The sequence below is a fragment of the Prevotella denticola genome (genome assembly GCF_900454835.1).
GTDB lineage: Bacteria > Bacteroidota > Bacteroidia > Bacteroidales > Bacteroidaceae > Prevotella > Prevotella denticola.
Map to the genome: position 1 here is coordinate 1,848,902 of NZ_UGTM01000001.1, position 99,456 is coordinate 1,948,357.

General features: G+C 51.1%; 69 protein-coding genes. 46 read left to right on the plus strand and 23 right to left on the minus strand.

The genetic code is table 11. The features are described from left to right. Window positions 1-170: 170 nt before the first annotated feature. Together DYH27_RS07745 and DYH27_RS13400 are read right to left on the minus strand one after the other, a co-directional pair. Window positions 171-2,006: a hypothetical protein gene (locus DYH27_RS07745; protein ID WP_025067081.1), complete on the minus strand. Its 1,836-nt coding sequence runs from the start codon at window positions 2,004-2,006 to the stop codon at window positions 171-173. Further along, window positions 1,994-2,170, minus strand: coding sequence for a hypothetical protein (locus tag DYH27_RS13400; protein WP_155809650.1), 177 nt, complete (start codon window positions 2,168-2,170; stop codon window positions 1,994-1,996). The genes DYH27_RS07745 and DYH27_RS13400 overlap by 13 nt, the downstream gene beginning before the upstream one ends. Window positions 2,171-3,365: 1,195 nt before the next feature. On the opposite strand from DYH27_RS13400, the gene DYH27_RS07760 reads away from it, so the two are divergent. The 8 genes from DYH27_RS07760 (at window position 3,366) to deoC (ending at window position 11,543) form a co-directional block, all read left to right on the plus strand. Continuing rightward, window positions 3,366-3,650: an MmcQ/YjbR family DNA-binding protein gene (locus DYH27_RS07760; protein WP_390891909.1), complete on the plus strand. Its 285-nt coding sequence runs from the start codon at window positions 3,366-3,368 to the stop codon at window positions 3,648-3,650. Window positions 3,651-3,973: 323 nt separating this feature from the next. Then, window positions 3,974-4,714: a transporter gene (locus tag DYH27_RS07765; RefSeq protein WP_025067077.1), complete on the plus strand. Its 741-nt coding sequence runs from the start codon at window positions 3,974-3,976 to the stop codon at window positions 4,712-4,714. Between the two features lie 124 nt (window positions 4,715-4,838). After that, on the plus strand, window positions 4,839-6,710 hold the full coding sequence (gene mnmG, locus DYH27_RS07770) for a tRNA uridine-5-carboxymethylaminomethyl(34) synthesis enzyme MnmG (RefSeq protein ID WP_029216443.1): 1,872 nt from the start codon (window positions 4,839-4,841) through the stop codon (window positions 6,708-6,710). A gap of 117 nt (window positions 6,711-6,827) precedes the next feature. Next, window positions 6,828-7,358 carry an adenine phosphoribosyltransferase gene (locus tag DYH27_RS07775; protein ID WP_013670782.1) on the plus strand — a complete coding sequence of 177 codons (531 nt, stop codon included), beginning with the start codon at window positions 6,828-6,830 and terminating at the stop codon, window positions 7,356-7,358. A 303-nt stretch (window positions 7,359-7,661) separates the two neighbouring features. Beyond that, window positions 7,662-9,494: an excinuclease ABC subunit UvrC gene (uvrC, locus tag DYH27_RS07780; RefSeq protein ID WP_025067076.1), complete on the plus strand. Its 1,833-nt coding sequence runs from the start codon at window positions 7,662-7,664 to the stop codon at window positions 9,492-9,494. Between the two features lie 34 nt (window positions 9,495-9,528). Beyond that, window positions 9,529-9,981: a D-aminoacyl-tRNA deacylase gene (gene dtd, locus DYH27_RS07785; protein WP_025067075.1), complete on the plus strand. Its 453-nt coding sequence runs from the start codon at window positions 9,529-9,531 to the stop codon at window positions 9,979-9,981. Window positions 9,982-10,070: 89 nt separating this feature from the next. Beyond that, window positions 10,071-10,394, plus strand: a complete 324-nt coding sequence (locus tag DYH27_RS07790) for a nucleotide pyrophosphohydrolase (RefSeq protein ID WP_025067074.1) — start codon at window positions 10,071-10,073, stop codon at window positions 10,392-10,394. Window positions 10,395-10,595: 201 nt separating this feature from the next. Next, complete coding sequence (gene deoC, locus DYH27_RS07795) at window positions 10,596-11,543, plus strand: deoxyribose-phosphate aldolase (RefSeq protein ID WP_029216442.1); 948 nt, start codon at window positions 10,596-10,598, stop codon at window positions 11,541-11,543. Between the two features lie 877 nt (window positions 11,544-12,420). Here deoC and DYH27_RS07800 read toward each other — a convergent pair. Next, the gene (locus DYH27_RS07800) at window positions 12,421-13,401 is read right to left on the minus strand and encodes a polyprenyl synthetase family protein (protein ID WP_025067073.1); all 981 of its coding nucleotides are present in this window, start codon (window positions 13,399-13,401) and stop codon (window positions 12,421-12,423) included. Window positions 13,402-13,494: 93 nt separating this feature from the next. On the opposite strand from DYH27_RS07800, the gene polA reads away from it, so the two are divergent. The 8 genes from polA (at window position 13,495) to DYH27_RS07840 (ending at window position 27,627) form a co-directional block, all read left to right on the plus strand. Then, window positions 13,495-16,257: a DNA polymerase I gene (gene polA / locus DYH27_RS07805; RefSeq protein WP_029216441.1), complete on the plus strand. Its 2,763-nt coding sequence runs from the start codon at window positions 13,495-13,497 to the stop codon at window positions 16,255-16,257. Window positions 16,258-17,265: 1,008 nt separating this feature from the next. Continuing rightward, the gene (locus DYH27_RS07810) at window positions 17,266-20,187 is read left to right on the plus strand and encodes a leucine--tRNA ligase (RefSeq protein WP_025067071.1); all 2,922 of its coding nucleotides are present in this window, start codon (window positions 17,266-17,268) and stop codon (window positions 20,185-20,187) included. Between the two features lie 95 nt (window positions 20,188-20,282). Continuing rightward, window positions 20,283-21,269, plus strand: a complete 987-nt coding sequence (locus tag DYH27_RS07815) for a YitT family protein (RefSeq protein WP_013670775.1) — start codon at window positions 20,283-20,285, stop codon at window positions 21,267-21,269. Between the two features lie 169 nt (window positions 21,270-21,438). Beyond that, on the plus strand, window positions 21,439-22,023 hold the full coding sequence (locus DYH27_RS07820) for a non-canonical purine NTP diphosphatase (protein WP_025067070.1): 585 nt from the start codon (window positions 21,439-21,441) through the stop codon (window positions 22,021-22,023). Between the two features lie 288 nt (window positions 22,024-22,311). Next, window positions 22,312-23,199 carry a glycosyltransferase family 2 protein gene (locus tag DYH27_RS07825; RefSeq protein WP_025067069.1) on the plus strand — a complete coding sequence of 296 codons (888 nt, stop codon included), beginning with the start codon at window positions 22,312-22,314 and terminating at the stop codon, window positions 23,197-23,199. After that, window positions 23,196-25,220 carry a type IX secretion system anionic LPS delivery protein PorZ gene (porZ, locus tag DYH27_RS07830; RefSeq protein ID WP_025067068.1) on the plus strand — a complete coding sequence of 675 codons (2,025 nt, stop codon included), beginning with the start codon at window positions 23,196-23,198 and terminating at the stop codon, window positions 25,218-25,220. Before DYH27_RS07825 ends, porZ begins: the two co-directional genes overlap by 4 nt. An 8-nt stretch (window positions 25,221-25,228) precedes the next feature. Next, entirely contained in the window at window positions 25,229-26,623 is a 1,395-nt protein-coding gene (locus DYH27_RS07835) for a hypothetical protein (protein ID WP_025067067.1), read from the plus strand. Further along, window positions 26,620-27,627, plus strand: coding sequence for an acyltransferase family protein (locus DYH27_RS07840; protein ID WP_029216440.1), 1,008 nt, complete (start codon window positions 26,620-26,622; stop codon window positions 27,625-27,627). The genes DYH27_RS07835 and DYH27_RS07840 overlap by 4 nt, the downstream gene beginning before the upstream one ends. A 600-nt stretch (window positions 27,628-28,227) precedes the next feature. Here DYH27_RS07840 and DYH27_RS07845 read toward each other — a convergent pair. Together DYH27_RS07845 and DYH27_RS07850 are read right to left on the minus strand one after the other, a co-directional pair. Further along, the gene (locus DYH27_RS07845) at window positions 28,228-30,396 is read right to left on the minus strand and encodes an Ig-like domain-containing protein (protein ID WP_029216439.1); all 2,169 of its coding nucleotides are present in this window, start codon (window positions 30,394-30,396) and stop codon (window positions 28,228-28,230) included. Between the two features lie 193 nt (window positions 30,397-30,589). Next, window positions 30,590-32,101 (minus strand): GH3 auxin-responsive promoter family protein, encoded by a 1,512-nt coding sequence (locus DYH27_RS07850; protein ID WP_025067066.1) that lies wholly within the window; start codon window positions 32,099-32,101, stop codon window positions 30,590-30,592. Between the two features lie 274 nt (window positions 32,102-32,375). On the opposite strand from DYH27_RS07850, the gene DYH27_RS07855 reads away from it, so the two are divergent. Then, window positions 32,376-34,553 carry an outer membrane beta-barrel family protein gene (locus DYH27_RS07855; protein ID WP_025067065.1) on the plus strand — a complete coding sequence of 726 codons (2,178 nt, stop codon included), beginning with the start codon at window positions 32,376-32,378 and terminating at the stop codon, window positions 34,551-34,553. A 105-nt stretch (window positions 34,554-34,658) separates the two neighbouring features. Here DYH27_RS07855 and DYH27_RS07860 read toward each other — a convergent pair whose 3' ends face one another. Both DYH27_RS07860 and DYH27_RS07865 read right to left on the minus strand, forming a co-directional pair. Next, complete coding sequence (locus tag DYH27_RS07860; RefSeq protein ID WP_029216438.1) at window positions 34,659-37,139, minus strand: DUF4982 domain-containing protein; 2,481 nt, start codon at window positions 37,137-37,139, stop codon at window positions 34,659-34,661. Between the two features lie 266 nt (window positions 37,140-37,405). Next, window positions 37,406-39,073, minus strand: coding sequence for a nucleoside kinase (locus tag DYH27_RS07865; protein WP_029216437.1), 1,668 nt, complete (start codon window positions 39,071-39,073; stop codon window positions 37,406-37,408). 112 nt (window positions 39,074-39,185) lie between these two features. Between DYH27_RS07865 and DYH27_RS07870 the strand changes: the two genes are divergently transcribed. Continuing rightward, window positions 39,186-40,895: a Na/Pi cotransporter family protein gene (locus DYH27_RS07870; RefSeq protein ID WP_004354068.1), complete on the plus strand. Its 1,710-nt coding sequence runs from the start codon at window positions 39,186-39,188 to the stop codon at window positions 40,893-40,895. A 136-nt stretch (window positions 40,896-41,031) separates the two neighbouring features. On the opposite strand, the gene DYH27_RS13285 is transcribed toward DYH27_RS07870, so the two are convergent. Then, window positions 41,032-41,250: a hypothetical protein gene (locus tag DYH27_RS13285; protein WP_147287458.1), complete on the minus strand. Its 219-nt coding sequence runs from the start codon at window positions 41,248-41,250 to the stop codon at window positions 41,032-41,034. Window positions 41,251-41,585: 335 nt separating this feature from the next. Between DYH27_RS13285 and DYH27_RS07880 the strand changes: the two genes are divergently transcribed. The 11 genes from DYH27_RS07880 (at window position 41,586) to DYH27_RS07930 (ending at window position 52,692) form a co-directional block, all read left to right on the plus strand. After that, the gene (locus DYH27_RS07880) at window positions 41,586-42,947 is read left to right on the plus strand and encodes a DUF6242 domain-containing protein (protein ID WP_025067063.1); all 1,362 of its coding nucleotides are present in this window, start codon (window positions 41,586-41,588) and stop codon (window positions 42,945-42,947) included. Window positions 42,948-42,958: 11 nt separating this feature from the next. Next, window positions 42,959-43,651, plus strand: coding sequence for a type IX secretion system protein PorG (porG, locus tag DYH27_RS07885; RefSeq protein ID WP_025067062.1), 693 nt, complete (start codon window positions 42,959-42,961; stop codon window positions 43,649-43,651). 6 nt (window positions 43,652-43,657) lie between these two features. After that, entirely contained in the window at window positions 43,658-44,410 is a 753-nt protein-coding gene (locus DYH27_RS07890) for an isoprenyl transferase (protein ID WP_004354129.1), read from the plus strand. Between the two features lie 12 nt (window positions 44,411-44,422). Beyond that, a complete protein-coding gene (locus tag DYH27_RS07895) occupies window positions 44,423-47,038 on the plus strand; it encodes a BamA/OMP85 family outer membrane protein (protein WP_025067061.1) in 2,616 nt (871 codons plus the stop codon). Window positions 47,039-47,151: 113 nt separating this feature from the next. Then, window positions 47,152-47,700: an OmpH family outer membrane protein gene (locus DYH27_RS07900; RefSeq protein ID WP_029216436.1), complete on the plus strand. Its 549-nt coding sequence runs from the start codon at window positions 47,152-47,154 to the stop codon at window positions 47,698-47,700. Between the two features lie 107 nt (window positions 47,701-47,807). Next, window positions 47,808-48,311, plus strand: coding sequence for an OmpH family outer membrane protein (locus DYH27_RS07905; protein ID WP_004353940.1), 504 nt, complete (start codon window positions 47,808-47,810; stop codon window positions 48,309-48,311). Between the two features lie 368 nt (window positions 48,312-48,679). Continuing rightward, window positions 48,680-49,198, plus strand: a complete 519-nt coding sequence (locus DYH27_RS07910; RefSeq protein WP_004354010.1) for an OmpH family outer membrane protein — start codon at window positions 48,680-48,682, stop codon at window positions 49,196-49,198. An 11-nt stretch (window positions 49,199-49,209) separates the two neighbouring features. Continuing rightward, window positions 49,210-50,049, plus strand: a complete 840-nt coding sequence (gene murI / locus DYH27_RS07915) for a glutamate racemase (RefSeq protein WP_025067060.1) — start codon at window positions 49,210-49,212, stop codon at window positions 50,047-50,049. 61 nt (window positions 50,050-50,110) lie between these two features. Further along, the gene (locus tag DYH27_RS07920; protein WP_025067059.1) at window positions 50,111-51,577 is read left to right on the plus strand and encodes a hypothetical protein; all 1,467 of its coding nucleotides are present in this window, start codon (window positions 50,111-50,113) and stop codon (window positions 51,575-51,577) included. A 75-nt stretch (window positions 51,578-51,652) separates the two neighbouring features. Beyond that, the gene (cdd, locus tag DYH27_RS07925; RefSeq protein WP_025067058.1) at window positions 51,653-52,132 is read left to right on the plus strand and encodes a cytidine deaminase; all 480 of its coding nucleotides are present in this window, start codon (window positions 51,653-51,655) and stop codon (window positions 52,130-52,132) included. A gap of 353 nt (window positions 52,133-52,485) precedes the next feature. Beyond that, entirely contained in the window at window positions 52,486-52,692 is a 207-nt protein-coding gene (locus tag DYH27_RS07930) for a DUF4250 domain-containing protein (protein ID WP_025067057.1), read from the plus strand. Between the two features lie 151 nt (window positions 52,693-52,843). On the opposite strand, the gene DYH27_RS07935 is transcribed toward DYH27_RS07930, so the two are convergent. Continuing rightward, the gene (locus DYH27_RS07935; protein ID WP_244595159.1) at window positions 52,844-53,296 is read right to left on the minus strand and encodes a hypothetical protein; all 453 of its coding nucleotides are present in this window, start codon (window positions 53,294-53,296) and stop codon (window positions 52,844-52,846) included. A 503-nt stretch (window positions 53,297-53,799) separates the two neighbouring features. Between DYH27_RS07935 and DYH27_RS07940 the strand changes: the two genes are divergently transcribed. The 3 genes from DYH27_RS07940 (at window position 53,800) to DYH27_RS07950 (ending at window position 58,713) form a co-directional block, all read left to right on the plus strand. After that, complete coding sequence (locus tag DYH27_RS07940; protein WP_025067055.1) at window positions 53,800-56,322, plus strand: ribonucleoside-diphosphate reductase subunit alpha; 2,523 nt, start codon at window positions 53,800-53,802, stop codon at window positions 56,320-56,322. Between the two features lie 89 nt (window positions 56,323-56,411). Beyond that, the gene (locus tag DYH27_RS07945; protein ID WP_013670751.1) at window positions 56,412-57,458 is read left to right on the plus strand and encodes a ribonucleotide-diphosphate reductase subunit beta; all 1,047 of its coding nucleotides are present in this window, start codon (window positions 56,412-56,414) and stop codon (window positions 57,456-57,458) included. Window positions 57,459-57,903: 445 nt separating this feature from the next. Beyond that, a complete protein-coding gene (locus DYH27_RS07950) occupies window positions 57,904-58,713 on the plus strand; it encodes a DUF3108 domain-containing protein (RefSeq protein WP_004354060.1) in 810 nt (269 codons plus the stop codon). A gap of 536 nt (window positions 58,714-59,249) precedes the next feature. Here the strand turns inward: DYH27_RS07950 and DYH27_RS07960 are convergent. Then, a complete protein-coding gene (locus DYH27_RS07960; RefSeq protein WP_025067054.1) occupies window positions 59,250-61,097 on the minus strand; it encodes a DUF3413 domain-containing protein in 1,848 nt (615 codons plus the stop codon). Window positions 61,098-61,686: 589 nt separating this feature from the next. Between DYH27_RS07960 and DYH27_RS07965 the strand changes: the two genes are divergently transcribed. The 3 genes from DYH27_RS07965 to DYH27_RS07975 all read left to right on the plus strand — a co-directional run bounded on the left by DYH27_RS07965 (window position 61,687) and on the right by DYH27_RS07975 (window position 65,782). Further along, on the plus strand, window positions 61,687-62,682 hold the full coding sequence (locus DYH27_RS07965; protein WP_025067053.1) for a glycoside hydrolase family 16 protein: 996 nt from the start codon (window positions 61,687-61,689) through the stop codon (window positions 62,680-62,682). Window positions 62,683-62,744: 62 nt separating this feature from the next. Next, on the plus strand, window positions 62,745-64,643 hold the full coding sequence (locus DYH27_RS07970) for a 2-oxoacid:acceptor oxidoreductase subunit alpha (protein ID WP_004354051.1): 1,899 nt from the start codon (window positions 62,745-62,747) through the stop codon (window positions 64,641-64,643). Between the two features lie 131 nt (window positions 64,644-64,774). Next, the gene (locus tag DYH27_RS07975) at window positions 64,775-65,782 is read left to right on the plus strand and encodes a 2-oxoacid:ferredoxin oxidoreductase subunit beta (protein ID WP_025067052.1); all 1,008 of its coding nucleotides are present in this window, start codon (window positions 64,775-64,777) and stop codon (window positions 65,780-65,782) included. Window positions 65,783-66,562: 780 nt separating this feature from the next. Here DYH27_RS07975 and rnr read toward each other — a convergent pair. Then, on the minus strand, window positions 66,563-68,839 hold the full coding sequence (gene rnr, locus DYH27_RS07980) for a ribonuclease R (protein WP_025067051.1): 2,277 nt from the start codon (window positions 68,837-68,839) through the stop codon (window positions 66,563-66,565). Between the two features lie 223 nt (window positions 68,840-69,062). On the opposite strand from rnr, the gene DYH27_RS07985 reads away from it, so the two are divergent. Both DYH27_RS07985 and DYH27_RS07990 read left to right on the plus strand, forming a co-directional pair. Continuing rightward, window positions 69,063-70,052 (plus strand): NAD-dependent epimerase/dehydratase family protein, encoded by a 990-nt coding sequence (locus DYH27_RS07985; protein ID WP_025067050.1) that lies wholly within the window; start codon window positions 69,063-69,065, stop codon window positions 70,050-70,052. A 108-nt stretch (window positions 70,053-70,160) separates the two neighbouring features. Continuing rightward, window positions 70,161-71,132: a phosphatase PAP2 family protein gene (locus tag DYH27_RS07990; protein WP_025067049.1), complete on the plus strand. Its 972-nt coding sequence runs from the start codon at window positions 70,161-70,163 to the stop codon at window positions 71,130-71,132. Window positions 71,133-71,513: 381 nt separating this feature from the next. Here the strand turns inward: DYH27_RS07990 and DYH27_RS07995 are convergent, their stop codons facing one another. From DYH27_RS07995 to miaB, 6 genes are all read right to left on the minus strand, one after another. Further along, window positions 71,514-72,650 (minus strand): AAA family ATPase, encoded by a 1,137-nt coding sequence (locus DYH27_RS07995; RefSeq protein ID WP_025067048.1) that lies wholly within the window; start codon window positions 72,648-72,650, stop codon window positions 71,514-71,516. A gap of 150 nt (window positions 72,651-72,800) precedes the next feature. Further along, complete coding sequence (locus tag DYH27_RS08000) at window positions 72,801-75,281, minus strand: outer membrane beta-barrel family protein (RefSeq protein ID WP_029216435.1); 2,481 nt, start codon at window positions 75,279-75,281, stop codon at window positions 72,801-72,803. Window positions 75,282-76,486: 1,205 nt separating this feature from the next. Then, the gene (locus tag DYH27_RS08010; RefSeq protein ID WP_025067046.1) at window positions 76,487-77,443 is read right to left on the minus strand and encodes a lysophospholipid acyltransferase family protein; all 957 of its coding nucleotides are present in this window, start codon (window positions 77,441-77,443) and stop codon (window positions 76,487-76,489) included. Beyond that, the gene (locus DYH27_RS08015) at window positions 77,443-79,452 is read right to left on the minus strand and encodes an LTA synthase family protein (protein ID WP_025067045.1); all 2,010 of its coding nucleotides are present in this window, start codon (window positions 79,450-79,452) and stop codon (window positions 77,443-77,445) included. Before DYH27_RS08015 ends, DYH27_RS08010 begins: the two co-directional genes overlap by 1 nt. 23 nt (window positions 79,453-79,475) lie before the next feature. Beyond that, window positions 79,476-81,335, minus strand: coding sequence for an ABC transporter ATP-binding protein (locus DYH27_RS08020; protein ID WP_013670738.1), 1,860 nt, complete (start codon window positions 81,333-81,335; stop codon window positions 79,476-79,478). An 89-nt stretch (window positions 81,336-81,424) separates the two neighbouring features. Beyond that, on the minus strand, window positions 81,425-82,753 hold the full coding sequence (gene miaB / locus DYH27_RS08025; RefSeq protein ID WP_013670737.1) for a tRNA (N6-isopentenyl adenosine(37)-C2)-methylthiotransferase MiaB: 1,329 nt from the start codon (window positions 82,751-82,753) through the stop codon (window positions 81,425-81,427). A 686-nt stretch (window positions 82,754-83,439) separates the two neighbouring features. Here miaB and DYH27_RS08030 point away from each other — a divergent pair. The 5 genes from DYH27_RS08030 (at window position 83,440) to DYH27_RS08050 (ending at window position 88,087) form a co-directional block, all read left to right on the plus strand. Then, window positions 83,440-84,219 carry a polysaccharide deacetylase family protein gene (locus DYH27_RS08030; RefSeq protein ID WP_025067044.1) on the plus strand — a complete coding sequence of 260 codons (780 nt, stop codon included), beginning with the start codon at window positions 83,440-83,442 and terminating at the stop codon, window positions 84,217-84,219. 124 nt (window positions 84,220-84,343) lie between these two features. Next, window positions 84,344-85,288: a glycosyltransferase family 2 protein gene (locus tag DYH27_RS08035; protein ID WP_013670734.1), complete on the plus strand. Its 945-nt coding sequence runs from the start codon at window positions 84,344-84,346 to the stop codon at window positions 85,286-85,288. A 14-nt stretch (window positions 85,289-85,302) separates the two neighbouring features. Continuing rightward, window positions 85,303-85,710: a GtrA family protein gene (locus DYH27_RS08040; protein ID WP_013670733.1), complete on the plus strand. Its 408-nt coding sequence runs from the start codon at window positions 85,303-85,305 to the stop codon at window positions 85,708-85,710. 338 nt (window positions 85,711-86,048) lie between these two features. Beyond that, a complete protein-coding gene (locus DYH27_RS08045; protein ID WP_025067043.1) occupies window positions 86,049-86,861 on the plus strand; it encodes a hypothetical protein in 813 nt (270 codons plus the stop codon). A gap of 224 nt (window positions 86,862-87,085) precedes the next feature. Next, complete coding sequence (locus DYH27_RS08050; RefSeq protein ID WP_025067042.1) at window positions 87,086-88,087, plus strand: C1 family peptidase; 1,002 nt, start codon at window positions 87,086-87,088, stop codon at window positions 88,085-88,087. Window positions 88,088-88,308: 221 nt separating this feature from the next. Here DYH27_RS08050 and DYH27_RS08055 read toward each other — a convergent pair whose 3' ends face one another. The 3 genes from DYH27_RS08055 to DYH27_RS08065 form a co-directional block, all read right to left on the minus strand. Continuing rightward, the gene (locus DYH27_RS08055; RefSeq protein WP_013670730.1) at window positions 88,309-88,815 is read right to left on the minus strand and encodes a hypothetical protein; all 507 of its coding nucleotides are present in this window, start codon (window positions 88,813-88,815) and stop codon (window positions 88,309-88,311) included. 5 nt (window positions 88,816-88,820) lie between these two features. After that, window positions 88,821-89,678, minus strand: coding sequence for a hypothetical protein (locus DYH27_RS08060; protein ID WP_013670729.1), 858 nt, complete (start codon window positions 89,676-89,678; stop codon window positions 88,821-88,823). A gap of 558 nt (window positions 89,679-90,236) precedes the next feature. Then, complete coding sequence (locus DYH27_RS08065) at window positions 90,237-91,400, minus strand: glycosyltransferase (protein ID WP_025067041.1); 1,164 nt, start codon at window positions 91,398-91,400, stop codon at window positions 90,237-90,239. 172 nt (window positions 91,401-91,572) lie between these two features. Here DYH27_RS08065 and DYH27_RS08070 point away from each other — a divergent pair, with 172 nt between their 5' ends. Genes DYH27_RS08070 through DYH27_RS08080 form a run of 3 tightly spaced genes read left to right on the plus strand, consistent with a single transcriptional unit; the run spans window position 91,573 to window position 95,702 of the window. Further along, window positions 91,573-92,445 (plus strand): glycosyltransferase family 2 protein, encoded by an 873-nt coding sequence (locus tag DYH27_RS08070; protein ID WP_029754969.1) that lies wholly within the window; start codon window positions 91,573-91,575, stop codon window positions 92,443-92,445. Between the two features lie 2 nt (window positions 92,446-92,447). Further along, a complete protein-coding gene (locus DYH27_RS08075; protein WP_025067040.1) occupies window positions 92,448-93,704 on the plus strand; it encodes a glycosyltransferase in 1,257 nt (418 codons plus the stop codon). Between the two features lie 6 nt (window positions 93,705-93,710). Further along, window positions 93,711-95,702 carry an LTA synthase family protein gene (locus tag DYH27_RS08080; protein ID WP_029216433.1) on the plus strand — a complete coding sequence of 664 codons (1,992 nt, stop codon included), beginning with the start codon at window positions 93,711-93,713 and terminating at the stop codon, window positions 95,700-95,702. Window positions 95,703-95,921: 219 nt separating this feature from the next. On the opposite strand, the gene DYH27_RS08085 is transcribed toward DYH27_RS08080, so the two are convergent. From DYH27_RS08085 to DYH27_RS08095, 3 genes are all read right to left on the minus strand, one after another. After that, window positions 95,922-96,539, minus strand: a complete 618-nt coding sequence (locus tag DYH27_RS08085) for a TrmH family RNA methyltransferase (RefSeq protein WP_025067039.1) — start codon at window positions 96,537-96,539, stop codon at window positions 95,922-95,924. A gap of 1 nt (window position 96,540) precedes the next feature. Then, window positions 96,541-96,957, minus strand: a complete 417-nt coding sequence (locus tag DYH27_RS08090) for a SufE family protein (protein WP_025067038.1) — start codon at window positions 96,955-96,957, stop codon at window positions 96,541-96,543. Between the two features lie 152 nt (window positions 96,958-97,109). Beyond that, on the minus strand, window positions 97,110-98,354 hold the full coding sequence (locus DYH27_RS08095) for a peptidase U32 family protein (protein ID WP_029216432.1): 1,245 nt from the start codon (window positions 98,352-98,354) through the stop codon (window positions 97,110-97,112). 408 nt (window positions 98,355-98,762) lie between these two features. On the opposite strand from DYH27_RS08095, the gene DYH27_RS08100 reads away from it, so the two are divergent. Beyond that, window positions 98,763-99,410 carry a hypothetical protein gene (locus tag DYH27_RS08100; protein ID WP_025067037.1) on the plus strand — a complete coding sequence of 216 codons (648 nt, stop codon included), beginning with the start codon at window positions 98,763-98,765 and terminating at the stop codon, window positions 99,408-99,410. Window positions 99,411-99,456 lie beyond the last annotated feature (46 nt).

Below are 99,456 nucleotides of genomic sequence, written 5' to 3' on the forward strand. Positions count from 1 at the left end.
AGTCTTACAATTTAAAACGACACAATAAGAAAAGCCCATTTCAATACTCGTTTATGAGTAGAGAAACAGGCTTTCCTTTACTTTTAGAACACCTCAACTTACAGACTGAAAGCTGTCAAGTCTTCGATTTGTATTTTGAAACTCTCTTTTATCGGGATATGTTATCTGACTTAGAATGCGATTACCGAACGGGCTGCATAGCCGTTTGCCTGCATCTCACCCTGACGTTTATCAAGATATGTAAAATCTATACTTGTTCCTGTAATCCGTACACAGCAGGCCTCTCCATTAGACATCGCCTCATCACAGGCCCAAAGATACCATTCTATCTGGTCTTCACCGGGAAGGAAAAAGGTAGACTCTGGTATTCTTCGTTCATTATAATACCGTTCTAATATTGAATTCGTCTGCGTATCAAAATAATTCGTAAAAACCTTTAAATATTTTCTTCTCTCTTCAGAAGAATGAAATAGCCAACTCAAACAATAAGCTTTTCCAGAATGAGGATCTGTTGCAATTTCGAGTTTGTTAGGATCTAATCCTGAAAGATTAGCAAACATCAGAAACCACTGTCCGATACTTGGCAGATACCATCCGCTTGTACCCGAAGGCGTGGGAACAGCAGGGACTGGGGCATAGGCATATTGCCATCCTGCTCCACCGTATTCCATAGCGAGGGAGATTGCGGCCTTTTTCCCATTATGATGATAATAGTTGTTGTAAGTATAATCCTTCAGGTATTTCTCGTTTAGCACTTTACACGTAGTCAGACCGTTCAAATTAGTCATCATCGTGAGCGGTGCTGTGGCATCAATGTGCTCAAACAAATTGGGGGCTTCAGGATAATCCGTATTGTCAGGGCCCCATGGTGTAGGCCAAGCTGCATCACGCAGTCCAACGGCATATCCGTGTGTAAATCCTTTTTCTCTGTCAGTTGGACTTGTATAGTTGCTGAACACCAAGGCCACAGGGTATTTATCAGTGTAATAGACCAAAGGTCCCCAACTGCCATCACTATAAAGATAGTCTCCGATATTAGGTATTTTGTCCTTAGCTTTAAGTTTTACAGTCTTGGCAACGACTTTCTGTGCCAGGAATGATTTTTCCTTAATATTTAGATTGCGACGGAAAGCATCACCATTATTACATTTTGCATTTATTGAGAGTTCGCCAGTAAGTTTTTCATTATTGGGGACAACCATATAAACGCTCGCCTTACCATTTGTAAATGGAATGCTGTTTGCCTTCGGACTGAAAAAGGTTATGCCGTTATATCCGTCGGTTTCACCCTCTTCGCCGAACGCAAAAGTTGCCTTGTCTGCAAATACACTCTTGTTCGTAGAGGTTTTCGGAATATAAATAAAAGAAGTCTCACTAAGCGAACTGCCCGAAGAAGCTGGAACATCACAAATAAAATCCATGCGGACTACACACATCTTGTGACTGAAATGAAGACCGGTGGAAGCCGTCCCTTTTGCATAGAGGAGGTCATAATTGGCTATTTGTCTGACTTGACCGTCTTGTCCTGACAAATCAACAGAGACCTGCAGTTTATTGTTATCTATGGATGCGTCTATCTTGTCAGTTGCCTTATTGTTCACAGCATACAAGGTACTTGTCTTGAAAGCCTGTGCATCTGCACTGCTTTCCACATTCCCACGGAAAGTAGCCGAATTTCCGTTTATGGCTGCTATGCCAAGTTCTGCTGTTTTCAGCGTACTGCCGCTTTTATAAGCAACCGTAAGTTTGTCATCATTCTCCCAAGTCGTTTTTAATCCATTGGTCTCATCTTCAGCTACGCCGACTCTTGTCATCGTTTTATTGGTAGAGACGACGGCAGGATTGTCTATCACTACATCGAGCGAAACTTTATAAGGAGTGTTGCCGGTCTTTTCCACTGCAGCAAACTCGTCCCGATCAGAACAGGACGTAAAACACAGCACTCCTAAAACGCTTCCCAATATAAAGAAAGCCTGCGCCATTTTCACACAATTTACTTTTCCCATAAATTCATTAATTTGCTATTACTTGATTTTTCATCACTCCAATCGTCATCATCAGAGTCGTCGTTCTCTGAAGACCAGTCATTGATACGTCCCGAAACACAGATAAAATGGCTGGTTGCCACTATCACAATATCCGTTTTAGGCTTTTGATACTCTTTTCTCATTTTCATTCATTTTTTGTTCACCAAATACTTATTACATATAATTCATTTCTTTCCATACAAATCACCTTATATCAAATGAAAACTCGTTATAAAAAGACATACCGATTCGAACAAAGGAAACCATAGAAAGTCCTTTGCCCCAAGGAATTACGCCGAATATTACGCGCGCGTGTAAAAAGATGTCCGAGATGATCTTACGCCAGTAGTGTGTGTGTGTGTGTGTGTGTGTGTGTGTGTGTGTGTGTGTGTGTGTGTGTTAACAAAATATTAGAATCAGCCAAACACAAGATGTTAAAAGATGCAGAAAAAGAATATTTTCCTGTACCTTGTTCTGTTTCTTTATAAAAACAGTCCTTGTTGTTTTCTAATACTTTTCTTGCATCCATATCACAACTCTCGGTGCAAATTTAGCATTTATTTTGCCTACGACCAAATTATCAAAGAGTTTTTATCTACCTATAATTTTTTTTAGACTTATTTTCATCTTGCGCAGTATATCAGGCGTAATAGAACTAATAGAAACGCACATTTATGGTTCTTCCGAAATAGGGAGTGATAAAGTAATCCTACTACATAATAAGGCACACGGAGAAGCGGAGAAAACAGAGGGAAAAACTATCACGGAGGTGCCGACAGCACAAGAGAGTGACAGAGGGGTGTAATGTACGCGTCTCTTTTTTTTGGGGGATAAATATCATTCATAATTCTCACAGACAAATGCCCTGATAAAACTCTCTGATAACCTCCGTTGCTCCACGCACCGGCGGTGCCTCCGTCATATGGTCTTTACCTCCGTTCACTCCCTGCCTCTGTGTGATATTTCATCAAAGTCATCAACTCACGAGACAAACCTCATCACTCCAAATTCCTGAAGACCCACATTTATTCCCAAACTGGACTATATGTGGTTGATAATGATCAAATCTCTCCTATCCCTGAACCCCCGACTTAATTTTAATATACGTTGCTGTCAGTTTCAACATCTCACATAACCAACTTAAAAATAGAATCTTACAACAACAAGAAGCAATGAACACGGAATTCTTTTCATGAAAAGAAATAATTATTTTCGTGAAAAGAAATATTTTTCTTCATGAAAAGAAATATTTTTCTTCGTGAAAAGAATTCGTGATTAACAATATTTCGTATCAAAAGAAACTGACTGTCAGGAAAAAATTATGATTACGACCGCAACCTGCTGGTATTCTCCATCGGTGACAAGTGGTTCTGCTTTGTGAATATTGAGGTCTTCGACTTCTGCGACCTGAAGTCTGCCCCAGATGTCTCTGCCGACTTACAGGCTGAATACGAAGCTGTAAAGCCCGGCTATCACATGAACCACAAGCATTGGATATCCGTCTACTTCAACCAGGATATACCCGACAAGCGTATCTTTGAGCTTATTGATGATGCCTACCAGCGAGTGCTGGACTCACTGCCTAAGCGGGAACGGGAAAAGTACAAGGTGTCAAATATTTAATGAACGATACACGGCAAACTGATAACTTAAAACGCAGATAATACTGAGAAACAGTCCAACATCAGGCCCTGTTTCTCCGTTCTCCATTTACTTTAACTATAAAAAGCTGTTTTCATCCAATTAATATGTATCTTTGTCGCAGGAACAACACTATCCGCATGAAGATTAGTATAGAGGTATAGTATTATAAAACAGGGGGTGTAGTCCTTATCAAAACAAACAGAAATATTATCAACAGGAAAGAAAACAATGATGACCTATCGTAAAAAAGGGTTAAGGATAGCTTGTGTCTGTCTCTCCTCACACTCGTTCCAGTGCGCTCAATGGCACAGGACAACGACGACTTCTCGCCAGACGCACCCGGTGCAACAACCGGCGTCAGCATAATGCCCCAAGGAAAAATTGACCGGGAAACTGGTTTCTCGCACGAATGGAAAAGGAGAAACGGGGCACATGAGCGTACGTGGACCATCAACACGTCAATGTTCCGTCTCGGACTGACTCCACAGGCAGAGTTAAGAATGCAGATAGACGAATGTCTTACCCACACATCGGAAGGAAACTACGGAGGCATCGCCAATGCCGCTATTGGTACGAAAATCAAGGTTTATAAGGGTGGAAAGAGCTTGCCGAAAGTTGCTTTCATGGGTACATTGCTCATTCCCGGAGGCAGTCATGCACGCTACCTGCCCGGTCATGTCGGCTTTCAGGCGCATCTGCTGTTTGAAAACGAGCTGAGCAGTAAGTTCACACTGGGCTATGAAGTGGGGAGTGATTGGAGCGGCGACACGAACAATCCCGACCTTTTCTTCGGTGTCAACCTCACCTATCAGCCTTCTGACAGGTGGAGCTTCTTCGTCGAAAGCTATAACCGCTACAACTCTCAGCGACAGGACGACTGGGCAAAAGCGGGACGCAGCAGCCATTTCAACTGTATGAGTGAGTTCGGACTGGCTTATATGCTTACGCCTCGACTGCAATTGAACGCATACAGCGACATCTGTTTCAACGAGTTTTCCCGATACAACAACATCGGCTTTGGCATTGCGTGGCTGCTGAATTAACCAAGGAGGGCTATTTATCAAGGAACTTTTCTACCTATAATCTATTCATAATCCGATTTTATTTCTTAATTTTGTGACGTTTTAAATTAGGGGTGTTGTGCCCCTATACTTTTGTAAGAAGACGATGAAATTCAAGTATGATGTACTTGTTATCGGCGGTGGACACGCAGGTTGTGAGGCAGCTACGGCAGCCGCCAACATGGGTGCAGACACTTGTCTGGTGACAATGGACATGAATAAAATCGGGCAGATGAGCTGTAACCCGGCCGTTGGAGGAATTGCCAAAGGACAGATAGTCAGGGAGATAGATGCTCTTGGAGGCTATATGGGACTGGTAACCGATGCCACGGCGATACAGTTCCGTATGCTGAACCGGTCCAAAGGCCCTGCCGTATGGAGTCCGCGCGCACAGTGCGACCGTGGCAAATTCATCTGGGAATGGCGGAAAAGACTTGACCACACGGATCATCTTGACATCTTCCAGGACCAGGCTGACGAACTGTTGACAGAGAACGGCAAGGTATTGGGTGTCAGGACAATATGGGGTATCTGCCTGTATGCGCGGACCGTAATCGTCACCGCCGGCACCTTCCTCAACGGACTGATGCACATCGGCAGACGGAAAGTGGAAGGCGGACGATGCGCCGAGCCGGCTGTCCATCACTTTACGGAAAGCATCACGCGCCACGGAATCCGCTCCGAACGCATGAAGACAGGCACTCCTGTGCGCATAGACCGCCGTTCGGTTCACTTTGACGAGATGGAACCGCAGCCGGGAGAGACAGACTACCATCAGTTCTCTTTCTTCGGCCCGCACCGGCAGCTTCCGCAGCTTCCCTGCTGGACCTGCAACACAAACGAACAGGTACACGAGGTGCTGCGTAGCGGACTGGCAGACTCTCCCCTTTTCAACGGACAGATTCAGAGTACAGGGCCACGCTACTGCCCTTCCATAGAGACGAAACTTGTTACCTTCCCTGACAAGCATTCGCATCCGCTCTTCCTCGAACCGGAGGGTACGGACACGAATGAAATGTATCTCAATGGCTTCTCTTCAAGCATGCCATGGGAGATCCAGCTGGAGGCCATACACAGGATTCCGGCTCTGCGCGATGCTAAGATCTACCGGCCGGGGTATGCCATCGAATACGACTACTTCGATCCTACGCAGCTGAAACACTCACTGGAATCGAAAGTCATAGACGGACTGTTCTTTGCCGGACAGGTAAACGGCACGACAGGATATGAAGAGGCTGGCGGACAAGGTACGGTTGCAGGGATCAATGCAGCCCTGCTTTGTGTCGGCAAAGCACCTTTCGTAATGAACAGGGACGAAAGCTATATCGGTGTGCTGATTGACGACCTCACGACAAAGGGGGTCGACGAGCCTTACCGTATGTTCACCTCGCGTGCTGAATACCGCATTCTCCTGCGCCAGGATGATGCCGATGCCCGCCTGACGGAACAGGCGTATGAAATCGGCATCGCCAGACGCGACCGATACGAATGGTGGCTGCAGAAGAAAGCAAATATCAACCGCATCACTGACTTCTGCAACAACACTTCGGTGAAGCCGGATGTTGTTAACGGTCTTTTGGAACAGCTGGGGACTTCTCCGATAAAAGGTGCGGCCAGGATTACCGACCTCGTAGCCCGCCCGCAGGTGAACTTCAAGAATCTATCAGCTGTTGTTCCAGCTCTGAAAGGAGCCATCGAAGCATCTCCCAACCGTCAGGAAGAGATTGCGGAAGCTGCGGAAATAAAGCTGAAGTATAAGGGGTACATCGACCGTGAGCGTGTGTTCGCCGAAAAGATGCACCGACTTGAGGACATAAAAATCAAAGGATATTTCGATTACAGCAGACTTCACGACCTCTCGACAGAGTGCCGGCAGAAGTTAGAACGAATACAACCAGAAACACTCGCACAGGCAAGTCGCATCCCGGGAGTAAGCCCAAGTGACATCAATGTGCTGCTCGTCCTCATGGGAAGATAGTCAGCAAAAGGCTTCTGAAAAAGGAACATCCCCCAAGAGCACCCCGCAGAAGTACGGAACAGGCTTCCGTTTCACGTGAAACAAACGTATAAAACAAAACAATATAACAAATTGGAAATGAACAAGAAACTATTATTGGACAACCTGAGATGTATTCCGGACTGGCCGGTCAAGGGAGTCAACTTCCGAGACGTAACCACCCTGTTCAAGTCACCAGAGGCTCTTCAGGAAATTACAGATGAGATGGTCGACCTCTACAAGGGAAAAGGCGTGACAAAGATTGTGGGCATTGAGAGCCGGGGCTTCGTCATGTCGTCAGCCGTAGCCACACGCCTCGGTGCCGGCATCGTGCTCTGCCGCAAACCGGGGAAGCTCCCCTGCGAAACCGTACAGGAAAGCTATGCCAAGGAATACGGCGTAGACACCATCGAGATTCACAAGGATGCAATCAATGAAAACGATATTGTCTTGCTGCACGACGACCTGCTGGCAACAGGTGGAACAATGAAGGCTGCCTGCGACCTTGTCAAGAAGTTCCACCCGAAGAAAGTATATTGCAACTTCATCATCGAACTACACACGGAGTTTCCGCACAGTCGTGAACAGTTCGACAAGGATGTCGAAATAAGCTCGCTGCTCCGATTCTAAACGGTGACGGAACTGTAAGGAAGACAAATCCCAGCCTTCTCTGAACAAGGGAGGGAATAAGAAAAAAACAAAAGAATGAGGAGCTGCCAACAAAAGGGGCTGCTCCTCCTTGCTTTAAGACAATGCTCTCACTCCCAGCCTACCGATGCCCAATTTTAATCGGCCATACCCGCTATTGATACTCCACGGCCTATCAATGCCCATGAATGATTATTCCTTTCCGCCAGCTCATAGCTTTTCGACTTCACGTTCCACGTGAAACAAAATTGCTTAGAAGCCCTTTATACAAAGGAGTTACAAAAAATGAATAAAGAAGACAACTTGAAGCGATTGGCTTATCTGAGGAACATTGTACTCAATATGCCTGAGAAACCAGGTACGTATCAGTTCTATGATACGGAGCATACCATTATCTATGTCGGTAAAGCAAAAAACCTGAAGCGTCGTGTGTCATCCTACTTTCACAAAGAGGTAGACCGTTTCAAGACAAAAGTACTCGTCTCAAAGATTCACGACATATCCTATTCCGTCGTCAATACAGAGGAAGATGCACTGCTGATAGAGAATCAGCTGATCAAACAGTACAAGCCGAAATACAACGTACTGCTCAAAGACGGGAAGACTTATCCCAGCATCTGCGTAACAAACGAATACTTTCCCCGTATCTTCAAGACACGAAACATCAACAAGCGTTACGGCACTTTCTACGGCCCTTACAGCCATATCAGCAGTATGTATGCCATTCTTGACATAATAAAAAAGGTATATAAACCGCGGACTTGCCGCTTCCCTATTACGAAAGAGGGTATAGAACAAAGGAAATACAAGCCCTGCCTGGAATATCATCTGCACAACTGTGGTGCACCATGTATCGACAAGCAGAGCTACGAAGACTATCAGGAAGCGATACGGCAGGCCCGGGAAATATTGAAAGGAAACACCCGTGAAGTACAAAATCTTCTAAAGCAACAGATGCAGAAATACGCAGAAGAGCTTCGGTTCGAGGAAGCTGAAATATGCAAACAGCGTTATACGGCCCTCGATAATTTCGCAGCAAAAAGTGAAATCGTAAGCCATACGATTACAGATGTCGATGTATTCACGATTATAGATGATGACACAAGGAAGAATGCCTTTATCAATTATATTCATGTAAAGAACGGTGCAATCAACCAGAGTTTCACGTATGAATACAAGCGGAAGCTCGATGAAACCGATGAAGAGCTTCTGAATGAAGCCATCCCAGAGATACGTGAACGCTTCAACAGCACTGCCAAGGAGATTATCGTACCCTTTGAACTCGATTTCAAGATAAAGGATGCGTCGTTCTTTATCCCTCAGCGTGGTGACAAACATCATCTTTTAGAGCTTTCAGAGATGAATGCAAAGCAGTACAAGTTCGACCGGCTGAAACAGGCAGAGAAGCTGAATCCCGAGCAGAAGCAGACCCGACTGATGCGGGAACTGCAGGAAAAGCTGAAGCTGACGAAGCTGCCTTACCAGATAGAATGCTTCGACAATTCTAACATCTCGGGCACTGATGCAGTCGCAGGCTGCATTGTCTATAAGGGAATGAAGCCCTCCAGGAAAGACTATCGCAAATACAATATCAAGACTGTAACCGGTCCTGACGACTATGCCTCCATGCAGGAAGTCGTAAGACGACGCTACAGCCGGATGCAGGAAGAGGGCACTCCTCTCCCCGACCTCATCATCACCGACGGCGGAAAAGGACAGATGGAAGTCGTCAGAGAGGTCATCGAAGACGAACTTCACCTTTCCATCCCCATCGCAGGACTTGCCAAGGACGACCGACACCGTACCAACGAACTTCTGTTCGGCTTTCCCCAGCAGACAATTGCCTTAGATGTCAAGGGCGAACTCTTCAAAGTGCTCACACAGATACAAGATGAGGTACACCGTTTCGCCATAACATTCCACCGTAACAAACGCTCTAAGCATCAGCTACACAGCGAATTAGACGATATAAAAGGAATCGGAACGAAGACCCGTGAGGCACTCATGAAGCAGCTAAGAACTGTTAAACGTATCAAAGAATCTGATATTCAGACGCTTACAGGAATCATAGGAGCAAGCAAAGCAACCATCATTTACAATTATTTTCATACAAAATAAACCATAAATCAAATAAAAATCGTATATTTGCCGTATGAGAATCGTAATACAACGTGTCAGCCAAGCCTCTGTAACAATTGACGGACAGACCAAATCCACCATTGGAAAAGGATTCCTCATTCTTATCGGAATAGGCAGAGACGACACGGAAGAAGACATTAAATGGCTGGTAAACAAGATAATAGGACTCCGCATTTTCGACGATGAAAAGGGAGTTATGAACCGCAGCATCATGGACATTGACGGCGAGATACTGGTCGTTTCACAGTTTACGCTCATGGCAAGTTACAAGAAAGGCAACCGCCCCAGCTGGATCCATGCAGCCCCTCACGAGCTGTCCATACCACTCTATCGCCGCTTCTGCAACACTTTGAGCGAGGCCTTGGGCAAACCTGTAAGCACAGGAGAATTCGGAGCAGATATGCAGATAGAACTTCAAAACGATGGCCCCGTCACCATCTGTATGGACACGAAGAACAAGGAGTAAAGAGAACCCACCTATGAACACCTATCAACACCTATCAACGCTTATCAACGCCCATCAACGCCCATCATCGACTAAATGAAAAGAAAACTATGACACTCAGAGAAGCCCAAGAAGCTGTAGACAAATGGATAAAAGACTACGGCGTACGCTATTTCAGCGAACTTACCAACATGGCCTGCCTGACCGAAGAGGTAGGCGAACTGGCCCGTGTGATGGCACGCACCTATGGCGACCAGAGTTTCAAGAAAGGCGAGCAGCCCAACATCGGCGAGGAGATGGCCGACATATTGTGGGTCCTGATCTGTCTTGCCAACCAGACAGGCATCGACCTTACGGAAGAACTGCGCAAGAGCTTCGACAAGAAGACCATACGTGACAAAGACAGACATAAAAACAACCCAAAATTGAAGTAAAGACTGTTTTATTCAATAAAATAGACTATAATATAAGAAACCATCTTTTTAAGGGCAGAACAAGGCAGTCCCAGACTACGGAAAGAGACCCCCCTTCAACATTCCTCCATCCTTCTGCATCCCAAAAGGGAAGCTGTCCCAGCACCATCCTCTGCCTTCACCCTGAGGAACAGAGAACAACAAATATAATTAAAACAAATCATGGGAACAATCAAAGACACAGTAACAAAAGACATCCAGGCACAGAAAGCCGATGGAATCGTAGAAAAAAGCAAGTATGAGCAGGCTCTGGAACAGTACGACCTCAACATCACTGATGAGGAAGTAAAGGCTGCAGTAACCAAAATCATTGCAGAGAAAGTTTCAGAGAACGACAATCTCGAAGTGAAAAAATTCCTGCTGGGCAGTGTCGAGCTGACCACCCTCAGCACATCAGACACCGAAGAGAAGGTCCTCGCAATGATAGAGAAGGTGAACAGGTTCGACAGCGAATACCCGGACCTCCCGCACGTTGCAGCCGTCTGTGCCTACCCCTGTTTCACGAAGCTGATGGCCGACAGTCTTGAAGTAGACGGTGTCGAAATCACCAACGTAACCGGCAACTTCCCTTCTTCGCAGACCTTCTTAGAAGTAAAAACCATCGAGACAGCACTGGCCATCAAGGACGGGGCAACTAACATCGACATCGTCATGCCCGTAGGGAAATTCCTGTCAGGCGATTACGAGGGCGTATGCGACACCATCAGCGAGATAAAACAAACGTGCGGCGACGTGCCCATGAAGGTGATTCTTGAGACGGGCGACCTCCGTAATGCCCGTGACATCAAGACCGCTTCCCTTCTCGCCATGTACGCCGGCGCCGACTATCTGAAGACAAGTACGGGAAAAGAGAAGGTCAGTGCGACCCCCGAGTCTGTCTACATCCTCTGCCAGGCCATCAAGGAATACTACGACAAGACAGGCATTCAGATCGGTCTGAAACCAGCCGGCGGAATCAATACCGTGATGGATGCCGTGATTTACTACACCATTGTCAAAGAGGTACTCGGCGAAAAATGGCTCACCAACTACTGGTTCCGGATGGGCACCAGCCGTCTTACAAACCTCCTGCTGAGCGAGATTACAGGCACTGAGACCAAGTTCTTCTAAACCTCTTTATCCTCAAACACAGCATTCCGTTCAACCGCCAGCACATATTGTGCAGAGCAAAATCAACCCGACAGGGGCACACGGCTTCGTGTGCCCCTGAATTATATCTGCCAATAGAAATAAAATGAATACGTACTTGAAGGAAAATCAAACTACACTCGAGGGAAAAAACAAACAAAATAATCTATAATTACTATATATATAGACTATACAATAAATTTACAGCTTACACAACCGATCGGGAATTCCTATCCAAAGTCCATCCCAACACCTATAAGACATAGTCCAAAACACACTTCCCACTGCGGACCATCTATTATCGACCTATCCACTGCCAATACTTACAATTCTGAAAAATCATTACAAAAAGTATCGTCAGAATCCCTTGGAAACAAGATAAAGCCCCAAAAGATGTCATGCTTAACAAGCTACGAATCAATAAGTTACGATATGCGGTAACAAGAGATGCTTAGTTAGACCTCTATCAAGCCTTACTTAGCCATCAACAAAGCACCTATTGAGAGCCAATTAAGGCTTGAATGAACGGCGATCAGGCACCGGCAGGACTTGAAAGATAAAATATTACGACAAAACAAGCCTCTTATGCACTTCTATCCCACTCCTTGAGAGAGGACAATAAGTTACAAGAGAACAGGCTTACCAGTTTCGTAAACAAGATTGCACTATACCCTACAGCTCCAGAATACTGCCCGGAATGGGAAGAAGCGGAAAATACACAACTGCCTGGAAAAATCAAAAAAAACTTCATGGCAAGGGAAATCACCATGAAGATAGCCCGACCCTGCCGTTACAGATACCGACAGGGGAAAACTGGCAAAATAGAAAAAAACACTTCAATCAGCACACCGGCCGGCAGTCATTTCTCCCTTTTAATTACATAATCAAGATAAGTCTGGAGCGAAGTGCGGATGCTTTCATCCTTCACATATTTGTCAAGGAAAGTCTGTGCTTCAGCATGGAAATCCCACATACGGCGTTCTGCATATTCTATTCCCCCACTCTCCTTGGCAAAAGCAACCAGTCTGCCGATTTCTTCACGTGTCACCTCGTGCGCCTTTACCTTATTCGCCAAAGCAAGCATCTCGTCATTTTTTGCCGAATTCAACGCATAAATAACAGGAAGCGTGAGCTTTCCCTCTGCCAGGTCATTCCCTGTAGGCTTGCCGATATTCGTTTCAGAGTCATAATAGTCGAAGATGTCATCGCGAATCTGGAACACAATTCCGAGATTCTTTCCGAAACATCTTGCCGCATCCACTTCCTCTTCAGAGGCACCGGCAGACACTGCCCCGATCGCAGCACACGCTTCAAAAAGTGCGGCGGTCTTGCGTTCGATTATCCTGTAATAAGCTTCTTCCGTGATATCTTTACGCTGGATATTCGACAGTTGCAGAATCTCTCCATCACTCAATGTCTGCCCCAACCCCGCCAATCTGCGGACAATAGCCTCAGAATGTGTGTGACTAACATACAGCAAGGCCGTTGAGAGCACATAATCACCCACCAGGACGGCCACCTTGTTGTCGTAGTCGGCATTGACACTCGCCTGCCCTCTCCGCTCAGCAGACTCATCAACGACATCATCGTGAACAAGTGAAGCCGTATGCAAAAGCTCCAGTCCCACAGCAGCGTGCTGTGTTGCTTCAGAAACCTTACCAAAGTTCTTTGCTATCAGGAGGATAAGGATGGGGCGCATCCGTTTGCCGGCCCGCTGGCGGATATGGTTCAAAACCGTCTGCAACAAACCGTCTTCGTGGTCGAGAGCATGATTAAAAAGGTCGATGAAATCGTCCAGTTCCGCCTCAATCGGCCGTTTTATTAGAGAAAGGGTATCCATTATTAATCTGAAATTTGATACAAATTTACTCATTTTATCGGAGATTATGGAAGAAATTTAGTAATTTTACGGCTGAAAACAGAATAATTACTTATGGCAAAACTCTTCCTCCTCGACGCATACGCACTCATCTATCGTTCGTATTACGCATTCCTCAGGACTCCCCGCATCAATTCCAAAGGACTGAACACTTCGGCCATCATGGGATTCTGCAATACCTTGAACGAAGTGCTGACAAAGGAGCACCCTACACATATCGGCGTAGCTTTCGACCATGGAAAGACCTTCCGCCACGAAGTTTTCCCGGCCTACAAGGCACAGCGCGAGGAAACGCCGGAAGACATCAGACAGTCAGTTCCCATCATCAAGCAGATTCTCGAGGCGATGCGCATCCCTATTCTGCAGGTAGACGGCTTCGAAGCCGACGATGTCATCGGAACCGTTGCCACCCGGTTCGGCACCGATGGAATCGATACTTTCATGCTTACCCCGGACAAAGACTACGGGCAGCTGATCGGGCCGAGGGTCTTTATGTTCCGTCCACGTCATGGAGGCGGCTATGAGACGCTGGGTGAAAAAGAAGTGGAATCGAAGTATGGCATTCCTACCCCAGCCCAGGTAATCGACCTTCTGGCACTGATGGGTGACTCGGCAGACAATTTCCCAGGCTGTCCGGGTGTGGGAGAGAAAACAGCTGCTAAACTGATCAACCAGTTCGGCTCCATCGACAACCTGCTCCGGCACACAGATGAAATCAAAGGAAAGCTGCGCGACAAAATCGAGAATGCTGTCGAAGACATAAAAATGTCAAAGTTACTCGCAACCATCCGTACTGATGTTCCGCTACAGCTTAGTCTGGATGAACTGAAGGTAGAGCAGCCCGATGAAGTCAAATTACGCAGAATCTTCGAAGAACTGGAGTTCAAGACACTTGCCAACAAACTTCTTAATAAAAGTGAATTAAAACCGAAAAATGTAAAAACACAGCTCGATCTCTTTTCCGTAAACACACCCAATGGACAGGAAGAACCGGAAAAAACGAATTATGAAACCCATAAAACGGTGCCACATGAATATAAACTCATTGACAATGAGGAAGAAATGGACCGGCTTTGTGACTTTTTTATGACAAAAGAATTTGTCAGTATAGACACGGAGACCACTTCTACCGATGCGATCAGGGCCGAGTTGGTAGGTCTGAGCTTCTCTGTCGAAGAAAACAAGGCGTTTTATGTGCCTCTTCCCGCCAACCGTGAAGAGGCATTAAAATATATTCGGATATTCAAACCCTTGTATGAGAACGACAAGATCCTGAAAATCGGCCAGAACATCAAATACGACTACGAGGTACTTAACAACTATGGGGTGACACTCCAGGGGGAGATGTTCGACACGATGATAGCCCATTATCTCATCCAGCCGGAACTCCATCACAACATGGACTATATGGCAGAAACGCTGCTCGGCTACCGGACCATCCACATTGAAGAGCTGATCGGTCCGAAAGGGAAAAAGCAGAAGAATATGCGCGACCTCTCTCCTACTGACATCTGTGAATATGCAGCAGAGGATGCCGACATCACCTTGCGCCTGAAGCACCTACTCGAACCACGCCTGAAAGAACTGGGCTTGGAAGAACTCTTCTGGAACATCGAGATGCCGCTCGTCCGGGTACTTGCTGACATGGAACTGAACGGTGTCTGCCTGGATACGGAAGCCCTGCAGGAAACGTCAAGAATATTCACCGACCGCATGAAGCAGTATGAACAGGAAATATACAAGGAAGCCGGTGAGACATTCAACATCGGAAGTCCGAAACAAGTAGGCGACATCCTCTTCGGCAAGCTGCAGATCATGGACAAACCCAAGAAGACCAAGACAGGACAATACGTCACGAGTGAAGAAGTCCTGCAAAGCCTTGAAGCCAAACATCCTGTCGTACGTAACATCGTCAATTACAGAGGGATGAAAAAGCTGCTCAGCACCTATATCGATGCGCTCCCGAAGCTGATCAACCCACGGACAGGGCATATTCACACGTCGTTCAATCAGGCACAGACTGCAACCGGCCGTCTCTCCTCCAGCGACCCTAACCTGCAGAACATCCCTGTGCGCACCGATGACGGCAAGGAGATACGCAAGTGCTTCATACCGGAAGACGGCTGTCTGTTCTTTTCAGCAGACTACAGTCAGATAGAGCTGCGCATCATGGCACATCTGTCAGGCGACGAGAACATGATGGAGGCATTCCGCGAAGGACACGACATCCACCGTGCAACAGCGGCGAAGATATGGCATGAAGACATCGACAAGGTGACGGATGCCCAGCGGAAAAAGGCCAAACAGGCCAATTTCGGCATCATATACGGCATTACGACCTATGGCCTTGCCCAGCGCATGGGCATTCCGAACAGCGAGGCGAGAGAGCTGATACAGGACTATTTCCACACTTTCCCGAAGGTGAAAGCCTACATGGAACAGGCGAAAGAGACGGCAAGAGCCAAAGGATATGCCGAGACACTTTTCCATCGCCGACGTTACCTGCCCGACATCAACAGCCGCAACGCCACCGTACGCGGCTTCGCAGAACGGAATGCCATCAATGCGCCGATACAGGGAACAGAGGCCGACATCATCAAAGTGGCGATGGTCCGCATCTGGAAACGGTTCAAGGAGGAAGGTATCCGCTCGAAAATGATTCTGCAGGTACACGACGAGCTTAACTTCTCGGTCTACCCGGAAGAGCGAGAACAGGTGGAACGGATTGTCATCGAAGAAATGCAGAACGCCTGCCAACTGAACGTTCCGCTGACAGCCGATGCCGGATGGGGCAGCAACTGGCTGGAGGCACATTAAACAGCTTACAGCATCGGAAAATCCTCCATCAAAGCTTCGGAAAAGACCAAACCGACGAAGCCCGGAGACCTTTGCAAGGAACATGAAAAGAATGGGAGGAATCTTATTTATAAGCTACAATAAAACTATTTATAGACTATAAATAGAAAATAAATATCAGAAATCCGGCTGCCTCATCGCAAAAGAAAGGGCAGAATCCTGTAACGGAAACAGGTTGTTATTTTCAAAGACACCGGCTCTTTCAAGCCCTCGAATCCCTTCGCCTGCCGATAAGACATCCGCTATTCGGACAGGCGAAGGGATTTTCTTTCCAGCTTTCATTCTGCCAATAAAGACGGCAGAAAGTATTGCTGTCCGGTAAACATTTACTGTACAGGTCTGACACCCGCCTCCTGCTTGTATGTATCATGTTGACAAGAACGGACCGGGCCACCGCCTCCCGCCAGCGTGCCGATGCCCGTCACCAATGGTGCCGGAGGTGAACACCAGTCGTGTCGGGCGTTCGCACGCATACAATATGCCGTCGGAAAGAGAGCGACCTGTCGTGAAAGAAGCGTTTTTCTACCAAAGGGCAGCCTAAGCCAGCAGACGAAATAAGAGACTGCCATTCCCCAAACAATGACGAATCGCCTGTTAAATGGAATTTACGCATAGAGAGCTATGACGGCTAAAGTTTACCGGACAGCAGTCATAGAAACGTATCTTGTAACATGACTATCCGCTGTCCCCCACTACGCAAACAACAGGAAGGCATCCTGTAAAGGGACGGTACGAAGTCTGCGACAGGCGGCAAAACAATCTAACAAATATACTAAAATAATCTATTTTACAAAACACCCACTGTTGTTCCTATATCATTCCCATGAATGATCAGGCAGACCTCATCTCGGAAAGCCACCAGCAAGCTCCCGCTTTCTGCCTTGTTTCCAGTTTATAAATCCAACAGAAACGAAGCGGTTTACGGAAACTTTTTGTAAATTTGCACATCAGTTATAATAAGAAACGAGAATGGAATACAACTTCAGAGACATCGAGAAGAAATGGCAGCGGAAGTGGGTTGAAGACAAGACCTACAGAGTTGTTGAAGACGAGAACAAGCAGAAGTTCTACGTACTCAATATGTTCCCCTACCCTTCGGGGGCAGGACTGCACGTCGGACACCCGCTGGGATACATTGCAAGCGACATCTATGCCCGCTACAAACGGCTCAAAGGCTTCAACGTCCTGAACCCTATGGGGTATGATGCCTATGGACTCCCGGCCGAGCAGTATGCCATTCAGACGGGGCAGCACCCTGAAGTCACTACAAAGAAAAACATTGCCCGTTACCGGGAACAGCTGGACAAGATCGGCTTCTCGTTCGACTGGGACCGAGAGGTACGGACGTGCGATCCGCATTATTACCACTGGACGCAGTGGGCATTCGAGCGGATGTTCAATTCCTATTATGACTACACACGGCAGAAAGCGCTGCCCATCACAGAACTGATCCGCCACTTCGAGGAAGAAGGGACACTCGAACTCCATGCAGCACAGAGCGAAGAGCTGATGTTCTCGGCCAACGACTGGAAGAGCATGGACGAGCAGGAGCAGCAGAAGACGCTGATGAACTACCGCATTGCCTATCTGGGTGAGACGATGGTGAACTGGTGTCCGGGGCTCGGCACAGTGCTGGCCAACGACGAGGTGGTCAATGGTGTGAGCGAGCGCGGGGGCTACCCTGTCGTACAGAAACTGATGAAGCAGTGGTGTCTCCGTGTATCGGCCTATGCGCAGCGACTGCTGGACGGACTGGAAAAGATCGACTGGTCCGACTCCATCAAGGAGACACAGAAGAACTGGATAGGACGCTCTGAAGGAACGGAAGTGGAGTTCAAGAGCCTCACCCCCAGGCACGCCTCTCAAGGCAATGGAGACGATATGCATGAAGGACATTTCACCATCTTCACAACCCGTGCAGACACCATGTTCGGCGTTTCTTTCATGGTGCTTGCACCGGAATCGGAGCTTGTCAGCGAACTGACATCAGACGAGCAGAAGGCCGAAGTGGAACAGTATCTGGCCTATGTGAAGAAGCGCACGGAGCTGGAACGTATGTCCGACCGCAAGGTGACAGGTGTCTTCTCGGGTTCTTACGCCATCAACCCGTTCACCGGCGAGCAGATTCCCATTTGTATTTCAGAATATGTCCTGGCAGGCTACGGCACAGGGGCCATCATGGCCGTACCGGCCCACGACAGCCGCGACTATGCCTTTGCCAAGTATTTGGGCCTGCCGATTATCCCGCTGATTGAGGGTGCTGATGTATCGGAGGAGAGTTTCGATGCAAAGGAAGGCATCGTGACCAACTCCCCTGCAGCAGGCAAAGAGAGTCTGGACGGCTTCTCACTGAACGGACTGACCGTCAAAGAGGCAATAGCCCGTACGAAGCAGTTTGTCACCGAGAAAGGCATCGGCCGTGTGAAGATTAACTACCGGCTGCGCGATGCCATCTTCTCCCGCCAGCGTTACTGGGGCGAACCGTTCCCCGTCTACTACAAGCAGGGAATGCCCTACATGGTGCCCGAGGAGTGCCTGCCGCTGAAGCTGCCGGAGATTGACAAGTACGAACCTACGGAGACCGGTGAGCCTCCATTGGGCCGCGCGAAGGTGTGGGCATGGAACGAAGCAGAGCGCAAGGTCGTCGACAAGTCACTGGTTGACGGCAGCACGGTCTTCCCCCTGGAGCTGAACACGATGCCGGGCTTTGCAGGCAGTTCAGCCTATTATCTCCGTTACATGGATCCGCACAATGACGAGGCACTCGTGGGCCGGAAAGCCGATGAATACTGGCAGAATGTCGACCTCTATGTCGGCGGTACGGAGCATGCGACCGGTCACCTGATTTACAGCCGTTTCTGGAACAAGTTCCTCTACGACCTCGGTTGCAGCTGCAAGGAAGAACCCTACGAGAAGCTGGTCAACCAGGGAATGATTCAGGGACGCTCCAACTTCGTCTACCGTGTCAATTCTGACGACCATTCCAAGGCCCCCGTCTTCGTCAGCCTGGGACAGAAAGACAAGTATGATACCACCCCCATCCACGTCGATGTGAACATCGTCCATGCCGACGTACTGGATATTGCAGCTTTCAAGGCATGGCGTCCGGAGTACCACAACGCCGAATTCATCTTCGAGGACGGCGCCCAGTCAACGGAAGCCTCCACCGACCGCCCCACTCCAGCTGCCGTCTACAAGTGCGGATGGGCTATCGAGAAGATGTCAAAGTCCATGTTCAACGTCGTCAATCCGGACGACATCGTCGAGCAGTACGGTGCCGACACGCTGCGTCTGTACGAGATGTTCCTCGGTCCGGTAGAGGCAAGCAAGCCCTGGGACACGAACGGCATCGACGGCTGTTTCCGCTTCCTCAAGAAGTTCTGGAAGCTCTACCAGCAGGAACTCGATGACGGAGAACCGTCAAAGGAGTCGCTCAAGAGCGTCCACAGGCTCATCAAGAAAGTGACCGGCGACATCGAACAGTTCTCTTACAACACGGCCATCTCGGCTTTCATGATCTGCGTGAACGAACTCGGACAGCAGAAGTGTGCCAGCCGTGAACTGCTGAAGAAGATGATCGTCCTCATCGCACCGTTCGCACCCCACATGGCCGAAGAGCTGTGGGAGCAGCTGGGCGGCGAGACGAAGAGTGTCTGCGATGCCGCATGGCCGGCGTGGGACGAGGCTTACCTCGTGGAGAACGAGGTGCAGCTTACCGTCTCCTTCAACGGCAAGGCACGCTTCCAGATGACCTTCCCGGCTGATGCCGCACGGGAAGACATCGAGAAGACGGCTCTGGCCGACGAGCGGAGCAAGCATTACATCGACGGCAAGACTATCGTAAAGGTCATTGTCGTGCCGAAGAAAATCATCAACATCGTCTGCAAGTAACCATTCGTAGCAACAACAGGAGGCTGTATCGGAGTGACAGGAGACAGAACCGCCATCATGCTGATACGCCTCCCTTTACCATAAAGGAAAGACCTATGACTATTGATCAACAACTCATCCGTTCCGAGTCCAAAGACTACTTCTTCCTGACCGTAGGCCTGCTGATCTACGCTGCGGCCTTTACCGTCTTCCTCCTCCCCTATGAGATTGTGACAGGCGGCGTGACAGGTATGTCGGCCATCATCTACTATGCCACAGGCTTCAAGATTGAAAACACCTACATGATCATCAATATCTCCCTGCTGGTGGTCGCACTGAAGATACTGGGATTCAAGTTCATGATGAAGACCATCTACGCCATCTTTGCCCTTTATTTCATGCTGAAGTTTGCACAGGAGCTCATGCCTGTCGATGCACAGGGACATTTCGTCAAGGTGCTCGGCGAGGGACAGGACTTCATGTCGCTGATCATCGGCTGCAGCCTGACCGGTACCGGTCTGGCCATCGTCTTCCTGAACAACGGCAGCACGGGCGGTACGGACATCATTGCAGCCTGCGTCAACAAGTACCGTGACTTTTCCCTGGGGCAGGTCTTGATGGGCGTCGACATTCTGATCGTAGGCAGCTGTCTGTTCTTCCCGCAGTTCGGAGATGTCATCGAACGGCTGCACAAGATGGTGTTCGGCTACTGTACGATGTTCATCGAGTGCTTCATGCTGGACCACGTGATGAATATGCGACGCGAATCGGTGCAGTTCATGATCTTCTCCTGGAAGCATGAGGAAATCGCCAAAGCCATCGTCGACGAGACGGAACACGCCCTGACCATTCTCGACGGACATGGCTGGTACACAGGCAACGACATGAAGGTCATCTGTCTGCTGGCAAAGCGCAACGAGAGCAAGACCATCTTCCGGCTCATCAAGATGGTCGACCCGACGGCCTTCGTCAGCCAGAGTTCCGTCATCGGCGTCTATGGCGAAGGCTTCGACCAGATAAAAATCAAGGCGAAGAAGGAGAAGAGAAAGCAGGAAAAGAAATTGGCTCAGGCCAGGGAAACCGCTGCGGATGAAAAGAAATAGAAACGCTGGAAAGCTGTGTTCCAGACAGCGTAGCTACAGGGACACATGACTCGTGTGACCGCCGGCAGCAAGCCTTTGCGGAAACATGGGTTGTGTGTCCCTGTTGTATAGAACAGGCCTTGTGATACTCAGGTATGGCTTTTTCAGGGCTTAAAAACGTTTCATGAACATGAAAATAGTATTTGCAACAAACAACAAGCACAAACTGGAAGAGATCAAGGAGATTCTTGGAAAAGACTTCGAGATTGTCTCTTTAGCCGAGATCGGCTGTCATGAGGATATTCCCGAGACAGGACTGACACTGCAGGAGAACGCCCGACAGAAGTCAACCTATGTCGTTGAGCATTACCGGCAGAACTGTTTTGCCGACGACACAGGGCTTGAAGTGGATGCGCTCGGCGGCGAACCCGGTGTCCATTCGGCACGCTATGCCGAAGGAACCGACCACGACAGCGAGGCGAATATGCGTAAGCTGCTGTCGAAGATGGCAGGTGTGGAGAACCGGACGGCACGTTTCCGCACGGTCATCTCACTGATAATCGACGGGGTGGAACATCAATTCGAAGGGCGTGTTGACGGACATATTGCAACCGAGAAACACGGCTCGGAAGGATTCGGGTACGACCCGATCTTCATCCCCGAGGGCTATGACAAGAGTTTTGCCGAGCTTGGAGAAGAGGTGAAGAACAAGATTTCTCACCGGGCAAAAGCCGTGAAGAAGCTGGCAGAACACCTGGGAAAGGTAAAAGGGTAAAAAAGTAAAAAGGGAAAACAGGCCCTTTGAAAGGTAAAAGGGTGAGAAAGTAAAAAGGTTAAACAGGTCCTTTTGTTCTTGAAAATAGCCCATTGCCGATTTATTTACGTGAAAAGAAATAATTATTTACGTGAAAAGAATTTTTTCTATTCATGAAGAGAAATACTTATTTACATGAAGATAATTCGATGAGAACGGCCTCCTGCACCACCTGCAAGTCCCAATATTTACTTGAAATAACCGTTGTTCAATGCTTATCGTAGGCATATAAACTGCATAATAAGTGATATGTTGTCAATTCTTCTCCCTGTTTACAACTGTAATTGTGCAGCTCTGGTCACAGAGCTGCAGCGGCAGTGCGTAGAAAGCAGTACCGACTTTGAAATCATCGTGGCTGACGACGGTTCTTCCGTTGCAAGCTATATAGAGCACAACCTGCGCATTGAAAGGCTGGAAGGGGTACGTTACATCACAAGACGGCAGAACGTCGGGCGTTCAGCGATACGCAATTTCCTCGTTTCCCAGGCCCAAGGAGAGTGGCTGCTCTTCATTGACGGCGATTTGACATTGGACAATCCACACTTTATCCGACGTTATCTACAGGCGAGGAACAAGGATGTTGTTGTAGGCGGAATAAGGATTGGCGGCGATCCGGATGTATGGAGAAACAACCTCAGATACCGTTATGAGAAGGCGTATGAGCAGAAGAATACGGTGAAGAACAGGCAGCAATATGCCACGAAACACTTCAGTACGGCCAATTTCTTAGCACATAAAAGTGTTATGAGGAACCGCTCTTTTGACGAACGTTTCACCCGATACGGCTATGAAGACGTGCTCTTCGGCAAGTCACTTGCCGAAGCTCACATCCCCATCACACATATTGACAATCTCATAACATTTGATTTCTTCGATTCAAACAGTACGTTTCTGGATAAGACAGAGGAGTCTCTCCGCACGCTGTATAACTTCCACGACCAGCTGAAAGACTATTCCCGACTGCTTGATACGGCCGCCCGCCTTAGGGCATTACACCTGCAAGGCGTGCTTTCCATGGTTTATTCTCTTGCCGGACAGCCTATAAAGAAGCATCTGCAAGGCAATAATCCGAGCGTTTTCTGGTTTAATGTGTATAAACTCCTGTATTATTTACATTACGCAAAGAACACGATATGACCATAAAAAGATATTTCCTATCGCTTATTCTCCTGCTGACAGTTGCCGTATCTGCCGCCGGCAAAGGCATGGGGACGTGGAAGAGCTACCTTTCCTACAGCAACATACAATGGGTAGAACAGGGAGGAAACAAGCTGTATGTGCTTGCTTCCAGCAGCCTTTACTCCTATAACAAAAACGACAAGAGCATCCAGACCTACGACAAGACCAGTGGACTGAGTGATATGGACATCCGTTTCATCGGATGGAACAGGCCGGCACGCCGCCTGGTGATTGTCTATTCCGACTATAACATCGACCTGCTGGACGACAAGGGCAATGTGACGAACGTCCCCGACTACTACCTGAAGATGCTGACGGTAGACAAGACCGTCAACGGCATTGATATGTCAGGTACAGACTGTTACCTGTCCACCGGCTTTGGACTCGTCAAGCTGAATGTCGCCAAGGCAGAGATAACCGACAGCTATAACCTCTCCTTCCCTGTCAATTACAGCTATATTGAAGGCAATTATATCTATGCTGCCAGCCAGAGTAACGGCCTTTACCGTGCCCTGCTGACCGCCAACCTCCTCGACAGGAACAACTGGGTACATACAGGCAGCTATGCGGCACGTCCCCATACCATGGATGCCGACCTGCTGGCGCAGGCCAAGACACTGAAACCCGGCGGGCCAAAACGCAACACCTTTATATGGACTGACTTCCATAACAACCGGCTTTACACGACAGGCGGATACTTCGACCCGATTGCCGACAACTGGGAGAACCCGGGCATCGTGCAGGTACTGCACGGTGATGAATGGGAAATCTACGAGGACGACTTCCCGAGCCGTACAGGCTATCTCTACCGAGGAACAAAGGCGGTAGCCGTCGACCCGAAGAACAGCGGGCACGTGTATGTAGGGGCGAGAACAGGACTCTACGAGTTTCAGTCCGGCAGGATGGTCTCCTTCTACAACAGGGACAACAGCATCCTGCAAGCCGCCATGGACAGGGGGAAAGAACTGGACAACAACTATGTTCTGGTCAACGGACTGGCCTATGACAGGGACGGAAACCTGTGGGTACTCAACAGCCAGACGAAGAAAGAAAACCTCATCCGGCTGTCCAGAGACGGGAAGATGACCTCTTTCTGCAAGCCCGAACTGATGAAAGACGGCGTGGGCCTTTCCAGCCTTTCACAGATGCGACAGGACAGCCGAGGGCTGCTGTGGTTCTGCAATGACGACTGGCGCAAACCGGGACTGTTCTCCTATGATCCGAAGAACGACAGACTCAACGCCTACACCCGCTTCGTCAATGACGACGGAAACAATATAGAACTGACCGCCGTACACTGCTGGGCAGAGGACATGGAAGGGAATATCTGGACCGGGACGACAGCCGGCCCGCTGGTGCTCCGACGCTCGCAGATGAACGACAAGGACGGCTACCGCTTCGTACAGGTCAAGGTGCCGCGCAACGACGGAAGCAATCTTGCCGACTATCTGCTCGCCGGTCTCGACATCACGGCCATGGCCATAGACGGCGGCGGACGCAAGTGGTTCGGCACGAAAGGCAACGGTGCCTACCTCATCAGTGCCGACAACATGACGCAGGTACAGCATTTCCTCATGTCGAACAGCAATCTCCTGTCCAACAACGTGCAGTCCATCTCCATCAACGATGCCACGGGAGAGGTGTTCTTCGCCACAGACAAAGGACTCTGCTCCTACATGGGCGATGCCACGAAGGCAGCCGATTCGCCCGATAACGACAAGGTGTACGCCTATCCCAACCCGGTGAAACCCGGTTATACCGGGCCGATAACCATTGTCGGACTTACCTTGAATGCAGATGTGAAGATTGTCACTACCAACGGCATTCTGGTCGCCGAAGGCACGAGCAACGGCGGCACTTTCGTCTGGAACGGCAAAGACAAGAATGGTAAACGGGTTGCATCGGGCATCTATATGGTGCTGTCTGCCGACGAAAACGGCGACAACGGCACTGTCTGCAAGGTTGCCGTCGTGAATTGATGAAAGCTATGAAGGCACGGATAAGGCGCAATCCGATTTTCTGGATACTGCTGACGGCTCCGCTGGCATTGCTGTTGCTGTGCCAGCTCCAGCCCACCTTCGACGACTGGACGTATTACACCATACCGCAGACAACGCCTCTGACGATCCAGAGTCTGTTGCCCGACGGCAATTACTGGCGGCCTTTCGACGTGCTATTCGGGCATCTGCTCGGGCTTGATTACCGGCTTTTCCCACTCTTGAACCACCTTTTCATCCTGCTGGGACATATCCTCAACACGTTGCTGATCTGCCGGATTCTGCAATGGTTCCAGGTCGGCAGACTGTCTCGCAACCTGTCTGTCATTTTCTTTTATCTGTCGTCAGGCACGCTGGGAACCGTCCTGGACATCGATTCACTGAACCAGGTCTATTCGCTTCTATGGGGACTTCTTGCCTTATACAGCTACATCAGCCTGTCAGGATGCCGGAGACTTATACTGTGGCTGCTGTGTGCTCTACTTTCAGTCTTTGCCAAAGAGTCTGGTTACATCTGGTTTGTCTGCCCGCCGTTCCTTGTGTGGAGCGTCGGAAAAGCCAGTTTCAGACACGCAATGAGACAGGCTGTCTGCGGCTTCCTGCCGTTTGTTCTCTATCTTGTCTGCCGTTTCCTGCTGACCGACAGTTTCCATCTTGAGAACAATGTCTATATGGAGTTCACTGCGCAACGGCTGCTGCGCAACATCAGCCTGCTGTTGGGAATGACCCTCTACCCCGTCGATTACGCCAGCCTCATCCACCCCCAGCACCGCCATCTTGCCGTGGTCGTGGTCACAGGACTGCTCCCCTTGCCTTTCCTATGGCTTCTGCTGCGCTCCTACAGGTGGCGGAAACCGCTCACAGTACTGCTTTTATCCTTCTTTGCCGGGGCTTTCGTCAATCTGATGACCGTATTCACATTGATGCACTGCTATGCTGTTCTGCCCTTTGCAGCGATGATGATTGCCCTGCTTTGCGAACAGATCAAGAACAAGCGGGTACTGATCGTCTCGGCATCGCTCTACCTGCTGGCCGCAGCCTTTACCCTGTTCCATCACGGCTATGCCGCCTGGCTGTCGGGAAAGACGGGCGAACGGATGGCAAGGAGCTTTGTCAGTCAGTGCAGCCAGCCGGTAAACAAGGTGATGCTGATACATTTAGAGAAAGGCGAAACAAAGTATTCCTCTTTCTGGGTCATTCCTTACGAGGCCTTCGGATGGGGTTATTCCGTGAGGCAGCAGACAGGTTACCAATGGCCAAAGACCATTCTCAACGAGGAAATAACAGATAAAAAGCAGCTGGAGTCCTTACTTCCAAAGGCAGAGAAAGCTGGCTGTGACGGCGTGTGGTACGCAGAAGACGACACAGTAAAACGCATCAGATGAAACAGAAGATAGCCGAAATATCCTTCCTCCATGTGTTTGCCATCCTCCTGGTAGTCATCGGACACTCTTTCTTCCGGACAGAAAGCCGTGTCGTCGACTGGATCTATCAGTTCCACATACCGCTTTTCTTTTTCATATCGGGCTATCTGCTCCACCTCTCCATACAGGGAAAGACCATCAGCCTCTGCACCTTCCTCCTGCGGAAGGCACGCCGCCTGCTGCTCCCCTACTTTGCATTGAGCACGCTGCTTTTCATTCCAAAAGTTCTTCTTTCCCGGCTCATGGTACGCCCGATACATGCCAGATGGGGCGAATATGCGGCCATGCTCATCTATCCTTACCGCAATGTCAACGGCTCCTATTGGTTCCTGCCTACCCTGTTTCTGCTCTTTGTCTTTGCAGCAGTGCTCCTTTCACTTTCGCAGCGGATGAAGCACGGACCGTCCCGCACCGTTTCCGGCCTGTCGCTCTTCCTGCTCGCACTGGCAGACATCTTACTTCCTTTCTCCCACGACACGCTCTTCAATGTTGTCGGATCCGTCCATTACGCCTTCTATTTTGCCTTGGGCTACTTTACATCAAGATTCTGCCTGACACGTTTTCTCGACAAGGAGAAAACAGACTTTCTGGTTTTCCTGTTTACGCTGGGGGTGTCATTCACCGGTCTAAACGCACGTACATCCCCTCTGACAGACTTTTTCCTTGCCTTGAACGGTATTCTCATGTCGGTTGCTCTGGCACGCTTGTATGCGAAACAGGGGGCTTATTTCCTCAACCACCTCGCTCCCGCATCCTATACCATCTATCTCTATCACGGTATCTTCCAGGCCTTGTGCCTCCAGATACTGACCCATTTCTCCCACCTCGATGCTCTCTTTTACCAGTTCCTCGCCATCCTGACGGGCGTTTACGGACCTCTTATCGTTTACAAAGTACTTTACAGCTGCCGTAACAGCCGCATCGGAAGACTTCCTGCATTGATTTCCGGCATTCATTTCTCTTAGCCGGACCGCAGACTGCCCTCAGTGTGGAGGGCAACCGGAAAACCGTCAACAAGGGAAGAAGTCTATGCCCGTTTCCCCGTAGAGTCAACCAGTGTCCTGCAAAGACAGTTCTTTTTGCAGAGACAACGCCGTTCTCCTGTCGCTTTTCTACGTACTTCTTCCATTTATACACGCTGTCTTCTTCTCAGGAATCCCCGTCCTTCCGAATCATATTCAAGTTCCTTTCATGGACTTATAAGGTCTTGACAGCATTCATAACAAACGTCTGGAGAGTTGCCCGACCTTGCTTTCGGAGTGTGAGGACAGTGTCGTCCGGCATCGTACGACAACGCATACAGAGAATTATCTTCACGAGAAAAAGAAATTATTTACGTGAAAAGAAATATTTCTTTTCATGAAGAAAAAAAATTATCTTCATGAAAAGAATTCCATTTGGACTGCTGTGTGACACTGCCCGAAAGGAGAAAACACGACAAAAACAGTACTCAAGACCTGCCTGAACAGAGCACCCCTGCCCGTCCGAATCCTTGTTGCGGAAACGGACTGACGGGGGTGTTTTTATGCAGGGAGGACCTGCGACCGTCTGAAGAACGTGACGCGCTATCCTCTGTCTGTCATTGCTTTTCCAGATGTCTTGCGCTTTGCTTTTTTCACCTTCTGCTTTCCTGTCTGGACGGTTTCACCGGGAAAGGGAATTCCAAGGCTCCGGGCACGTTCCAGATTACGGCTTTTAGCCTTGCGCTGCGTGTCGGCTTTCTGCTTCGTTATAGCTCCGGGCTTCTGTTGGAAGAGCGGAAGCAGATGCGGATTCCACGTTCCCTGCACATCGCGTTTTGCCTTGCACTCGATGACTTTCGGGTAATAGTAAACGGCTTCAGGCTGCCGCTGTGTGGCATAGTCGCCCGTGTCCCATCTGCCATTGTCGTTGTCGTCGACAATAAGACGGAGATAATAGCTGCCGGGCCTGACATAGTGGAAAGTCGCTTTTCCGTCTTTGGCATTCACTTCTTTTACGGGTCTGTCGCTTTCGTTGAGCAGCTGCAGCAGGCAGTTCCTGCCCGCCATGCCCTGCAAGGTCATCACCAGCGTGCCGTACTCGTCTATGGAAGGAATGCGAATACCCTGTTTGTACTTCCCGGAAACCCTTCCGTAGATGTCTGTAAAGGCAGCAGAATCCACCTCAAGACTGTATTCATGTCCCGGATCCCACGTACTGATAAGTTTCAGGGAACGCGGTCTGCCAGGCTCAGCACCGAACTGATACTTCGCCCGATACCACAGGGTATCAATCTTTTCGTAGAGATGAATCCTGGCCGTATCGGTCTTTTCTATCGGAGAAGACACTTCAAACGTCGGGTTCTGGTCAGGGTCCATTTGCGAAGGGACATCGAACTTCACCTCCAAGGGTGCTGCGGGCATCTCCGTCTCATAGCTTTTCCCCCGTTCCCTGGCCTTCTCCTGTTTCTTCTTCCACTTGTCGTATTCCTCCTGCCGACGCTTCAGACGACGGGCGTATGGAATCTTCGAGAGCACCTCCAACGTGTCGTTCTTCGGAACAAGCCCTCCCATACTGTCGGTCGTATTGTAAGTAATCTGCATACGCAGCGTGTCCTGGTTGACAAGGGCGGTGTCACGGAGCCAGTAGGTGACGGTGTCCTGGTTCAGACTGGGTTCCGTGACGAAGGCATCCCTGGCATTGAAATTGAGGCCCTTTATCTGCGGCAGGTCGGCATCGCCATAGCTGAAAAAGAGTGTGAAGTGATTGGCTTCCTTGCGTTCAGCCTTCAGGAAGAAGCGGTCGGTCTGCGTGGCAGTAAAGGCGTTCAGCACCACATCGTCCGGAAAGAAATGTGTATAAGGCGTCTGCCTGATGTCCTTGATATGCAGCGTATCGGTCCAGAGCGTGTCCTGCCGTATGTCTGGTTTCCAGGAAGGCATGATGACTTCGGGCGTGAAGGCGATCCGTTCACTCTTCTGGTTGTACCTGTAATTGCCGTCAGCATCCTGCAGCGCATAGATGCGGTAGTCTCCCTTGGCAACACCCCGTATGACGAAGTGGCCCCGGCTGTCGGTACGCGAGACACGCAGCATGGGCTGTTTCAGGAAAGCCGTGTCGTTCTGGTTGCTGTAAAGGCCCACGAGAATGCCCTTGATGGGTTCCAGGTTCTCGGCATCAAGCACGTAGCCCGCCACTTCGAGCGTGTCGATATGGTCGCCGGTGGAGAAGCTGTAGGTATAGTTTCCCAACGGGTTTCCCTCGTTGTTGTCGGAGATGGCATCCGAGAAGTCAATGGTGTAAGTAGTGTTCGGCTGCAGCTTGTCCTGCAGGCTTACTGTAATCTGCTTCCCGGTGGCCTTGATTTCAGGTGCTTCCAGCTGCGGCGGCGACACGACGACCTTCTCAGAGGCGTTCTCCAGCTTGATGAACTCGTCGAAGTAGATGCTCACCTTCCTGCTGTTCACATCGGTAGCACGCTCGGCAGGAGATGCCCCGAGCACTCTGGGTGGCGTCTCGTCGTACCAGCCGCCATCGGGCTGTCCCATCTTGGCACAGGAAGCAAGGAGGAAAAGTAAAAGGATAAAAAGGTAAGAAGGTACAAGCGTCGGCCGGTAAACCGCTGAAAGGCAATGGCTGATCCTGACAGGAAGAGCATGGCTGATCCTGGCTGAAAAGTCCTCCTTTCCATCCCTGTCTTCCGGGCAATATCTCTGTTTCATCTTCTTCATATCGCTGATTTTACGATTTACCTTGTCTATTTTATTCCCCATCAAAGCCTGTCCGCTTCAAAGAGTTTTTGCCTTTTTACCCTTTTACCTCCTTGCCTTCAAAGGGGGGGACTTTTACCTTTTTACCCTTTTACCTCCTTGTCTTCAAAGGGGAGACCTTTACCTTTTTACCCCTTTACCTCCTTGCCTTCAAAGGGGAAACTTTTACCTTTTTACCCTTTTACTTTTTTACTTTTCATTGGTTCATGCTCAGCAGCTCTTCAAGGTTTGTGCGGCTGTTGGAGAGTCGGGGAATCTTGTGCTGACCGCCGAGTTTTCCCTTTGTCTTTAGCCAGTCGTTGAAGAGGTCCTTGCGTGCAACTATGATTTCCAGCGGCTGGAGGGTGACGTTGTGGAAACGCTTTGCCTCATAGTCGGAGTTAATCTCCTGGAGTTTCGCATCGAGGACAGCGGCAAACTGCTCCAGAGACTCCGGTGCCTTGGCGAACTCTATGAGCCACTGATGGCGGCATTTTGCCTTCGCATCCATATAGATAGGTGCTGCCGTATAGTCGGAAATCTGTGCCCCGGTGGCCTTGCAGGCCGCCTCGAGGCCCTTTTCGGCATTGTCCATGATCAGCTCTTCACCGAAAGCATTGATGAAGTACTTTGTCCTTCCGGTGATGATGAACTTATAAGGATGGGTCGAAGTAAACTGAACCGTGTCGCCGATTTCATAACGCCACAATCCGCAGGAGGTGCTGATGAGCATGGCATAGTTGCGTCCTGTCTCCACGCCGGACAATGGAACAATGTTCGGGTGTTCGCTGCCGAACTCGTCCATGGGCAGGAACTCGTAAAACACACCATAGTCTATCATGAGCGACAGACTGCTGTCCGCCGGGTCGTCCTGTATGCCGAAGAAGCCTTCGGAGGCGTTGTAAGTCTCCATGTAGTTCATGTCCGGCTTGGTGATGAGCTGCTGGTATTGCTCCCGGTAAGGTGTGAAGGCGATGCCGCCATGGAAGAACACCTCCAGATTGGGCCATACCTCCTCCAGATGCTGCTTGCCGCTCAGTTCCATCACACGTACCAGTACGGACAGCATCCACGACGGCACGCCTGATATGTTGGTCACGTTCTGCCTCAGCGTTTCCCGTGCGATACGGTCGCGTTTCACCTCGAAGTCGCTCAGCAAGGCGGTCTCCTTCTTCGGGACCCGGCACAGGTTGGCAAGCGGGTTGATGTTCTCGATGAGAATGGCACTCAGGTCACCGACAAGCGAATTGGGCAGGTTGTAGTTCGGAGAATGGCTTCCCCCAAGGATAAGGCTCTTGCCATTGAAGAGCCGGCTCTCCGGATGATTGCCGAGATAATAGGCAATCACATCCTTCCCGCCCTGGTAGTGAATGGTCTGCAATCCCTCGTGGGAAACCGGGATGAACTTGCTCTTGTCATTGGTCGTACCCGACGACTTGGCGTACCATCTCACCGTCCCCGGCCAGAGCACATTGCGTTCTCCGTGGCGCATACGGTCGATGTCGCCCTTCAGTTCTTCGTAGGTATTGACCGGAATGTTCTGTACGAAATCATCATAGGTCCTGATTGTCGAGAACAGATGTTTCCGTCCGTATTCGGTGTCTTTCGCCCGTTCTACGAGGTATTCCATGACTTCCCGCTGGATAGTCTCTCCCTCCTTACCGTATCGCTCAAGCTCCTTACGGCGCGGCTGGAAGTACAGTTTGTTTACTATATCAGTAAGACTCATTCAATTTTCTCTGGTTGTTTAAATTGCAAAAGTACGCCAAAAAAGCCAAAAGTACAGGCTTTTTCTATATTTTAACACAGCATTCAAGGCCTTCGGAAAAGGCGTTTCTCCATCTGCCAAAAGCGACAAGAGAGACACGGCCGCACAGTGCCGTCGCACTGCAAGCTCTCCCTCATGCTGCCGTATGGGAAAGTTTTTTTACGGAAAAGTTGGTCGTATCGAAAAAAAAACTAACTTTGCAGACTATACGACTAATAACGAGAAACGGTTTACCATGCGAAAGAAAGCCCTGCTAACCCTCGCCGTCAGCCTTGCAGCAGCATCTCTGCCGGCACAGAACGTGGCCCGGACCGACTCTACCGAGACACATAAGATGGAGGAAGTCATCGTAACGCAAAGGCGTCAGCTTATCAAGAATGATATTGACAAGCTGACGTATGACGTGCAGCACGACAAGACTGCACAGACCAAAACAACCTTGGAAATACTCAAGAAAATACCGCTTGTCACTGTTGACGGGCAGGAAAACATCAAAATCCAAGGCTCTGCCAGTTTCAAGGTTTACAAGAACGGACACCCCGACCCCAGCCTTTCAGGACAGAACCTCAAGGATATCCTGAAGGCAATACCCGCTTCCACCATCAAGAGAATAGAGGTAATCACCGATCCCGGAGCCAAGTATGATGCCGAGGGAACCACGGCGATCCTCAACATCGTCATGTTGGGCAGCTCAAGACTACAAGGGGTATCGGGCAATGTAAATGCAGGTGCAGACACGAATGGCTCTACAAGAGTCGGGGCCTACCTGACCACACAAGCCGGAAAGCTCACAACGGCTGTCAATTATAACTACGCAGACCAAAACAAGAAACAGACAGAAAATGATCGGGATGAGGCCTACGACTACGTAAAGACCGGCGAACACACACATGAATATGGCAAGAACAGCACGGGGGCAAAGATACATTTCGGCAATATCAGTGCCAGTTACGAAATTGATTCCCTCAACCTATTAACAGCATCCACCAATTTCTTCGGCTATAAAGCCGATGCCAACACACAAAGCACGACTGAACGATGGGACAGAAACAATCGATTGATTTATAAATTCGATTCGGATGTAACCACACCGGGCTACTCCTATCTTAATCTTGGAGGACGTTTTGATTATCAACACAAGACCCGCTTAGAAGGAGAAACGCTTACACTCTCTTATATGCTGGCTGCTACACGACAGCACACCACATTCCGTCAGACATATAGCAATATGACAAACTTCCCTGCCGATTATACGAGTTATGACCAAAACAGCCGTGAACGCTTCACAGAACATACGTTCCAGATTGACTATGTACGGCCCTTTGGCAAACACCACAAGCTGGAAAGCGGAACGAAATACATTCTCCGACACAACAACAGCACGTCATTGATGGACTATCAGGGTACAACACCTGATATGGAAAACAGGTTCAGGCATAACGCACAGGTAGCAGCTGCTTACTTGTCTTATATCCTCACCGCTGGTAAATGGTCGGCTCGTGCGGGCTTAAGATATGAATATACCCACATGAAAGCCACCTATCCCGATGGCAGTAATACTGATTTCCACGCTCATCTCAATGACTGGGTACCGTCAGCAAGCATACAATACAAAATCAATGACGGACAGACGCTGAAATTAAGCTACAATACCAGCATCAACCGACCGGGCATCAGCTATCTCAATCCGGCTGTAATCAGCACGCCCACTTCGCTGTCCTTTGGTAATGCAGACTTAGGAAGCAGCCGTAACCAAAAGCTGCAAATGGAATATATGCTGGTGACATCAAAACTCACTGTCCAGTTTAATCCCTACTATTCTTTTACCAACAACGGTATCGCTCACATCTTTTATGAGCAGAACCGCAGAAATGTGTCCACTTATCAGAACGTATTGAAAAGCAAAGTCTTCGGTATTTCATCCTACACAGAATGGACTCCTTTCACCGGAACGACATTTACACTCAACGCCTCGATGCGTTATGCACACATCACCTTGCCCACACCTTACATCAAGAACAGCGGATGCGGTGGTGGTATCTACTTTGACTGGGAGCAGAAAATACCCTGGAAACTGACGTTGACGACCAGTCTTGGAGGTGAATACGGCAACAGAGTTTACAATCCGTATGCCATTGAGGGGCACTGGTTCTACTATGATTTCACCTTGACACGCCGCTTTCTCAAGGACAAGCTGACAGTATCTCTATCAGCCGAGTCGCCTTTCATCAAAGAAAAACCAACTACCTATCGTACCGTTCAAGGTGATTATACAGGTTTTGAACGTGCTGTAATGAAACCCCGATGCTTCGGTATCCGTCTCTCATGGAACTTCGGCAAGCTGAAGGCCAGCGTGAAGAAAGCCGACCGAAGCATCGAAAACGACGACCTGGTGGGTGGCGTGAAGAAGTGAATCCCCTACCCTCTTTCCCGCCAAAAACGCCATTCCCGACCAGCGGGAGGCCATGAGCCGGCAGCATCGCCCTCCGGCTCATGGCCTTTCCATGATGTACTGCCGTCAATCCCCTTTCGCCCCATTGCCGGTACCGCAGAGGGTAATCCGCTTACTGATGTCGCACTTTCTGTCGTGTACGGTCAATGTGACATCCCCTTTCCCCGCAGTCCTTTCAATGATGACAACCAGTTTGCCATGAAAGAGTTTCATGTGCGGTTCAGCGAACGACTCCAATGATGTAGGGTCGCCATTGCAGACCGCCTTGAAGCTGCCTGCACCTGACACGGAGAAGGAAAGCTCGTCATCAGCGTCAGGCACAGGGACTCCTTTCCCGTCAAGCATCGTCACGGTGACGTAGGCAAGGCCGTCACAGGGAAGGCCTTCCACCGTATTGTCACAGGTAAGGAGCAGCTGCTCGGGCTTACCGGCGGTATAGACAGCCGTCGAACCGACCTTGCGACCCTGTCTGTCGTATGCCACGACCTTCAGTTCTCCAGGCTCATAAACCACGTTGTCCCACATCAGACGGTAGCGTCCTGCACGCCTCCGGGCCTCTTCCGGTGTGGCGGCATGCCCGGCGGCGGCTTCTCCCTGCACCGCTTTCCCCGCCTTGCGGCGGCGTCCCTGCGACCTCCCATTGACGAAAAGCTCGGCTTCAGGGTAGCTGGTATAGCAGAAGACGGGCACCTTCTGCCCCTCGCGTCCGTTCCACGTCCAGTGGGGCAGAAGGTGCAGCGTCGGTTCTTTCGTGTTCCATACCGACCGGTAGAGATAGTAGCGGTCCTTGGGCAGGCCGGCCAGGTCGCAGGCTCCGAAGTAGCTGCTGCGGCTGGGCCAGTATTCATCGTATGGTGTCGGTTCGCCAAGATAGTCCTCTCCTGTCCATACGAACTGTCCGATGGTGTAGGGCAGGTCCTCCATGGCGATGAAGTCCTCCTCCGGCAGGTTGCTCCACGAGCACCATTGCGTGTCGTAGCCTGTTACCTGTCCGTCGCTGTCGGCCTCCGCCACTCCCCATCGGACAGGCAGCTTGTACACCCCACGGCTTGATACCGTCGAGGCCGTCTCCGACCCCAGGAGAAACCCTTTGGGCAGCTGTGCCACGTTCCGGTTGTATTTGTAGACACGGTAGTTAAAGCCCGGCACGTCCATCACCTGTGCAAAACCCGACTTCAGGGCATCCTCTGCCCTGTCCATCCCCTGGGTGACAGGGCGCGACGGGTCCAGCCGGTGGCAGACGGCCTGCAGCCGTCCGGCGATCTGCCGTCCCTCCTCGCTCCACTGCTCCGGAATCTCATTGCCGATGCTCCACATGATGATGCTTGGGTGGTTGCGATGATGCCTCACAAGGGCCTCCATGTCCTTGTCGGCCCATTCGTTGAAGAACCGTGCATAGCCGTTCCTGCACTTGGGATAGACCCACATATCGAAGCTCTCCGCCATCACCATCATTCCCAGCGAGTCGCAGAGCTGCATCAGGAGTTCCGAAGGCATATTGTGTGCCGTGCGGATGGCATCCGCCCCCATGTCCTTCATGCGCTTTATCCGGCGTATCAGGGCCGTCTTGTTCTCTGCCGCACCGAGCGGTCCGAGGTCATGATGGAGGCAGACCCCCTTGATCTTCCGCGTCACGCCATTCAGCTGGAAGCCCTTTTCACGGGAGACGGAAACCGTGCGGACTGCCGTCTTCGTCGTGTAAAGAGCCGTCAGCACATCTCCGTCAAGGGCATAGATCGTGAACGGAATGAGGACGGGATGCTCCGGTGTCCATGCAGTGTACCTTCCCTTCTTCCAGTTCAGCTCGCCATGCGCCATGCCTGTCTGGGGATTCACGGTAAGGGGAATCTTTTCAAAACGTCCGGAGACAGTGCTGACAGCGACCGCCACCAGCTTCTGTCTCCCGTCCCATCCGTCGACCTTTGCGTCAACGGAAAGCGTGGCACCGCCGGCATCCAGCCGGATCGTACGCAGATAGACATTCCACGGGTCAATACGCAGCTCGGAGGTAAGGACGAGTTTCACCGGGCGGTAAAGTCCTGCCCCGGGATACCAGCGTGAACTTTCCTCACGGTTGTTGAGGTGGACGACGATGTTGTTTTCACCCTTCCGCAGATATTTTGTCGCGTCAACGCGGAAGGCGTTATAGCCATACGCCCAGCGTCCCGCCTCCTTTCCGTTGACATAGACGACAGGTTCCGACATGGCACCGTCAAAACAGAGATAGGCATGGGAGAAGTCCTTACGGTCGCCGAACGTCAGCCGGAAGCTGTACCATCCCTCGCCGATCCAGGGCAGCGCGCCGCTGCGTCCCGACTTCTCCGTAGCCTGCTTCTCGCCGTTCTGGGCTATGGCTACACGCTGCAGATCCCATTTCTTGTCGAAAGGGCCGCTGATGGCCCAGTCGTGGGGGATGTCCACGGCCTGCCAGTGGAGACTGTCACGTGAGAAGTTCCAGGTCTTCAGGTTGATGACCCGTACCTGTGCGATGCCGGCTGTGACATGACAGAAGATGAATGATAAGGTAAAGAGTATACTTGTCTTCATTGTTTAAAGTGTATTTGTCTGCTGTTTTCATTTTCCCGGCATCCCTGTCCCCACGTCACTGCCATCGGGAATCCTGTTCCCAACCGGTCGGGAAGAGTGTTCCCAACGTCCGGGACCCATGTTCCCAACGCCTGGGAACGGCATTCCCGACAACTGGATGCGAGCGTCATTGTGTTGTTTCCTGACATCGGGGACCTGTAAACAGATGTTCTCAGGACGTATTCCCCATACATCCCACACGGAAAGTCTGTTTCAGGAATGCCGGCTCAGTACTTGAACGAACTGCCTCCGAGGAACTCTCGCAGCAGCGATGTCGGCGGAAGGGCACGGAAGGGCAGGGGAGAGAAATACTTGAGGAACTTGCGCAGCCGGTAGGCTTCGGCATACTCCTCGCAGTTTTCGGGCACCTGTTCCAGCACCTCCTCGGCCTGCGGCTTGATGACGGCCAGCTCGAAGAGCATGGCCGTATTGAACATTACATCGGCCTGTTCCTGATAGGGGAATATCCATTTGTTCTCGCCGGCACGCACACTGGGCCACCTGTGGATGGTCTCCTGTGCCGAACAGCCACGGTATTTGTAGTCGCGTACGATGCGCCGCAGGAGGCGGTTGTCGGTTGTCGGGATATAATTATGGTCGTCCAGGAGGATGGTGGTGAGGGCGGAAGCATAGATCTTGAACTTCTTTTCATCGGGAATCTGTGCTGTCAGCAGGGGATTGAGGCCGTGGATGCCCTCCACGACGAGCACGTTGTTCTCGTCCAGATGCAGCTTTTTCCCGCTCTTCTCGCTCATTCCTGTTTGGAAGTTATACTTCGGCAGTTCCACTTCCTCGCCCCGGAAGAGGGCATTGAACTGCTCGTTGATGAGCGGGATGTTCAGTGCATGGATGCTCTCGTAGTCGAGTTCTCCGTTCTCGTCCTTCGGTGTGTCCTCACGATGTACGAAGTAGTCGTCCAGCGAAATCTGCACGGGCTTCACGCCGCTGGCAAGGAGCTGCACGGAGAGCCGCTTGCAGAAGGTCGTCTTGCCGCTGGAGGAAGGTCCGGCGATGAGCACGACTTTTGTCTCTTTCCTGCCGGCAATCGTGTCGGCGATCTGCGATATCTTCTTTTCCTGCAGTGCCTCGCTGACGTTGATGAGGTCGGTGGAAAATCCCTTCTTCACGGCTTCGTTGAAATCGCCTACGGTCTTGATGCCGAGGATGCCCTGCCAGCGGTGATGCTCCTTGAACACCTCGAACATCTTGTCCTGGCGTATCAGTTCGCCCAGCCTGGAGGGATCCTGTGCGGAAGGGATGCGCAAGAGGACACCGTCGAAGTAAGGTTCCAGGCCGAAGAGGTGGATCTGTGCGGTATTCGTGAGCATCGAACCGTAGTAATAGTCCTTGTAGTCGTCGAGCACGTAATAGACCGAATAGAGCGTGCCGCTGCTGCGCAGCAGCTTTGCTTTCTGCCCGTCGCCGAGACGGTTGAACATTTCGACGGCTTCTTCCGTCGTGGTCTCAAAACGCTGTATGGGCAGGCGGGCATCGATGATTTCCTGCATACGGGTGCGGATGCGGCGCACGTCGTCGGGCGTAACGGCGTGTCCGAGCTTCAGATTGCAGTAGTAGCCGTTCGAGACAGGGATGTCGATCACCACGCTGCTGCCCGGATAGAGGTCGTGTACGGCCTTGCACAGCACGAGAAACAGCGAACGGGTGTAGGTACGGATGCCCGAGGGCGCGTGCAGGTCGAGGTATTCCACGTCCTTGTTGTGGTAGACACGGTAGTGCAGTCCCTCCACCTTGTTGTTCACTTTGGCACTCACGGGACCGAAAGTCATCTGGAGATTATTTTCCTTGTAAATGTCAGAAAGTGTACTTCCGATTGGGACTTTCAGACTTTTTTTGTTATTTTTGCAGCGGATTTGCAGTACTTGTTTCATCATCATGATTGATTGAACGGTTGTCGGTGGACAAAAGGTCCGTTTTGTAAACGGAGGGTAAAATTAGCCAAAGTTTTGCAGATTTCCAAAGAATAGACGTCACAAATTAAAAAATTATATGTCGATTTGGATTTTTTTTAAGCTCATTGGCGCATTGGCACTGCTGATGTTCGGTATGAAGGCAATGAGCGAGAGCCTGCAGAAAATGGCAGGTCCACAGCTGCGCCACGTCCTTGGTGCAATGACTACTAACCGCTTTACAGGAATCCTTACGGGAACGTTCATCACGGCCGCCGTGCAGTCGTCGACGGCGACAACGGTGATGACGGTCAGCTTCGTGAACGCCGGACTGCTGACGCTGGTACAGGCCATCTCGGTCATCATGGGTGCCAACATCGGCACGACACTGACGGCATGGATCATGTCGGCCGGCTTCTCGTTCAACATCACCGACTTTGTGTGGCCGGCCTTCTTTATCGGCATAGTCCTGATCTACTCCAAGAAACGCAAGCTCATCGGCGACTTCCTCTTCGGCGTCTCGTTCATGTTCCTCGGACTGGGAACACTGCGCCAGGCGGGCATCGACATGGACCTGGCACACAACCAGGCTGTGCTCGACTTCTTCAGCCAGTTCGATCCCAGAAGTTTCTTCACGACGATAGTGTTCCTGCTCATCGGCAGTATTCTGACAATGTGCGTGCAGAGTTCTGCCGCCATCATGGCCATCACGATGATTCTCTGTTCCACCGGCGTGCTGCCGATTTACCAGGGCATCGCACTGGTACTGGGCGAGAACATCGGTACGACGGTCACGTCGAACCTCGCTGCACTGACTGCCAACACACAGGCCCGGCGGGCGGCGATGGCGCACATGGTGTTCAACGTCTTCGGCGTCATCTGGGTGCTGTGCGTCTTCCATCCTTTCATCAACATGGTCTGCAGCTGGGTAGGCTACGATGTCGATATGCCGAAGACCGCCGCCGGCTTTGCCGCCAACGCCGCCAAGCTGAGCTTCGTACTGGCCGCCTTCCATACGACGTTCAATGTCACGAACACGCTCATCCTCGTCGGACCTATCAAGTACCTGGAGAAGCTCGTCTGCAAGATCATCAAGCCGAAGGCCAACAAAGACGAGGACGAATTCCGTCTGCACTTCATACAGGCGGGCATCATGAAGACCCCGGAGCTATCTGTGCTGGAGGCTTCCAAGGAGATAAAGTCGTTCGCCGAACGCATCCAGCGTATGTTCGGCATGGTACGCGAGCTTCTCGGCGAGCGCGATACGGAGAAGTTCAACAAGCTCTTCACGCGTATTGAGAAGTACGAGGGCATCTCGGACAACATGGAGATTGAGATTGCGAAGTACCTCGACCAGGTCTCCAACGCCCATCTGAGCGATGAGACGAAAGACAAGGTACGATCCATGCTCCGCGAGATTTCCGAACTGGAGAGCATCGGTGACGCCTGCTACAACATTGCCCGTACTGAGAGCCGGCGCATCCGCGGCAAGGAAGACTTCACTGAGGAGCAGTATGACCACATGCACCAGATGTTCGAACTGACGGATGATGCCCTGACACAGATGAACCGGATTCTTGTCGGTCACCGACAGGACAACGACGTGAACCGTTCGTTCAACATCGAGAACGAAATCAACAACTACCGCAACCAGCTGCGCTCGCAGAACATCAACGACGTCAACGACCACAAGTACACATACGCCATCGGCACGATGTACATGGACATCATCCAGGAGTGTGAGAAGCTGGGCGACTATGTCGTCAACGTCGTCGAGGCCCGTATGGGAGTACGCCAGCAGGAAGCATGAGCAAGCGACCGCACTTTATCTAAAGACACATCATGCAAGACAAAAGCCCTCGTTTTCCTTCAGGATGACGAGGGCTTTCTGTATATTCACGGACGGAACGGATGATATTCAGGTCTTTACAAGTCGAAAAAACAATTCACATGAAATGCAGGAATGCAGGCGACTGTCCCATTATCCATATAAAGTTTCCGGGCTCTCCCGCCCTGCCACCCCACGGCATGAAGGTGATGAGCGAAGCACGGAAGATGATGACTTCCTCGCAGCTGTGCCACCCTCCCGGTGCCGTGACGGCCTTCCTGGGCACAGACCTGACTACAAAGAGATGTTCCCGGCCGATCGGGAACCGTATTCCCAACGGTCGGGAATCTTGTTCCCAAGGCTTGGGAATCCTGTTCCCGGTGCTTGGGAATCCGATTCCCGGCCGACTGTGCATTTCCGTATCCGTGCGGCCTTTCCGACCGGTCGGGTTTTGTCCTGGGAACAGTACAGATTTATCCAGATTCCACAAAGACATCATTCTACATTAAAAGCAGATGTGTATTGCCGGACTGTTACCAGACTTTCTCTCATTGGTAAACAAACTTAAAAAACACGGATAATTTCCATATTTTACATAATTAACCTCTTAAAAGACGCTGATTCTGAAGATTTCTGATTAAATTTGCAGCTAAATTCAATTGTTAGTATCTGATGCGTAATAAGATATATTCCCTCGTAGCCCTGCTTACGGCTACGTTCGCAATGACTTCCTGCCTGAATGACAACGACGGGAACGATCGTGCAAGTTACAAGGACACAGCCATTACCAGCTTCTCCCTCGGACAGCTGAAGCAGGTGCGCGACACGGTTACGAAGGCCGGGAAAGACAGTACGTACAAGGCGAAATACGATGCGGGAAAGGTGAAGTTCTACATCGACCAGGCACAGGGACTGATCTACAACCCCGACTCGCTGCACTACGGTACGGACGCTGCCCATGTCCTGGCGAAGATCACGACGAAGAATGCCGGAACGGTTGCCATCCAGTCTGTCAAGGACGCATCGTTCTCTTATTACAGAAGCAACGACTCCATCGATTTCACACAGCCGCGTACCTTCCGTGTCTATGCGAACGGCGGCTATGCGTACCGTGAATACAAAATCTCAGTCAACGTACATAAGCAAAGGGGCAACGTCTTCAGCTGGAAGGCGATGCAGGACAACAGCGGCTTCGCCTCCTTCACGGCTATGAAGGCCGTCAGCACCGGCGACAGAATATTTGTGTTCGGTACGGACGGCACTCAGACCACAGGCTACGTCACGTCGAAAGCTGACGGAAACAGCTGGACAAAGCTGGGACGTTCCTTCACGGCCAGTGCCTACAAGAGCATCGCCGTACAGAACGGCAGCCTCTTCGTCATCGACAACGGAACGGTATACAGCTCGGCTGACGGCAACACATGGACAGCCGTTGCGACAGACAGCAGCCTGAAGCAGCTGGTGGCAGCATCGCCGGCAGAACTGTTCGCACTGACAGCTGCCGGCAGTCTTGCCGCTTCAAGGGACAAGGGCGTTACATGGAATGCCGAGACACTGGACAGCGACGCTTCGCTGCTTCCCGCCAGCCATACCAGTTATACCGTCTCTGACGCTTCGAACGACATCAACCGTGTGCTGCTCGTAGGCACGACCGCAGACGGAAAGAAGAACGTTTCCTGGACGAAACTGTCGTACCGCCAGGGAGCGAAATGGTCCTATGTCGAAAGCAATGCAGACAAATACCTGCTGCCGCTCTACGGCAACCTTACCGTCGTAGGCTACGACGATGCCGCTCTCGCCCTGGGCACAAAGGCCGGCGGGAGCTTCGGACCGATGCTGCTCTCACGCGACGGAGGCATCACCTGGAAAAGTGACGAGAGCTTTTCCTATCCCAAGGAAGCGCAGCCGGCGGCGACCTTTACCGCCGCAGCCGACAATGACGGATACATCTGGATTGTCAGCAGTACGAAAGTATGGCGCGGCAGACTCAACAGGGTAGGCTGGAAGCTGAACCTGGACCGCATGACAGAATAAAGAAGAATATGATGAAACGTACTGTCACCGGTCTGCTCTTTCTCCTCGCTGCTGTGTCCATGTGGGCGCAGTCGGATCCGGAATACAGGATGGAGGTGGGTGCCGGTGTGGGCATGATGGGCTATCTGGGCGATTTCAACAGCTCGCTGACAAAGGACCTGCAGCCCATGGGGACTGTACTTGCCCGATACAACCTCAGTCCGTACATGGGACTGAAGATGAACGTTTCATTCGGAAAGATGAAAGGGTCGTCGGCTGACGTAAAGACCTATTACCCCCGCTTTGCCTCTGCTCCTTATTCATTCAGCAATTCACTGGTCGATGTAGGCATCGCATACGAGTATAATTTCCTGCCCTACGGTACCGGCCGCGACTACCGGGGGGCACAGCGACTGTCGCCCTATGCGACGATAGGACTGGGAGCCACCTATGTCAACATAAAGAACGGCGACCGCAAGTCTGCCTTATCCGCCAGCCTCCCCATAGGCATAGGCGTGAAATACAAGATAGGCGACCGGACGAATGTCGGGCTGGAATGGGCCATGCACTTCTCGCTCAGCGACGAACTCGACGGGCAGAAAGACCCCTATGGAATCAAGAGCAGCGGACTGTTCAAGAACACCGACTGCTACTCAACGCTCCAGCTGACGCTCTCCTACAGCTTCATGGCAAAGTGCAGGACCTGTCATAACGAGGACGAGTAATAGAATATGGTAGAAGAATTGGACATGACACGAATACCCCGGCACATCGCCATCATCATGGACGGCAACGGCCGGTGGGCAACAGAACGCAACAAACCGCGCTCCTACGGACACCAGGCAGGAGTGGAGACCGTGCGCCGTATCACATCGGAATGCGTGCGGCTGGGCGTGAAGTACCTCACACTCTACACCTTCTCCACGGAGAACTGGAACCGTCCGACGGATGAAATCGCCGCACTGATGGGCCTCGTGCTGACCTCCCTGGAAGACGAGATCTTCATGAAGAACAACGTACGCTTCCGTGTCATCGGCGACCGGGAAAGGCTGCCGGAAGAAGTGCAGGAGAAACTTCGTGAGACCGAGCAGCACACGGAGAAGAACGCCGCCATGACGATGGTCGTAGCCCTGAGCTACAGCGCACGATGGGAGATAACACAGGCGATGAAGGAGATTGTCACGGAACATCAGCAGGAGAATGCCGTGCCGCTTCGTCCCGAAATGATAACCGAAGAGCTGCTGGACAGACATATGCAGACGAACTTCATGCCCGATCCCGACCTCCTGATCAGGACAGGCGGAGAGCTGCGTATCTCCAATTACCTGCTCTGGCAGATAGCCTATTCAGAACTTTACTTCTGTGATACTTACTGGCCCGACTTCAGCGAACACGACCTGCAGAAAGCCATCACGAGCTTCCAGAGCAGGCAGCGACGGTTCGGAAAGACAGAGAAACAAGTAGAAGAAAACGAAAACAAATAAGTTACGCGACAGATGACAAATATAAATAAGGTGTTGCTGCTCCTTGCCCTCTCCGGAATAACACTTGCGGCAGGCGCACAGGAGAAAATCGTAAACCCAGACATCACTTATTCCGGTACGCCTAAGACCTACAAACTCGCAGGACTGGCCGTTACCGGTATCGAGGGCTATGAGGATTATGTCCTCACAGGCATATCCGGGCTCAGCATTGGACAGGAGCTGGAGATACCGGGGACGGCTGTCACGGATGCCGTGAAACGCTACTGGAAGCATGGACTCTTCTCCGACGTTTCCATCACGGCAGACTCCATCGTGGGCGACAACATCTATCTGAAGATACATCTTGCACCACGGCCACGCATCTCCACCATCAACTACAACGGACTGAAGAAGACGGAACGAGAGGACATGGAGAAGAAGCTCGGACTGCTGAAGGGCGGACAGATCACGCCTAACATGATCGACCGGGCCAGGGTTCTCGCCAAGAAGTACTTTGATGAGAAAGGCTACAAGAACGCCGAAATCAATATCCGTCAGCGTGACGATGTCGCTGCCAAGAACCAGGTAATCCTGGATATTGACGTGGACAAGAAGGAGAAACTGAAGGTACACAAGATAATAATCGAAGGCGACAACCAGCTGGGCGACAAGAAAATCAAGGGTTCGCTGTTCACAAAGGGAGCATTCAGCAAGACGCATGAAGCCGGAAAACTGTCCAGCTTTCTGAAGTCGAAGAAGTTCACTCCCGAACGCTGGGCGGAAGACAAGAAGAAACTCATCACGAAGTACAACGAATATGGTTTCCGTGATGCGACCATCCTGAAGGACAGCGTATGGAACGTTGACCCGAAGCATGTCGACATCTATATCAAAGTGGATGAGGGCAAGAAGTATTACATCCGAAACATCACCTGGGTGGGCAATACGGTCTATTCGACCGATTACCTGTCCCGCCTGCTCGACATGAAGAAAGGGGACGTGTACAACCAGACCTACATGAACAAACGCCTTTCGCAAGATGAGGACGCTGTGGGCAACGCCTACTGGAACAACGGTTACCTCTTCTATAATCTCCAGCCGACGGAAGTCAACATTGTCGGCGACTCCATCGACCTTGAGATGCGCATCTATGAAGGTCAGCAGGCACACATCAACCGTGTGAAAATCAACGGCAACGACCGTCTCTATGAGAATGTCGTCCGCCGTGAGCTGCGTACAAAGCCGGGCGATCTCTTCTCAAAGGAGGCCCTCCAGCGTTCGGCACGTGAGCTGGCTTCAATGGGGCACTTCGACCCAGAGGCAATCAATCCAGTACCAGAGCCAAACTATGAGGACGGTACTGTTGACATCAACTATAACCTCAAGCAGAAGTCGAACGACCAGGTGGAGCTTTCGCTCGGCTGGGGTCAGACAGGTGTCATCGGCCGTGTCGGTCTGAAACTGACCAACTTCTCAATGGAAAACCTCTTCCGTAAGAACCGTGAGCATCGTGGTATCATGCCTATCGGAGACGGCGAGACCCTCTCGCTGGGCGCACAGACCAATGGTTCTTACTACCAGTCATACAATGCACAGTACTCCACCAACTGGTTGGGTGGTAAGCGTCCTATCCAATTCAGCTTGGGTATGTCGTATTCGAAGCAGACCGATGTATCTCCCAACTATTATAACAGTGGTTACCTGAACAATTATAACAACTATCGTTATGGGTATGGAAGTTATAATTACGCTAATTATGATAATTATAGGGATCCGAACAAGTACGTGAAACTCTTGAGTGTCTATGCTGGTTGGGGTAAACGCTTGAGCTGGCCTGATGACTATTTCACCTTGTCACTCCAGCTACAGTACCAGCGTTATATGCTGCGCAACTGGCGTTACTTCATCATGTCGAACGGTTCGGCGAACAACTTGAACCTCAACATCTCGCTCAACCGTACGTCAACCGACAACCAGCTCTTCCCGCGTCGTGGTTCGGACTTCACGGTGTCGCTGACCATCACTCCGCCCTGGTCGAAATGGGACGGAAAGGACTATGCTCATCTGGCAACCGACCGCAACTCGCCTACTTACTCACAGGAGCAGCAGGAGAAATACCGCTGGGTGGAGTACCACAAGTGGAAGTTCAAGGCACGTACCTTCACGGCGCTCACCAGCGGACAGAAGTGCTTTGTCCTCATGACGCGCGTCGAGCTCGGTCTGCTGGGCAGTTACAACAAGAACAAGAAGAGTCCGTTCGAGACCTATTATATGGGTGGAGACGGCATGAGCGGTTACTCCACAGGATATGCCGAAGAGACCATCGGTCTTCGTGGTTACGAGAACGGATCGCTCACTCCCTACGGTGCCGAGGGCTATGCCTACGACCGCCTCTCGCTCGAACTCCGTTATCCGTTCCTTCTCGGCAACACCACCATCTATGGGCTTGGGTTTGTCGAGGCCGGAAATGCGTGGACAGAGACAAGCAAGTTCAATCCGTTCGACATGAAACGTTCAGCCGGGCTGGGTGTCCGCATCTTCCTGCCGATGGTGGGCCTGATGGGCATCGACTGGGCTTACGGCTTCGACAAGGTGTTCGGAACAAAGGGCGGCAGCCAGTTCCACTTTATCCTCGGACAGGAGTTCTGATTGGTTTGAGGTTTGAGGTTTGAGATTTGAGGTTTGAGATTTGAGGTTTGGACTTTGAAGGAGGAATAACAATAATTATGAACTTTGGCTTTTAAGTAAACATAAAAAGAAAGATGAACAAGAAGAAGATATTGAAGACCGTATTGAGGTGTGTTTTACCTCTTTACCTTTTTTCCCTTTTACCTTTAACCGCTTCTGCACAGAAGTTTGCACTCATCGACATGGAGTATATCCTCAAGAATGTACCGGCTTACGAGCGTGCGAATGAACAGCTGAACCAGGTCAGCAAGAAATGGCAGGCGGAGGTTGAAGCACTCAATACAGAGGCATCCACGATGTACAAGAACTATCAGAACGAGGTTGTCTTCCTATCCCAGGACCAGAAGAAGAAACGGCAGGAGGCCATCATGGCCAAGGAAAAGCAGGCATCCGACCTCAAACGCAAGTACTTCGGTCCGGAAGGCGAGCTTTTCAAGAAGCGTACAAGCCTGATCACTCCCATCCAGGACGAGATTTACAATGCCGTCAAAGACATATCCGACCAGCGCGGCTACAGTCTTGTCATCGACCGTTCGAGCAATGCCACAGGAATCATCTACGGTTCGCCGAAAGTAGATATCAGCAATGAGGTGCTGCAGAAACTGGGCTATTCCTACCAGTAAAGGGTGGGAAAGACAGCAAGACTAGAAGAGACTAGGACAGCTGGAAAGGCTAGCCCTTTCAGATAACCAAGCAAAAGAACAACAAACAACTAAACAATAAAGAAGAAATGAAAAAGTTATTTTTGATGTTGATGCTCTGTGCGCCGATGACATTGTTCGCACAGAAGTTCGGTCACCTTGATTCACAGGCACTCCTCCAGTCGCTTCCAGAGGCTACAGCCGTCCAGAGCAAACTGGAAGCCAAAGGCAAGGAATACCAGAAGCAGCTGGAAGACATGCAGGCTGAACTGCAGCGTCAGGCACAGGCTTACGACAAGACAAAGAGCACGATGAATGCCACCAAACAGGCTGAGACAGAGAAGAACCTGCAGGATATGTACAACAAGATCCAGCAGACAGCACAGGACAACCAGAAGGCTTTCAACGAGGAGCAGCAGAAGCAGCTCGGTCCTGTTCTTGAGAAAGTACGCAATGCCATCGCAGCAGTTGCCAAGGCCGGAAACTATGTCTACATCATGGAGAAGGCCGCCGGCCAGCCTCTGTACATCAACGAGGCACTCAGCAAGGACGTTACCGCAGAGGTAAAGGCCCAGCTTGCCAAAATGAAGTAAAAACAGGTACGGGAGCCTTTGCCCCGTTGTCAGTTCTCCTTGCTTCAGCAGCTTGACAAGCCCCTGTGACAGGCAAGTCGTCCCGGTAAGTCCCGCCTTCGGGCGTTCATCATCACGGTGAGAGAAATTTATTTTCTTGAAGAGAAGAAAATATTTACGTGCAAAGAAATAGTTTCTTTCATGAAAAAAATATTTTTCTTCGTGAAAAGAATTCCGGGAAGACAGTCTACGAGGTTGGAAAAGACCTTTGCCTGCCGGCGGGCTGATGCTGTTTGAGAGGAGAAAAGGGTGAGGTCACCGCACGGATTTACGTTCTTGCGATGACCTCATTTTCTTACTTACACACAGAAGAGATAATAACAGACATGATGAAAAAGCCAATCCTTTCCTTCGTTTTCATGCTCTTGCCGCTTCTGGCAACAGCACAGCAGAACGTTCCCGCCTTCAAGTTCGCTTACTTCAGCTACGAAAAGGTGCTGCACTCCATGGCCGATTACGCCACGGCGACCCGCAGCCTGAATGAGCTGAAAGCTAAATATGATGCCGAGACCAAGCGTTCCGTAGACGATTTCAACAGCCGCTACGAGGACTTTCTCGACGTGCAACGCAAGCTGGAACCGTCCATCCTCCGCAAACGACAGGCAGAACTGGAGGAACTGATGGACCGCAACATCGCCTTCCGGAAAGAGTCGGAACGGCTGCTGAAAAAAGCTGAAAACGATATCTACGCCCCTGTCCGAAAAAAACTCGACACGACAGTCCGCCAGATGGGAAAGGAAAGCGGATATGCCTTCATCCTCAATACCGACAACAACGGCCTGCCTTACACCAACCCGGCAATAGGGGAGGACATCACCGATGCGCTGATTTCGGTACTGAAACAGTAAAGGGAAAAGACATGACAAAATATTCCCAACAGCCGGGACCCATCGGCGTATTCGATTCCGGCTACGGCGGTCTGACCATCCTGCACGGCATCCGCCAGCTCCTCCCGGAGTACGACTACGTTTATTTAGGCGACAATGCACGTGCGCCCTACGGCTCCCGGTCGTTCGACATCGTCTACCAGTTCACACGGCAGGCGGTGATGAAACTCTTCGGATTGGGCTGCCAGCTGGTCATCCTGGGCTGCAATACGGCCTCGGCCAAGGCACTCCGTACCATACAGCAGAACGACCTCCCTGCCCTCGACCCGGACCGCAGAGTGCTGGGGGTGATACGGCCGACGGCCGAAATCATCGGCAGACTCACCCGTTCGCGACACGTAGGACTGCTTGCAACAGAGGGCACCGTCAGGAGCAACAGCTACAACCTAGAGATCCGGAAGCTGTGGCCGGACATCAAGGTGACAGGCGTGCCGTGTCCGTTGTGGGTACCCATCATCGAGAACAACGAGGCCGACAGCCCCGGCGCTGACTATTTCGTGAAGAAACGCATCGACCATATCATGCGCATCGACCCGCAGATTGACAGTCTGATTCTCGGCTGTACGCATTATCCCATACTCATGCCGAAAATCCTGAAACACGTGCCTCGCGGCGTACGAATCATCCCACAGGGAGAATATGTCGCCGAGAGCCTGCGGGATTATTTACGCCGCCATCCTGACATGGATGCCCGTTGCACGAAGCAGTCGACAGTGAAATACCTCACGACCGAGAATCCGGAGAAATTCAAGGAGACCGCACGCATCTTCCTGCACGAGGCAGTCGATGTGGAACACATCGACCTGGAGTAAGGCTTGCAGAAAGCAATAAAAAAGGGTGTCAGTCCGTTAGATAAGAACAAAAAAATAAAGAATGAAGAAGTTTTCTATAGCATTGTCCCTTTCAGCCATGGCGTTGATGGCAGCCTGCTCAGATGATGATACATTCACGACATCGAGGAGTAACCTGCTCTCATTCCAGACCGATACACTGCGGCTTGACACCACTTTCTCGAACGTCCCCACATCGACAAAGACCTTCTGGGTGTACAACCGGTCGGGAGACGGACTGCGCCTGAACAGCGTCCGGCTCGAACAAGGCAACCAGACGGGCTTCCGGGTGAACGTGGACGGCGTAGAGCTGTCTGCTGCCAACGGTTATCAGGCCAACGGACTGGAGGTGCGCGACAAAGACAGCATCCGTGTCTTCGTAGAGATGACATCGCCCAGAAACAACGCTACCACGCCTCAGCTGCTGACAGACAACCTTGCATTCACACTCGAGAGCGGTGTACAGCAGAAAGTAAATCTCAGGATCTACAGCTGGGATGCAGAACTCATAAAGGGACGGAAAATCACGTCGAACACTACGCTGACCGGTACCAGACCCATCGTCTTCCAGGACACATTGAAAGTGGAGGCAGGGGCTACGCTGACCATTCCCGCAGGCATGACGGTCTATTTCTCCAACAAGGCTGTAATCGATGTGTACGGTACACTGCACTGCGAAGGGACGGCCGACAAACCCGTGACGCTCCGTGGCGACCGCCTGGACAAGCTGTTTCCCTATCTGCCGTACGACCGTGTGAGCGGTCAGTGGCACGGCATCCGCTTCCATAAGGACAGCTACGACAACAGCCTCACACATACGGACATCCATTCGGCCTACGACGGTATTCTCTGCGATACGGCGACGACGGAACGGACGAAGCTGACGCTTGCCAATTCCACTGTCCACAACTGTCAGGGCTACGGTCTGCAGGCGATAAACTGCAAGATAGAAGCTTACAACACGCAGTTCTCCAACACACTGAAAGACTGTGCGGCCTTCATCGGCGGCGATGTGACGCTGACACATTGCACGTTCGCCCAGTTCTATCCGTTCGACGGCAACCGCGGTGCGGCATTGAGCTTCGGCAATCACAGCAGCGGGAAAGACTATCCCCTGCAGGCCTTCAACGTCAGGAACTCCCTTGTAACGGGCTATTCAGACGATGTACTCATGGGTGGCAACAAGGAGAAGGTGACGGCCAATTACCAGTTCGACCACTGTATCCTCCGCACTCCGAAGCCAGACAAGCCCGCACTGCTTGCCCATTTCACGGATGTACTATGGGAGAGCAGCAAGGATTATCCTGGCGGTGGAGACAGACAGTTCGTGCTGGTAGACGGCAACAAACAGCATTACGATTTCCACTTGAAGAAGCCCGAGAAAGGAGAGAAGTTCCCGGCTGTCAATACCGCTGCTCCCCTCTCCGATCCCCGTTTCACGACGGACCATGACGGAAGACAGCGTGACGACAAGCCCGACATCGGCTGCTACGAGCTGGTTATCAATTAATCTCACAGCTTATTATAGCCTATCCCCGCTCGTTATCGCTTATTACCGCCTATCCCCGCCCAAAAACAATCAAATATGAAGACAATAGACATCAGCATCAAGATCGGCTTCTGCCAGCCGGAAGAACTGCCGGCAGCCGACCAGCACCTTATCCAGACAGCCATCCATGCCACGGCCAACAGCTATTCTCCCTACAGCCGTTTCCGTGTGGGAGCTGCGCTGTTCCTTGCCGATGGGACAGAAGTCATGGGTGCCAACCAGGAGAATGCCGCCTTCCCGTCAGGACTCTGCGCCGAGCGTTCAGCCATCTTTGCAGCCCAGTCCAACCATCCCGACCAGCCCATAACAACCATAGCCATTGCCGCAGCCAATGAATACGGACTGATGCGAAATCCGATCGTACCCTGTGGTGCCTGCCGGCAGGTTATTCTGGAAATCGAAGACCGATACAGACAGCCCGTTCGTATTCTCCTTTACGGTACGGCGGGTGTATATGTCATCAACACTGTCAAGGATCTTCTTCCTCTCCAGTTTGTCGGAGAGTCGATGAAGTAGGCAGCATACAGGGATAAGCAGCAGAAAGCATCTGAGCAAACTCACGGTTCTGTTTTCAACATTGTGTTTTTAACAGCCAGAAGGTACAAAGGATAAAAACTCCCAATGCCTGGGAACTACCGTCCCGACACCTGGGACACCTGTTCCCGACAGCTGGGAATAACTGTCCCGATGATTGGGACAATACAGAAAGTAAACCATCCTGAATTCCCAGCAAGCCTTTCCATCTATGAGAGTTCTGCCCTCAAACTCCCTCTCAATTCCCAAACAGTCGACAAAACATTTGTCCTGGCCTCTCATGACTCCATTAACTCCTTTAACCCCGCATAACTCCTTTAATTCCTAATAAAAATATGGATCATTTACCCAAAGACCCCGCAATTCTGCTGAGCAGCGTGAATATGCTGCTGCGCGACAAAGAGTTCGATTCACTGAAATCGCTCTGCTACAATTTCAATGAAGACCCCGAACACCTCAAGGATTATATGCTCAAGGCCGGATATGTGTACAGCGAAGAGCAGCATCAGTTCCGACCTGTCGGCTTCGACAAGAAGCAATGAGTTCCCATTGTCCTTGCCCGACCTCCCTTGAACGGCCTCGCAAAGACGCTTTCGGTCAGGCTGTACAAAGCCGTCCGCAACGAAAAGGAGAGCCTCCTTACAGTCCATGTGGCTGTCGGGAGGCTCTCCTTTTTACTATGTTTCACAAACGTTATTTGCGCTTATAAACGATGTTCTCGTCTGTAATCTTTTCTGTTCCGTTATACGTATGCGTAATCGTCCCGCCCTTCAGGTCTACCCGGAAGGTCAGCGTGGTTGCAGGCTGCTGCTCTCCGTTGGCCGGAATGTACATCGTCAGCTTCGTACCGTCAAGGGCATACTTGTAAGTGTTGGTTTCACTGTGCGTTTCATCCTTACGATGGTGTCCGTCCGGCGTCACCTTCTTGAACGTGATTTTATATCCGCTTTCATTGACTACTTCTGTGTCTGAAACGAACTTCAACGATCCCCAGTGGGTGGTCGTGTTCGCATTTCCTTCCTGTATCCTCTCAAAAGACCACTCTGTATTCTTCAGCGGGTTGTCCTGAATTACCTGATCGTCATTATCCTTGCTGCAAGAAGAAAAACTTAATACCGTTGCCACGATGGCAACAAACAATTTCATACTTTTCATCATGTTCTGTACTATTGAGTTTGTAAATTCGGCTGCAAAAGTACATAAAAAGAACAGTATATGAGTAATATAGAACATAAAATTTCTTTTAAATCATTAAAACAGCCATTTTGGATACTATACCAATCAATCAATAGAATGATAAGAATTCTTGATTCCAACGAAAGTATTATCGTGTTCAGACAGGGAAAAATTGTCATGAAAGATGGTTAACGCTTCATTAAAATCCTCGTGAAAAATACTTAGTACTTAGTCTATAAATTCAATTTCCATCTGATAATTCTTAGCCGATATGGATAATAATTAAAAGTTGGAAACATATCAAAATAATCCATTATGGATAACTTTCATCTCATATATTTTTCTTAACTTTGCCAATAACTAATCCTTAAAAAATGATTAAATGACTTATAATTAAGTATTTACATCATAATAAGAAAAAGGAAAAATGACATTGAAATTGAATAAAATAGAAAACTATAATACAATAAATAATGGAAATAACGAAGCGTAACGGTGAAAAGGAAGCCTATGATAATAATAAGATTTCAACAGCCATCAAGAAGAGTTTCATCAGTACAGGGAAGAATGTTCCAGACAATGAAATAGCAGGAATGGTAAGTAAAGTAGAACAATTCATCACTGACAATCCCGAGCTGCGCACTGTCGAGGACATCCAGAACCGTGTGGAGAAGTGCCTCATGGAACATGGCCATTACGAAGAAGCGAAGAACTACATTCTCTTCCGCCATCAGCGCAACGAACAGCGGCAGGCCATCAACTACATTGCGTGGGCTGTCGACGACCTCCAGCTGGCTGATGTCCTGCACCGTGTGGCACACGAATACCGTGAACGGGCCTACAGCATGGTGACGCTTCAGGAGAAGTTTGCCAGCTTCAGCAAGCCGGGAATGTCGCACAGAGACGCCACCGATGCACTCATCAAGGCCGCTGTAGAGCTGACGACACCCGAGGCACCGGCGTGGGAAATGATTTCCGCACGCATCCTCTCGTACCGTTCCGAACAGAAAATCAGTCGGCTGGAAGACGAACTGGGCCTCAAGACCTTCTACCGGAAAGTGAAATACATGACCGAAGAAGGGCTTTACGGCGATTATATCCTACAGAACTACAGCGAAGAAGAAATCAACGAGGCAGCTTCCTTCATACGACCTGAACGAAACGAACTGCTGAACTACTCCGGACTCGACCTGCTACTGAAACGCTATGTCATCAAGAACTATTCTGGTAAGGTGATTGAGCGGGTACAGGAGATGTTCCTCGGTATCGCACTGCACCTGGCCATGCCGGAGAAGAAGGAAAACCGTCTTCTATGGGTACAACGTATCTACGATCTGCTCAGCCGGCTGGAGGTGACCATGGCGACACCGACGCTCTCGAATGCCAGAAAACCGAACCATCAGCTCTCAAGCTGCTTCATCGATACTGTACCCGACAGTCTGGACGGCATCTACCGTTCGCTGGACAACTTCTCACAAGTGAGCAAGTTCGGCGGTGGCATGGGGATGTACTTCGGAAAGGTACGTGCCACAGGTGGAAATATCCGTGGTTTCAAAGGCGTAGCCGGCGGTGTCATCCGATGGATGAAACTCGTCAACGACACCGCTGTAGCGGTAGACCAGCTGGGAATGCGACAGGGTGCCGTGGCAGTTTACCTGGATGTATGGCACAAGGATCTTCCCGAGTTCCTGCAGCTCCGTACCAACAACGGCGACGACCGCATGAAGGCACACGACATTTTCCCGGCTATCTGTTATCCTGATCTCTTCTGGAAGATGGCTGAAGAAGACCTGAATCAGAACTGGACGCTCTTCTGTCCGAACGAAATCATGCGCATCAAAGGCTATTGTCTGGAGGACTGTTACGGCGAGGAGTGGGAACGCAAATATCTTGACTGTGTCAACGACCAGCGTCTCTCGCGCCGTGTCATCAGCATCAAGGACATCGTCCGCCTCGTCCTCCGCTCTGCCGTAGAGACCGGAACACCGTTCACATTCAACCGGGATACCGTGAACAGGACCAACCCCAACGGTCATAAGGGAATGATCTACTGCTCCAATCTCTGCACGGAGATAGCCCAGAACATGGCTCCCATCGAAACAATATCCAAGGAGATAGAGACAGAAGACGGTGATACCGTTGTCATCACGAAGACCCATCCGGGCGAGTTCGTGGTCTGCAACCTGGCAAGTCTGTCACTTGGCAGACTTCCATTGGAGGACGAGGAGCAGATGAAAGAGAAGGTGGCGACGGTTGTCCGTGCGCTTGACAACGTCATCAGCCTCAACTTCTATCCTGTTCCCTACGCCCGGATCACCAACCAGCGGTACCGCTCCATAGGTCTGGGCGTGAGCGGTTATCACCATGCACTGGCCAAACGGCACATCAAATGGGAGAGTGAGGAGCACCTGCAGTTCATGGACAAGGTCTTCGAGACCATCAACCGGGCGGCTATCCTCGCCAGTTCTGACCTTGCCAAAGAGAAAGGAAGCTATCAGTTCTTTGAAGGAAGCGACTGGCAGACGGGTGCTTACTTCGACAAGCGAGGTTATGATAATGCCGAATGGCAGGATGTCCGCCGCACGGTCGCCCGGCAGGGAATGCGCAATGCCTATCTGCTTGCCGTCGCTCCGACCAGCAGTACGAGCATCATTGCAGGGACGACAGCCGGACTGGATCCCATTATGAAGCGTTTCTTCTTGGAAGAAAAGAAGGGCAGCATGCTGCCGCGGGTTGCTCCGGAACTGTCGGATGAAACCTACTGGATGTACAAGAGTGCCTATCTCATCAACCAGAAGTGGAGCGTCCGCGCCTCCGGCATACGACAGCGCCACATCGATCAGGCGCAGAGTATGAACTTATACATTACCAACGACTTCACCATGCGTCAGGTACTCGACCTCTACCTCCTTGCCTGGAAGAACGGTGTCAAGACCCTCTACTATGTCCGCAGCAAGTCACTGGAGGTGGAAGAGTGCGAAAGCTGTGCATCATAAGCAAGGAGTCAAGGGAGTTAAAATCATCGCTTATCATCGCCCATCACCATTTATCATCGCCCATCACCGCCTACTAAAATATTCACACAATGGACAATAAACTGAAACGTAACACATTATTCAATCCCTCAGGCGACACCGACCTACGCCTGAGAAGAATGATCGGTGGCAACACCACCAACCTCAACGACTTCAACAACATGAAGTATTCATGGGTCAGCGACTGGTACAGACAGGCCATGAACAACTTCTGGATTCCGGAGGAAATCAACCTGTCACAGGACTTCAAAGACTATCCACGGCTCGACAAGGCAGAACGTACGGCTTACGACAAGATACTGAGCTTCCTCGTCTTCCTCGATTCCCTGCAGAGCAACAACCTGCCGACTGTCAGCGAATACATCACTGCCAACGAGGTGAACCTCTGTCTGCATATCCAAGCCTTTCAGGAATGTATCCACAGCCAGAGTTACAGTTACATGCTCGATACCATCTGCAGTCCGGAGGAACGGAACGACATTCTCTACCAATGGAAGACAGACGAACACCTGTTGAACCGCAACAAGTTCATCGGCGACTGCTACAACGAGTTCCATGAGAAGCGTGACAAGTTCAGCCTGATGAAGACGCTCATTGCCAACTTCATCCTCGAAGGCATTTACTTCTACAGCGGCTTCATGTTCTTCTACAACCTCAGCCGGAACGGAAAGATGTCCGGCTCGGCACAGGAAATCCGCTATATCAACCGGGATGAGAACACCCATCTCTGGCTTTTCCGCAGCATCATCCTCGAACTCAAGAAAGAGGAACCGGATATGTTCACATCCGATAAAATAAAGGTTTATGAAGACATGATGCGTGAGGGGGTACGGCAGGAAATAGCATGGGGACAGTACGTCATCGGCAATGATGTACAGGGACTGAACGAACAGATGGTGTCCGATTATATCCGTTATCTCGGCAACCTCCGCTGGTCAGGCCTCGGTTTCGGCTTCCTCTATGACGACAACCGGAAAGAGCCGGAGAACATGAAATGGGTAGGGCAGTACTCCAATGCCAACATGGTAAAGACCGACTTCTTTGAAGCCAAGAGCACGGCATACGCCAAGAGCACGGCACTGGTGGATGACCTGTAGGAAGTACATGGCTGGCTTCTCTGGCAGAAGCCAGTACCACCAGAACCCATATCATCCTGTGGAAAAACCTGTGGATAACTCCTTCATAACCCTGTGGATATCCACACAGCTACGGAAGCAGACAGCGCATCGTGGATATCCACAGAGTTATTCACGCCGTTTTAGGGAAGTTTTACACAACTTACACGCTAAAAAAGATATAAACTTATTATCTTTGCACCGATTGTGGAAAATGTGGATAAACGGATATAGCAGCTGAATACCAGACAGAAATTATAAACACAATCTGTCGACAAGCCGCTACCACGGGTTGATAACCATTCTGCCAAGAAAACGGCAGAAAAGTTCTGCACAAATCCACAGCCTATCATACTAAAACATTCTTTTTCTTTTAAAAGAGAGAAATAAAGAATAATATATAAGTTGAACGGATTAAACTGAGAATATGAAAAAGCTGAAGAATTATATAGTCTGTCTCCTGGCAATGACGGCTGTCAGTGCGTCGGCACAGTGTACATTCCGCAATACGGCTTTCAGCAGCGGCGAATACCTGACGTACAACCTCTATTACAACTGGAAGTTTATCTGGGTCAAAGCGGGTACGGCATCGTGGTACACGGTCTCATCCACCTACAAAGGTATTCCGGCTTACCGTGCTTCGCTCACCACACGCGGGAACGGTCGGCTGGACGATTATTTCGTGCTGCGCGACACCCTCCTCACCTATAACTCGAAACAGATGGAACCGCTCTACTTCCGTAAGGGAGCCAGGGAAGGGAAGCGTTACACGGTGGATGAGGTGTTTTATTCCTATCCGAACGGCAGGAGTAGGCTGCGCCAGCACAGAATCAACAATGAAGGCAAGCATCAGTGGATGGAGCGCACCTACGATGACTGTTCTTTCGACATGATGAGCATCTTTCTTCGGGCACGCAGCTTCAATCCTGAAAGCTGGAAGAAAGGCGAGGTGGTGAAGTTCCCTATCGTAGATGGGAACAGCCGGCATGCCGCCCGCATCGTCTATTTAGGAAAGGAGAACATAAAGGCTGACAATGGTCACAAGTACCGCTGTCTGCGTCTCACCTATTATGAATATGAAGACGAGAAGTGGCGCGACATTGCCAGTTTTTACGTCACTGATGACAAGAACCACATCCCCGTCCGCCTTGATATGCGCCTGAAGTTCGGCTCTGCCAAGGCATTCCTGGTGTCGATGAAGGGCATCAACAGTCCGGTTACGTCACAGGTGAAATAAGGGTGTGTACCCAGACAAAATGGTTGCTGCCAAAAACATCATTCTGTAACGGCCAGATACGAAAAGAGCCATATCAATACTCTGGATGACAGGTACTGGTATGGCTCTTTTCATTTTTTTTTAAGAACAGTCTTGGTATGAGCGTGTAAGTCTGTAAAGTTGTGCCGGCACGGCTCTTCTCCAGCTGCAAGCTGTTTCCATTCGGGCAACAGATTGTAAGTGTGCGAGCCCTCAGCACGATCGGTGTCTGTCGACAACACAATATGTGACAGGTATCAGCACGTCTGTAGGGAAGGCCGGTTCATTCCTGTTGCTATGATATATGGTAAGACGCTGATGGATGACTTATGCAGGAAGTATTTATCGGACAGCACTGATATTTGTCGGGAATTCGGTCACCACAGATGTACAATGCCGGAATTTTCCGGATATCATAAGCCTTTGTTTTATCCATACATTTAATGGAAGAACCCTGTTTATCTCCTTATTTGCGCTATAAGACCCGGTTCAACTCTCCCGCTTCTTTTCCCGGACACTTACTTGAAAAAACGATTCATATTGAGAATGACTGCCTGCAGCTGTCGTGGATTCATAGGATAGCCGGGGACGGGGCGCATCTGTCTGTCCATTATCTTGAGGTTTCCCGATCCTTGTTTCTCTATGATCGTACCGTCAGTGCGGATGAAGGCATAGTAAAGGTCATGTCCGACAAGGTGCCAGTCGCGTGGGGAAGGATCTTCGAGATACTTTCCCATTGAATAGTCCGATGGCGGATTGCTTACGCCAAGTACATCGTGAAGCAGTGTAGGGGAGATGTCGTAATGCGTGGTGCGGTAATTCCGTTTGCCAGGCGTACAGCCTGGATAATAATAGATGAGCGGTGTGCCGATTTGGTACTGCGAGTAGTTGGATGCATGGCCCCAGTAGTTGTTGTGGTTCTCGTTGAACTCCTGTCCGTGGTCGCCTGTGATGATGACGACAGTATTCCGCAGCAGGTCTTTTTCCTTGAGTTTGTTCAGTGCCATGCCGATGAGCGAGTCGGCTTCAGCCACCGAGTTACGGTAGAGATTGAAGAAAGGAGTAGGATCTGTGTTGTTGTCCAGCTTCATGTAATCAACATACTCCCAGCTCGGTTGGAAGCGGTACAGTTTGCTTTTCGGCAGTTCCATATTGTGCGCCATGTCATAGAAGACAAAGGAGAAAAAAGGCTTTTTTCCATCGTATTTGTCGAGGTCGGCCATGAAGTCATGCGTGATTCGGTTGTCACGGTCATAGGTTGTCCGGCCCGGTGTGCTGATGTTCAGTCCCTTTACATCCCTGAAGAGCATCTTGGCGAAGGGCGGGTATTCGAGCGTGGCACTGGGGTAGGCCTGCACCTGGTAGCCTGCTTTCAGCAGGTTTGTAATGAGCAGCGGCTGTATGTTTCCATAATCGAAGCTTTTCCAGTAATAGGCAGACACGCCCGTGAACAGTCCGAAGATGCCGCCGCTCGTGGCATTGCTTGCACTGAGGTGGTGGGAGAACAGCTCGGCATGGTCGGCAAAGGCGCAGATGTTCGGCGTACATTTACGTGTAAACGTACGTGGATTCCAGGAGTCGATACAGAGGATGACAATGTTCAATGCCTTTTCCGGTTTGTTGATTTTCAGTGGATGAAGCGGATATTTAACGGCTGTCCCGTGGTTCTGAAAGCGTATCTGGTTCAGTTTTTCTACATCGACAAGTCCTAATCTGCCCAGCAGTTTGTTGGCACGCAATGGGAAGTAATAAGGAAGCACGTCGGTTGTCTCTATGACAGACCCTTTCATCGTGGCACCTCCGTAGATGTGTATTCCCTGTGACAGAAGCACGAATAACAAAAGCGCAAGCAGTATATTCCGGTTGAGATGGCGGCAGACAGGATGCTGTCCAAGCCATCCGGAGGCATACCGAAGGGAGAAGCTGATCAGGAGGAAGACTGCTGCAAGGGATATGGCCTTTACGTATTCCCATGTACTGAATACGAAGATTTCTGATGCACCGGGCCCTGTAAGCATTTCCAGGACGAGTCCGTTGATATGGAAATGATAGATGGAATAAACATAGCTGTTGACGACTGCCACGATGAAAAGCAGTGCATAGACAGCAGGAAGTACCGTGCCGGCTATCCGGCGACGGCATCCCGTCAGTGCCAAGGGCAGCTCTAATGCAAGGAAAGGGACGAGACAGAATACGGCAGCATGGGTGACGCAGGAGGCAATGAAGTATATCCAGCCCACGAAATCCATCATCTCCGTGCTCCGCCCGTTGAAGATATAAGAAAAGAAGATGGCCGCCAAGGTCACGGTGGCAAGTGTATAATACAAAAGTCCTTGCCTGATGTTTTCCTTTTTAATTTGATTCATTCTTATTTGTAGATGTTTATGATGATGTGACCGGCCGTGCAGGAAGAGAAAAGACTCTGTCGTCGCTGCTGTCTGTTGCAGGAGCCTGTTGCGTACAGAACAGGATGTCTCTCTGCGGATTTCGTTACGCACCGGTTGACCGTTGGATTCCTTGTTCAGGAGTGCAAAGATACACAATGAAACCGTAATAGGCTGCATTCCCGTACATTTTTTGTGTCAACCGGATGGATGTCAGAAATGAAAGGAAGTACCGGTATTGTTTTTCTATGGCGGAAAGAGTGACCGGATGGGAAAATACTCGCCGGCCGGCAGCTTTCAGACAGGATTACAGAGCTTTTTCATCTGTTGAATATAAAAATATTATTTTTCTCCTCAAAACATTTTGTTTTCTCAATATTATTTTGCACTTTTGTCCCCAGATATACTAACATAAGCAAAAGAATAATCTATGGGAAAGGACAGATCTGGGGTGCAGTGACGGAACAGGCAGTCCCCCTGTGATATGCAGAAATCCAGACAAGGATGTCTGCTGCGTGGGCTTGCACTGTTTTTCCGAGAGTATGCTGCAAGGTGAAGTCCTCATCAGACCATGTTGGAAAAGAAGAAATATAAAAGCATTTTTGCAATGTTTCCAGCGGCATTGTATGCGGCAGTCTCTTTCGCACAGACCGACCGGACGGTTGCCTGTGACGAGGCGGACAGTGTCTGCACTGCCGATCTCCGTCCGGGATACAGGATCGTCTTCAGCGATGAGTTCAACGGTGCGGACGGTACGTTGCCTGACCATAGGGTGTGGAAGAACTGCAAACGGCGTCCTTCAGTGACGTGGGCAAGGTTCTTGAGCAGTTCTCCTGCAGTTGCTTTCCAGGAAGGAGGAAGCCTTGTCCTGCGTGCTGTCCCTGATCCGGACAGGCTGACAGATGATGCGGCGATGCTTACGGGTGGCATAGAGACAAGCCGGAGCTTCGCTTTCCGTTTCGGAAGGGTGGAGTGCCGTGCGCTTGTCAACCCTTTCATCGGGAATTTCCCGGCCGTCTGGATGATGCCCAAGACGGATCTGAAATGGCCTCTGGGTGGAGAAATCGACATCTTCGAACAGATCAACGAGGAGCAGAAGGCCTACAGTACGGTACACTCCGCATGGACAAAGAGCCATCCTGATGAGCCACACTCGGGCAACGTCAGCCTGCCGATGGACCGTTACCACATCTATGCGGTGGAGTGGGGGGAGAATGCGCTTACCTTCTACACAGATGGAAGACAGGTGTATCAATACACGAAACAGAATGACAGCCAGGAACAATGGCCGTTCGACAAGTCCGACTTCTACCTGATTCTCAACCAGTCGGTGGGTGACGGGTCGTGGGCGGAAAAACCAGTCTCCACGCACATTTATGAGATGCGGATCGACTGGATACGTGTTTACCAGAGAGAGGAGACTGTCTCAAAAAATGTCATAGTCCCTGTGTCAGGAGGTTCTGACAGCATGAAAACCTATCTGTTGCAGGCCGGAGGAAACGGTAAAGGAGACTGCAGATTGCCGGAAGGAGACTGTGCTGAAGGAGAGCAGAAGTCCGTCGGTTGACCGATACCGGGAAATGCCATAATACAGAAACAATTTTACTAACATAAACAACGAAATAATCTATGGAAGAACAAATCGAAGTGAAAGAACTCGACAATGTTGTCGTACATTTCTCTGGCGACTCCGGTGATGGTATGCAGCTTGCTGGCAATATCTTCACTACGGTCTCGGCGACGGTGGGCAATGGCGTGTCTACATTCCCGGACTATCCGGCTGACATCCGTGCCCCGCAAGGTTCACTGACAGGTGTGAGCGGTTTCCAGGTGCATATCGGTGCAGGGAAAGTCTATACGCCGGGCGACCGCTGCGACGTGCTTGTTGCAATGAATGCGGCAGCACTGAAGATGCAGTACAAGCATTGCAAACCCAACGGAACCATCATCATTGACACCGATTCTTTCGGTCCGCGCGACCTCCAGAAGGCCGAGTTCCGCAGTGATGACTATCTGGGCGAGATGGGTATCGACCCCGACCGCGTCGTAGCCTGCCCGATAACGAAGATGGTAAAGGAGTGTCTGGCAGATACAGGAATGGACAACAAGTCCATGCTGAAGTGCCGCAATATGTTTGCACTCGGTATTGTCTGCTGGCTGTTCAACCGTGACCTCACTCTGGTCAACAGCTTCCTTGAGAAGAAATTCAAGAAGAAACCGGCCATTGCCGAGGCGAACATACGTGTCGTTGAGGCCGGTTATAACTACGGCCACAATGTCCATGCTTCCGTTCCAAACACCTATCGCATTGAATCAAAGGTGAAAGAACCGGGACGTTACATGGACATTACGGGCAACAAGGCTACTGCCTACGGTCTGATGGCAGCGGCAGAGCGTGCCGGACTGCGTCTCTTCCTTGGTTCTTATCCTATTACGCCGGCAACAGACATCCTCCACGAGCTGGCAAAACACAAGTCGATGGGCGTGACAACCGTGCAGTGTGAGGATGAGATTGCAGGCTGCGCATCAGCCATCGGCGCTGCTTTTGCAGGTGCACTGGCTGCCACTTCGACATCCGGACCGGGTATCTGCCTGAAGAGTGAGGCGATGAACCTTGCCATCATCGACGAGCTTCCGCTGGTCATCATCGATGTACAGCGTGGCGGTCCGTCGACAGGTATGCCGACGAAGAGCGAGCAGACCGACCTCCTGCAGGTGCTCTATGGCCGCAACGGTGAGAGTCCGATGCCGGTCATTGCAGCTACCAGTCCTACCGACTGTTTCGATGCTGCCTATCATGCCTGCAAGATTGCATTGGAACATATGACGCCGGTCGTGCTCCTTACCGATGCGTTCATCGCCAACGGCTCCTCAGCCTGGAAGCTGCCCGATATAGACCAGCTCCCGGAGATTCATCCTCATTTCGCAACGGAAGAGCAGAAATACAAGTACAGTCCTTACAAGCGCGACCCGGAGACACTGGCACGCTACTGGGCTATCCCCGGCACGGAAGGCTACACGCACATCCTCGGCGGACTGGAGAAGGACGGCGAAACCGGCAGCATCTCCACCGACCCGGAGAATCATGACCTGATGGACCACCTGCGCTGGGACAAGGTGGCGCGCATCCCTGTTCCCGACCTGAAAGTTCTGGGTGATGAAGTGGATGCCGACTTGCTCATCGTCGGTTTCGGAAGTACCTACGGCCATCTTTATTCAGCCATGGAGGAATTGCGCCGGAAAGGTCATAAGGTAGCCTTGGCACAGTTCAAGTATGTGAACCCGCTGCCGAAGAATACACCGGAAGTACTCGCACGTTACAAAAAGGTGGTCGTTGCCGAACAGAATCTCGGACAGCTGGCAGCCCTGCTGCGTATCCGCATCAACAACTTCGCACCTTACCAGTACAATCAGGTCAAGGGACAGCCTTTCGTTGTCAGCGAGCTTGTCTCAACTTTTGAGAAACTGCTCAAGGCTCCGCTTCCAAAGGAAGAGAGCGGCACCTTCTATACGAAAATATTACAGTAAACGAGTAAAAAACAGATAAATTGGTAGTTGGTAATTGACGGTCAAGGGGGGATAAGAATCAAGAGCTGATAATCCCATCATCGCCTATCACCGCCCATCACCGCTTATCAACCCCTATAATTTAAACAGACATGAACCAATATACAGCACAAGATTTCAAGAAAGGACAGCCTCGTTGGTGTCCGGGCTGTGGCGACCATTTCTTCCTTGCAAGCCTGCAGAAAGCAATGGCAGAGTTAGGTGTTCCACCTTACGAGACAGCTGTTATCAGTGGTATCGGATGTTCGAGCCGATTGCCCTATTATGCCAATACTTACGCCATGCAGACCATCCACGGTCGTGCGGCAGCCATTTCGACAGGTGCCAAGGTTACCAATCCGAACCTGACCATCTGGCAGGTATCGGGTGACGGTGATGCTCTTGCCATCGGCGGCAACCACTTCATCCATGCCATGCGCCGTAACATCGACTTGAACATGATCCTCCTGAACAACCGCATCTACGGTCTGACGAAAGGGCAGTATTCACCGACCAGCCCGCGCGGCTTCGTCTCCAAGTCGAGCCCCTACGGTACGACCGAGGATCCGTTCCGTCCCGCCGAGCTTTGCTTCGGCGCACGTGGCAACTTCTTTGCACGCAGTGTGGCAAGCGACAACACAGAGACAATCGCCATTCTCAAGGCGGCCTACCAGCACAAGGGAGCTGCCGTGTGCGAGATTCTGCAGAACTGTGTCATCTTCAATGACGGCTGCCACAATTCCGTTTACACCTCTGCGGGAAGGAAAGAGAATGCCATCTACGTCAAACATGGCGAACCGCTTGTCTTCGGTCCTAATCAGGAGTACGGTCTCATGCAGGAAGGATTCGGCCTGAAAGTGGTGAAAATCGGCGAAAACGGCATCACCCGTGACGACATTCTTGTCCATGACGCCCACTGCCAGGACAATACCTTGCAGCTGAAACTCGCCATGATGAGCAACGAGAACGGCTTCCCGGTAGCCCTCGGTGTCATCCGTGATGTTGAGGCTCCTACCTACGATGCTGCCGTCAACCAGCAGATTGAAGAGGTAAAGGGCAGGAAACCTTACCACAATTTCATGGAGATGCTGGAGACGAACGACATCTGGGAAGTGCAGTAGGCTTGTTTTATTTCCCCTGTAAGTCAGGGATATAGCAGAGGGCATTCTGTCCTAAAAACATAATAGGAGGTCGACACTGATTGCAGGTGTTTACCTCCTTTATGTTTTCTGCTCTATTTGAATGTCGTACTTCCTGTTCTTCTTTTGTCTCACACTCCATGAAGTCTATGCTATACCCCAGGATCAGTAGATATTTTTGTGGAATCCAAACTCGTTCGATTGATAAAAAAGTTCCTCTGAAAATTATAGTGGAAGGATGCTGACAATAAGGATAAAACTGCCGACTATTTACAACGAAAGTTTATTTTTGATTTGCTGTCACTTTTAACATTCTTCATGATCGCATTGCGTATCAGCTTGTTATACATTTCTAAAGCGTGACGGCAGTGACAGGAAAAGGATTTTACGGCTGATCTGTCACAAGCGTATCTGCGATGGGCAAACTGCTTCTGTCCGGGCATTATAATGCCTGATGCCGTTCGTGCCGGGTCTTGACACCGATGGTGAATACCATCAAAACCAATGGTGTTTACCCTCAACACACTGACAGGAAATGATCAGAGTAGGGGATTACTGTTGTAGCGGTTGCATTATAGTAAGGCGTAAATGACAATCCCCATTGATCATCTACTGATTCATAAATATACAGTATATACAAAAAGGATTAGATATGCTTTCCTGCCCGCAATCAAACTGAATCTGAGCGGATGGAAAAGAATATCCAATCCTTCTTATGTTATTATTCTGACCTGTATCAGTGTCTCTGGCTCTCCATCGATACTATCTTCTGTGTTTTCTCCTGCTCTTTTTCCTGTAATTACCGGAGGATTCTGAAGCGGCCTGCTTTGCCTTCAACGGACGACCATCGTCAAGTGTGAAGTCGAGCTGGCGGCGTTCCAGATCGGCTTTTGCCACCTGAATACGGACAGGATCACCGAGCTGGTAGACGTGATGGCGGCGTCGGCCGACGAGACGGTAGTTTTTCTCGTCGAACTCATAATAGTCATCATCGAGGTCACGCATCGGTATCATGCCTTCGCAGTGGTTCTCGTCAATCTCCGCATAGATGCCGAAGCTCTGGATGCCGGAGATGTGTGCATCGTAGCATTCACCGATGTGATCGCCCATGAACTCCACCATCTTGTACTTGATGGAATCGCGTTCCGCATTCTGTGCGACAAGTTCCATGTCCGAGCAATGCTCGCACAGCTCCTCATAATGCTCCTTGTTGGCAGACCGCCCGCCCTGCTGATAACGGGTTATCAGGCGGTGGACCATCGTGTCGGGATAGCGGCGGATCGGCGAGGTGAAGTGGGTGTAATAGTCAAAGGCCAGCCCGAAGTGTCCGATGTTGTGCGTGGTGTACTTCGCTTTCATCATCGAACGGAGCGCGATCATCTGTATCACTTTCGCCTCACGCTTGCCCTGTACCTCGTCCATCAGCTTGTTCAGCGCACGGGCAGTAGCTCCCTTGGTGCCGGACGACTTGAGTTTGTAACCGAACTTGGCAGTAAACTCGCGCAGATTCTCAAACTTCTGCGGGTCGGGATTGTCGTGGACACGGTAAGGAAGGGTCTTCGCTTTCTTTCCTTTCTTCGTCATTCCGATGCTTTCGGCCACAGTCTTGTTGGCCAGAAGCATGAATTCTTCGATGAGTTTATTTGCATCTTTCGACCGTTTGAAGTAGCAGCGGATGGGCTTCCCTTTCTCATCCACGTCGAAGTGAAGCTCTTCCGAGTCGAACTTGACGCTCCCTTTCTTGAAGCGGTGGGCCCGGAGAAGTTTCGCAAGCCGGTCGAGCGTGATTACCTCTTCGGCATATTCGCCCTTGTAACCGGCTTTCCCGGGCTTCGGAGCAGGTTCGCCCGTTCCGTCGACGACACCGTTGTCTTCAAGCAGCTGCTGTGCCTCTTCATAGGCATAACGGCGGTTCGACTTGATGACGGTATGCACGATGCGGTAGGCCTTCACGTTGGCCTCCTCGTCCAGGTTGAAGATGCAGCTGAAAGCGAGCTTTTCCTCGTCCGGACGGAGCGAACAGATGAAGTTGCACAGCCGCTCTGGAAGCATCGGAATGGTGCGGTCGACAAGATAGACCGACGTTGCCCTCTGCTGTGCCTCACGGTCGATGATGTCGCCTTCTTTCACGTAATGCGACACGTCGGCAATGTGTACGCCCACTTCCCACAGTCCGTTTTTCAGTTTCCGGATAGAGAGCGCATCATCGAAGTCCTTTGCATCCTTCGGATCTATCGTACAGGTCCACACGTCCCGGAAGTCTTCACGCTCCTTGAAGTCCTGTTCCGTGATTTCAGCACTGATTTTCTCGGCGGCCTGTTCCACCCGTTTCGGATACTTGTAAGGCAGTCCGTACTGGGCAAGGATGGTGTTCATTTCCACATCATTGTCACCGGCTTCGCCCAGCACATCCACCACTTCGCCCACAAGGTTCTTATGGTCGGCGTCCGGCCACTTGGTAATCTTCACCAGGGCACGGTCGTCTGTCTTCCCGCCTTTCAGTTTCTTCTTTGGAATCAGGATGTCATGAATGAAGAGGTTCTCCTGTGTTACGAGGAAGGCAATGTCCTTCTCGACCCGCAACCTTCCTACGAAGGTGTCTTTCTTCCGTTGCAGAATCTCGATGACCATTGCCTCCTTTATATGGTTCTGGCGGCGAGCCATGAACTGCACCTTTACATGATCGCCGTTCAAGGCAGCCATGGAATTGCGCTCCGAGACGAAGACCGGCGTACCACCGTCGTCTGGGAGAAATGTATTCTTGCCGTTCGCCTTGCGGATGAAGGTTCCTTCCTGCACCTGTCCTTTGGTGTTCAGCGTGTAAGCAGTTTCGCCTACCTTTGACAGAAAGTCGTCCCATGCCATTTCCTCCATCACGTCTATTGCCAGCATCTTGGCCGGATGTGTTTTCAGTTTCAGTGCATGGAATATCTGTTTGAAGCTGAATGTCTCGTCGGGTTGTGACTGGAAGAAGGCCGTCAGCTTCTCCGAAAGCTGTTTCTTGGTCAGTCGCCTGCTGTCTTTCTTTTCTTTCCTCATAGTGGAATCAATTGTTTGAACCCAAGTCACAGGTCTGTCTGGAGACATCCGTAACAGCCATGGATAATTTTGTCCGAAGCAATTGGAAGAAACTGCCAGTAAGTCGGCTGTAACCTGTTGCTGTACATGCAAAATACATGAAAGGCGTAACTTGAGTTTTGTTATTCTCCACAAAGTAACGAAAAAGTTTGTATCTTTGCAAACGTTTGCAACGAATTTTTCAATGAAAAAGGTATTAATAACAGGTGCATCAGGCTTCATCGGCTCCTTTATCGTAGAAGAAGCACTGCGGAAAGGCATGGAAACATGGGCGGTAGTCCGCCGTACTTCCTCACGGAAATACCTGCAGGATGATCGCATTCATTTCATAGAACTGGATTTCTCATCCGCCGACAAGCTAAAGGAACAGCTCTCTGGACATCAGTTTGACTATGTAGTCCATGCCGCCGGCGTGACGAAGTGTCTGGACAGGGCAGACTTCTTCCGTGTCAACCGTGACGGTACCCGAAACTTCGTGCAGGCACTCCAGGAGCTTAACCAGCCTTTGGAGCGTTTCGTCTTCCTATCGAGCCTCAGCATCTTCGGTGCTGTCCGGGAACAGCAACCCTATAAGGAAATTGAGCCTACAGATACACCGCAGCCTAACACGGCGTATGGAAAGAGCAAGCTGGAAGCAGAGTCATCGCTTCCTTCTTCCTTCCCTTATGTCATCCTGCGCCCGACCGGCGTATACGGACCCCGTGAGAAAGACTATTTCCTGATGGCGAAAAGCATCAAGGGACACATCGACTTTGCCGTGGGCTACCGGCAACAGGACATCACCTTCGTCTATGTAAAGGATGTCGTGCAGGCCGTCTTCCTTGCTCTTGACCATGGAAAGACGGGCAGTGCCTACTTCCTGAGCGACGGGAACGTCTACCAGAGCACTGCTTTCAGCGACCTTATCCACGAGGAGTTAGGCCGTCCGTGGTGGATTCGCATCACGGCTCCAATATGGGTACTGCGTATTGTCACCTTCTTAGGCGACCTCATCGGAAAGCTCACTGGTAAGATTTCAGCTTTGAACAACGACAAATACCAGATCCTGAAGCAGCGTAACTGGCGTTGCAACATCCGTCCTGCGATTGAGGAATTAGGCTATAAGCCGGAGTATGACCTCAAGCAGGGTGTGAAGGAAACAATCGAATGGTATAAGAAAGAAGGGTGGTTATAAAGAAACCAGTGGGATAATCCTTAAAAGACTGTGATTATTGACTAAAGGATATTGGATTATCGGGCTAATGAGTCTTATCAGCCTTGATAGCCCGGTAACAGCAGAACAATGAAACGATTCATCATAGACTTATTCAAATTAGAAAAGCATCCCGTAAAGGGACTCATGACATGCGAATGGGTGGTAATGGCTTACCTGTTGCTGACACTCATCATCACGCTCTTCATGTACACCAGCATGGACAACCCGCAGGCGATGATCTTCGGACGGCTGCGTATCGTTGCACTGACGGCTGCCATGTGGATTGTCTATCGTATAGCTCCTTGCCGGCTGACCCGCTTCGCACGTGTCGGCGTACAGTTGGGACTGCTTGCCTGGTGGTATCCGGACACCTTTGAAATCAACCGACACCTGCCCAACCTCGACCATGTCTTCGCCACCTGGGAGCAACATCTCTTCGGATGCCAGCCAGCACTGCTCTTCTCAAAGGCTTTGCCGGGACATCTCTTCAGCGAATTGTTCGACATGGGATATGCCGCCTATTACCCGATGATAGCCGCGACAGCCGTCTATTACTTCGGATGGAAATACCGGGAATTCAACCGGGCAGCCTTCATTATCCTGGCTTCCTTCTTTATCTATTACGTTGTCTTCATATTCGTGCCTGTTGCCGGCCCTACCTTCTACTACAAGGCTGTGGGCTTACAGAACGTCACAGCAGGCATCTTCCCTGATGTGCATGATTTCTTCAACCATCATCAGGACTGTCTCCAAAGTCCAGGATATACTGACGGTATCTTCTATCACCTCGTTGAAGATGCCAAAGCAGCCGGCGAACGTCCTACAGCAGCTTTCCCAAGTTCGCACGTCGGTGTAAGCACCATCTGTATGCTGCTTCTCTGGCACGACCGCAACTACAGGCTCCTGGCTGTCCTGGCACCGTTCTATCTTCTCCTTTGCTGTGCCACGGTCTATATTCAGGCACATTACCTTATTGATGCCATTGCCGGATTCATCACCGGATGCCTGCTCTTCGTTATCCTCCTGCGGCTCTCACACCCGATGATAAATAAGAAATAAAAGGATGATGATATAAACTTTCTTCTAAAATGGTATGCACTGTCTGAGCAGAATACCATCCTGCAGTGTGATAAAAACTGCCTCAAGGTTTATATATTCTCTTTGCCTGTCTCAGTCGAGTGACACAATCTTGATCGTGTTGTCCCGACTGAGGAATCTTAATGCTTGCAAAGTTACACAATTTTAAAGCCGTTTCCAAATTTTATTGTCAATTGTCGTGAGAAATTTTCCCACGGTTTGATTATTGGAACAGTCTGTCTCTTGTGGATAGTCCTGCTTGTTATATGAATTCAGAGGTATGGAACAAAGCAGGAAATACAGGAAAATGGATTGTCTTCATTCCCATTCATTTTCTTTTCACCCATCCACCCCTGAACCATCTTATACCATCATTCTTCTTTGGAACCATTTGTGGAAAACAGGGTCGGTTATTTTCAGTTCTTCTCCTTCCTTTTCTATCAGGTCACGTTCCAGAAGGGCTGTCTTCAGCCGGTTCACATTGGAATAGCTGCCTAAATGGTACTTCTCCCGGACTTCCGACAGTGTAAAATTCTTTGTGACGCCGGCGCAGATTGCACGCAGGAAGTTAAGCTGATATCCTGAGAGCGGCTCCACCATCTGCATGAAAAGCACTTCATTCGTAGCAAGAAGATCCTCCGAAGCCTGTTTTATGTCCGCCTTGTCCACACGCTCCCCTTCCTCTTTCTGTGTATAAACAAGCCAGGACAACTGCTGTACATAAGCCGAATAATTGTCCGTGAATCTGCAGATTTCTTTTGCCAGAGCTGTGCTGATGGTCCTTTTGCCGTCTGCAAAGTGGCTGACAATATATTCCACCCATTCGGCCGTCGGAATCTTGTCCAATGCTATCAGGTCGCCGAACTGATAGAAAGGCATACTGTGGTGCAGGAAGATGCTGCCCATCAAGTGATGCTTACTACCGAAAAGACAGTAGGACACGTGCTGCTGGTGCTGCCAGACACTCCTCAGCCGTGCCTGTACCTGTTTGCTGTCGGCCATTTCGCCTATCTGCTGGAATTCATCTATGCAGACGACGATACGTTTTCCTTTCCTCACGGCAATCTTCTCGACCATTCCGAGCACCTCTTCAGGCGTATGCGTCTTCGGCGTTATCCCTAAAGAAATGGCAAAATCGCTGTTCGGTTCAGGGCTGAAGGAAATCCGCGGTGTAAGTCTGTACAGGAAGTCCCGGGCTTCTTCAAGCCACATGCTCCGCTGCGAAGCGGTCTGCTTCAATACTTCCGATGCCAGCCTGTTGTAAAAGTCGTACTCACTTTTACAGCCGAAGATGTCCAGATAAACCGTAAGGATGTTGTCGTCCGGGTCGAGTCTGCCACACACGTGTTTCACCAGGGAAGTCTTTCCCAACCGTCGCGGGGACATCAGTATGACGTTGATGCCGCCCCTGAAATCATTCAGGAGCCGTTTTGTTTCCTGCGACCTTCCAATGAAGTTGTAGTCGGAGACCGCCACACCATAAACAAATTTCCTGCACATGACATTACGTTTTCAGTTTGTTTTACGAATGCAAATATAGTAATAAAACGGCAATCACACAAGCAGGTGTCACACAATTTTGTGTGACACCTGCTTGTGTGATTGCCAATATGCTTTCTACAAGATAGTTACATATATTCTTCCATGACTTTACATACCGCCGCCGGCACCCATTCCCATACCGTTCATCTGCTGGTCGTTCTTCTTCTCCTGGAAGTCGTTCGAAATGTTGCTCTTGTGTGTCTGGAACTGCTTCTTGGTGTTTCCGAAGTTCCAGGTGACGGTCAATGCCACCTGCTGGGCAGGAATCCGGATGTTCATACGGTTCTCGAAGCCGGCTCCACGGCTGTACTGGCTGATCTTGATCTTGCCCGTCAGCGGTACGAAATACATCAGACTGATGTCGAGCTTGTCCTTGACAAGACTCTTCGAAAGTGATGTGTTGAACATATTGAAGCCGCCGTTATACCCCTGCAGGGAATATTTCTTCGTCAGTCCACCCACGAACATACTCCATTTCAGTTTCCACGGCAAGGTCTGCTGCAGTCCCAGGAATCCCGTGGCCTGCCATCCATGGCTGTGTTCGCCCAGCTGGTTGGAACGGATGTCACCGTAATCGACTCCTCCGTTGAACATGATACGGGTCTTCGGCGTGAGGGCATAGTTCATGAAAGTAGTGAAATTCGTCCAGCGGCTGCGTACGATATTGCCGTAGGTAGTGTTCAGAACCGTTCCGTCCATGAAGGAATACTGCTCGATCTGGTTGTTGGCAAACGATTCTCCCAACGTCATGTTGACCATGAACTTCGGTGTGAAGTAGTTGAAGACAAAACTTATATTATGGCTTTTCTCAACGGCCAGATCCGGGTTGCCATAACTCAGCACCGTCGGGTTGGAACGGTCGACATACGGGTTGAGATAGCTGATTCCGGGGCGGGTGATGCGCATTCCGTAGTTCACACCGATGTTGAATCCTGCCGAGATATTATAAGTAAGACTGGCCGACGGCACCAGATTACCGTAGTTCTTCTTGAAGTCGCTGCCCCGACCGACGATGAACTCCACGTTCTCCCATGTATGTTCATAGCGCAGGCCGGCCTTTGCTCCGAACTTGCCCAGCGTCGCACTGTATTCGGCATACTCGGCAAGAATGTTCTGGGTGTTCTTGTAATTGACGCTGTTGGCTGCATTGTAGACCTCGTTTCCGCCCGTGATGTCATAGTACTTTGAATCAGACGAGTTACGACGGGAGATGAACTTCAGGCCGGCATTCAGCGTCTGTCCCTTGCCCAGCGGCGTGGTGAAGTCCGCCTGTACCGTATGTTCCGTACCCCGTGTCTTCGCCTCGGAGTAGAGGTCGTGCAACGGAATGGTCACATTGCCCGGTATCGGGTCGTAGACACGGCGGTTGTCGTTCTCCGCCGGAGAGGTTGTGAAAAGATAGCTCAGCATCAGGCTGCTTGTACGCTCTTTGTTGAAGAAACGCTGGTAGTCCACGCTTCCGTTGAAGCTCGTGTTGGTGTTCTCCATCGTCATCTCGTTGCCGTAGGAGAAGCCCGCAGCTCCGTATGGACCGCCTGAGAAACGTGTCAAAGGATGCCCGTCGTTCTTCATAGAGAAAGAAGTAAGCCCTACGGAGGCACCGATGTTGCTCATCGAGTCAAGTTCATATCCCAGGCTGATGCTGTTCATCGTGAACGGGATGCGTGTATGCCCTTCCTGCCAGTAGTCCATGCGTGACCCGTCGGCGGAGGTACGGTTGATTTCCGTTACAGTCCCGTTGATCAGGGCCTTACTGTACATGACGTTGGCACTGTAGGTAAGTTTTCCCTGCTGTCCGCTCAGGAAGCCTGAGGTGCGCCATCCCTTGCTGCTTGCCGTGAGGCTTACATTGCCGTTGTAGCCGTTCATCTTCACCTTGCCCTGACCGTCGGCATGGTTCATGACGATGTTCAGCACACCGCCGACACCTTCCGCATCGTATTTTGCTCCCGGGTTCGTAACCACCTCTATCGATTTCACGGCCGATGCCGGCATCGACTTGAATATCTGTGACGGGTTGGCCGAGAACATCACGTTGGGTTTTCCGTCCACATAGACCTTGAAGGAACTCTGGCCGTTGACGGTGATATTGTCCTGTCCGTCGACCGTCACCATCGGGACTTTGCGAAGCATATCGAGTACCGTGTTCGTCTTGGCATCGTTGTCGGCCTGTACATCATACGACATCTTGTCGGTCTCCATCTTCACCAGCGGCTTCTGTGCCACCACCTCAACGCCTTTCAGCTGCTTGGCATCGTCCTGTATAAGAAGCTGTCCGAGGCTGATCGTGCCGCCTGCCGCCGTCAGCTGTACCTTGCGTACGATTTCCTTGCGCCCCATCGAGCTGAAAGAGATGAGGTAACTGCCCTGTCCGGTCACTTTCTGGGCGAACTTCCCATCCTGTCCCGTGACCGACATGGCTACCGGCTTCTCGCTTTTTCTGCCTTTGTAGACTCTGATTGTAGCGAACGGCTCTCCCTCATGGGTCAGAGAATCGAGCAGCTCGCCCGATACGGTTGTCGTCTGCCCCTGTGCAGCCATGGCGACCGCCAGCAATACGTAAGTGAGTAAAAACTTACCAATTTTCATAATAACATTCCTTTATGGGTGTAGCGGTTATAGCATTGCTCCTCACACCCGGATTATCAATGGATATATAATATTTTCCCAGAATCGACTTTCAAGATAAATCGACTTTTATAAATGAATGAACACTACCGATACCAAACTATTATAGTGTACTATCTGTATAAGACACTGCAAAGATAGATTGAATATTTCATACATGCAAGTTTTTTGCCGGAAAAATCCATATCCGGAAGAAATTAATTGTTTTCATTTCTTGATTCACATTATTATATGGATGAAACCCTTTCGTATCTGACGAGAACAGGGGCATGGAAAAGCCGACCGGAGCATTTCAGCGGAACGGCAACAGGGGATAGAACCGGAAACTTGTCCAGTGGCCAGGCGACATACGCCGGAGCTTAGAATTAAGGTATGTTCTGAAAAATCCATGTTGGATTTTCGTCAACAGGCCCCATTGTCAGTTCTTTGTCTCTTTTAGAACCTGCCCTGGAAGATTCGCATCTTGAGCTATGACGGAAAAAGAAAATACTTTACATTACGAACCGTTGAAACAGCTGTTCAGTATCATCAGGACTATCGTAAAAACAGAAGAGGCAGACGGACTGTTTTGCAGTCAGGCATCACTTGCAAAAGAAGTAACGCCTGATTGAGGTTCAAGTGATGCTTACTTGGACTCCAAGTAACGCCCACTTGCACGCCGATCAGGCCTCTTTTCCTATACTGTTTCTATATGTCTGTGTTTAAGTTTGTTACGGAAACTTCATGCAGAAGTGTTCATCTGCTGTAGGATTGCGAGACCAGCCTTGGGATGAAAGCATGTAGGGACCCGTGACAAGGCTGTTTTTTCTTCGGCTGGAAAAGTCAGGAATCTTTACATTACGGAATAACGGTCATCGTGTGGATGGTTTTTCGGCATATTCCTGCTTTATCAGTGATGCGGTAAAATTTAGTCCCCCGCTTGTGGATTCCTTGTCTGTAAAGGATTCAGAACGGTCTTTTGTCTTTTCTGATTTGAAAAGGACAGGCTTTTTCCCAGCCTCAAAAACGGCATGGCTGTGAATGTCGGTAGTCGTCTCTTTTCCCAAGTCGTGGATTTCATTTTCCGATACCGGTCCGGCTGACCCGTCGTCAAATATAATAGCCGCCGTTATGCAGCGGATTTGACCTGTTGCTTCTGACACACCCTCATCTGTAGCATTCTTGTTTCAATAGATCATTTCTTTGCCTTTCCGTAGGTGTACCTTTCCGTCTACTTCCTCGAAGTACTCGTTGAAGCGGGCACGTGTCCGCTTCCACCGGTTGTGGCTCCAGAGATAAATCTCGGGCTGCCGGCGGATGGACTTCTCAAGTTCCTGGAAGTAGAGATCGGTTATTTCGTACTCAGACAGGTCTTTTGTCTCTTTGCGGATAATGTGGAATTCGCAGTTGTAATGGCCTCGGCGGGTGCGTGTCACGTCGCCATAGACGAAGACCTGCCGGGTGTGCTTCACGATTCGTTCCGCTCCGGTGAGTACTGGTGTTTCCTGGTTCAGGAACTTTATCCAGTGGTGTATGTTCCACCAGAAGGGTGTCTGGTCAGAGATATAGCCCACGACAACCGGCTTGCCTGTACGTCCGAACTGGATGATCTTGCGCAGAGACTCCTGCATGGGGATGCAGTGTGCGCCGTGCCGCTCGCGTACGAACTTGAAAAGGCGGTCGAAGTATTCGTTTTCCAGAGGGTGGTAGAGCTGGCAGCAGATGGAGTCTTCTACCCAGTAGGGCAGTGAAGTAATCCATTCCCAGTTGCCGAGATGGCCCAGATAAACGGCAACGGATCTGCCCTCGGACAGGAGTCTGTTCAGTTCTTCCGTACCTGTGAAGGTCATCCGCTCTATCAGCTGTTCCCGGCTCATGGTCATGAGCTTGAACGTCTCTACGACGTAATCGCAGAACCAGTGGTAGAAGCCTTGCTCTATGCGGCGCAGTTCCGCATCGGTCTTCTCGGGAAAGCTGTTCCGGAGGTTCTTTCCTATCACTTTGTGGCGGTATTTCACGATATGCGCCATAATCAGATAGAAGACATCAGAGAACAGGTACAGCACCGGGAAAGGCAGGAGTGCCAGCAGATACCAGAAGCCGTAGGCAAGGAGATAAAGGGTCTTGTAAAGGGCTTTCTTCATTAGAATTGCGGGTTGTTGACCGTGGGATGAAGTCGGTCGTGTACCATCCGGTACATATACTGATAGATGATGGCTTTCAGTTCCTGTTCCATCTTGGCCTGTTCGGGTACGTGTCCGAGGAGGTTACGGCGCATCAGCGGGTCGGTGACACGGTAGATGGCCTTCGTCTGCCGGCCGTCCCATTGGAGCACGTAGCCGTATCTAACGTACTGGTAGATGCCGTTCAGATAGTTCACCGCCCATGTCTTCTTCGCCGGCGTGTGCAGCAGATCGATGCCGAAGGACAGGTAAGGACCGGCATTATAACCGATGTGGTTCAGCAGTGTCGGCATGATGTCGATCTGCTGTGCCACGCCGTCTACACGTCCTGGCTTTATTTCTCCGGATGGATCATATATAATAATAGGTGAGCAGAAACCGCCGATGTCGGTCATGTACTGCTCATGGTCGCTCTGGTTGGTGTGGTCGCTCGTGAGTACGAAGATGGTGTTCTTGAACCAGGGCTGCTTGCTGGCAGAGGCAAAGAACTTGCCGATCGCCATGTCTGTATAGCGGATGCACTTCTGGATAGGGAGGTGTTCCTCCTTGAAGACATCTTTGTATTTCTCCGGTACGACAAAGGGGTCGTGGCTGGAGACGGTGAAGAGAGCGGTCATGAACGGCTGCTTCATCTCGCCCATTTTCGTGCAGTAGTATTGCAGGAACGGCTCGTCCCAGATGCCCCAGTTGCCGTCGAAGTCCTTGTCGCCGCCGAAGCGAGGGTCTTCGTCATAGTCCTGCCGGCCGTAATACTTCTGGAAGCCGATTTTGTTGGCAAAGGCAAGGAATCCCATCGAACCGCGGTTGGCACCATGGAAGAAGGCCGTCTCGTAGCCCCACTTGCTGAGCAGACCGGGCAGACCGGTATAGTCGTTCATCGAAGCCGGCGTGAGGATGAAGGGTTCGCCGAAGCGTGGTATGCTGCAGAGAATGGACGGCATGCCGTCAATGCTTTTCCGTCCGTTGCAGTACGAGAAGCGATAGACGAGGCTTTTGTCGATGAGCCGGTCTACATTCGGTGTGTATCCCTTGTATTTGCCGCCGAAGAAATCGCGGTTGAAGCCGCCGATGTATTCTCGTCCGAAGCTCTCGACAATCAGGATCACGATGTTCTTCTTGTTCGGAAGGCGTACTCCGGAAGCAGGGGCTGGAGCCTTGTACTGCATCCAGTGGACAGGATTGTAGACTTCACGTGCAGCCGCCAGGGAGGGGAAGTAGTCGGGAACGACAAAGTCCGCCTTGCCTATCGTGCGAATAAGGGCAAAGGGGGTGTTGAGCACCAGGGCGCAGTCTGTAGGCCGTTCCACGTACTGGTTGGCGTTGCTGATGGTGATCGGGCGCACTCCCGACTGCAGACCGCCTCGGCAACCGGCCACTGTCAGGACGGCAGCGACCACCAGGCACACAAACAATTGCGCCGCATAGGCCGACCGCTGGCGCAGGCTTTTATAGCTGCTGTGGTCAGTACGTGGCATTACATATAACTTATTGGCAAGCCATAGAACGAAGATGAAAATCAGGATAAGGTACCAGTGGGTGACAGCATTGTGAAACAGGATGCCGGCGATGTTGTTTTCGTTGTCGAACTCACGGAACACGCTGGTCGTGGTGCGGCGCAGCGTGAAAGGGAAATACACCGAATCGGCAAGGTTGATGGCGAGTGACAGGGCGTTCACAACCATGAACACCCATTTGCAGATCCTGTGATAGACCGGGTTTTCCTTTCTCCAAAGCGGGAAAAGCATCAGGACGATGTAGAGAATGTGGGTGTAGAAGATGGCTGTCGTATCGAAAAGAAGGCTTCCGCGCACCCACATCCAGAGCGAAGAAGCCGACAGTCCGTCAACGAAATAACTGTAGTTGACAACGAAATAAACCAGTCGTGCCACAAAGAAGATACAGTAAGCCAGCAGCAGGTTAAGCACCAATGCTATCGGCGAGCCGTATGTGGACTTCAATAAACGTTTCATTTGCAATCTTCCTGTTCCTTGTCTTATATTTCCTGCATATCGTGCAGTTTCTTGTAATAGCCGTCCAGTGCCATCAGTTCGTCGTGTGTCCCGCGCTCCACGATTTCGCCTTCTTGCATCACGCATATCTCGTCTGCATTCTTGATGGTGGACAGCCGGTGGGCGACGGCTATGGTGGTTCGGGTCTTCATAAGCTTGTAGAGCGCATCCTGCACAAGCCGTTCGCTCTCGGTATCGAGGGCCGACGTGGCTTCGTCCAGGATGAGAATAGGCGGGTTCTTGAGAATGGCACGGGCGATGCTGACACGCTGGCGCTGTCCGCCGGAGAGGCGTCCGCCACGGTCGCCGATGTTGGTATCGTATCCTTTCTCGCTGTGAAGGATAAATTCGTGGGCGTTGGCAATCTTCGCCGCTTCGACGATGGCCTCGTCTGTGGCATTGACACCGAAGGAGATGTTGTTCTTGAAACTGTCGTTGAAGAGGATTGCCTCCTGGTTTACGTTGCCGATGAGCTGCCGCAGGTCGTGTACGCCCAGGTCCTTGATGTTGATGCCGTCGATGAGAATCTCACCTTTCTGCACGTCGTAGTACCGTGGGATGAGGTCGAGCAGGGTAGACTTCCCGCTGCCGCTCTGTCCCACTAGGGCGACCGTCTTGCCCTTTGGAATGACGAGGTTGATGTCCTTCAGCACCCATTGAAGCACCGGATTGCCGTCACTGTCCTTTCCGTCAGCATAGGCAAAGCTGACGTGTCGGAACTCAATCTCATGCTGGAACGACTTGATGTGTATGGGATTCTCCGGGTCATGTATCGTCACTTCGGCCTTGAGAATCTTGTCCACACGCTCCATGGAGGCAAGTCCCTTGGGAATGTTGTAGCCTGCGCGGGAGAACTCCTTGAGCGGGTTGATGATGCTGTAGAGGATGACAAGATAGTAGATGAAGGTCGGTCCGCTGATAATCGGGTACTGTCCAAGGACGAGCGTACCGCCGAACCAGAGGACGACGACGATCATCACCGTCCCGAGGAACTCGCTCATCGGGTGTGCCAGCTGCTGGCGGATGTTCACTCGCATGATGTCGTTGCGGTACTGGGAGTTGACCTTGTCAAAGCGTTCGTTCATCAGTTCTTCCGCACAGAACGCCTTGATGACCCTCAGTCCGCCCAAGGTCTCTTCCACCTGGCTCATGGTGTCGCTCCACAGTGTCTGCGCCGTGATGCTGTTCTGCTTCAGCTTCCTGCCGACAAAGCCCATGAACCAGCCGAAGACGGGCACGAAGACGAGCGTGAAGAGCGTCAGCTGCCAGGAGATGATCAGCAGGGTGGTGAAGTAAATGACGATGAGGACGGGGTTCTTGAAGAGCATATCAATGGAAGACATGATGGAACCGTCAATCTCCTGTACGTCACCGCTCATGCGGGCGATGATGTCTCCCTTCCTCTCCTCGCTGAAGAATCCCAGTGAAAGGGATGTGATCTTCTCGTAGAGCTGGTTGCGGATGTCGCGGACCACGCCCGTCCGGATGGGGATGATTGAGGCCGATGACAGGAAGTAGGCTCCTGTCTTCAGGAATGTCATGAAGGCAAGGACCAGACCGATGGCCAGCAGCACTGTTGTCGGTCCCCAGCTCGTGATGTAAATCTGTGTATAATAATCCGCATTGTTCGACAGTACCTCTTTGAAGGACCCCTCGCTCCATGCCATGATGCGTGTCGCTCCCGTTCCGGCATCCACCTTGAAGAGAATCTGCAGAAGCGGTATGAGCGTTGCAAAGGAGAAGATATTGAGCAATGCCGACAATATATTGAAGATGATTGACAGCACCAGGTACTTCTTGTAAGGCGGTACGAACCTAAGTAATACGTGTATGAATTCCCTCATAGGTACTTGAATTAGCCGGTGCAAATGTAGTTATTAAAAGTAAAACCGCAAAATAGTTCTGCGTTTTTGTCCTTATATATAAGCTATGTTTACACTTCTTCACCAAAAAGCGTGGCACTGGTAGACCCTGTGATGCGTACACGGACCGTCTCGCCGATGTGGTGACCGCCGCGTGCAATGACCACCGCCTTGTTCTGCGGCGTGCGTCCCATGAGCTGTTCGCGGCTCCGTTTGCCGAAGCGTTCGATGAGAATGTCAAACTCTCTGCCTTCGTCCTTCCTGTTCTGTTCGGCCGAGATTTCCGTCTGGAGGCGTATCAGCTCGTTCAGACGGCGTATCTTCTCGTCTTCGGGCACATTGTCGGGCAGATGCCTGGCTGCGTAAGTCCCCGGCCGCTCGGAGTATTTGAACATGAAGGCAGAGTCGAATCCCACCTCACGCATCAGCGAGAGTGTCTGCTGGAAGTCTTCTTCCGTCTCGTTGTGATAGCCGATGAAGATGTCGGTTGTCAGGCCACAGTCGGGGACAAGGCGGCGGATGGCGGCCACCTTCGCCAGATAATCTTCACGGGTGTACTTGCGGTTCATCAGCTTCAGAACGTTGTTGCTGCCGCTCTGTGCCGGAAAATGGATGTGATTGCAGAGGTTCGGTTCGGCTGCTATCGCTTCGACGATGTCCTCCGTCATGTCTTCCGGATTCGACGTAGTGAACCGCACACGCATATTCGGCACGCTCTGGGCCACCTTGCGGAGCAGTTCGGCGAACGACGTCCCGTTCTCCGGCCGTCTGCCGTTCGGCAGCAGTCCGTAGGAGTTGACGTTCTGCCCCAGCAGCGTGACCTCCTTGAAGCCCTTGTCGTGCAGGTCGTGTACCTCCTTCAGGATGCTTTCCACGTCGCGCGAGCGTTCACGGCCACGGGTGAAGGGCACGATGCAATAATGGCAGAAGTTGTTGCAGCCGCGCATGATGCTCACGAAGCCGGACACCCTGTTGCCGCCGATGCGCTGCGGTACGACATCACGGTAGGTCTCGGTGGTCGACAGCTCGATGTCCATCGCATTCATTCCGTTCTCGCACTGTGCGATCATGTCGGGCAGGTTGAGGTAGGAGTCGGGGCCGCATACCAGGTTAGCGTGGTGATTCTGTATAAGGTCGTCCCGCACACGCTCTGCCATGCATCCCAGTACGCCCAGTATCAGTCTGCGGCCTTTCTTCTGCTCGGCATGCAGGGCTTCCAGCCGGTGGTAGATCTTGTTCTCCGCATTCTCGCGTACAGAACAGGTGTTGAGGAAGATGGCGTCGGCCTCCTCCTCATTCTCGCATACGTCGTAGCCGGCCATCTTCATGACGGAGGCCACGACCTCGGAATCAGCCACGTTCATCTGGCATCCGTATGTCTCAATATATAGTTTCTTCATTCTTGTGTTATCTTGCGAATAATCAGCACGCAAAGGTACGAAAAATATTGTAGACGGCCGAAGACCGTTCTGACTATTTGGATATCAGCATGATAAAGTTCCTTGTAAAGTTCCTCTCTGCATTGCAGGCACAGACAAAGGCTCTTCCGTTAAATGCGCATACAGGAAATTAAACAGCGGTTTGTAGTATGCGGCAGATGCCGGCGTTATGTATCTGCGGCAACCGAACCCGAATAGCTGTCAGGACTGTCCGGCAGACATCTGCCGTGCAAGTCGGCCATCAGCGTCTTACTGCTGACATCGACAGGACTGAACAGGCCTTTCCTACAGATGTGCTGAGGCCCGTCACATATTGTGCTGACGGCAGGCACCTGTCGTGTTGACGGCCCGCACACTTACAATCTGTTGCCCGAACGGAGACAGCCTGCGGCCGGAGAAGAGCTGTGCCGGCGCAGCTTATCCGGGCAGAGAGGCTTGTTTTTCCGAAGGCAATGCGGAATTGTCCGTTTAAAAGAGATTATGCATGGAAAACAAAGGAAGGTTCTGGAAATTACGCATTGAACCTTCATGGTACCGGAAAGGCAATGGGTTGGCTCCCTTGTCTTCTGACCAACTTCTTGCTTTCCTATAACCTCTATGTGAGATAAAAAATGTAACTTTGCAGAATGTAAAAAGGAGAACAGAATATGATTTTACTGAGTTTTGATACGGAAGAGTTCGATGTACCCCGTGAACACGGCGTGGACTTCTCGCTCGGAGAGGGCATGAGGGTGTCTGTTGAAGGTACGGCCCGCATCCTCGATATACTGCATGAGAACGGTGTCCAGGCCACCTTCTTCTGCACAGGCAACTTTGCGGAGCAGGCACCGGAAGTGATAGAACGCATCAGGAAAGAGGGACACGAAGTGGGATGTCATGGTGTCGACCACTGGCGGCCACAGTCGGATGATGTCTTCCGGTCCAAGGAAATCGTCGAGCGCATCGCCGGTGTGAAGGTTGCGGGTTACCGTCAGCCCCGTATGTTCCCCGTATCTGACGCAGATATCGAGCAGGCCGGCTTCCTTTACAACTCGTCGCTCAATCCCGCTTTCATCCCCGGCCGCTACATGCATCTTACCACGCCGCGCACGTGGTTCATGCGGGGTCCGGTAATGGAGATACCCGCCAGCGTCAGTCCCCGTCTGCGCATCCCGCTCTTCTGGCTGGCACTGCACAATTTCCCCGAGTGGTTCTATCACCGCCTCGTGCGCCAGGTGCTGCGCCGTGACGGCTACTTCATGACTTATTTCCATCCCTGGGAGTTCTACGACCTCAAGGCACATCCGGAGTTCAAGATGCCCTTCATCATCAGGAACCACTGTGGGCATGAGCTGGAACAGCGGCTCGACCGCTTCATCAAGGCGATGAAGGCAGACCGTCAGGAGTTCATCACTTTCCATGAATTTGTCAACCGTCAGAAGAAATAGGCCCTCTCCGTAGACGGCTCGGTACCCTTCGGCAGGCGGACTTTGCCTGGAAGGATAGGGCAAGGCATACGAAATACGGATGGCTGTTTGCTGAACAGTTGTCTCCAAAAGGCAGAATACAGATATGATAAAACTTGCAACAGTCTCTCCTTGTTACAATGAGGAAGAGGTCTTGGAACAGTCGGCGGATCATCTTACGGCTCTCTTCGAAGAGTTGATCCGGCAGGAAAAGATTTCGGACGAATCGGTGATCGTGTTCGTCAATGACGGCAGCCGCGACCGTACATGGGAAATCATCACCCGTCTTCACAGCCGGAATCCACGCATACGGGGCATCAACCTTGCACACAACGTGGGGCATCAGAATGCCATCATGGCCGGGATGATGACCGCCAAGGACTGGGCTGATGCCGTCATCACCCTCGATGCCGACCTCCAGGACGATTACAGGACGTGTATTCCGCAGATGGTCGACGACTTCCTGTCCGGCAACGACATCGTCTATGGTGTGAAGGTATCGCGCAAAGCCGACCCGCTGCTGAAGCGTATGTCGGCGCAGGCGTTCTACCGTCTGCAGGAGAAGATGGGCGTGAACAGCATCTTCAACCATGCCGACTTCCGCCTCATGAGCCGGCAGGCGCTGGAAATGCTTGCCGGCTACAAGGAGCGCAATCTCTATCTGCGCGGGCTGATCCCGCTGATCGGCCTCCGGTCTGCCACCGTTGACGACCACATCAGCGAGCGCGAGGCCGGTCGGTCGAAATACACACTGCGCAAGATGCTCAATCTGGCACTGGACGGCATCACGTCGTTCTCCGTCAAACCCATCTACTACGTCATCTATCTGGGTTTCCTCTTCCTGCTCATCAGTCTCGGCATCGGCGTTTATGTCATCCACGCCTTCATCAGTCATACGGAAGTGGCAGGCTGGGCCTCGCTCATCCTCAGCATCTGGCTGGTCGGTGCCATGCTGATGATCTCCATCGGCACAGTGGGTCTTTACATCGCCAAGATCTACGGGGAGGTAAAGCACCGGCCGCTTTATAACATCAGTCAGATACTCGATTAACGTCCTTTTCCGACATGGCACTACGCATCAGAGAATTATGGCAACGGTGGCAGAAGGACTTCTGGCGTGTGTTCCGTTTCGGCATAACGGGCACGCTGTGCTCGCTCATTCATTATGGAGTGTACTGTCTCTGTCTGCTCTTCACCAATACGACCCTCGCTTATACGGCCGGTTACTGTGTGGGGCTTGTCTGCAACTACGGGCTGACCACCTATTTCACTTTCCGCGGACGGCCATCAAAGCGCAATGCGGCGGGATTTGCCGGCAGTCATATCGTCAATTACCTGTTGGAAATCGGTCTGCTCCACCTCTTCCTGTGGATGGGTGTCAGCAAGTGGCTGTCGCCGGTCCTCGTGATGGTAGTCGTCGTGCCTGTCAACTTCCTTCTGCTCCGGTTCGTCTTCGTCAGGAACAGTCAATAAGACCGGAATTCCGACGGAACCGCATGGGAATCATACGTCAATCCTACGGAAATCCCATGGGAAATGAAAGAATATGGAATAAAAAGTGTAGCTTTGCAGCATTGAGACAAGTATGCACAGGGCATCATTTACCGGCGATGTCCGTTCGTTTTGTCACAGGACAATGCTGCCTGTAAATGGGCGGAACAGCCTTATGCTTCGAGCTATACGAATAAGGTGCAAGTACCCTGGCGGCATAATGTCGCAGCCGGCCTGTGAGCGAGGCTGCCGGCAGCCTGCCCTTGCAGTTGTGATAACAGACAGACCGGAACGTATGTTCCGGCTATACAGAAAACATCATGCAGTACATACGATTTGTTTTGCTCTTCCTGTCAGCCGTCCTTGTTCTTCCGCTTTCAGCGCAGGAGCGATACACCCGGCTGAAAGGCTATTACCGGGTTTATCAGGCAACGAACTCCATGCTCAGTTACTTCGTAGACGGGATGATGGAGTTCTATATGCCCCTGTCTGATTCCACGGCCATGGCTCCCGGGGAGAAGAAGGGGGCATCCTTTGTTGACAGGAAGTTCCTCGGTGAGCGGCGACGGAAAGCTCCGGGGGCAAACGGCGACGACATTTTCGTCCGTCTTTCACTGCCCGGTCTGGAACGCCAGACCCTCCTCGAAAGCATCAACAGCGAGGAGTATTCCACCCGCAACAACGGCGATGTGTACCGGTGGGCGGACAAGTGCGGGAAGATAACCCGCGAGAAAAAGAAGGTAAACGGCAGGACAGAGACCGTGACGACCATTGAAATAGACAATCTGACGGGGCAGCCCGCCCACGAAATCGACATGAGCCAGCTGCGGATGTATGGTATCGTGGCACGTATGACGCAGGCTGACGAGAGCGAGAGTTATGTTTCGGGCAATGTGATTCTTGCCGCTCTGAAGCACCAGACTTTCTTCGCCCACTACCGTGGCGAGGACGATGACGACCGCATCGATGTGTGGAGCGAGTTTTATGTGACGGACCGCACGACGATAACCGGGTCTGAACTCAGGCGCATCAGGAAAGAGAAGAACCACGTATGGACCTTCTCCGTCCCTGCTTCCGTCCCGCCACTGGACAAGGAGGTGTCGGCGGCCTGGACGAAGATGGTGGAGTATTGAGGATGCGAAAGGATTTATGGGGAGGTTCAAGGAGCTGAGGGAGTTAAGCCAGATGGATTGAGGGCTGTTGCGGCTGGCAGGTTTCAGGAATTAAACCGACTGCACAATACGGAGAAATATACAGGTCTCTGGTTTATGACGGCTGCCTGACACACAGGGAATACGGATGCTGTTTAAATCTAATGGAGACATAGAGCAATGAAACATCAAAACGAAGTGAAAGAATGAAGAAAGGTATTGTTTTATGCTTGTTTCCTATGTTGCTGGCAGGTTGTGGAAGACGGCATGAGAAAGCATACGTCCCTGCGGAGAAGTTTACTGTTGACCTCCGCCTTCCCGTCACGCCAGTAAAGGACCAGGGCACAAGTCCGCTCTGCTGGGTCTATGCCATGCTTGCCACAATCGAGACCGAGCATATCATGCAGGGCGACTCCGTGAACCTCAGTCCTGATTACGTCGCACGGATGTATCTCAGCGAACAGGCGGAACGCCGCCGGCTGCTGCCCGGGAGAATGGTGCGGAACGAACCGCCCGTCAGTCTGCGCGGTATGAGTACGATGCTCATCGACCTTATACAGACCTATGGTCTGCAGCATTACGATGCCTACCACCGTGAGCCGGACATGGACTATAATGTCCTATGCCGGGAAATCGACCGTGGCGGAGATGCTGACAGGCTGCTTGACGAGAACATCGGAACACTGCCCCGGCAGGTCTTCTGGCTGAGAGCAGGCTACACCCCGATGGAGTTTGCACACAGTGTCTGCACGGATGACGAGTACACGGCACTGACCAGTTTCACACATCACCCCTACGGTCAGCGGTTCCCCTTGGAAGTTCCCGACAACCGTTTCCACGACACCTTCCTCAATGTTCCGCTCGACACGATGATGCACCGCATCGTGCGAAGCCTGCGTGAGGGGCATCCTGTCTGCTGGGAAGGCGACGCGTCAGAGCCCGGCTTCCTGTCTGGACAGGGTTTTGCAGTATTGCAGGATGAAGGCAGGAAGGTGACGGCAATGTGCCGGCAGAAAGCCTTCGAGGCACACCAGACGACAGACGACCACTGCATGGAAATCATCGGACTGGCACACGACCAGCATGGACGGCGTTTCTTCCTCTGCAAGAACAGCTGGGGAACTGGCAACCGTTATCGTGGGTTCATGTTCCTGAGCGAACCTTATGTGCAGATGAAGACGGTAGCCGTCGTCGTGAAGAACCGGTGATAAGGGTGTGTTCCCCCTTCTATGTATTTGTCCGAGAAACCTGTTACATCTGTATTTTATTGTGTGGAAGATAATCTGCCGGGGCATTGCCGGGCTGGAAAGTAATACAGGATGAGCCTGTGTGTACAAAGAAGAATGCGAACGAATGAAAAGTGAGGAGAAACCGGACCATGCCTGGTTTCTTCTCACTTCTTCGTTTGTCCCGTGCGCAGATGGAATACTTAGATTCTGAATCCGATGCCTGTCAGAAAGGTCCATCGGTTCTTGTGTTGTGAATCGCGGGAATCATAGAATTTCACACCAAGGTTCATCCGGGGTTTTACTTTGCAGGATCCGAACTCCACATAGACGGTGGCATCATAGCAATTGAATTTCCAGTCGGTACTTTTCCACCAGGCACTGGTACCGATTCCGGCCTGTAGGCCGATGCGGTAGTCCTCTTTCTGTTCGAAGTCGTAACCGACGTTGATGCCTTCTGTATGATTGCGGGCATAGGTTTTCGTTCCGTCTTCTTTAAAAAGCGTTGTGGAATGTTCGTATCTGAGATTTGCATAAAGTCTGTCTGTGAAGTTGTACCCGATGACGTCATAGCACAGCTCAATCGAGCTGAAGCCTTTGGAAAGTCCTGCGCTCTGTACCGAAAGGTCCGAGCGGACAGCCCCCTTCTGGGCAAAGACGGTGACAGGAAACAGCAGGAGGAATACCCATAGAAAGTCTTTTTTCTTCATAAGTCCTATTTGAATTCTAATATATCTGTATTCCAGAGCCTCGCACTGTATTCTGCTATTGAGACGCAGTTTAAAATCTTTTCTTTGATTTCAGGGTTCAAATCTGCGTCAAAAACAGTATTATTTACTTGTTGTATATAATGTGTATCATCATCAGTGACATTTTGTAAACCTTCAATGACTGTACCACATATATCCCATAGATTCCTTTCAACTTCATTCGATGTGAGCTTCTTGAATTTCAAAATATTTTCCTTTACAGATGCATTTGGGTCAAATTCTTTTGCAATTAGTTCAACCATGTAAGGAGAAGAATTGGTGTTATAATATTTGTCCCTTAAACTGTCATTGTTCTGTATTGATTTGTTCAAGTAATCTATCATATCTTTGGCAGATATTTCTTTTATAGAATTTCCAAAATGCTTGGCAAGTTTTATTGATAGGTTGTTATGAACCTCTCCAATAGTTCTATTTTCTGTCGTGTCTTTAAGAGCGATAGGTTTAAAGTCTGAAAGGCTATGATCCAGTCCTTCAGCTTTAGTATCGCTTTTATCAGTTACATGCTTGCTTTCTTTTGTTATGTCCCAGGCTAATCTTGATGCGGTAGCTGCATCACTAATGCTACCACTTTTAATAAAGCCTCCTACATCAGCTAAAGCACAGATAAGCCATCGTTTCCATTTTTTCATTCTCGTAGCTGGTTGCACTTCAAAAGATGTGTTGATTCTTTCCAAAGAATTTTTAAGGAGTACCAGCTCTTCTGAGTCATTTTTAACTTGAACAGATTTCTCTGTTCCTTCATTTGAACAACTTGTTGATAACAGAGCAAAAAGTATTGCCCATCCTAAAATAGTTTTTTTCATGTTGAAAGAATTAAATTAAAATTACGTTTAAATAGTTACTTATCATCTGCAAATATATTAAAAATTATAGCACAATGAAAATAAAATAATAAAAAATTAAACAAATTTATAAACAGCTATCATTTTTTTACAATCGACGAATTGTTCCTGTATGATGATTTGTTTTTCAGACATAGATGTTTCTTCCACTAATCGTTAAAAGATTGTACGGACGGTTCAAGTTCTGTATAGAGATATTCCCGTCCGGATAATCATGTAGAAAGGACAGATGTAGTCGCTTGTTTTTCAGTGTGTTATGAAACCGTTTCCAAAAGGTGCCTACTTGCACGTCAATTAGGCCTTACTTGCACGCCAGTTAGGCCTTAGTTGCACGCCAGTTAGGCCTTGTTTGCAACCCCATGAAACGTCTGCTTGTTTTCCCATGAAAAGCCGGTGCTGTTTTGAGGGAAAACAACCGTGAGGCAGGAGCTGAAGTGCAGAATCATTCCGGACGGCAGCTTGCGGTGGCCATTGTATTGATGATGTGCCGTTTCCCGCAATCGTGGGAAACGGCTCCGTCTACTTGTTCAGCAGGCTCATGAACTTTTGTCCTGTCACCTCAAAGGTGAACTGTCTGCTGTGTTCGGCTCTCCCTTCGGCAATGCGTTCCTGCAAGGGTCTGTCGGTGAGTGCTTCGTGCATAGCCTTGGCCAGTGCTCCGGCATCGCACATGGGTACCAGGATGCCTGCCTTGCCGTGGTTGAGGATTTCCTTCGGCCCGGTCGGGCAGTCGGAAGCCACGATCATCTTGTCCAGAAGCAGTGCCTCAAGCATTGTCGTGGGCAGCCCTTCGAAGTGGGAACTCTGTACGAACAGGCTGCAACGCTTCGTCCAAGGTAGCGGATTGGACATGAAACCCAGGAAAACAACGTGTTCTTCCACTCCGTTTTCACGTGCTGTCTGCTGCAGCTGTCCTAACGAATCGCCTTTGCCGATGACATACAGCTCCTCCGTATGCCCGTATTCCCTGCGCAGCAGGGCATAGGCTTTGATCAGCGTCGTTACGTCTTTCTGCGTCTCCTCCAGTCGCCCGATGCTCAGGATGAACGGCTTTTCAATGCGTCTGTCCGTCACGGGCTGGCTGGCAGCAGCTGTCAGAGCCTCTGTGTTGATGCTGTTGTAGATCAGGCACAGACGGTCCTTCTCGTTGGGGAAGTATTCCTGTGCCTCGTCGAACATGGCCTGGGAGATGGTCACAAGATGGTCATAGTCTCCCGACCGCTTCTGTAACCGGCGGACAGCACGTGGAAACAAGGCTTCATTGGCCCGCAGAGAACAATGATAGAACACGATTTTCCGGCACTTCAACGGCTTCATGAAAGAGCCAAAATAATTGACGAAATCGATGACGGCATCATTCTCATGCGACAGTTTCAGCAAGGCGTGCTGGATGATGTAAAGCCGGATCGGATTCAGAAACAGCTCGTCCATCAGTTTATAAGGTTGTTTCAGCCTGTGCATCCAACGCCGCATCAACAGCCGGTTCTTGATGAGATGCACGACTTTGACATCCTTCGGTATGCGGGAATGGAACACCTCCAGGTCGCCCATATCATAACATATCACCAGCGTAATGTTATATTTTCCCGTATTCGAAAGGTTACGTAGATATTCGATGAGAACGGTCTCTGTTCCTCCGTCCAGGAAGAATCCGAACAGGAATGCAATGTTTCTCTTTTCCAAAGCGTATAATTTTATTGGTTAGGTCATGCCGCGGCTGCCTGTCCTCCACCTTGTCCTTATCTGCTGTGGAAAATGCAGGCATACAGCGCAGACGGTTTTACAAATTTAGATAAAAATCCCGAATTATAAGCCAGTTGGAATAAAAAAAGATAGCAATAATATCCTGAAAAAGATGTTCCATGCGTTTTTTATACGGCTATTCTGTGGAGATAATGAATATTTTATTATATTTGCAGCTATGAACGATGCACAACGTATTTCGGTCATCATCAACACCTACAATGCCGAACGGCATCTGGAGGCAGTCATCGAGGCGATAAAAGACTTCGATGAGATTGTCGTCTGCGACATGGAGAGTACAGACCGGACGCTCGACATAGCACGCTCCTACGGCTGTAAGGTCGTCACCTTTCCGAAAGGCGACCTGCGCATCGTGGAGCCGGCACGCCAGTTCGCCATTGACAAGGCCGGTTCGCCTTGGGTGCTGGTGGTCGATGCAGATGAAATCGTCACGCCGGCATTGCGCAAGTATCTCTATGCTGCCATCCGGAAGGCCGACTGTCCCGATGCGATTGCCATCCCGCGGAAGAACTACTTCATGGGCAGGATGATGCACAGCAGCTATCCCGACTACATTGTCCGCTTCCTCCGGCGCAGCAAGTGCAGCTGGCCTCCGGTCATCCATGCCTCCCCCAAGGTGGACGGAAACATATGGAAGATTCCGGCATCACGCACGGATCTGGCTTTTGAGCACCTTGCCAACGACAGCGTTGCCGACATCATCCGCAAGAACAACACCTATTCCGATTACGAAGTGCCGCGCCGAAGGCAGAAGAAGTATGGCTGCATGGCACTCGTCTATCGTCCTGTTTTCCGCTTTTTCAAGTCTTATTTCCTCAAACGGGGCTGCCTGGACGGTGTGCCGGGACTGATTCATGCCGTGCTGGATGCCGGCTATCAGTTTTATATTGTGGCAAAATTAAGAGAGGAAAGGCAGTGCGATCCTATGTCTGTAAACACCCGGACACCAGCCCCCGACATCTGATCATGGTAACCATCAATCCCCAACCGTCAACCCCCGATACCCCTCTCCGCATCGTCTTCCTCATGTCGCGTTTTCTCGACGGGGGTATCGACACGGTACTGATAGAATATCTCAAGCATCTCTCGAAGAACAGGGATATGGAGATCACCCTGGCCATCGCAACGGCCATGGGCAGCCTTGAAGTGTTCAGGCGTGAAGTCCCGGAGAATGTGAAGCTGGTCTATTTCTCGCAGTCGCGCCGCCTGACGCATATTCCGAGAGGCAGGGCGCTCAAAATGACATCAAGACTCTCCAAAGTCTATGACGAGCTCGTCATCAACCCCATCAGGCGGCGTCGGGTACAGAAGGGCATCGCCCGGCTTGCGAAGACCACCGACCTCTTCATAGACTTCGACTGCTGCGCTTATTCTTTCCTGCGCTCTGTCCGCACGAAGAAGATCGCCTACTTCCACTTCAGCTTCGTACAGGCGATGCGGCAGAACGGACGCCGCATGAAACGGATCGGCAGGGAACTGGAACATTATGACCGGGTCGTTACCATTTCGAAAGCCATGCGGGAGGAGGGATACCGCCTGTTCCCCTCCCTGAAGGACAAGATGACCGTCATCTACAACGCCAAGAACCCGGAAATCATACGCCGGAAAGCAGCTGTCACGACCGGTGACGACCGCATTGACCGCCCTTATCTCCTGGCAGTGGAACGGCTGGAGGAGTCGCAGAAAGACCTCACGACACTCCTTGAAGCATACGCCTTGTTGCGCAAAACATTTCATCGGGAGGAATGGCTGTACATCATCGGAAAGGGAAGTTCTGAAGAGGAGCTGAAGCAGAAGGCCCGGGCATTGGGCATAGCCGACCGCACCGTCTTCCTGGGTTTCTGCGCCAATCCTTATCCGTGGATGCTCCGCAGCAGGCTGCTGGTACACAGTGCGAAGTTCGAGGGGCTGCCGACGGTGCTCATCGAAGGCCTCCTGCTCGACAAGCTCATGGTGGCTACCGACTGCCCTACCGGTCCCCGGGAGATTCTCGACGACGGCAGGGCCGGTCTGCTTGTCCCTGTGGGCGATGCGGCGGCGTTTGCCAGTGCGACAGACCGCCTGCTAAACGACACACAGCTGCAGGCGGATATCCTGCAAGGCGTGCGCGACCGTGCGGCTGACTTCACCTTCCAGGCTGTCGACAGCAAGCTGAGGAAACTGATGGGCATCCGACTCTCCACAGATGGAAACAGACGGTCTTCAACTACGTTTAACAGATAAAAAACGATGTTTCATAATTTAAAATACCTGTCCAGACATGCTGTCCTGCTGCTTGTCGTCCTACTTTTCATGCGCATCTGCTTTGCCGTTGCGTTCGTTCCCCTGGATGTCGTCAGCAGCCACCTGTCAGTATTCCCGCATCTGCTTTTCAATGTCCTGCGCTTCGACGTGCAGGTCGTCTGCTACGTGCTGCTGCTCCCCACGGTGCTGACATTCGTCTTCGCCGCCCTCAGGAGACCGTGGACCGACCGCGTGCTGAGCCGTTTCCGCCGCATCTACTTCTCCATCACCAGTATGCTCATTCTGATGATAAGCGGCATAGACCTCGGCTTCTACGCCAATTTCAACAGCCATATCAACCTCACCTTCTTCGATTTCTTCAACGAAGGACCGCTGGGTCTGCTCCAGACCATCTGGGAAGAATACCATTGTGTGTACGAGGCGATCGCCTTCCTCATCGTCCTGCTGCCGGTGCTGTGGTGCATCCGCAGAATCGAAAGAGGCAGTGTGCCATCCGTCCCGGCCGCTTCCCCAGCACCATCAGCCGGCCCGTCTGTCCGTCGCCGCATCTGTCTGTCGGCTGTTCTCCTGCTTTACATCACCTTCCTTGCCATCGGACTGCGCGGTTCCGTATGGCGTTTCCCGCTGCAGATAGAAGATACCTTCGTGTCCGACCAGAAGACGTTGAACGACCTTGTGCCGAATGCCGTCTATATGCTCAAGAAGGCTTACAAGGAGAAGAAGGATGCTTTCCGGATGGAAAACACGGCGGACCTGCTGCAACAGTTCCGGTTCAAGAGCCTGCAGGAGGCGCTGGATGTCTACACCGGCGGCAAGGTGAAGATGGAGAGGAACGACACACTCGCCGCCTTGCAGCACGCACTCTTCGCCGAGGCGGACGACACGATGCGGCTGCCGCAGCCCAACGTGGTGATCATCTACAGCGAGAGCTGGAGCGACTATCTGTTCCATCTGCAGCGGAAGGATGCCGAGATGTACTTCCATCTGCGCCGTCACTTCCATGACGACCTGCTCTTCCGCAACTTCCAGTCGGTGCAGAACGGTACGGTAGCTTCGCTCGAGAACCTCTACGTCTCTACGCCTTATCCGCGTTTCTTCGCTTCGGCCTACCGCTTCCGGCTGCTTCCCACGTCCATCGCGCTGCCTTTCAAGGCCAGCCGTTACACCACGATGTTCATGTCGGGCATGGATGCGGCGTGGGAGAACTGCGCCGAGGCACTGCTCCACCAGCATTTCGATGCCGTGTACGACAAGTTCCATATCCTGAAGGACTACCCGCGTGCAACGTACAACAGCATCGGTGTCTACGATGAATACCTCTTCCAGGCACTGCTGGGACAACTGGAGAAACCGTCGGCGAAACGCAGGATGATCGCCGTGATGACGACGACGAACCACCCTCCTTTCGAGTTCCCGAGGAATCAGAAGCTTCCTCCGCTGCCGGAATCCGTCTATCATGACAAGTGTTTCGCCGAGCACAACCGCAAGGTGCTGGACAAATATCTCACCGGTTTCCGATATTATAATAAGGTGTTGGGCGAGTTCCTCGACCGTTTCAAGGCTTCGGCTGCAGCGAAGAACACCATCCTCGTCATTACGGGCGACCACAACGTGCGTTCCATCCTCGACTACGACACGGTAGACAAGCGGTACGAACACTCCGTACCGCTCTACATCTACCTGCCGCCTTACCTGCGCAGACCCGCCTACCGACAGCTCACCTGCCGCTGGGGCAGCCATGACGACATCGTGCCTACGCTGGCCCCCTTTGCGTTCCGCCATACGAGGTATTTCAAGATGGGACGGAACCTGCTGGACACATCCGCACCCGACAGCATCTATTTCAGTGCCAACGTCGAGCAGCTGGAGGCAGCACCCGCTTACCGCCGTCAGGCAGAACGGCGTACGGATGCCCGCAATCTCCTGCGGCTTGTCTACTTCGGAAAGGTGCTGAAGCGGGCGGGGAAAGGGGACTGACCGCTGATGCGGCACGGTGTGCGGAAAAACGATGACGCATAGAGAGTCAATTCTGACAGAGACGGATTTGTCGGACGGGGGCGGGCCTGAAAGCCTGGAGTCTGACAGTTTTTGAAGGAAATGAAAAGAGCCATATCAGCTCCGGTTACGGAGTTTGATATGGCTCTTTTCATTTCAGACAGTCTTGATTTTCACCCTTGTTCCTGTCTGGGGCCGAGTTTATTCCAGCAGCAGCCGGCGTGCAAACTCCCAGATGACGATGCCTGCCGTGACGCTGACATTGAGTGAATGCTTGGTGCCGAACTGCGGTATCTCCAGACAGCCGTCGCTCATGTCCACGACAGTCTGCTTCACTCCTTTCACCTCGTTGCCCATGACGAGGGCGTAGCGGGTTTCGGGTCTCGGGTGCAGGGGGAGGATGGAATGGGATGTATCGGCTGCAGGACAATTCTGTTCCATCTCCCTTGGTGCGGAGGTCAGGAGGCGGATGTCGAGGTCCTGCAGCTTTGTTGACCCTTCCGCCTGCTCCACGCTGTAGACGAAGACCCCCTTCCGGTGCAGCTCTTCGACGGCTTCTTCCGTACGTTCAAAATACCGCCAGGCGACGGAGTCCTCGCCGCCGAGTGCCGTCTTGTGTATCTCGGCATTGGGCGGTGTGGCGGTGATGCCGCACAGATAAATCGCCTCCACCCGGAAAGCATCTGCCGAGCGGAAGACGCTTCCCACGTTATACAACGACCGCACATCGTCCAGGACGACGATGAGCGGCAGCTTTTCGGCCTCCCTGAATTCCTCAACGGAGAGCCTGTCCATTTCGACTGTGCGTAGTTTCCGCATATTACTTGAGGCTGAACACCAGTGCGTACGCCTTGATCCTTTTCACCATGGAGAGCAGACCGTTGCTGCGGGTAGGTGACAGATGCTGGCGAAGTCCGATCCTGTCAATGAAATACAGGTCGGCATCCAGAATCTCCTGCGGCGTGTGCCGGCTCAGGACACGGATCAGCAGGGCGATGATGCCTTTGGTGATGAGTGCGTCAGAGTCGGCCGTGAAGACAAGTTTCCCGTCCACGTTGTCACATTGCAGCCACACACGGCTCTGGCAGCCGTCGATGAGGTTCTGCTCGTTCTTGTACTTTTCATCCAGCGGTTCCAGCTCATTTCCTAAGTCGATGAGCATCTGGTATTTGTCCATCCAGTCGGTGAAGTCCTCGAATTCCTCGATGACCGCATCCTGTACTTCGTTTATTGTCATTGTTCTTACGTTTATTTTGAGGGAGTTGAAGGAGTCAAAAGGGAGTCAGAGGGAGTCAGGCTGAGTGTACTGTCTGGAGCATGGGGGCATCACGGTTCTGGCCTTGACTCCTCCTGACCCCTCCTGCCTCCTTCCGGCTTCTTTAACTCCTCCTAACTCTTCACCAATTTAAACAGTTTGTCATTGGGTCGCACCTTCCCGGGTACGGGGATGGAGACGCGCCAGCCCTGCTCGGCCGCATCGACCGGTCTGAGGTCGTAACGGATTTCGTCGGCATTGAGGAACATGGCCCCCGTGGTGTTGCCCGTGATGAGGAGCTTGTCGCCCTTGGAGAAGGTGTTGGCTTCCACAGCAATCTCGGCCACGCCCAGCCGGGAGAAATACTTCATCACCTTGCCGATGAGCACTTTCTTCTCTGTAGCCTTGTTGCCGTATTCTTTCGTCCACTCGCCCATCTTCTGTCCCTGGTAGTAGCCGTCCCAGAAGCCGCGGTTGAAGACGGTGGAGAGCCGCTTGTCCCACAGGTCTTTCTTCTCTTCGGTGAAAGTGCCGTCGAGAACGCTCTCGATGGCCTCGCGGTAGCAGGTGACGACGGTATGGACATACTCCGGGCCGCGGGCCCGTCCCTCGATCTTGAACACCCGTACGCCCGCATCCATCATCCGGTCGATGAAACGGACGGTCTTCAGGTCCTTCGGACTCATGATGTATTTGTTGTCGATTTCCAGCTGGTTGCCTGTCTCATTGTCCGTCACGGTGTAGCTGCGGCGGCATATCTGCACGCATTCTCCCCGGTTGGCGGACCGGTTGGCATCGTGCAGGCTCATGTAGCACTTGCCCGATATGGCCATGCAGAACGCACCGTGGCAGAACATCTCGATGCGGACAGGCTGCCCTTTCGGCCCGCAGATGTTCTGTTCCAGAATCTGTCTGTGTATCTCTTTCACCTGGTCCATGTTCAGTTCGCGCGCCAGTACGGCGACATCTGCAAACTGGGAGTAGAACTTCAGTGCGTCAATGTTCGAGATGTTCAGCTGCGTAGAGAGATGGACTTCTACGCCCGCCTGCCGGCAATACATCATCACGGCCACGTCGCTGGCGATGACGGCAGTGATGCCGGCGGCTCTGGCAGCGTCGACGATTTCGTGCATCGTCTCCATGTCTTCGCCGTAGATGACCGTGTTCACCGTCAGATAGGTCTTGATGCCCTGTGCCTTGCACGTCCCGGCAATCTCCTTGAGGTCGTCGATGGTGAAGTGGTTGGCAGAGTGTGACCGCATATTCAGTCTGCCGATACCGAAGTAGACGGAGTCGGCTCCAGCATGGATGGCGGCGGCCAGCGACTCGCGTGAGCCGACAGGTGCCATTATCTCAAATTCGTTACTGTTCTTGTCCATTGTCTTGTTGTCAGGTTGCAAAGTTACTTAAAATATCCGACAAAGTACGTATGACTGCAGGGGAATGATGTTTCCGGCCGTCCGGGACATCTGTTCCCAAGCATCGGGAACTGTATTCCCAACCGTTCGGGACACCTGTTCCCAAGCACCGGGAACCGTATTCCCGACCGTTCGGGAATGCCGTCCCCTGTGTAGTTCAATGATTTTGGTCGACTGCACCGTGCAGTCTACATTGTGCAGTCGGGATGCCGCTGATTGTTTTTATCCTTTTCTTTTGCCGTTATAATAAAAAGGTGTATCTTTGCGAAAAACAAACTTCCATACGCCCCTTGCGGCACATGGAGGCTTGTATCCCGTTAGCCACTCCTCTCTTTTTCGGAGGGGGCGGGGAGGTCTTTTCGTACGCTTATGGCAACACATCCTTTATGGTCTGACGACTACTGGCTGCTGCTCTTACAGCTTTACCTCAAAAAGCCGGAGGGCATGAAACCCATGTATTCACGTGCGTTGGTTGGGTTCAGTCTGGAGCTGCATATTCCGCCCAGGACACTCTATGTGCAGCTGTTCCGGCTGCGGCAGCGTGCTACCCCCGTCCTCAACCTCATCTGGGAGACGTACGGAGAGAACACCCGCAGGCTGAACCGGGACGTGAAGAAGCTGCGGTCGATGAAAGGATTCGGGCAGCCGCGGGAGTTCTACGACGGCGTCAAGGTGCGGGAGACATTTGAGCATGACTTCCTGCCCTTGGACGGCAGTCCGGAGCTGAAGCCTTTTATGCTCGTCATGATCCTCGACCTCTATTTCCGGCTCACGCCGATCACGATGGTTGCGGAGACACCGGAGGTGGCAGATCTGGCCCGGCTCATGAAGATAAAGCCGCAGACGGTGGTCGGGGTGATGGATGCCTTCCAGACCTGCGACCCCTATCTGCACCGCAACGAGCTGACGGCATCGCCCCTGCTGCAGCCCTGTCAGGAGGTATGGGACCGCTACGGCAATGACAACCCTGAGAAACTTTCGGCACTGGCAGCACAATTAAGGGAGTATTTCACTTGATTGTACTTGTTTTTTAGTACTTTTGCAACGTAATTCAGGTGAAACA

What these genes read in the sequence shown, in the direction of transcription:
- DYH27_RS07745 (WP_025067081.1), bottom strand. Translation starts at nt 2,006, where the DNA reads ATGGGAAAAGTAAATTGTGTGAAAATGGCGCAGGCTTTCTTTATATTG.
- DYH27_RS13400 (WP_155809650.1), bottom strand. Translation starts at nt 2,170, where the DNA reads ATGAGAAAAGAGTATCAAAAGCCTAAAACGGATATTGTGATAGTGGCA.
- DYH27_RS07765 (WP_025067077.1), top strand. Translation starts at nt 3,974, where the DNA reads ATGGCACAGGACAACGACGACTTCTCGCCAGACGCACCCGGTGCAACA.
- mnmG (WP_029216443.1), top strand. Translation starts at nt 4,839, where the DNA reads ATGAAATTCAAGTATGATGTACTTGTTATCGGCGGTGGACACGCAGGT.
- DYH27_RS07775 (WP_013670782.1), top strand. Translation starts at nt 6,828, where the DNA reads ATGAACAAGAAACTATTATTGGACAACCTGAGATGTATTCCGGACTGG.
- uvrC (WP_025067076.1), top strand. Translation starts at nt 7,662, where the DNA reads ATGAATAAAGAAGACAACTTGAAGCGATTGGCTTATCTGAGGAACATT.
- dtd (WP_025067075.1), top strand. Translation starts at nt 9,529, where the DNA reads ATGAGAATCGTAATACAACGTGTCAGCCAAGCCTCTGTAACAATTGAC.
- DYH27_RS07790 (WP_025067074.1), top strand. Translation starts at nt 10,071, where the DNA reads ATGACACTCAGAGAAGCCCAAGAAGCTGTAGACAAATGGATAAAAGAC.
- deoC (WP_029216442.1), top strand. Translation starts at nt 10,596, where the DNA reads ATGGGAACAATCAAAGACACAGTAACAAAAGACATCCAGGCACAGAAA.
- DYH27_RS07800 (WP_025067073.1), bottom strand. Translation starts at nt 13,401, where the DNA reads ATGGATACCCTTTCTCTAATAAAACGGCCGATTGAGGCGGAACTGGAC.
- polA (WP_029216441.1), top strand. Translation starts at nt 13,495, where the DNA reads ATGGCAAAACTCTTCCTCCTCGACGCATACGCACTCATCTATCGTTCG.
- DYH27_RS07810 (WP_025067071.1), top strand. Translation starts at nt 17,266, where the DNA reads ATGGAATACAACTTCAGAGACATCGAGAAGAAATGGCAGCGGAAGTGG.
- DYH27_RS07815 (WP_013670775.1), top strand. Translation starts at nt 20,283, where the DNA reads ATGACTATTGATCAACAACTCATCCGTTCCGAGTCCAAAGACTACTTC.
- DYH27_RS07820 (WP_025067070.1), top strand. Translation starts at nt 21,439, where the DNA reads ATGAAAATAGTATTTGCAACAAACAACAAGCACAAACTGGAAGAGATC.
- DYH27_RS07825 (WP_025067069.1), top strand. Translation starts at nt 22,312, where the DNA reads ATGTTGTCAATTCTTCTCCCTGTTTACAACTGTAATTGTGCAGCTCTG.
- porZ (WP_025067068.1), top strand. Translation starts at nt 23,196, where the DNA reads ATGACCATAAAAAGATATTTCCTATCGCTTATTCTCCTGCTGACAGTT.
- DYH27_RS07835 (WP_025067067.1), top strand. Translation starts at nt 25,229, where the DNA reads ATGAAGGCACGGATAAGGCGCAATCCGATTTTCTGGATACTGCTGACG.
- DYH27_RS07840 (WP_029216440.1), top strand. Translation starts at nt 26,620, where the DNA reads ATGAAACAGAAGATAGCCGAAATATCCTTCCTCCATGTGTTTGCCATC.
- DYH27_RS07845 (WP_029216439.1), bottom strand. Translation starts at nt 30,396, where the DNA reads ATGGGGAATAAAATAGACAAGGTAAATCGTAAAATCAGCGATATGAAG.
- DYH27_RS07850 (WP_025067066.1), bottom strand. Translation starts at nt 32,101, where the DNA reads ATGAGTCTTACTGATATAGTAAACAAACTGTACTTCCAGCCGCGCCGT.
- DYH27_RS07855 (WP_025067065.1), top strand. Translation starts at nt 32,376, where the DNA reads ATGCGAAAGAAAGCCCTGCTAACCCTCGCCGTCAGCCTTGCAGCAGCA.
- DYH27_RS07860 (WP_029216438.1), bottom strand. Translation starts at nt 37,139, where the DNA reads ATGAAGACAAGTATACTCTTTACCTTATCATTCATCTTCTGTCATGTC.
- DYH27_RS07865 (WP_029216437.1), bottom strand. Translation starts at nt 39,073, where the DNA reads ATGATGATGAAACAAGTACTGCAAATCCGCTGCAAAAATAACAAAAAA.
- DYH27_RS07870 (WP_004354068.1), top strand. Translation starts at nt 39,186, where the DNA reads ATGTCGATTTGGATTTTTTTTAAGCTCATTGGCGCATTGGCACTGCTG.
- DYH27_RS07880 (WP_025067063.1), top strand. Translation starts at nt 41,586, where the DNA reads ATGCGTAATAAGATATATTCCCTCGTAGCCCTGCTTACGGCTACGTTC.
- porG (WP_025067062.1), top strand. Translation starts at nt 42,959, where the DNA reads ATGAAACGTACTGTCACCGGTCTGCTCTTTCTCCTCGCTGCTGTGTCC.
- DYH27_RS07890 (WP_004354129.1), top strand. Translation starts at nt 43,658, where the DNA reads ATGGTAGAAGAATTGGACATGACACGAATACCCCGGCACATCGCCATC.
- DYH27_RS07895 (WP_025067061.1), top strand. Translation starts at nt 44,423, where the DNA reads ATGACAAATATAAATAAGGTGTTGCTGCTCCTTGCCCTCTCCGGAATA.
- DYH27_RS07900 (WP_029216436.1), top strand. Translation starts at nt 47,152, where the DNA reads ATGAACAAGAAGAAGATATTGAAGACCGTATTGAGGTGTGTTTTACCT.
- DYH27_RS07905 (WP_004353940.1), top strand. Translation starts at nt 47,808, where the DNA reads ATGAAAAAGTTATTTTTGATGTTGATGCTCTGTGCGCCGATGACATTG.
- DYH27_RS07910 (WP_004354010.1), top strand. Translation starts at nt 48,680, where the DNA reads ATGAAAAAGCCAATCCTTTCCTTCGTTTTCATGCTCTTGCCGCTTCTG.
- murI (WP_025067060.1), top strand. Translation starts at nt 49,210, where the DNA reads ATGACAAAATATTCCCAACAGCCGGGACCCATCGGCGTATTCGATTCC.
- DYH27_RS07920 (WP_025067059.1), top strand. Translation starts at nt 50,111, where the DNA reads ATGAAGAAGTTTTCTATAGCATTGTCCCTTTCAGCCATGGCGTTGATG.
- cdd (WP_025067058.1), top strand. Translation starts at nt 51,653, where the DNA reads ATGAAGACAATAGACATCAGCATCAAGATCGGCTTCTGCCAGCCGGAA.
- DYH27_RS07930 (WP_025067057.1), top strand. Translation starts at nt 52,486, where the DNA reads ATGGATCATTTACCCAAAGACCCCGCAATTCTGCTGAGCAGCGTGAAT.
- DYH27_RS07935 (WP_244595159.1), bottom strand. Translation starts at nt 53,296, where the DNA reads ATGAAATTGTTTGTTGCCATCGTGGCAACGGTATTAAGTTTTTCTTCT.
- DYH27_RS07940 (WP_025067055.1), top strand. Translation starts at nt 53,800, where the DNA reads ATGGAAATAACGAAGCGTAACGGTGAAAAGGAAGCCTATGATAATAAT.
- DYH27_RS07945 (WP_013670751.1), top strand. Translation starts at nt 56,412, where the DNA reads ATGGACAATAAACTGAAACGTAACACATTATTCAATCCCTCAGGCGAC.
- DYH27_RS07950 (WP_004354060.1), top strand. Translation starts at nt 57,904, where the DNA reads ATGAAAAAGCTGAAGAATTATATAGTCTGTCTCCTGGCAATGACGGCT.
- DYH27_RS07960 (WP_025067054.1), bottom strand. Translation starts at nt 61,097, where the DNA reads ATGAATCAAATTAAAAAGGAAAACATCAGGCAAGGACTTTTGTATTAT.
- DYH27_RS07965 (WP_025067053.1), top strand. Translation starts at nt 61,687, where the DNA reads ATGTTGGAAAAGAAGAAATATAAAAGCATTTTTGCAATGTTTCCAGCG.
- DYH27_RS07970 (WP_004354051.1), top strand. Translation starts at nt 62,745, where the DNA reads ATGGAAGAACAAATCGAAGTGAAAGAACTCGACAATGTTGTCGTACAT.
- DYH27_RS07975 (WP_025067052.1), top strand. Translation starts at nt 64,775, where the DNA reads ATGAACCAATATACAGCACAAGATTTCAAGAAAGGACAGCCTCGTTGG.
- rnr (WP_025067051.1), bottom strand. Translation starts at nt 68,839, where the DNA reads ATGAGGAAAGAAAAGAAAGACAGCAGGCGACTGACCAAGAAACAGCTT.
- DYH27_RS07985 (WP_025067050.1), top strand. Translation starts at nt 69,063, where the DNA reads ATGAAAAAGGTATTAATAACAGGTGCATCAGGCTTCATCGGCTCCTTT.
- DYH27_RS07990 (WP_025067049.1), top strand. Translation starts at nt 70,161, where the DNA reads ATGAAACGATTCATCATAGACTTATTCAAATTAGAAAAGCATCCCGTA.
- DYH27_RS07995 (WP_025067048.1), bottom strand. Translation starts at nt 72,650, where the DNA reads ATGTGCAGGAAATTTGTTTATGGTGTGGCGGTCTCCGACTACAACTTC.
- DYH27_RS08000 (WP_029216435.1), bottom strand. Translation starts at nt 75,281, where the DNA reads ATGAAAATTGGTAAGTTTTTACTCACTTACGTATTGCTGGCGGTCGCC.
- DYH27_RS08010 (WP_025067046.1), bottom strand. Translation starts at nt 77,443, where the DNA reads ATGAAGAAAGCCCTTTACAAGACCCTTTATCTCCTTGCCTACGGCTTC.
- DYH27_RS08015 (WP_025067045.1), bottom strand. Translation starts at nt 79,452, where the DNA reads ATGAAACGTTTATTGAAGTCCACATACGGCTCGCCGATAGCATTGGTG.
- DYH27_RS08020 (WP_013670738.1), bottom strand. Translation starts at nt 81,335, where the DNA reads ATGAGGGAATTCATACACGTATTACTTAGGTTCGTACCGCCTTACAAG.
- miaB (WP_013670737.1), bottom strand. Translation starts at nt 82,753, where the DNA reads ATGAAGAAACTATATATTGAGACATACGGATGCCAGATGAACGTGGCT.
- DYH27_RS08030 (WP_025067044.1), top strand. Translation starts at nt 83,440, where the DNA reads ATGATTTTACTGAGTTTTGATACGGAAGAGTTCGATGTACCCCGTGAA.
- DYH27_RS08035 (WP_013670734.1), top strand. Translation starts at nt 84,344, where the DNA reads ATGATAAAACTTGCAACAGTCTCTCCTTGTTACAATGAGGAAGAGGTC.
- DYH27_RS08040 (WP_013670733.1), top strand. Translation starts at nt 85,303, where the DNA reads ATGGCACTACGCATCAGAGAATTATGGCAACGGTGGCAGAAGGACTTC.
- DYH27_RS08045 (WP_025067043.1), top strand. Translation starts at nt 86,049, where the DNA reads ATGCAGTACATACGATTTGTTTTGCTCTTCCTGTCAGCCGTCCTTGTT.
- DYH27_RS08050 (WP_025067042.1), top strand. Translation starts at nt 87,086, where the DNA reads ATGAAGAAAGGTATTGTTTTATGCTTGTTTCCTATGTTGCTGGCAGGT.
- DYH27_RS08055 (WP_013670730.1), bottom strand. Translation starts at nt 88,815, where the DNA reads ATGAAGAAAAAAGACTTTCTATGGGTATTCCTCCTGCTGTTTCCTGTC.
- DYH27_RS08060 (WP_013670729.1), bottom strand. Translation starts at nt 89,678, where the DNA reads ATGAAAAAAACTATTTTAGGATGGGCAATACTTTTTGCTCTGTTATCA.
- DYH27_RS08070 (WP_029754969.1), top strand. Translation starts at nt 91,573, where the DNA reads ATGTTCCATGCGTTTTTTATACGGCTATTCTGTGGAGATAATGAATAT.
- DYH27_RS08075 (WP_025067040.1), top strand. Translation starts at nt 92,448, where the DNA reads ATGGTAACCATCAATCCCCAACCGTCAACCCCCGATACCCCTCTCCGC.
- DYH27_RS08080 (WP_029216433.1), top strand. Translation starts at nt 93,711, where the DNA reads ATGTTTCATAATTTAAAATACCTGTCCAGACATGCTGTCCTGCTGCTT.
- DYH27_RS08085 (WP_025067039.1), bottom strand. Translation starts at nt 96,539, where the DNA reads ATGCGGAAACTACGCACAGTCGAAATGGACAGGCTCTCCGTTGAGGAA.
- DYH27_RS08090 (WP_025067038.1), bottom strand. Translation starts at nt 96,957, where the DNA reads ATGACAATAAACGAAGTACAGGATGCGGTCATCGAGGAATTCGAGGAC.
- DYH27_RS08095 (WP_029216432.1), bottom strand. Translation starts at nt 98,354, where the DNA reads ATGGACAAGAACAGTAACGAATTTGAGATAATGGCACCTGTCGGCTCA.
- DYH27_RS08100 (WP_025067037.1), top strand. Translation starts at nt 98,763, where the DNA reads ATGGCAACACATCCTTTATGGTCTGACGACTACTGGCTGCTGCTCTTA.